Raw genomic sequence first — 112,038 nt, forward strand, 5'->3', positions numbered from 1 at the left:
CAGCTGGGCCTTGGCCCGCGCGGCGACCGACGGTTCAAGATCGTCCCGGTCGAGATCGTGTGCGTCGACGGCGGTGATGTAGGCGCTGCTGACCGCGTCGATGCTCCGCCCGAGCGCGGCGAAGTCGTCCACGGCCTTGCGCGCGGCCGGGGAGCTGTCCACCGCGGTGATCGTCTCGATCGAGATCTGCAGATCGCGCTGGGCGGTGTCCAGCTCGACGAAGGCCTCGGCGGCGGCGTCCTTCGCGGCCTGCGCCTCGGCCCGCTGCCCCTCCCCGCGGCCGCCGAACCAGCGCCGCGTGCCACCACCGGCGAAGGCGCCCGACAGGGCGCCCGCGAGCAGGGGTGCCGGCAGCAGCATCAACACGAGGACATCGCGGACCCCACCGGCCCGACGGACATCTCTGACGGCGGAACTCGCACCCGCTCTCGCCTGCGGCTTCGCGTGTGTCGCCGTCACATCCCTCTCCCGTGCCGATTCGCCCTGCCCGGTACATTCTCCCACCAGGTAAGGACGAACACACGGGCCGGTTAGTTCGCGGTTCGCACCGTGACTTCGCCGTTGTTGCTCCGGGCCCTCACCACGTGGGAGCTGCTGTCGCTGCGCGGCACGTCCACCGACACGCTTCCGTTGGACGCTTCGGCGTTCACCGCGTACGAGGTGCCGCCGCCCGGCAGCTCGATGACGACCTCGCCATTGTCACTGCTGGTGTCCACCAGCGACGGCACGGTCACGAACCCGAGCCGTACCGCGCCATTGGGCGAGTCGGCCCTCACGGTCGGGCCGGAAATCCCCTCGGCGACGATGTCGCCGTTGTTGCTGTTCAGCTTCAGCGGCCCGCCGGCATCGCGCACGGCCACCTCGCCGTTGTCGGACCGCAGGTCGAGGGCGGTGTCGAAGCCCGACGCCGTCACCTTCCCATTGTCCCCGCGCACGGTGACCGCCACCCCGCGCGGCACCTTCACCTGCTGCTTCGCCGCGCAGTTGCTGATCAGGGCCTTGCACTTCACCTTCAGCGACAACGTGCCGCCGCGCATCTCCCAGCGCGGATCGGGCCCGCTCCCCAGCACCACCCACCCGTCGACCTGCCGGGTCACCTCGACCTTCTTCACGTCCGCCGGTACGAGCTCCAGCGTCGTGTTGGCCGTGTCGATGGTCAGCGTCTTCCCGCTGAACGCGAACGACTTGTGCTCGACCGGCGCGTCGTCGGTGTCCGCGCTGCCGCAGCCGGCGAGCACAAGGACGGCGACCACCGCTCCACCGGACGCGATGAGTGTGCGGGTGCGGGTGTGGTGTGCCACGGTGTTCTTCCCCCAGGTCGTGCGCCGGCCGATTCGCCTTACCGCGTTCCGCCTCACGGTATGTGTGCACCGGCAGCCCGGGGAATCAGGACGGCCACCGTATGCGGGGTGGGGCTATCCCCCCTCTCGCCTCTTGCCTCCTTGGCGGTCCGCACGACTGCCACGGTCGCCGGACTCCTGCCGCCGGCAACCGTTTGTGACCAGGGGCCGTAGTCCATGTACGCTGTTCCCTCATCCACGGGTGCGTAGCTCAGGGGTAGAGCGCTGCTCTTACAAAGCAGATGTCGGCGGTTCGAAACCGTCCGCGCCCACCAGGGATAAGTGGCAGGTGAGAGCCTGCATTTGACCCCCAGCCGATCGCGGCTGGGGGTCTTCTCGTGATCGAAGTCCACTACGAGGCCACATTCTCCGTGCTCACCAGGCCGCGGGCAGTCGGAGACCGCATCCGAGCCGCGGGCCTCACCGTGAAGCTCACTCAGCAGCGGGTTGCCGAGCGGATCGACATCGACCGGGCCGCGTGCAACGGAGTCGACCAGGGGCACAATGCCTTCTTGAGAGACTCCCTCATCCGCATGGCCGACGCACTCGGTGTGCCGCTTGCCGAACTCGTTCGGGAGTAGGGGAGCCCCGGCCGAACTCGGCAGTGACCGGGGCTCCCGTTGCCATCCGCGCGCCGGCGCGTGGATGGGGTCCGCCTGGTGGTTGCAGTGGATGACAACCGCCTGCGGAAGATCAGTGGGTGGGGCGGGCGGGGCGCTCCGGGTGCGCCCGGGACCTGGGGCACAGCACCCTGTGCACGTAGATTGTGGTCCCGGGACCTGTGGCGGTGTGGATGGCGATGGCCTCGGACCGGTCCGGACTCATCAACTGGTCGCAGCGATCGCAGATCACCGAGCCTCCTTCGGTGTGGCGACGAGGCGGCAGCGGGCCAGCTCTTCGTACTCGGTGTGGCCAGTCCGTCCGGCGTGGGTCAGCGCCCAGTGGTCGGGGTCGATGTGTGAGGTGCTCGGCTCGGCCTCCTCGGCGCAGTCGGGGTGGAGGCAGCGGATCACGATGGTGGTTTTCGGCGCCTCACCGCGGGGGGCGCCGATCGTCCACTCCACGAACCGCATCACCGACCGGGGGCTCACCCCGTCACCTTCGCGGCTCGGGATGCGCACGCCTTCGTGTCCGCGCAGGCGCGGGGGAACCAGCTGTATGCGGCCCCACCCTGCGGCCGGGCGCGCTGCTCGCCCAGGCCGACGTCCAGGCCGGCCGCGAGAGGGTGCCCGGACCAGACGCAGCGCCGGCCTCGCTGCTGTTGCTCGGTCAGCGCGTTGGGTGGTGGTAGTGCCCTCACGGTCATGGCGATCCCCGGCCTACGTCGATTGAGGGGCATCCAGCAGTTCGCTGTACGCGCCCGCGGTCACACCCCGATGATGTGTGTGCACGGTGAGCAGCGAATAGGCCGCTACGTGGCCACGCGTGGCCACGTAGCGGCCATGGCCGGAAGCGCAGACGATGACACCCCGGACTGGGTACATGAGCCGCAACGACGCACTGAGAGCTGCACGGCTCAGAGCCGGATGGCGGACCATCGAGGCCGCTGCGGCAGCCCTCACCGATCACGGACAACAGCTCCTTGACGAAAGCCAGTTCAGCGTGTCAGCCCGGACATGGCGTCGCTGGGAGGGCGACCGTCCGGGATGGCCGGCCGAGGAGACCGCGATCGTTCTGCACGACGCGCTCGGCCGGTGGCCCGAGGAACTCGGGTTCACCACACCGCCGGGCTGGATCCGGCCCGAGCACCGCGAAGAGGCACAGGTGCACCGCCAGGCGTTCGTCTCCGTCACCGCTGCCGCGCTCGTCGCGGGGCCCGTCGCACCGCAGCATGTCGACCCTGCCCTGATCGACTACTTCCAGCAGCAGTTGGAAGGGCACTACCGGGCGGACATGTGCCTCGGACCGCACGACCTGATCGGCACCGTGTCCGCGCAGTACCAGCTGATCGACAAGCTGGTCCGGTCAGCGAATGGGGAGACGCGCCGCGGTCTTCTCCGGGTCGGTGCGGCCTACGCCGCGCTCGTCGGCTGGCTGTACCAGGACGCCGGCGACATGGACGCCGCCGTCTTCTGGCGGGGGGTGACGCAGGAGATCGCCATGCGGTCCCGGGATCCGCACCTCATCGCGTACTCCCTGGTGAATCAGGCGCAGGTTCGGACCGACCTTGGCGACGGGCGTGCGGTCGCCGACCTCTGTGAGGCCGCGCTCGATGACGCCGACCACCTTGTGCCCAAGGTGCGGATCATGGCCATGCAACAACAGGCGCACGGCGTCAGCCTCACCGGGGAACGGATCCTCGTCGACCGGCTCATCGACCAGGCCGGCCAGTTGCTCCCACGCGTGGACGATGACCTGCCGTGGGGCAACGCCTGCCGCAGGACGCCCGGCTACCTCGAAGTTCAGCGCGCCACCTGCTACGGGCGCCTCGGCCTCGGCGCAGAAGCCGGGGCCCTGTGGACGCAGGTGCTGGCCATCGTGCCCGAGACGGCGCGTCGGGACCGCGGGGTGTACATGGCCCGGCAGGCGACAGCGGCCGCGGCCGCGCGGGAGCCGGACCGGGCGGTGGAGATCGCGCGAGTGGTGGCGACGATCGCGGTCGAGACGCGCTCGGCGAGGATGCGGCGGGAACTCGTCACCCTGGAGCGCGCGATGCGCCCGTGGCAGGATGCCCCGGTCGGCCGGGACTTGGCCGAGATTCTGGAGCCTGTGACCGTGGGGAGCTGAGCGTGGCCAAGGGATCGGTGCCGCTGACGGACAGTGCGATTGAGGGGAGGCTGCTGGAGTTGCGCGGGTGGTCGCGGGTGGGCGACGAGATCACCCGATCGTTCCGCATCCGGTATCACGGAGGTGTCGCGATGATCGTGCACGTTGCTGATGTTGAGCGGCTCGTTGGTCACCACGCAGACATCGACCTGCGGTGGGGTCGCGTGCGGTTCGGGATCACCACCCACGATGCCGGCCACAAGCTGACCGACGCGGACTTCGACCTGGCCGCGCGCATCGACCGGATTGCCGCAGCCCACGGGGCAGAGCCAGTGACCGAGTAGCGCCCCCCCCGGGAGCATCTCCGGCACATTGTCAGTTGGTGGTCGTACCGTCCGGCCCGAAGTCCTGCCAAACGCACCGTCGGGCTCTGTCGGCCGGACCAACGCCGACGAGCAGAAGACGGTTGCCACCGTGTGCCTGATCCTGACCCGCCCGCTACCTCGCTGAGCGCGCCAGTGGCCGCGTCATCGACCCGCCCGGCTGGGGAGCTCTTCGCCCGACGCCTTGGTGAGCGGCACACCACGCAGGCTGAGCAGCGCCAGCCCGGCGCATCCGCAGACGAGTGCGATGTCGGCCACGTTGCCCACGAAAGCGCCGTAGTCGATGAAGTCCACGATGTGCCCGCGGCCGAATCCGGGCCGACGGAAGAGCCCGTCACCGAGGTAAGACACCGCGCCGCCGAGCAGTGCGCCCAGCGCGAGGGCCCACCCGTGGCAGGCCGGCCAGGCGGGCGGCGTAGAGGATGGCGACCACCACGTTCGCCGCCAGGGCGAACACCCATGTGGCGCCGGAGCCGATGGAGAAAGCGGCGCCGACGTTGTACAGAAGCCGGAAATGGATCAGGCTGGGGATCACGGTGACGCTCATGCCGCCGGACAGCGCGGAGGCCGCTCAGAACTTGGTGAGTTGGTCCACGAGCAGGACCGCCGCCAGCATGAGCGTTACGCGGTACAACCATGCCGAACTTCGGCCCAACCGCATCATTCATGAACTCCGCCTCGTGTGGTCATCGTCCGCGTTCGAGGTGGTCAGTCGTCCAGCTCGCTGGTCTGCGGGGTGCGAGCCGTCGCGACGATCCGTTCCAGGGCCGCGGCGTGGCGCCGGAACTCCTTCCGGCCGTCAGGTGTGAGCCGTACCAGGGTGCGGCGCCCGCCGACGCGCTTGTCCTTGCGGACCTCGACGTAGCCTCTGGCCGCGAGTGAGGAAAGGTGCTTGGAGAGCGCGGAGTCGCTGGTGGGGATCGCGTCCCGCAGGAACCCGAACTCCGCCCAGCTCGTCGGCGCCAGCAGCGCGACGATCGTGAGGCGCGCGGGGACGTGCAGGAACTCGTTGAAGCCATCGTCCATCAGCGATGCTCGCCCCCGCCGCGTCCAAGCTGTGCGCGTGCCACGACCACGGCCCCCCACTTGTGTGCGATCAGTACACCCGCCACGCACAGAGGCACGGCCGCCACCACGTGCGGGGCCCTTACGCCCACAGCGCTCGCGACGTCCGACAGCACGCGGAACAGTCCCACCAGCCCTAGGTGTACTGCTCTGTGAGGTTGGGACGCGGCTGGCGGGTGGTTGGCCCTTGAGCGCGGTGTGTCCGCGGTGGTGAGTGTAGGTGTGCAGCCATTGCGGGTAGGCGTCCCGTCGCTCGGCCTCGGTTCGGTAGAGCTTTGCGTATGCCCATTCCTCCAGCAGGGTCCGGTTGAACCGCTCGACCTTTCCGTTCGTCCGGGGCCGGTAGGGGCGGGTGCGTTGGTGTGAAATGCTTTGCTCTGTAGGGGAGTTGCGCCATAGGTGCTACTTGTAGCAGGCGCCGTTGTCGGTGAGGACCCGCTGGACGGTGATCCCGGCTGCGGTGAAGTAGGCGTGGGCACGCTGCCAGAATCCGACGGCGGTTTCCTTCTTCTCATCGGTGAGGATCTCGCTGTAGGCGAGTCGGGAGTGGTCGTCGACGGCGTTGTGCAGAAGGCTCATGCCGGCCTTCGCCCGGTTCTTGCGGCCTGCTTGGCGGCCGAGGGCCTTGTGGCCGCCGCCGTCGGGGATGTTGCCGAGCTTCTTGATGTCGACGTGGACCAGGTCGCCGGGGGCGGCGTGCCCGTAGCGCCGGATCACCCTGCCGGTCACTCGGTCCAGGTGGGCCAGTCGGGCCAGTTCGTAGCGAGTCAGGACGCGGTGCGCGGTCGCCGGGTTCAACCCGGGCAGGTAGGCGATGCGGGCCGGTCCCCAGCGGCGCGGAACCCGGACCTTGATGATCCGCCACTCGGTGCGGGTCGGTGTCCGGCGCGGGCCGCGGTGGGGCCGGGAGGAGCGGTCGGCCATCCCGGCCTCACCCAGTGCGCGGTAGCGGGCCGCCCACCGCTGAGCCGTCGTGGGCGAGACCTGGAAGCGCTCGGCGGCCCGCCGCAGGGGCCAGCCGTCCTCGACCACACAGCGTGCCAGACGCAGACGTCCGGTCTCGGTCAGGGGTGCATGACGGTGGGGCATGAGGGCCTTCTGGTCGTTCGTGGAGATGCCACAATCCACACCGAACCCGGAAGGCCCTCACTCGTTCGAGATCCCCAAGCCGTGGGACCCGTCACCAACCTCCATGGATAGAACACCTAGCCCGGCCGCTTCCCCGTGGAGGGCGTCCTTGCTGGTGAGGGGTATGCGGACGGGTGCGTTGCGCAGGTAGACCGCGATCATGCCCGCTGCCCATAGCAGGGAGGGGAAAAGCACCGCCCCGCCCCATGGGTTCGGCAGGTCGTAGGAGGCGAACGCCGCGAACACGAGCAGCGCCTCGGCGAGAAGGCAGAGCCAGGACATTCCGTATCGCACGTGCTCGGCGTGGGCCTGTCCGCCTCGGCGTCGAATGTCGTCCAGCGCGTCCCGCACATCGTGGAATGTCATGCGGCTTCCCGCCCTCACCCGGCACATGCATTTTCCTCACAGGAAAGTACCAGGTGCTTTCCTGTGAGGGAACAGCGAGGACGTCTCGGCCGAAGCGTCGACACGCTCCGTGCCGACGAACACGATCGCGACCGCTCAGGTCAACTGCCGGAACCAGCGCAGCACTTCCTCTGTCCCCTTCACGTTCGACCCCAAATGCCGCGACTCCGTGTAGTCGACCGCCCCCAGGTCCACCACCTTCGGCTCCACGCCCATGCTCCGCATCGACTCCGCGCAGTGCGCCGTGTTGGCGGTGGTCGCCTGTTCGTCGCCGCTCGCCATGTACAGCCGGACCGGCACCCGAGGCGTCCAGTCCCGGCACACGCTGTCCGTCTCCCGCAGGGCGTCCGCGAGGCCGCCCCGGGGGTGGGCCAACAGGTCCAGGCCGTACGAAGTGAGCAGTTCCTCCAGTGAGTCGGGTGTGCCCCGGTAGAGATCGGCTCCGGTGTGCTCGCCGTCGAAGAGCGCTTCGACCGTGGGGTCCTCGAAGACCTCGCGGGGGTCGTCGTACACCCGATGGACGCGGTTGAAGGCGACCAGTGTGTACGCCGCGTAGATCACGCTCGACTTCCGGTCCAGCTCCGCCGCGAGCAGCGCGGGGAGCTCTGCTCCTCCGAAGTCGTACGCGCCGCTGATGGGCGCGAGCGCGCCGAGCCTGAAGTACCGGTCGTCGCCGACCTGCAGGGCCCGGCCGAGCCCGAGGGCGGCGGATGCTCCCTGCGAGAAGCCGGTGACCAGGACCTTCCGGTCGAGGGGGTGGAAGGCGCGGGCCGCCCGGAGCAGGTCGAGGGAGGCGGTCGTCTCGGACGGGACGTGCATCCAGGGATGCGGACCCGGCCCCGTGCCCAGGCCGAGGTAGTCGGGCGCCACGGCGGCGAACCCGGCCGAGGCGTAGGCGACGGGTGGGCCGGTCAGGAAAGTGCCGCGTTGCACCGAGGGTGCGTCGCCGCGCTGGCTGCTGGTGCCGTGCGCGAAGGAAACGGCACGCAGGCGGTTTTCCCGCCCGCGTGGCAGGACTAGCAGACCGCTGGCCGTCGTGGGCTGTCCCTGCGGGTCGATCGTCCGGTAGGTAAGGCGGTACGCGTCCACCCCGTGCCGCGCCTGTGAGGCGTCGAACCCCGACCTCGTCAGCTCGGCGGTGACGGCTTCGCGGGTTTTCAGGGTGTAGAGCCGCTCGGTGTGGACCAGGGTGCCGCGGCCGTCTTGGTTCTGGGCGTGCGCGACGGGCAGGTGGGCCGGTGCAACGGTCGCACCCGTGGCTCCGGCCGCGGCGCCGATGAGCAGGACAGTGCAGGCCGCTGCGGTGGTGAGGCGTCGGCGGATGGGCATCAAAGGCTCCTCAAGGTGATTCGGAAGCAGATGCGTTGACTCTCCCCTCTGGAATCACCGCACGCACTGGTGCAGCCCCCCCGGATCGGGCGGGGGACAACCTCCGCTCTGCCTTCGGGGGCCGGGATGCGCGCGCCTGTGTGTTCGCGCAGGCGCGGGGGAACCACGCGGGGGAACCAGGAGTACGCGGCATCACCGGCCGGCCGGGACCTGGCCGGGATTCCGGTGCCTGTGACCGAGGGGAACAGAGCACCGGACGTCGGTGCTCCGCGTCAGGCCGTGCCGCGTCTCGTGCCGCGCAGGCGGTGCCAGGCGCGTACGACGGAGGCCAGTCCGGTGCGCTTGGCGCCGGGTGTGTCGGAGCTCCAGTTCCGGGCTGTTGCCGTGAACGTCTCCGGCGGGGGCGCTTCTCCGCCCGGTTGCCGCGTCTGCGTCTGCGCCGCCCGTGCGGAGTGGCGCAGGTCGTGCGGGGCGATCGTGTCGAGCTTCGCACGGGCGTGGCTGAGCAGGGTGGCGCAGGCGTCTGTGATCGCGGCTTCCCCCAGTGGGCGCGCGGGGATGTCCAGGTCCTCGGTCAGGCACTGTCGCAGGGCTGCCGTCAGGTCCCGCAGGCAGATGTCGCGGATCGTCAGGGACGGGTGGGCCGAGAGTCCGGCTTCGCCCACCGCGCGGTGGGCGAAGCCGCGCGGTATGTAGAGCACGTTGCCGGGTTTCGGTACGCCGCGCAGGAGTTGGGGGGAGTCCTCGTCGTCCGGGAGTTCGCCCAGCGACCAGTCCGCGGTCGTCGGCGCGCCGTGGACGTACCAGGTCTTGCGTCCGGCCACCTGAAGGGCGAACACGTCGGCGTCGTTGCGGTGGATCGCGAGGCCCTGGCCGTCGGCGGGGGTGACGAAGAAGAACGCCTCCACGCGCCGGTCCAGTTCGCCGGACAGCCGGGCCACCAGGTCCGCGGTGGGGCGGTGCCACTGGTCGACGTGGCGCAGGAGCAGCGTCGCCCCGGCGCGCAGGAGGCCGACGACCTTCGCGCGGTCGGCGAAGCCGTGGTGCGTCGCGCCGTTGACCACGCGTGACGTCGTGTACGCCTCGGTCGGGACGGTGACCTTGTTGGAGCGGACCATCTCCAGGTAGGGGGTCCGCAGCAGCCCGGAGTCGAAGGCGGCGTCCAACTCATCGAGGTCGAACGGCGAGGCGAGTGTCTCCGGCGTGAAGACCGCGGGCTTGTGCTGCCACTGGTGGCTGCTGAAACTCTCGACGTCACCGACCCAGTCGGCCAGCGTGGGCGATTCCATGGCGTTCCCGTGGGGTCAGGGCGGTCAGGGCGGTCAGGGTGCGGTGACGTCACGTCCCGGATTCCGCGTTGAACCGCACCGAGAGCAGGGAGCGCAGCGGGACGTTCGTCCCCTGCTTCGGGCCGCGGATGGCGAGCCGGTTGTCGAGAGCGACGGTCAGCAGACGTTCGGCCAGGGGGACGACCAGGTGCTTGGCCCAGCAGCGGGCGCCGTCGAACCCGAACGGCATGTACGCGGGCGTCTTCTCGGGATCCGGCACCCCGGCCCACCGCTCGGGCCGGAACCTCATCGGCTCCGGCCAGTAGTCCGGGTGACGGTGCATCAGGAGCGGGAACAGTGCGACGTTGTCCTCGCGTCGGATCTCGGGGTGCAGGCCGGTGTACGCGTCCCCGCCCGTCCGGTACAGCATCCACGCGGGCGGCAGCAGCCGTAGCGTCTCCCGCAGAATCGCGGTGAGGTCCGCGCGGGCCGCAGCACCCTGCTCCCGCCCGGCCGGGCCCATGAGCCACAGCGCGTTGCCGGTCAGCGCGGCCACCCCGTCGCAGAGGGTGGCGGTCGCGCGACGGTACATGGCGATGGCCTGCCCGCGCTCCTGGGCGTCGGAGGCGCTGCGGATCTGCTCGGCCAGCGTGGTACGTCCATGCCCGTCACCGCCGGGATCCGGCCATACGGTGACGGCGCGGTCGACGATCCGGGAGAGCGCGGGGGAGTGCGTGATGCCGCGCTTCGACAGCAGGGAGACCGGCAGCGGGTCGGACGCGAAGAGCCACTGGCGCAGGTAGGAGGTGGCGGCGTAGAGCCAGGGGCTGTTCAGCCCGCGTGCCGGAGGCGGCGGGGTGCGGATGCCCGCCATGACGTCCTGCCCCAGAGCGCGGATCGTCCGTGTCGCACTGTCATGGGGGATCTCGGCTCCGGCCGCCGGCTTGTAGACCGAGCGCTCCGACGACAGGACAGGACGCGCCGCGACGACTTCACTGATCAGGTCCCGGTGGGAGACGCCGACCGTGGTCGCGTCGATCCGGAAGACCTTCTCTTCTCTGGCCAGCAGGTCCTGAATTCGTGGGGCGTACACAATGGAATGGCCGCGATCCGATGCCGCTGCCGTTTCTTCCACGAGAATCACACCTCCATGAAATGGCAATCAAATGGATTGCTCGCGGCGGGCGGGAATCCCGGCCCGTGAACGGGCCGGAGAAGTGCTCGGACGGCGGCGGGGGAAGTGGTGTGGCCGCTTCCCCCGCCGGCGTAGCTGTACTAGATGACGTGCAGGACCCACGCGTGGTTGGCGAGGTCCTCGTCCTTCTTGAACTTCCGTGCAAGCGCCTTGATCTTCTTCATGACTACTCCATTTCCAGGATTGCGGACGCGCCCGAAAGTGCGCCCGTGCCATAATCGAAAGGGGCTGTCTTCCCCCACTGGGGGAGTGCCACCGTTTCATTTCCCGCTCACGTTCCCCTAACGTTTCACTAACTTCGAAGGGGTGGGTGGCGCAACAGGTCCGCCGCGCGCGGTGCGCATCCGTGAGCCGCAACTGGGCTGCGGGGCGCGGCCGTTCCTCCCTGACGGTCAGCCTTAGGCCCTGGGGCCGGCCGTCCAGGACGTCGCCGGTGAGAAATCGGCCGACGTGGTCTTCGGTGGCGGCGTAGTCCGTGGCGGCCATGCGTGCGCGGGCCGGGGCCGGCGACAGGGCGAGATGCGCTGCGGAGCGGCAAGAGCCCAGGTGCCACACGGTCGAGCGGCATGGTGCGCGCTCCGCCACGGTGCGCCTTCACCTCGCGGACACACCTTCCCCACTGACATGAACATGTGATTTTTCGCTAACGAGGTAACCACGTGGCGGACTTGACAGAGTCTCATGATCGTCCGGTGATACGCTCGCGTGCACATGCCACGTGAGCTTTCGCCTTGGCATGGCTACAGCCAGGGGGGCTCTCCGGGCGGTGACGTCTGCCCACAGCCGAGGGTCCGCTTGGACAGATTTCGAGAGCTGGACTCCAGCCGCTCAATAGAGAGTCACATGACGAATTTTTGGCAGGATCCGACAGTCTGGGCGCTTGCCGTCGGCGTCGCTGTCGCCGCCACGGTAATCACTCGCCAGCGAAAAACGATCAAGGCGCTACGTCGTCAAAAGCAGGGCTTTCAAGGTGATCTGACCGCTTCGCAGGGCAGGGCGGCCGACCTTGAGTCCACCGTCGACGAGCTGCGCAGCGGCTACGACGAGGTGGTCCGCCAGGCCAAGGAAGAGGCGGAGGAGGCCACAAACACCGTACTGAAGTCGGCCATGCGGACCCTTCAGGGTCTCGCCGCGGAGCAGCAGCGGGCCATTTCGGGTCTGCAGAAGAAGTACGGCGACTCGGCCGTTTTGCGGGACATGTTGGACATCGACCACATGAACTCGCAATTCAACCGGCGTGCGCAGTCCATCGCGGTGCTGTGCGGTGGATGGCTCGGCCGGCAGCGGGTGGCCGCGTCGGTCTATGACGTGATCCGCGGAGCGCAGGGCCGTATCCGGCACTACCAGCGCATCGAAATCGCCTCACGGGTCGATTTCGCGGTGACCAGCCGTGCCGTCGAACCGATCGCGCTGACGGTGGCCGAGCTGCTCGACAACGCGACCAGCTATTCCGAGCCGTCCACCATGGTCGAGGTCGAGGTGCGGACGGTGCCCCGGGGCATCTGCATCGTGATCGACGACGCCGGTGTCGGCATGAGCGAGGAAGAACGGACGAACGCCACCGCTCTGCTTTCCAGCGGGACCGCGGTGAGCGTTTCGGAGCTCGGCAACCCTCCCGCGTTCGGTTTCGCGGTGATCGGTGCCCTGTGTGCGCGGTTCGGGTTCACGGTCGCCATCGACAGCACCTCTCCCTACGGCGGTGTCCGCGCGGTGGTGATGGTGCCGAAGGAGTTGTTGACCGAGATGCCCGAGCCCCAGACGCCCAGTTCCACCCAAGAAGTCAATGTCGCTGCCGCGAACCGCGGTTCGGCTCCTGCGGCGACAGAGGGCGGGCTGCCCCGTCGACGGAACAAGCGCGGCATGGCGCTCGTGCCGGACGGCGGCCGCAGGTCTGATGAAGCGCCGCCGGCCCGGTCAGCAGAGGCACGGGTGGCGGCCATGGGCGCGTTTCAGCGTGGCACTCTCAGCGGCCGAGGTGCGGGGGTACCGGCCGCCGAAGGTGATACCTCTGCCGATTCACACGAAGGATTCGATGCCCCGTGAGCGATGACCTGTCCTGGATGCTTGAGGACGCGCTGCAGATTCCGCATGCTCTCCACGCGGTTCTGATATCTGCCGACGGCCTCCAGATGTCCCGTACCGCGGAGATCGACAGGGGTGATGCCGACAAGGTGGCCGCCGCCGTCTCCGGGCTGCAGTCGCTCAGCCGGGCCGTCAGCTTCTTCTGCGGTGAGCACGGAGCGAACTGGCGCCAGACCCTCATCGAGTTCGACGGGGGCTGGGTGTTCCTGAACGCTGCGGGCGGCGGCAGCTACCTCGCCGTCGCGGCGTCGGCCGAGGTCGACATGCAGGACATCACGTACCGGATGCAGCAGCTGGTCAGCCGACTGGGCAAGGCGATGTCGACCGGCCTCCGCGGCGACACGGTCACCTCATGACAGAACCCGGCCGTTCCGAGCTCGAGTTCGTGTCCGAGGCCGGAGAACTGGTCCGGCCCTATGTCATCACCCGTGGCCGTGACCTGCCCGATGAGGACGAGTTCGCCCTCATCACTCTCGTTACGACGGCCACCGACGAGCAGCAGCGCCCCCAGCGGCTCTCGCCCGAGGAGCAGCAGATTCTGGAGATGTGCTCCAGTGGCTACCTCTCGGTCGCGGAGATCGCCGCGCACTCCCAGTTGCCGCTCGGGGTGGTCAAGGTGCTGCTCAGTTCCCTCGCCGAGGGGGGCTATCTCGTGACCCGGGCGCCGGTGCCCTCGGCCCGTCCCACCAACAAGGCCTTGCTTAAGGAGGTGCTCGATGGCCTCAAGGCTCTCACTGTCTGAGGATGCCTACGTGTCCAGCGGCGCACAGCAGACTGCGGTGAAAATCCTGGTCGTCGGGCATTTCGCCGTCGGCAAGACCACCCTGATCGGCTCACTTTCCGAGATCACGCCGTTGTCCACAGAGGAGCGGATGACGACGCTCTCGGAGCGCGTCGACGACCTCAAGGGGGTTCAGGGGAAGACCACCACCACCGTCGCCCTGGACTTCGGCCGGCTGACGCTGAGCGAGCGCATCGTTCTGTATCTGTTCGGCTCCCCCGGACAACAGCGCTTCGTGAGCCTGTGGGACGACACGGCCCGCGGAGCGCTGGGCGCCCTGGTCCTGGTGGACCCCGAGCGCCTGGCCGACTCCTTCGACGTCATGGATCTGGTCGAGAGCTACGGCCTCGATTTCGCCGTGGCCATCAATCACTTCGAGGGCAGCACGGTCCACACCCCGGAGGCAGTCCGGGAGGCACTCGACCTGCTGCCCGACACCCCCGTCGTCACCATCGACGCACGCGACGAGAAGTCGTCCGTCGACGCCCTGATCACCTTGGTCCGCTATCTGCACGAGCGCGCCGACCTGGAGCACGCATGACAACCCCCTCTGTACCTCCGCCCGGCTGCCCCGCACACGGCAGCGGGCAGCGAATACCCCTGGACAGCGCGGAGTTCGCTGCCAATCCGCACGCGTACTACCGCTACATGCGCGAGCTCGGCCCCACCGCTCCGGTCACCATCGCCCCCGGCGTGGAGGCGACGCTGGTGACCGATTACAACGCGGCTCTGGAACTGCTGCAGGATTCGACGACCTTCCGCAAGGACTCACGCCGCTGGCGTGCCCTGGCCGAGGACCGCATCCGCCCCGACAGCCCGGTGCTGCCGCTGCTGGCCTACCGGCCGAACGCGATGTTCACCGACGGCGCCGAGCATGTGCGGCTGCGGCAGGCCATCACCGACTCCTTCGCCCGCGTCAGCAACAAGCGGCTGAACCGGATCGTCAGCCAGGCGGCCCAGTTCCTGATCAACCAGTTCAGCGCCCGCGGCAGCGCCGACCTGCTCCGCGACTACGCCCAGCAGCTCCCGCTGTACGTGTTCAACGACCTGTTCGGCTGCCCGGCAGAGATCGGCGACCGGGTGCTGTTCGGCATCGCCGGCATGTTCGACGGAGTCAACGCCGAGGCGGCCAGCCAGGTCCTGCTCGGAGCGGTCAGCGAGCTGGTGACGCTCAAGCGCGCCCAGCCAGGGGAGGACATCACCTCCTACCTGATGCAGCATCCGGCGCAGCTGAACGACGAGGAGCTGGCGCACACGCTGGTGTTGCTCCTCGGTGCGGGCGGCGAGCCGGAGGGCAACCTGATCGGCAACGCCTTCTACACGATGCTGACCAACGAGGAGTTCGCGCGCCTGGGGCAGTTCGACAAGGCTGTGGACGACACCCTGTGGCGCAATGCGCCGATGTCCAACTACGCGCCCCATTACCCGGTGGTCGACACGGACGTGGCCGGCGACAAGGTGCGCGCCGGTGACCTGGTGCTGGTGTCCTTCGGCGCCGCCAACACGGCGCTCGCGGACCGCGGTGCCGACACCCGCGGTCACCTCGCCTGGAGCGCGGGCCCGCACGCCTGCCCGTCGAAGGAGCCGGCCAGGCTGATCGCCCTGACGGGCCTGGAGACGCTGTTCAACGCCCTGCCCGACGTTGAACTCGCCGTCCCCGCGGACAGCCTCGCCTGGCGGCCCGGCCCCTTCAACCGGGCCCTGGCCTCCCTGCCGGTCCGGTTCAGCGCGGTCACCCCGCGCGCCGCGGCCGCACCCGAGCCGACGGACGGGCCCCGCTACCCGGCACCCCCCGCCGCCGTACCCGGGCCCGCGGCGCCGCAGCCTGTCGGCAAGGCGGGGCGGTGGAGCAGCTTCAAGAAGTGGCTGACGGGCCAGTAGCCCACACCCCCTGTCATGCATGTGACACAGGCAGTTGATGTGGTCTGCATGAATGATCAACTTCCTGGGTAGGACGGCGCGGAGTGTCTGGAGTGACACAAGATGAAGGAGAGGCAATGGATCGCGCAAGCATCTCCGCGCCCCCATCCGCAAGCGCCCGACCGGGCCCACAGCGCACCACCCCCAGCAGACGGAGCCCGTACGGGGGCGGCGACCCCGACCAGCCGCAGGACCGAATACCCGCTGCTCCCGGCAGCGGACCGGTCCTCGTCTCCTCCCTTGCCGGCGGAGCGCGTCCCCGTACTCCCGCACCGTCCCGACGCGTTACGCGCCACGACGTGCGAGGCGCACGATGACCTCCCGCCCGGACCCCGGCATACCGGCGACCAGCCCCGGTGAGACGACGCTCGGCGGCCACGTACTCGGTCAACTGCGGCGTCTGGGCGCCCGGGTTGGCCTGAGCGAGGCGGACACCGAGCTGTACGGACAGGTCCTGATCGAGTCCCTCGCGGACACCGCCCACCGGCCGCTGTCCCTGCCGCCGGCCTCGCCCACCTTCCTCTCCGACGACCACAGCCCCGTCGAGTTCTCCCTCGCCAGCGCCCCGGACGCCGCCCCGGCCCTGCGCGTGCTCGTGGACCCCGGGTGGGCCCACGGCGACATGGTCGACAGCGGCCGCGCCGGGCTTGAGGTCATCCGCGCGATGGGCGCCCGCTGGGGCTTCGCCACCGACCAACTGGACGCAGTCGCGGACCTGTTCTTCCCCGCCGCGGCCCAGGGCCCCCTGGCCCTGTGGTACGCGCTCGATCTGCGCGCCGGAGGGGTCCCCGGCGTCAAGGTCTACCTGAACCCCTCCGCCTCCGGCCCCGAGAACGCGGCCCGCACCGTGCGAGAGGCACTGCGGCGGCTCGGCTACGGCCAGGCCTTCGAGCGGCTGCCCCCGGCGGCCGGCTATCCGTTCCTCGCTCTGGACCTGGGCGCCTGGACGTCCCCCCGCGTCAAGGTCTACGTGCGAGACCCGCGCATGTCGGCCGATGACGCCTGTGCGCTCAGCCGCACCTCCGGAGCCGCAGCGGCCGACATCCGCTACTTCTTCCACGCGGCCGCGGGCTCCCTCGCGCCGTCCGAGCGCGGCGGAAGCGACAGCCTGCGACCGGTGCGGCGGCCGGCGATCACCTGCCACTCCTTCACCGAAGGCGACAGCAACCCGAGCGGCTTCACGCTCCACATTCCCGTCCGCGACTACGTGCGCGATGACGAAGAGGCCCTCGACCGCGCCACAGCCCTGCTGACCCGGGCCGGCATGGACCCCACCGTCCTGAAACGGAGTCTGGGAGCGCTCACGGAGCGAAGCCTCGCCGACGGCGTGGGGCTGATCGCCTACCTGGCCCTGGTGTACGAGCGCGGCCGGCCGCCCCGGCTCACCGTCTACCTGAGCTCCGAGGCCTACCGCGTCCGGCCGCCGCAGGAGCAGTACCCGCGGGGCAGCTGGATGCCCGCGCAGCACACCCGGAGCGTCCTGGACCTCGGGCCCCAGGCCGTCGGCCACGTCAGCCCGCACACCGCACAGAAGGAAGTCACATGGAGCCCTACCGCATCAAGGTCGTAGAACCTCTTGCTTTCACCACCCGGGAGCAGCGCGAGGCCGCGCTGAAGCGGGTCGCCTACAACCCCTTCGATCTGCGGGCCGACGAAGTCACCATCGACCTGTTGAGCGACTCCGGGACCGGTGCCATCTCCGCGGACCAGCTCGCCGCAGGAATGCAGGGCGACGAGTCCTACGCCGGCAGCCGCTCCTTCTACCGGTGGCACGAGGTCGTCTCCGAACTCACCGGCTACCCCCACATCCTGCCGGCCCACCAAGGCCGCGCGGCCGAGCGCGTCCTCTTCTCCTCGCTGCTGCGGCCCGGCACGAGTGTGCTGTCCAACACGCACTTCGACACCACCCGCGCCAACGTCGAACTGACTGGCTGCACGGCGTACGACCTGCCCTGCGCCGAGGCGAAGGACCTCGACAGCGACTTTCCGTTCAAGGGCAACATCGACCTGATCGCCCTCGAACAGGCCCTGGAGAACGCGGACCGGACGCCCGTCGGGGCCGTGCTGATGACCATCACCAACAACGGTGGCGGTGGCCAGCCGGTCAGCATGGAAAATCTGCACCGCACCGCCGAACTGTGCCGCCGCCACAGTGTGCCGATGATCCTCGACGCGGCCCGGTTCGCGGAGAACGCCTGGCTGGTGACCCAGCGCGAGCCCGGCTACGCCGACCGCACCCCGCGCCAGGTCGCAGAGGAGGCCTTCCGTCTCGCCGACGGCTGCGTCATGAGCGCGAAGAAGGACGGGATCGTCCACATCGGCGGCTTCATCGGCCTGAAGGACGCCGAACTCGCCGAGCGGTGCGGGGGCCTGCTCATCGCCACCGAAGGGTTCACCACCTACGGCGGTCTGTCCGGACGTGACCTCGACATGATGGCCCGCGGCCTCCTCGAAGTGACCGAGCCGGCCTACCTCGCGGAGCGTGCCGACATAGCCGCCCATCTCGCCGCACGGATCCGTGAGGCCGGCGTCGACATCGTGGAACCCGCCGGTCTGCACGCCCTCTACGTCAACGCCGGGCGCCTGCTGCCCCACATCCCGCCGCACCAGTACCCCGGCACGGCCCTCGTCTGCGAGCTCTACCTGCGCGGCGGCATCCGCTCGGCGGAGCTGGGGTCGCTGTACCTCGGTGAGGAGGACGAGCACGGCAACCCTGTCAAGACGGCGCCCTACGAACTCGTACGGCTGGCTCTCCCCCGACGGGTCTACACCCGCAGCCACTACGACCACGTCGCCGCCACCCTGGCGGACATCGCGAAGAATCCTGAATCGGTCCGCGGCTACCGGGTTACGGGCCAGTCCCCGATCCTCCGACACTTCAGCATCAAACTGGAGCCCGTGAAGTCCGGCGACTGATCAGCACGCTCCGTTCGTCACGACGCGAGCCCAGGAAAGGCCCCGCCCCGGTGAGGGGAGGGGCCTTCTTCCACAGTTCCCCCGGTACGCGGCAGCCGGGGACAGATCGCGCAACGGGCGGCTGTTAGCGTCGGGATCATGAACGACAGCGTGTACGTGGGCAACGCGGGCGAGGACGCGGCACTGGACCGGGGGTGGCTGCTCGGCCACTTCAAGGACGCCGGGGATCCTCGTCACAGCGAGGCCCTGGAGATCAAATGGGGTGTCCACCCGCGTGGTGACGAGCGGGCGCAGTGGGTGCGGGGTGAGGAGCGGACCGCTCTGCTGGTGCTCATCAGCGGTCGCTTCCATGTCCGGCTTCCTGGACGCGACGTGGTCCTGGAGCAGCAGGGCGACTACGTCGTCTGGGGCCGGGGCGTCGACCACTCCTGGTTCGCGGAGGAGGAGTCGGTGGTGCTGACGGTGCGGTGGCCGTCCGTCCCCGGCTATGCCGTGACACCGGATTAGGGCCGGGCGGACCCGGGTAGCCTGGCCGCCTGTTCGCGGTGCTGAAGGGCTGGACCAGGCGTTGGGCGAGGGGCTGGAAGTGGACGGCGAAGGGCGGCCTGCCGCGTGCCTCGCCGCCGCCGGTCAGGAGTACCGGCCGGACGCCGCGTCGCCCCTGCGGATACCGGCCTTCCGCCGCTTCCTGTTGGCCCACCTCGTCTCCGCGACGGGGTCGGCCATGGCGCCCGTGGCGCTCGCGTTCGCCGTGATCGGTCATGGTGGCGGCGCACAGTCGCTCGGGATCGTGCTCACCGCGAACACCGTGCCGACCCTGGTCCTGCTCCTCCTGGGCGGCGTGCTCGCGGACCGGATGTCCCGCAGCCGCATCCTCTTCCTCGGGAACCTCGGGGCCGGGCTGGCGCAGGCGGCGGTCTGCGTGCTGGTGGCGACCGGTACGGCGACGACGCTCGCGATCAGTGTCTGCGCCTGCCTCTCCGGGGCGTCGGCCGCGTTCATCGCGCCCGCCGCCCAGGGAATCGCGACCCGGCTCGTGGCGAAGGAGCAGCTCCAGCAGGCCAACGCGCTGGTCCGGGTGCCCGGGAACGCGGTCAGGATCGTCGGTCCGGTCGTCGGTGGATTCGTCGTGGCGCTGGCGGGCCCCGCCTGGGCGCTCGGGTGGGACGCGAGCACGTTCGCCGTCGCGGCCCTTCTCCTGCTCGGGCTCCGGCTCTCGGGTGGGGTCCCGTCCGGGGGCGGTGTGGTGAGCGATCTGCGGGCCGGCTGGGCCGGGTTCCGCTCGCGGAGCTGGCTGTGGAGCTACACCGTGGCCGGAACCGCGGTCGTGGCGGCCTGGCTGGCCGGGTTCCAGCTCCTCGGGCCACTGGTGGCGGCCGACAGCTACGCGGGCGCCCGCTCATGGGGGCTGGTGCAGGGCGCCTTCGCCGCCGGGCTCCTCGCGGGTACGTTCCTCTGCCTGGCCTGGAAGCCGCGACGGCTGATGCTGGTCTGTGTGGCGACCGGCGCGGGCATCCTGCTGCCCCTGGCCGCCCTGGGGCTGGAACTGCCCGTCGTCTGCGTGCTCCTGGCCGCCGTCGTCGCCGGAATCGGGCTGGACGTGGCGATCGTCTCCTGGTCCACGGTCATGCAACAGCAAGTGCCGGACCAGGAGTTGGGGCGGCTCGGCGCGTTCAACGCCGTGGGTGAACGCGCCGCCATCCCGCTCGCGTACCTGCTGGTGGCGGTTGCCTCGAAGCACTGGACCAGTCAGCACATCCTGCTGGTGTGTGCGGCGGTCATCCTCGCCGCGACCCTGGCCAACGCGTGCGTGCGCGATGTGTACCGGATCAGGGCGGCGGATCGTGGAGGCCGGGCCCACCGCCCGTAACGACCTGTCGCCGGTGACGAAGCGCGGGCCTTCGTGGATCTGCCGCCGGATGCGATGCGGGCGGGCCCCTGCCGGATACGCCGGGAGCGGCTCGCGTGCGCGGATCCGGCGGCGGGTCGGTCGGTGCTGGAAGGCCGTCCGCCGGTCCGCCTCGGCGGGTACGAATTACGGCGGACCGCCGGGCGAGCGCGCCCGGCGGTTCCCGGCCGCCGCGGTCAGCGCCGCCAGAACAGCAGGTGGGTGACGCCGCTGGGGCTCGGCACCGTATCGAGGTGGTACCGGTCGAGCAGCTCGGTGTGGCTCTCCCAGAGCCGTTCGCCACGCCCCAGTTCGATGGGCGCCACGGCGATGTGCATCGTGTCGACGAGGTCGGCCTCAAGGAATTCGCGGATGGTGGCGACGCCGCCGCCGAGGCGTACGTCCTGGCCGTCGGCGGCCTCCTTCGCGCGGGCCAGTGCCTCCTCCGGTGTCGCGTCGAGGAAGTGGAAGGTGGTGTCGGCCAGGGTGAAGGAGGGACGCTCGTAATGGGTGAGCACGAAGACCGGTGTGTGGAAGGGCGGGGTGTCGCCCCACCAGCCCTTCCACTCGTGGTCCTCCCAAGGGCCGCGCTGGGGGCCGAACTTATTGCGTCCCATGATCTCCGCGCCCACGTTGCGGGTCTGTTCGCGGGTGAAGTAGTCGTCCAGGCCGCGCGTGCCGCCGGGCTCCGTGCGGTTCACCCAGCTCGCGGTGGGGCCCACCCAGGACATCAGGGTGGCGGGGTCGGCATGACCGAAGGGCCGCTCCAGGCTCTGGCCCTCACCGGCGCCGTATCCGTCCCGCGACACGGTGATGCAGTGCATCCTCAACATTTGTTGTGACATGAGTTCTCCTCCGGGCGTCGACGAGCCGGGCGTCGAGAGGCTGGGCGCCGACAAGCAACAGGCGGTGCGTCCGCCGACTGGCGGCAAACTGCAACCGGATGCGATGAGCAACCGGTTGCACAGTACTACGCTGGGAGCATGCCGCAACCAGTAGAGACGGGCCTGCTGCCCGTGCCGCCAGGAAAATCGGGCTGCCCGATCAACCTGACCGTCGAGCTGCTGGGCGACCGGTGGAGCCTGGTCGTGCTGCGGGATGTCATGTTCGGCGGCCACCGGCACTTCCGGGAGCTCCTCGCCCACTCGGTCGAGGGCATCGCGTCGAACATCCTGTCCGCCCGGCTGTCGAAGCTCGTGGGCGCCGGTCTGCTCACCCGGCACGACGATCCGAGCCACCGGCAGAAGATCGAGTACCGGCTCACCGAGGCGTCGATCCAGCTCGTTCCGCTCATGACACAACTGGGCGACTGGGGCTCCCGCTGGCTCCCGACCGTGCCCGAGCTGTCGATCCGCGCCCAGCTCCTCGCTCGCGGCGGCCCCGAAATGGGCGAGAGGTTCATGGACGAGCTCCGTGCCACGCACCTCGAAGGCCGTCCGCGGCGCACCGACGGCGTACTGGCCGAGCTCACCCTGGCCTACGAAAGTGCCCTCGCCGAGCGCGCCCTCGCCGAGAGCGCTGTCTCCGAAGGCTGAGCGAGCCTGGGCGGCGCAGGCGTCAGCGGCGGCCGGCGGGCCGGTCCAGCGCGTAGACCGTGACGGGGTTGCCGTTCAGCTCCTCCTGCCGGCGCGGCGCGAAGCCGAGGCGCTCGGCCACCTTCACCGATGGCGTGTTGCCCGGCCGGATGAGGGCGGTGAAGTAGTCGGCGTTCAGCGTGGCGAAGCCCCAGTCCAGGCACGCCCGAGCCGCCTCGGTCGCGTATCCGCACCCCCAGTGCTCCGCCCGGAAGGTCCAGCCCAGCTCGACTTCGTCGAACTGCTGCCAGTACTGCAGACCGCTCCGGCCGATGAACTCGCCGCTGGACCGGAGCTCCACCGCGCACAGGCCATGACCCCGCTCGGCCCACTGCCGCTCGATGCCGGCGAGCCGCTCCAGCGCCTGCTGACGGGAGTAGGCGCCGACGAACCGGTTGACCTCGGGATCGGCGTGGAGCTCGACGAAGGCGTCGGCGTCCGACGTCGCAAGGGGGCGCAGGGCGAGTCGCTCCGTCTCGATCATGTCCGCGAGCGTAGTTCCTGACATCGCCCCGGGGTACCCGGTCCCGGCCGGCCGCTTCACCCGTTCGGTCGCGCCCGGCTGGCCGCCCCCTCAGGTGCCGACCAGGGTCGGTCCGACGTGTAGTTCCACCGGCCGAGGAGTTCCCATGGCACAGTCAGCGCCCACACCGGGTGGTACGTCCCGTTCGCATGCCACAGAACCGGGGGGCGGCAGCCCCTGGGCGGCCGGCGGGACCATGTTCGCCGGAGTCCTGCTGATAGTCGACGGTGTGCTGGAGGCGATCAAGGGCATAGCCGGAATCGCCACCGACGACGTCTACACGCGGGTCAACAACTACGTCTTCAAGTTCAACGTGACGAGCTGGGGATGGATCCACCTGGCTCTCGGTATCCTCCTCTTCCTGGTCGGCTGGGGCATCCTCCGGGGCTTCGGCTGGGCGCGTGGGATCGGTGTTGGGCTCGCGGCGCTCAACATGATCGCCAACTTCATGTGGCTGCCCTACCAGCCGATCTGGGCCGTGGTCTCCCTCGCCATCGACACCTTCGTGATCTGGGCCCTGTGCACGGACCGCTCGAAGCCGGTCATCTGACAGTCGCCGGGCTCGGTTGGTAGCCTCCACCGATGACATTGATCTTGGAAGAAGCCGTCCGCGCCCGGCTGCGAGCCGCCAACATCTGGTACGTCGGCACCGTGTTCGCCGACGGAGCGCCGCAGGTCAGCCCGATGTGGATGGACCTGGAGGGGGACGGGGAGCTGACGTTCAACACCTCGGCGGGCCGGGTGAAGGAGGAGAACCTGCGCCGCGACCCACGCGTCTACCTCTTACACGCGGATCATGCGAACCCCTTCGACCGGGTGCAGATCAGCGGTGAGGTGGTCCGCTTCGTGGAGGGCCAGGAGGCGCACGACCGGATGGACCGGCTCGCCCGGAAGTACCTGGGCAGCGAGCGGTTCGAGTGGACCATGCCGGGGGAGCGGCGGATCGCGGTGATCGTTCGCCCGGTCAAGGTGCGGCACATCGTGGGGGTGGAGCCGTTCCGTCCCGGCGGCCCCGTGCCCGCTCCCTGACCGGCCGGCCCGAAGACCGGCCCACCGGGCGACGGGACGTTCTCACGTCTGCCCGGGACGTTCTCACGTCCGGCCGGGACGTTGTCAGTGGGGCGGTCCACACTTGATGTATGTGCCGCAGTATCAAGACCCTTCGCCCCCCGTCCCTCCCCGAAGAGGCCACGGAGGAGGACATCCGCGCCGCCGCCCTGCAGTTCGTGCGCAAGGTCTCCGGTTTCCGCGCCCCGGCCGCGCACAACAGGGAAGTCTTCGACCGCGCCGTCGACGAGATCGCCGCGTCGACCGCCGGACTGCTGGACGGTCTGGAAGTGCGGGGAGGTGTCAGGACGCCGTAGGGACCGAGCCCGGGACGGTGGCGGCAGCGGCCGCGGCGGCCGCCGCCGCGGGGCGCCGCATCAGCAGCGCGGCGAACGCGCCCGCGACGAACAGCGCGAGGACCGAGATCGCCGTGCCCAGCCAGCTCGCGCCGAGCCACTGCGCGCCGAAGTAGCCGAGCCCCACGCTGTAGCCGGCCCAGGCGACGCCCGCCACCGCGGACCACGGCAGGAATTCCTTCGCCGTGCGGTGCGAGGCGCCCGCGCCCAGGGAGACGACCGAGCGTCCGGCCGGGGCGAAGCGCGCGATGACGACGAGGACGCCGCCGCCCCGGTTGAGCGCGGCGCCGAGGCGTTCCTGCGCGGAGGTGAGACGTCGGGAGCGGGCGATGGCGGCGTCCAGACGGGTGCCACCGCGCCAGGCCAGCCGGTACGCGGCGAGGTCACCCAGCACAGAGGCGCTGGCCGCACAGAGGATCAGGGCCAGGAGCGAGGGAACCTCGGTGACGTGACGGGCGGCGCCCGCGGCGTCGGCGGCCACCGTGCTGGTACCCGCGGCGGCCGTGGCGGCGGTTATCACGAGGACACCGCTGGGCAGCACGGGAAGGAAGACGTCCAGAAGCACCGAGAGGGCGACCACCACGTAGATCCATGGGCTGCCGGTCAGCGCACCCACACTCTCCAGCACTTCTACTCCCCGATTCGTGACAACGCCGCGACGTCGCAGGGGAGCGGCAGGAGCGGCAGGTCCAGCTGTACAGCGTACGCCTGCCGTTCACCTGGAGATCCAGATATATGCGTGATGTTGGGCACCCCACGTGTATGTCGCATGAGCCTCGGCCATCACTCGCAGGTGCCTCGACGCGCGATCGAGGTGCGAGTCCCGCCGGAGCGCCCCGGGTACGCCTGGAAGCGGCATTCCCGGCGTACCCGAGGCTGTCCGGCGGACCGTCCGGGTCAGACGGCGACCGGGGCGGCCGGTTCGGGTGTGCGCTCCTCGGCGGGCAGGGGAGCGGAGCGGGCGGTGAACAGCCGGTCCAGGGCCAGGGCGCCGGGACCCGTGAAGACGAGCAGCAGGAACACCCAGCTGTAGACGGCGGAGGGCTCGCCGCCGTTCTGCAGCGGGAAGAGCGCCCCTGACTGGTGGACGCTGAAGTACGCGTACGCCATGGAGCCGGACGAGACCAGGGCCGCGACGCGGGTGCCGAGGCCCAGTGCCACGAGCCCGCCGCCGACGAGCTGGATGACCGCCGCGTACCACCCTGGCCAGGTGCCGGCGGGTATGGATCCACCACCCATGGCGCCGCCCAGGACGCCGAAGATCGAGGCGGCACCGTGGCAGGCGAAGAGCAGGCCTACGACGATTCGGAAGAGCGCGAGAGCGTAGGGCTGGGCCTGATTCAGGCGTGAGTACATGGGGGGAGGCTCCTTCGGTCTAGTGGGGACGTGAACCGACTGAGCACCACAGGTTAGGTAGACCTCATCATTACTTGCAAGTTCAACGTTTAGTTGACTGGCTGAAAGTCGATGACCCCTCATTGGTCAGCGAGCGATCGAATACCGTCTGGAGCTGGGGCCCTGTCCTCTTCGACTTGGCCTGAACCAATGACAGCGCAGCTTTCCGGCCATGCAACGTAAGTGTCATCAGCTGATTGCCGAACCATGGCCCGTCCGTCTTGCGCCACTGGACCGGAGCTGTACCAGTGCGCCCGTGCCGGGCCAGCAGCCGGCCGAACCGCCGCCCCGCCCGGCTCCAGCCGAATCGGAAGGCACCCTTGAGCGGGCCCGGGATCGAGTTGTGCACGGGAGAGCAGGTCAGTTGCAGGACGCGGGCCGTCGGCGCACCGTCAGGGACCCCGGCGGGCCAGGCGGGTTCCGCGATGTACGCATGGTGCACATCGCCCGAGAGCACACATACCGTCGCCGGGGCTTCCGGACCGCTGCCCACCTCCCGGATCAGCTCCGTCAACTGCCCGAACGAATCGGGAAAGGCCGCCCAATGCTCCAGGTCGGCGCGTTGCCGCAGGTATTCGCCGACCCGCGCCCAACGGCCGTCGGGGCCGCCCCGCTCGCCCCGGCACAGCGCCGAGCTCCACTGCTCCGCGTTGTGTACCAATGGAGGCAGCAGCCACGGGAGCGATGTGCCGATCAGGACATGGTCGAAGGAACCGGGCCCCGAAAGCATCTCCTCGCGCAGCCACCGCATCTCCTCGGGATGGATCATCGCCCGCTGCGATTCGTCGAGTACCCGGGCCGCGCGGCTGTCGACCATGAGCAGCCGTACTCGGCCGAAAATGCGTCGGTAGCTCCAGCGGGTACGGGTGGGGTCCGCGTCGGCCCCGGCCGCGAACCGGCGGACCTCCTCGGTGCCGTCCGGGGTGGCGTGCACCGCCGCGTAGAGCGGGTCCGCCGCCAGCTCGGCGGGGGAGAGGTTGCCCAGGTGCTGATAGACCCAGTACGACATCAGTCCGCTGACGATCCGCTCGTGCCACCAGGGGGTGGAGCGGATCTCGGTGAGCCAGGCGGCGCTGGTGTTCCAGTCGTCGATGACATCGTGGTCGTCGAAGATCATGCAGCTGGGGACCGTGGAGAGCAGCCAGCGGACCTCGGGGTCGCGCCACGACTCGTCGTACAGGCAGGTGTACTCGTCGTAGTCCGCGACCTCCGCTCCCGGCGGCTCGTCCAGATCGCGCCGCGCCGCGAGCCGCTGCCGGGTCTCCTTCGAGGTCTCGTCCGCGTACACCTGGTCGCCCAGGAGCAGCAGGACATCGGGGCGTGCGGCGGCGGGGTCTGCGGCGAGCCGGGCGGCGAGGGTGTCCAGGGCGTCCGGCCCGACGGGGTCGGACCGGACCGACGTGTGTCCGCCGGCGGGGGGAGCCGCCCAGCGGCAGGAGCCGAACGCGATCCGGACCGTCGGCGTCCCGGCGCCCCCACCGGCCTCGCCGTCCTCACCGGCTTCCTCGCCGCCGGTGGATATCGGCGGGGTGGTGATCGTGCTCGCCGGGAAGCGGTGGTTCTCCGGTGGCCACACCCGGTGGTCGTCCAGCAGTACCTCGTACGCCGTGGTGGAGCCGGGGGTCAGTCCGGTCACCACCACCAGGGCGTAGTGGTGGCCGGAGACCGCGAAGGTCGGGGACGAGCCGGAGGCCCCGTCCGCGCACCTGATCACGGCCGTGCACGGCCGGTCCGCCTCCACCCAGACGGTGGCGGTGGTGGCGGTCTCCCAGTCGACGTACCGCAGTAGCGGTCCCAGGCGCAGCCCGGCAGTCATGTGGTGCTCCTCGCGTCGTTCCGTACGGACGGTTCCGTACGGGGTGTTCGTACGGCGGGTTCGTACCGTACGGAACGACGGGGGAGTGCGGGGCGGTTCCGGAGTCGCGGGTCAGCGGGCCGGCCGCCGTTCAGTGACCGTTCAGCAGCCGTTGAGCGCGGACTGCAGTGCGGTCTTCTCGGCCGAGTCGACGGTCAGGTCGTAGTAGTGCTTCACGTGCACCCAGGCGCGTGCGTACGTGCACTTGTACGCGGCACGCGAAGGGAGCCACTTGGCCGGGTCCTTGTCGCCCTTGGACTGGTTGACGTTGTCGGTGACGGCGATGAGCTGAGGGCGCGTCAGGTCGTTGGCGTACGCCTGTCGTTGGGCGGTGGTCCAGCTTGAGGCGCCGGAACGCCAGGCCTCGGCCAGCGGGACCATGTGGTCGATGTCCAGATCGGCGGCGGCGGTCCAGGTGGCCCCGTCGTACTCCGAGTACCAACTGCCGCTGACGGCGGCGCAGCTGGAGTCCTGTGTGACGTTCGTGCCGTCCCGCTTCAGGACCACCTCGCGGGTGTTGCAGGCGCCGGACTGGGTGATCCAGTGCGGGAACTTGTCCCTGCTGTATCCGCTGGAGGAACCTTCCGCCTGCACGGTCAGCTGGCTCAGATAGGTGCGGGCGGTGGACGCGGCCACCGGTGTGGGCATGGCGGCCTGGGCGCTGGGAGCGGTGAGCAGCCCGGTGGTTGCGGCGAGGGCGGCGGATGCGGCGAGGACGGCTATGCGACGCGCGTAGACACCTGACATGCGAACTCCCTTGATGTGGGGGGACCTTGGCCCGGTCGTGCGGAACGGCCCGGCCATCGTGGCGGCGCCAGGTTTCCGTGGGGTGGGCGCCAGGTAACAGAGTGGCGACATGGGCACGTCACATCAAGGGTTCTGACGAAGAGAGTCGGGGTGCGGGGGCGTACGCAAGTGAGTGCGCGGGCGTACGAAACTGATGGGGTGACAGGTCCGTGCCGGGAGGCGGCCCCTCGGGGCGCCCGGATCGCGTTCGTCGGCGTCCACCGGCTCGTTAGGGTGGCGGCGTGCTGCTACCGGTCGACATCACGCTCGGGGTCGTGCTCGCCCTGCTGCTCGCGGCGGCCGCCGGCATCGCCGGTTACGCCTCGCTCGGCCGGTCGCGGCAGATCGTCCTGGCCGGGCTGCGGGCGGCGGTGCAGCTCGCGGCGGTCTCCTCGCTCATCGGCTGGGTGGTGCACGCCTTCGCGCCGACGTTCGCGTTCATCGCGTTGATGTTCGGCGTCGCGGTGTGGACGGCGGGTCGCCGCGTCACCGGAGACCGCAGCTGGAAGTGGGTGGCCGTGCCGATCGGGGCGGGGGTCGTGCCGGTGGTCGTGGCGCTGCTGCTCACCGGGCTCGTGCCGGTCCGTGGCATCGCGCTGATCCCGGTGACCGGCATCCTGATCGGGGGCGCCCTGACCGCGACGGTGCTCGGCGGGCGGCGGGCGCTCGATGAGCTGACGGCCCGGCACGGGGAGGTGGAGGCGGCGATGGCGCTCGGCCTCCCGGACCGCGACGCGCGGCTGGAGATCGCCGGGCCCGCCGCGTCGGACGCGTTGCTGCCGGGGCTCGACCAGACCTGGACGGTCGGGCTCGTCACGCTGCCCGGGGCCTTCGTCGGCATGCTGCTGGGCGGCGCCTCACCCGTACAGGCGGGCGCCGTGCAACTGTTCGTGCTGGTGGCGCTGATGGCCGTACAGGCGGCGGCCGTCGCGACCGTGCTGGAACTGGTGGCGCGGGGACGGCTGCACCGTGACGGGACAGGGGTGTCGGCCAACGGGCGCTGATGTGCGGCAGGGGCAACCCGGCAGGGCCGGTCCTTCGGGCTACCGGGCGCCGCTGATGTGCAGCAGGATCGATCCGTCGGCCGCCGCCTCGACCCGGATCTGAGTCAGGTCCTCGACGTGCGCGTCCGGGGAGAGTGCCGCCGCGCGCGGGCCCACGCCCACGACGCGCATGCCCGCCGCCCGGCCGGCCGCGATGCCCGCCTCCGAGTCCTCGAAGACGATGCAGTCCGCCGGATCGAAGCCCAGCCCGGCAGCGCCCTTGAGGAAGCCCTCCGGGTCCGGCTTGCTGGCACCCACGCTCTCGGCGGTCACCTTCAGCTCGGGCATCCGCAGCCCGGCCGCGGTCATCCTGGCCTGGGCCAGCGCCTGGTCGGCCGAGGTGACCAGGGCGTGCGGGAGCGCGGCGATCGCGTCCATGAAGACGCCGGCGCCGCCGACCGGGACGACGCCCTCGGTGTCGGCGGTCTCCTCCGCGAGCATCACCCGGTTGTCCGCGTAGTTCTGCTCCACCGGGCGGTCCGGGAGGAGTACCGCCATGGTGGCGTACCCCTGCCGGCCGTGGACCACCTTGAGCGCTGCCTCCGGATCCAGTCCGTGCCGCAGTGCCCAGCGCCGCCAGCAGCGCTCCACGACGGCGTCGGAGTTCACCAGGGTGCCGTCCATGTCGAGCAGCAGGGCGCGGGCGGTGAGAACGGTGGCCGGCATGGGCGGGCTCCAGGGCGGGGTGGCGGTGCGGGGACACGTGGGCCCCGGGAAGAGGACACGGGAAAGAGAACAAGCGGCCCCCGCCCGCCGGTCAGGGAGTGCGTTTGGGGGCCACTTTGTTCCATCACGATACAAAAACCTGCCGGGGAAAGCGAATCCCTGGCGGGAGCGGGACCGAGGGGCGGCCGGACCGGGGCAGGGGTAGGGGCGGGGTGCGGAAGGCGGACAGCCCTTGGCGTCCGCAGGCGGGTCAGTAGCGTCCGTGGCCCGTCGTGATCGCCTCCAGGGCCCGTCGGGTGTTCGGCCCGTAGACCCCGTCGTCGTCGCCCTGGATGTACATGTACCGCTGGTAGCGGTGTACGGCGTCCTCCACGCGGTCCGTGTAGTCGGCGTCGGCCGTGCTCATGAACAGCCCGATCTCCTGGAGCCGGCGCTGCAACTCGGCCACCTCCGGGCCGTGGTCGCCTCGGCGCAGCGTGCCGCCCTCCGCCGACAGTGCGGGCGGGGCCGCCGGTTCGGTGCCGTCGGTGCCCGCAGGGTCCCCGGTGGACACCGGGGAGGAGGCGGTGGCCGGGGCCGAGGGGCCGGTGGACGCCGACGCGGACGCCGAGGTGCTCGCCGACGGTGACCCGGATCCGGATGCCGAGGCGGACGCGGACGCGCCGGTGGAGGCGGACGGTGACGCCGGGGCGGACCGGGACGGCGACGCGGAGGCGGACGCCGTCGTCGAGGGTGACGGCGCGGCGCTCTCCTCGGGGAGGCTGGTCACCGTGGAGGGCAGGACCGGGTCCAGATCGGCGTCCCCGTTGCCGTCCCCGTTGAACAGCCCGCCGACGAAGGCCGCCGTACCCATCACCGCTGCGACGGCCGCCCCCGCGGCCAGCGCGGCGAAGGGGCTGCGGCGGCGCGGCCGCACCGGGTCTGCGGTCGGGGCGGGGGTGCCCGGGTGGTCGTCCGGACTGCCCGGAGTGTGCAACGGTCCGGGCCCCGCCGGGTCCAGGAACAGCGGCATCGTGGTGGCCGCGTCCCCCGCATGGCCCTCTGCCGGGTACCCCGTCGAGCCCTCTGCCGGGTACCCCGTCGAGCCCTCTGCCGGGTATGCCGTCGAGCCGTCCGGGCCGGCCGTCGTCTCCTCGGCCCCCACCGTCTCCTCGCCCCCCAGCGTCACGTACGGCCGGATGCGCAGCGGGTCGAAGTCCTCCGCCGCCGCGAACTCGGCCGACCGCCCGGCGTGGTGCTCCTGGACGACGCGGTGCTGTTCGGCCGCCCGCTGCTCCCGCGTGACGTGCCGCTGCCCGCCGCCCCACGGCTGTCGGGCGCCGCCCCGGGGCGCGCAGCCGCAGCCGGGTCCGGTGCCGGGTCTGCTGTCCGTACCGCACTCCGGGCAGATATGTCCGGTCATTGTGGGTCCCCTCCCCCTTGAACTGCCTGCGATTATGCAGCCCGCCGCCGGGAAGCCCAATCGTGCGGCCCCTCGGCAGGCCATAACGGCACAAAGCGGCCAGGATGGGTGTCCAGCGGATCCGAGGAGATGTCACATGGCCCAGCAGTTGAGCCCTCCGGCCCCGGCCCTGGGTGAGAACCGCTCCACCCGGTCGGTCCTGGTGGCGATCGGCGCCCTGCTCCTCGGCATGCTGCTCGCCGCACTCGACCAGACCATCGTCTCCACCGCGCTGCCGACCATCGTCAGCGACCTCGGCGGCTTGGAACACCTGTCATGGGTGGTCACGGCCTATCTGCTGGCATCGACCGCCGCCACGCCGCTCTGGGGCAAGCTCGGTGACCAGTACGGGCGCAAACGGCTCTTCCAGATCGCCATCGTCATCTTCCTGATCGGCTCCGCGCTCTGCGGCATCGCCCAGAACATGCCTCAGCTGATCGGCTTCCGCGCCCTCCAGGGGCTCGGCGGTGGCGGTCTGATCGTGCTGTCGATGGCGATCGTCGGAGACATCGTCCCGCCGCGCGAACGAGGCAAGTACCAGGGCCTCTTCGGAGCGGTGTTCGGCATGACGAGCGTGCTCGGGCCGCTGCTCGGCGGCTTCTTCACCGAGCAGCTCAGCTGGCGCTGGGTCTTCTACATCAACCTCCCCATCGGCGTCATCGCCCTCGCCGTGATCGCCGCCGTGCTGCACATCCCGGTCCGCCGGACGAAGCACACCATCGACTACCTGGGCACCTTCCTCATCGCCTCGGTCGCCACCTGTCTGGTCCTGGTCGCCTCGCTCGGCGGCACCACCTGGCCCTGGGGCTCGGCGCAGATCATCGGCCTGGCCGTGCTCAGCGTGCTGCTGCTGGTCGCCTTCGTGTACGTGGAACGGCGCGCCGCCGAACCCGTACTGCCGCTGAAGCTGTTCCGGATCAGGACCTTCAGCCTCGTCGCCGTGATCAGCTTCGTCATCGGCTTCGCGATGTTCGGCGCGATGACCTACCTGCCGACCTTCCTCCAGGTGGTGCACGACATCTCGCCGACGATGTCCGGTGTCCACATGCTGCCGATGGTGTTCGGCCTGCTCCTCACCTCGACCGGGTCCGGCCAGATCGTCAGCCGGACGGGCCGCTGGAAGATCTTCCCGATCCTCGGCACCGGCATCACGGCGATCGGCCTGCTGCTCCTGCACCGGCTCACGGAGAGCAGCAGCACCCTGGAGATGAGCCTCTACTTCTTCGTCTTCGGTGCGGGACTCGGCCTGGTGATGCAGGTGCTCGTCCTGATCGTGCAGAACGCCGTGAGCTACCAGGATCTCGGCGTCGCCACCTCCGGGGCGACCTTCTTCCGTTCCATCGGCGCCTCGTTCGGTGTCGCCATCTTCGGCACCATCTTCACCAACCGGCTCACCGACAACCTCGGTGCGGCGCTCGACGGGCGGCCCCTGCCGCCCGGGGTCAGCACGGGCAGTCTGTCCGCCGACCCGCGCGCCCTCGGCCAGCTGCCGCCCGCGCTCCGGGGCCCGGTGATCCACGCGTACTCGACGTCGATCACCGACGTGTTCCTGTACGCGGCCCCCGTCGTCCTGATCGCCTTCGTCTTCGCCTGGCTGCTCAAGGAGGACAAGCTGCGGGGTTCGGTGACCGCCCCCGACCCCAGCGAGACCTTGGCGTCGAACCCGGTCGAGCGGTCCTCGTACGACGAATGCGCCCGCGCCCTCTCGGTACTGGCCACCAGGGAGGGGCGCCGCGAGGTCTACGTGAAGATCACCGAGAAGGCCGGCTTCGACCTGCCGCCCGCCGCGAGCTGGATGCTGCTGCGCATCAAACGGCACGGCACCGTGGAGCCCGCCCGGCTCGCCGAGATCGCCCCGGTGCCGCTGCGGGTGATCAGCGAGGCGGGCCGGCAGCTGGAGGAACGCGGGCTGGCCCGCCGGGTGGGGATGCAGCTGGTGCTCACCGAACCCGGCGCGGAGGCCGTCGTGAAGCTCTCGCAGGCCCGGGAGGAGTCCCTGGCGGAGCTGCTGGGCGACTGGTGGGGGCCGGACCGGCCGACCGACCTGGTCGCCCTGATCTCGGAGCTGACGGCCGAGACGAGCGGATCGAGCAGGGAACGGCCGCACAGCCCGGAGCCGAAGCGGGACCACCAGGCCTGAGCGCGGGGACCCGTCACACGGCGGGGCTGAGTTCCTTGGCGAACCAGTGGTCCGCGTACCTGCGGCGGTGGAACGCCGGGACCGCCCGGTAGCCGTGCTTCGCGTACAGCCCGCGCGCCTCGACCAGGTCGTCACGGGTGTCGAGCCGGATCAGCCGGACACCCCAGGCCCGCGCCCGGTCCTCGATCGCCGCGAGCAGCAGCCCGCCGCCGCCCGTGCCGCGCACCTCCGGGCGTACGAACACCCGGGTGAGTTCCGCGACCTCGCCGGGCCCGGACGCCCCGTCCGCCGTCCCCTTCACGATCAGCCCGGCACAGCCCGCCGCCTTCCCGTCGAACCGGCCGACGACGAACTCGCCGGTCGGCGGGGTCAGCAGCGCGGCACCGTCGTCGGTGAGCCCCTCGTCGATCTCCTCCTCGGTCGCCGGCCGCCCCCAGTAGCGGCTCGCGACCTCGTCGTAGTAGTCCCGGCGCAGCAGCGCGCCATCGGGGGAGTCGAAGCGTTCGGGCGTCACGGTCCACGGCATTGGGCCATTCTGTCTTCCGCGCAACTGCGCGGAAAGCGATTTGAGTGCAGGGGGCAACGGTGACGCGGGAGACGGTATCGACGACGGGGGCCGGGGCGGTCCAGCGGCTCGGTGAGCGGTGGATACGGGAGCTGGCGGCGCCCGGCGGCGCGAGCTTCGTGTGCTCGCCTGCCGGGCTCTGGCTGGCCCTGGCCGTACTCGCGGCGGGCGCGCGCGGGGAGACCGCCGACGAACTGCGGACGGTGCTCGGGGTGGCCGAACGGCAGGCCGCGGACGCGGTGACGGCCGGGGTGCGCGAGCTCGCGGCCACCGACGCGCTGGGGGTGGCGACGCGGGTGTGGACCCGGGTGCCGGTCTACCGGGAGTACCGGGAGGCGCTGGCGGACATCGCGTTCGGGCCGATGGACGTCACCGGGATCGACGCCTGGGTACGGGAGGCCACCGGCGGCCTGATCGAGCGGCTGCCGCTGGACATCAGCGAGGAGATGCTCCTGGTGCTCGTCAACGTGCTGGCGCTGAAGGCGCGGTGGGACGAGCCGTTCGATCCGGGGGACACCCGGGAGCTGCCGTTCACCGACGCGGCCGGGGTGAGCCGCGCGGTGCCGACCATGTGCGCGGGGCGCGATCCGTGGGACGGCTGGACGGTGCGCGGCACCCAGGTCGTCGAGCTGCGCTGCCGCACCGAGCGCCCCGGCGGCGCCCCGGCCCGGGTCCGGCTGGTGCTGGGGGAGCCGGGCGCGGGGGCGGCCGACGTACTGCCCGCGGCCTGGGCGCCGCAGTCCCTGCGCACCCCGCTGGACACGGACGTCCTGAGTATCGCGGTCCCTCGGTTCACCCTGCGTACGAACGTTCAGGTGACCGAGCAGCTGGCGGCGCTCGGGATCCGGGTCGCCACGACTCCCCGCGCGGATTTCGCGTGGATCTCGCCCGAGCCGCTGATGATCTCCCAGGTGGTGCAGGAGGCCGTGGTGAAGGTCGCGGAGGAGGGCGTGGAGGCCGCGGCGGTGACCGTCATCGCCGCACCCGGGGGCGCGGTGCCCGTGCCGAAGCGCTTCCTGCGCATCGCCTTCGACCGCCCGTTCGGGATCGTGGTCCTCGACGGCAGCGGTGAGGTCCCGCTCTTCACGGGCTGGCAGGCGGACACCCCGGTGGAGGGCTGAGCCCGGCACTCACCGCAGCGGTGGCGGCGCCATGACCGGCGGCGGCGGTGTCACCGGTCGCCGCCGCCGGGAGCGCGCCACCAGCAGCACCGCCGCGACGGCACCGAGCAGCGTCAGCACCCAGGCCGGAACGGGCCCCACGGTCAGCAGCTCGTCCCGGTAGTACGTGGTCCGGTACGGGGTGTCGGCGGCCGTTGCCCGCAGCTCGTGGTCACCGTCGATCCGCTCCGGCCGCGAGAACGACTGGCTGATCGCCGTGAGGAACACCGGCTTCCCGCCTGTCAGCTCGTCCAGCGCCGGGTACGCGCCGCCGTCCCGCCCGGTGTCGACCCGCTCCGCGTAGGTCACCTCCGGCGCCCGCCCGCCGATCCGGCCGCGCGGCTCCATCCGGTGCGCCGCCAGCACGTACAGGCCCAGCGACTGCGGTGTCGTGGCGAGCCGGGACAGCCGCATCGGGTAGACCGGCTCTTCGCTGGCGAAACGCAGCCGCAGCGGATCGAGCCGGCCGAGCAGCGGACCGCCCTTCTCGCGCGGGGCGAGGCGGATCGCCACGTACTCCCACTTCTGCTCGACATAGGGCCGCAGCGCCGTCGACAGCCGGTCAGGGAGCTCGAAGCCGTTCTCCGTCAGCCAGCCCGCCAGGGCCGTCGGATCGGTCGCGGTCAGCCGGGCCACGTCGAACGGCCCGAGCCGCTCCCGGCCCACCACCCCGACCGGCGCGGCGGCCGAGGGGGCGGCGGAGTCCCCCGAGGTGCTGCCCGAACCGCCGAACGGCCAGTCGTCGGCGTGTGGCCAGAAGTAGTGCCTGGTCTCGCGGACCGGCGCGGTGAGGGTTTCGAGCTCGGAGAAGAGTGAGGCGTCACCCAGCCCGACCGTGGCGCGGTGCGGCACCGGCATGATCCACGCCGCCTCCGGCGCGTTCCCCCGGACGGTGAGCTGCATAACGATCTGCTCGGCGCCGCCCGACCAGCTGACCACGGAGGTCTCCCGGTCCACCGAGACCTGGCTGTTCCGGTCCACCACCATCGCCCCGCAGCCGCAGGCGTACGCCGGTGCGATCAACGAGCCGATCTGCAACGACACCAGCATCATGACGAGGGACAGCGCGCGGACCGCCCAGGCCCGCGTCCCGGCCCGTACCCCTTGATCCGTCCCCGCCCACCGCATCCCGGCTCCTCCCCCTTGAGGGCCGCCCCAGGCCCTGGTCACGGGCTCAGACGTGGGGGGCGGCCCCGTCGGTTCCGGCCATCCGGCCCCGGACCGGCCGGGCCGCCGGACATTCTTTCGGACAAAAGCCGGATGACAGTCAGGCGAAGAGGGGGTTGATTGTGTCTACCTCATAGCGCAATGCGAAGGTTTCACAGCATGCCCGAATCGAGGGTCGGCACAAGACGGCAGGAGGGTCGGCGCAGCGTGGCGAATGCGGAGCACAGTGTGCGCGGAGAGGGGACGGCAGGGACGAGGACCGGGGCGGCCCGAGCTGTTCTCTGGCTGGTTGTGGCCGCGTTGGCTGTCCGGCAGATGGCGGTGGTGCTGCGGCAGCCGCCTGGTGAACGGCTCACCGATCTGGAGACCTGGACCGGTGAGAACGGTGTGCTTCATGTGACGGGCTCGCTGTACGACACCGACCGGTTCGCCGGCACCCCCTTCGCCGGTCTGGTGCTGAAACCGCTGACCCGGACCGCGGAACAGAGCCTCGGGGTCGCCTGGACCTTCGGCTCGCTGCTGCTCGTCGCCGCGCTCGGCGTCATCGCGGCGCGCGCCCTGCCCGGACCGGTCAAGAGACGCACCGCGCTGTTCGCCGCACCCGTCGCGATCACCCTGCTGATGCTCTCGCTGCCGGTCCGCAACACCCTCTACCTCGGCCAGACCAGCATCCTGCCGGTCCTCCTGGTGCTCGTCGGCTGCTTCGTCGTCAGAGGCGAGCGCGCCTCCGGCGTCCTGATCGGCATCGCGGCCGCGCTCCAGCCCACCGTCCTGCTGTTCGCCGCGCTGCTCTGGCTGACCGGGAGACGCCGGGCGGCGCTGACCGGCGGCGCCGCGTTCGCCGCCTGCACGGCACTGGCCTGGGCGGCGATGCCGCACGACTCGTGGACGTACTGGGTGCACCACGTCGCCGGGGCCGGCCTCGGCGACCAGGCCGACAGCCTCGCCAACCAGTCCCTGCACGGCGCGCTGCTCCGGTTCGGACTGGCGGGCCCGCTGGAGATCGCGCTCTTCGTGGTGCTCGCGGCGGCGGTCTGCTTCCTCGGTCTGCGCCGCGCCGCACGGTACGCGCGCGACGGTCAGCTGCTGCTCGCGGTGGCCGTCACCGGCTGTGTCGTCGTCGCCGTCTCACCGACCGCCTGGCAGCACCAGCTGCTGTGGGTGCTGCTCGCGGTGGTCGGCCGGGTCGGCACCCGGGCCTCGGACCGGATGGTGTGGCCGGCCGTCGTGGTCCTGGTGATCACGCTGCCCGGCAAGATGCTGCTGCCGAACATCGAGTCGATGTTCCCGGTACGCGACAACGTGCTGTTGATCGCCGCGCTCGGGGCCGCCTGCGTCGCCCCGTTCCTGCCGCGTACCTCGCCCTACTGGCAGCAGCCGGTCCCCACCGACTACGCGGCCCCCGTCCCGGCCCGCTGGGGCCGGGTGCCGCTGCTGCCGTTCTGGCGGCGGGTGCTCAGCCGGCCCAACCTGCTGTTGGAACTCCTGCTGATCCGGGTCATCTACTCGGCGTACCAGCACGTCAGGCTGGCCGCGACGGCGGGCCGTGCCACCGCCGAGCACCACGGCCGGCAGATCCACTCGGCCGAGCAGTGGATGCACATCGACATGGAGCACTGGGCCAACCACGCGGTGGTCAAGGTCGGCTGGCTGCGGGACTTCTTCGACTACTACTACTCGACGTTCCACTTCATCGTGCCGCTGGCGATCCTCGCGGTGCTGTACGTGCGCCGCCCCCCGGACTACCGCTGGGTCCGTAGCTCCATCGGATTCGCCACGGTCCTGGCCCTGGTCGGGTTCTGGCTCTACCCGCTGGCCCCGCCGAGGCTGATGCCGGGGCTCGGCTTCATCGACACCGTCCACGGCGTCCAGGACTTCGCGAAGCCGGACTACGGCACGCTGACGGGCGTGACGAACCAGTACGCCGCGATGCCCTCGCTGCACTTCGGCTGGTCGCTGTGGTGCGGTGTGGTGATCGTGATGCTCGCCCCGAAGGTCTGGATGAAGCTCCTCGGGGTGCTGCACCCGCTGTTCACGGTCTCCGCGATCATCGCGACGGGCAACCACTGGGTCCTCGACGCGGTGGGCGGGGCGGCGGTGGTCGCGCTCGGCTTCGGGCTGACCTACGCGCTGTCGGGACCGCGCCGGCTCCAGCAGCCGGCGGCCAAGGACGGGGACGGCGACGGGGCCGGGAACCCCCTGAAGGCGGCGGTGGCCGGAAAGCCGTAGCCGCGCAGGCGGCGAGCTGGGGTACGCCTACGCGGCTTTCGTGCTGTTCAGCGCTTCCGTGCTGCTCTCAGGCGTTCGTGCTGCTCACCTGGAGCTGCTTGATGCCGTTGAGCCAGGCGGACCGCAGCCGGCGCGGGTCGCTCACCAGCCGCAGGTCGGGCAGGACGTCCGCGATGGCGTTGAAGATCAGGTTGATCTCCATGACGGCGAGGGACTTGCCCAGGCAGAAGTGCGGGCCGCCGCCGCCGAAGCCGAGGTGCGGATTGGGGTCGCGGGTGATGTCGAACTTCTCCGGGCTCTCGAAGACCTCGGGGTCGTTATTGGCCGAGGAGTAGAACAGCCCGACCCGGTCGCCCTTCTTGATCTGCTGCCCGCCCAGTTCGAGGTCCTGGGTGGCGGTCCGCTGGAAGGAGACCACGGGGGTCGCCCAGCGGACGATCTCCTCCGCGGTCGTCTCGGGCCGCTCGCGCTTGTACAGCTCCCACTGCTCGGGGTGGGTGAGGAAGGCGTGCATGCCGTGGCTGATCGCGTTGCGGGTGGTCTCGTTTCCGGCCACGGCGAGCAGGATGACGAAGAAGCCGAACTCGTCGGACAGCAGGTTGCCCTCGCCCTCCGCGGCGACCAGCTGGGAGACGATGTCCTTGGCCGGGCACTCCTTGCGCGCCGCCGCGAGGTTCATCGAGTACGAGACCAGCTCCATGGCCGCCTCGGCGCCGATCTCCTCGGTGATCGCGTACTCCGGATCGTCGTACGAGGCCATCTTGTTGGACCAGTCGAAGATCCTGCTCCGGTCCTCCTGCGGTACGCCGATCAGCTCGGCGATGGCCTGGAGGGGCAGTTCGACGGCGATGTTGTTGACGAAGTCGAAGGAGCCGTCCTCGTCCGCGCCCGCCTGCGCCGTCTCCACGATCGAGCGCGCCCGGCTGCGCAGCGCCTTTTCGAGCGAGCGGACGGCGCGCGGGGTGAAACCGCGCTGGACGATCTGGCGGACCCGGGTGTGCTCGGGCGGGTCCATGTTCAGCATGATCAGCTTCTGGACATCGATCTGGTCGCGGCTGATCGTCTCGTTGAAGCGGATCACCGCGGTGTTGGTGTTCGACGAGAACAGCTCGGGATGGGTCGATACGTACTTGACGTCCGCGTGCCGGGTGACGACCCAGTAACCCTCGTCGTCGAAGCCGGAGATACCGGCGGGCTGGGTGCACCACCAGACCGGCGCGGTCTCCCGCATCAGGGCGAACTCCGGGTGCGGAACGCGTGATTGGAGCAGGTCGGGATCGGTGAAGTCGAACCCTTCGGGCAGATGGGGGCAGGGCATCGGCAGCTCCAGGTCAAGAACGCCAGGTCGGTCCGAGAGCCGCCCGAGCTTTGTCTGACGACCCATCAGAAGTTGCCCGAAAGGTAGTAACGAGTTCCACAACTGACAAGAGGCATGGCCTGATCTGTTGCGTGAAGCATCCGTGAGCCAGGCCGGTTTGTGGTGGGTGCCGACGGTGAAGCAAGGGCGAGGTCCGTGCAAGCCTCTTGCGTACCGAGGGTAATCCTCATAAGACTGCACGAAGAACTAGAACGCGTACTAGTTCCTTCCGTGGGCGCCGGGACGCCTCTGCGGAAGTGCGAGGAGAGGACGAGCTCATGGCCGCGGAACCCGTCATCGTCGAAGCCGTACGCACCCCCATCGGCAGGCGCGGAGGCGCGCTCGCCAATCTGCACCCCGCCTATCTGCTGGGTGAGACCTACCGCGAACTTCTCGGCCGGACCGGCATCCACGCCGACTGCGTCGAACAGATCGTCGGCGGCACCGTCACGCACGCCGGCGAGCAGTCCATGAACCCCGCGCGCAACGCCTGGCTCACCGTGGGGCTCCCGTACGAGACCGCCGCGACGACCGTGGACTGTCAGTGCGGCTCCTCGCAGCAGGCCTCCCACATGGTCGCCAACATGATCGCGGCCGGGGTGATCGACGTCGGCATCAGCTGCGGGGTCGAGGCGATGTCGCGGGTGCCGCTCGGCAGCGGCTCCAAGCACGGACCGGGCAAGCCCTGGCCCGACGAGTGGAACGTCGACCTGCCCAACCAGTTCGAGGCCGCCGAGCGCATCGCCCGCAAGCGCGGCCTCACCCGCGACAACGTGGACTCGCTCGGCCTCCTCTCCCAGGAGCGGGCGGCCGCCGCCTGGGCGGAGGAGCGCTTCAAACGCGAGACCTACGCGGTCCAGGTGCCCACCACGGAGGAGGAGCAGGCCGCCGGACAGGGCATGTGGCGGCTGGTCGACCGCGACGAGGGGCTGCGCGACACCTCGATGGAGGGGCTCGGCGGGCTCAAGCCCGTGATGCCCACCGCCATCCACACCGCGGGCAACTCCTCGCAGATATCCGACGGCGCCTGCGCGATCATGTGGGCGTCCAAGCGCATGGCGCGGGCCCTCAAGCTCAAGCCGAGGGCCCGGATCGTGGCCCAGGCACTCGTCGGCTCCGACCCGCACTTCCACCTCGACGGCCCCGTGGACGCCACCCGCGCGGTGCTCGGCAAGGCCGGGATGTCGCTCAAGGACATCGACATCGTGGAGATCAACGAGGCCTTCGCCTCGGTCGTGCTGAGCTGGGCCCAGGTCTTCGAACGGGACCTCGCCGGGCTCGCGAAGGTCAACGTGAACGGCGGCGCGATCGCGCTCGGCCACCCGGTCGGCGCCACCGGCGCCAGGCTGATCACCACGGCCCTGCACGAACTTGAGCGCAGGGACAAGGAGTTCGCGCTGATCACCATGTGCGCGGGCGGAGCGCTGGCGACCGGAACGATCATCCAACGCCTGTAACGCCCCCTGCGGGGGATGCCCCCAGGCCCGATGGTGCTGTCGGATACACCCTCGGGCGGGGGCGTACGCGGATGTCCGCCCCCGCGACGACACGCCCCAGCGTCATGGGCATGGAAATCAACGCGAGCAACTCCGCCCGGAAGAAAGCCACTCGACGCGTCCTCGCCGCCACCGTCGTGGTCCTCGCCGCCCTTGGCACGGTTCCCGCCACGGCGGCCGGGCACCGGACGCCCGGCGGGGCCGGGTCCGCACCCGCCGCCCAGCGGCACGACGCCCGAGGCGAACTCTTCGCGCTCACCCCCGTCGCCCGCCACGACCGGGACGGCGTCGCGGACTTCCTCGCCACGGCCGGCATGGACACGGGGACCGTCAGACACGGCGTACGGGCCTACCGCCTCACCTACCGCACCGTCACCCCGCATGGCGCGCCCACCACCGCCACCGGCCTCTTCGCGCTCCCCGAGGGCGGCGCCCACCGGCTGGACCTGGTCTCCGACACCCACGGCACGATGGCCCACCGCGACTACGCGCCCTCCGCCACCGAGGACTCCGGCCGCTACGCCGCCTACCTCCACGCCTCGGCCGGCCGGGCGGTCGCCGCCCCCGACTACCTCGGCCTGGGCAAGGGCCCCGGCTTCCACCCATACATGGACACCCGCTCCGCCGTCACCGCGTCGCTCGACATGCTCCGCGCCTCGCGCACCGCCGCCCAGCGGCTGGGCCGCCCGCTCACCGGCGACGTGTACGCGAGCGGCTTCTCGCAGGGCGGCCAGGTCGCCATGGCACTCGGCAAGGCCCTGGAGGGCGGTGCGGACCGGCGGTTCACCCTGCGGGCCCTGGCCCCCGTCTCCGGACCGTACGACCTGGAGCACGCGGAGACGCCCGCCATCTTCGACGGCAGGGTCAACAGCACCAGCGCCCTCTTCTACATGACCTACTTCCTCACCGCGCAGAACCGCCTCCACCCGCTCTGGAAGGACCCCTCCGAGGCGTTCCGGGAGCCGTACGCCGGCATCGTCGACGGCCTCTTCGACACCAACCACTACGAGGAGGAGATCATCCCGGCCCTCCCCGCGACACTGAGGGAGCTGCTCACCGACGACTACTACCAGCGGCTCCAGCACCCGACCGGCGCCCTGCTCAAGGTTCTCCGGGCCCAGGACGGCAACTGCGCCTGGAAGCCGGACGTACCGGTACGGCTCTACTCCTCCTCCGGCGACACCGACGTACCCATCGCCAACGCCCGCGACTGCGCGGCCGATCTGGCGCGGCGGGGTGTGCGGGCGCCGGTGATCGACCAGGGACCGACCACCCACAACGAGACCTATCTGAAGTCGGGTCCGCAGATCGTGCGCTGGTTCGACGCCGAATCGGCCCGGCGCTGATCCCCGGCCCGCACGCCGACAACCCCGGCCGCGTCGCGGTCGGGGTTGTCGGCGTGCGCGGACGGAGTCCGGGCCGGCTCAGTACCAGCTGTTGGCCTGCCAGAACGACCAGGCGCCGCACGGGCTGCCGTAGCGGGAGTTCATGTAGTCCATGCCCCACTTGATCTGGGTGGAGGCGTTGGTCTGCCAGTCGGAGCCGGCGGACGCCATCTTCGAACCGGGCAGGGCCTGGACCAGGCCGTAGGCGCCGGAGGAGGCGTTCGTCGCGCTCGGGTTCCAGCCGCTTTCGTGGCTGACGATGTTGCTGAAGCACTGGAACTGCGCCTCGTCACCGATCATCTGCCTGGCCGTGTCCTGGGCACTGCCGCCGGCGGACGTCGGCGCGGCGGACGGGGCCGCCATGGCGGAGGTAGCGCCCACGGCCACACCGCCGACGCTCAGGAGGACGGCCGCACCGGCCATGACGGTCTTGCGACGGGCGTTGCGGGGCTTGGCGAGAAGGGTGCTGGCGAACGACACAGGGAACCTAACGTCGGGAACGGTTGGGTCGCCCGCCGGTCCGAATCCTGCCTGGCCCGGTGCTCGTTGACCGCTGTCCGTATCCGGTGGACGCTGCGGTGCTCGGCGACGTCAACCAGTGTTAGCGGCGCCGTTCAACGACCGCAATGACCCCCGGTACGACCCCGCTTCGCACCCAGGACCGAAGGTCCCGAACCGCCCCATAACGCTTCACAGCAGCTCGGAGGGGGCGGAACGGGGGGTTACGTACGATCCCGGCGGCTCCTATTCCGCTTCGTACAGGACCAAGGTCCTGTGGGTGCCCTCACTCCGCCGGGGCGTCGAATGTGACCTGGGCCTCGAAGGCGGCACGCCGGGTGGCCCTGCGCAGCGCCTTCAGCAGCGCCGCCCCGACGGTCAGCGTCAGTACGACCGTGAGCACGGCCCGGCCCAGGTCCCAGCCGACCGAGGTGGCCGTGCAGTAGGCGAGGAAGCGCACCAGGTTGTCGCCGAGCGGGTCACCGGGATGGAAGGAGATCCCCGAGCCGAGGCCCGGCACGATGGTCCAGCCGTACAGATTCATGACCGTCCCGTACGCGAACGCCGCGACCGCCCCGTACGCCGCCAGCATCAGCAGCTCGGCGCGCCCGCGCAGCCGGTCCGGTGCGGGCAGCAGGCCCGCGCCCATCGTGAACCAGCCCATCGACAGCATCTGGAACGGCATCCACGGGCCCACCCCGCCGGTCAGCAGCGCGGAGGCGAACATCGTCACCGAGCCCAGCACGAATCCGAACCCCGGCCCCAGCACCCGGCCGCTCAGCACCATCAGGAAGAACATCGGCTCCAGCCCCGCCGTGCCCGCCCCCAGCGGCCGCAGCGCCGCGCCGACGGCGGCCAGCACCCCCAGCATCGCCACCGCCTTCGCGTCCAGCCCGGCGTCCGCGATCATCGCGACCACCACCCCGACCAGCAGCGGCAGCAGCGCGGCGAACAGCCACGGCGCGTCCTGCGCGTGCGCGAGACCCGAATCGGCCCCGGCCAGCAGCGGCCAGCCGAAGGCGACCACCCCGATCGCGCTGATCAGCACCAGCGCGGCGACGGCCCGTGGCCCGAGCCGCACCGGCCGGGCGCTCCGGCCCGTCGCGCCGCTCACGCGCCACCCCCCAGCGCCGCGCGCACCTGGGTCACGGTGAGCCACTCCTGCGGGGCCAGGATCTTCGCGATCTGCGGGGCGAACGCCGGGGAGGAGACCACGACCTGCGGCGTCGGCCCGTCCGCCACCACCTCCCCGTCGGCCAGGATCACCACCCGGTGCGCCAGCTCGGCGGCCAGCTCCACATCATGCGTGGCCAGCACGATCGCGTGGCCCTCGGCCGCCAGCGCGCGCAGCACCCCGACGAGCCGGGCCTTCGCCGCGTAGTCCAGCCCCCGGGTCGGCTCGTCCAGGAGCAGCAGCGGGGGCCGGGCGGTGAGCACGAGGGCGAGGGCCAGGGCGAGGCGCTGGCCCTCGGAGAGATCGCGGGGGTGGGTGGTGTCGGGTACGTCCGGCAGCAGCTCGGAGACCAGGGCCCGGCAGCTGCCCGGTGCGGCGCCCGCGTCGGCGTCCGCCGCCGCGCACTCGGCGGCGACGGTGTCCGCGTACAGCAGGTCGCGCGGTTCCTGCGGTACGAGCCCGGCCCGGCGCACCATCTCGCGCGGCGGCGTGCGGTGCGGGGTCCGGCCGCCGACCAGGACGCTGCCGGAGGTGGGCTCGACCATGCCCACGAGGGCGGCGAGCAGGGTGGACTTGCCCGCGCCGTTACGTCCCATGAGCGCGACGGTCTCGCCGGGCGCGACGGTGAGGGTGACCCGGCGCAGCGCCTCGACCCGGCCGCGCCGCACCCCGAGGCGCTCGATCCGGGTGGTGGCGTCGGTGACGGGCTCGGGCGCGGCGGTCTCCCGGGGGACCCGGCCGAGCAGTCTGCCCAGGCCTGACCGGTGCGCGGCGGGGCGGGGAGCGGCGGCCGTCACCCCGGACGGCAGCGACGGCCCGGCAGCACCGCCGACCGGGACCGGCTCCATACCCGCCAGCCGCTCCCGCATCCCGGGGGCCCGCCGCCGGGCGTCCCGCACCGAGAGCGGCAGCGGGTCCCAGCCCGCCAGCCGCCCGAGCGCCACGACCGGCGGGTGCACCGGGGAGAGGGCCATCACATCGGCGGGGGCGCCCATCACCGGGGCGGCGCCCGGCGCGGGCAGCAGGACGACCTGGTCGGCGTACTGCACGACGCGCTCCAGCCGGTGCTCGGCCATCAGGACCGTCGTGCCCAGGTCGTGGACGAGCCGCTGGAGGACCGCGAGGACCTCCTCCGCCGCCGCCGGGTCCAGCGCGGACGTCGGCTCGTCCAGCACCAGGACCCGGGGGTGCGGGGTGAGGACGGAGCCGATCGCGACGCGTTGCTGCTGGCCGCCGGAGAGCGTGGCGATCGGCCGGTCCCGCAGCCCGGCCAGGCCCAGCAGATCGAGGGTCTCCTCGACCCGCCGCCGCATCACGTCCGGCGCCAGGCCCAGCGACTCCATGCCGTAGGCCAGCTCGTCCTCGACCGTGTCGGTCACGAAGTGGGAGAGCGGGTCCTGGCCCACCGTGCCGACCAGATCCGCCAGCTCGCGCGGCTTGTGCGTGCGGGTGTCGCGCCCGCCGACGGTGACCCGCCCGGTCAGCCGCCCCCCGGTGAAGTGCGGCACCAGCCCCGACACCGCGCCCAGCAAAGTCGACTTACCGACCCCCGATGGGCCGATGAGCAGCACCAGCTCCCCCTCGGGAACGGTCAGATCGACCCCCGACAGGGCGGGCCGCCCGGCCCCCTCGTACCGCACGGAAACATCGTCGAACCGGATCACTTCTGCTCCTCGAAGCCCGTGAAGGAAGGCGGGACGGGCGCGACCAGCGCGGGCAGCAGACCGATCAGCACCGCGGCGGCGGGCCACAGCGGCAGCACCGGCGCGGTCAGCGGTACGACTCCGGGGTGCAGCGCCTCCGGATCGGCGCCGCCCGCCCAGATCATCGCCACCGCGACCGCCGCGCCGGAGCCCGCGACCAGCCAGGCCCGTACACCCCACCGGTCGGGCCGGTAGCGGGTCCGCACCGAACGCCTCCCGCCCAGCCGCAGCCCGGCCATCGCCGCGACCAGCCCGGCGATCAGCAGCGGCAGCCCGTACACCGCGCCCTGCGCGGCCAGCAGCCCGTACGTACCGGCGCAGACCCCGAGCAGCCCGCCCAGGGTGAGGACGTTCGTGGTGTGCCGGACGGCGGCAGGCACCTCGGCGGTGCGCCCGTACCCGCGCGCGTCCATCGAGGCCGCCACCGCGACCGAACGCTCCAGCGCGCCCTCCAGGACCGGCAGCCCGATCTGGAGCACCGCCCCGACGCCGCCGGTCGGCCGGCCGCGCAGCCGCCGGGCGGTGCGCAGCCGCACCACGTCGGCGACCAGGTTCGGTGCGAACGTCATCGCGACGACGACGGCCACCCCGGCCTCGTACAGCGCACCGGGCAGTGACTTCAGCAGCCGGGCCGGGTTGGCGAGCGAGTTCGCCGCGCCGACGCAGATCAGCAGGGTGGCCAGCTTCGCCCCGTCGTACAGCGCGAAGAGCAGCTGCTCCGCGGTGACCCGGCCGCCGATCCGGACGCCCTTCGCCCAGTCAGGCAGCGGCACCTCGGGCAGGGTGAACACCTCGTGCGTACCCGGGATCGGCGAACCGAGGAACACCGAGAACAGCAGCCGCACCCCGATGACGAACAGCCCGATCTTGATGAACGCCCCGTACGAGCGGGCCCACGGCGCGTCCGTCCGGCGCGCGGCCACCACATATCCCGCCACGCCCACCAGCAGGCCGAGCAGCAGCGGGTTGGTGGTCCGGGACGCGGCGGTGGCGAGCCCGAGCGCCCACAGCCACCACGCCCCGGCGGGCAGCGCGTTGCTCCGGGTCGCGGCGGGGGCGCGCCAGACCGGGACCGGGGCGACGGCCACCGGAGCGTTCCCGGGACCGTCCGTCGAGCCGTTCATCCGCGGCGGCGGCGGGCCTGCGCGACTGCGGCGATGCCGAGCAGAAGGACGGCGCCGACCCCGAAGAGCACCCCGGCGGACGGACCGCCGCCGGAGCCACCGCTGTCGGAAGCGGACGTGGGCGCGGACGCCGTGGCCCGGCCGCTCTCGGTACCGGTGGTCCCCGAGACCTGCTCACCGCACCCCGCGACCGGGTAGCCGGAGATCGCGCAGAGCAGCGCGTCACTCCCGTAACGCAGCGGCTTGGCCACAGAGGCGAGCGCCTCCGCGCTGCTCGCGTCCTTCGGGACCTGTGCGCACGCGGTACGCGGCGGGGGCGGGGTCTCGCCCTGCGGCGCGTCGGCGGCGGTGCCGGGGTCGATGACGAGCGCGACCCGCTTGGTGCCGTCCTTGGCGGGGGTGTCCGCGCAGATCTTCGCGAAGTCGGGGGAGCGGCGTGGTTTCGCCGCGTCCTCGGAGTCGGCGCTCACGGCGAACCGGAAGCCCTGTACGGAGCCGTCGTCCGGCCGGACCATGGACGGCCCCTGGGTGGCGTACGCCCATCCGCTGCCGGAGCCCTCCCAGAAGGACCAGTAGCGGTAACCCGCCGCCTGGGCCGTCCCGGTGCCGAGGAGCACGGACAGGACGGCGCCCAGGACCACCAGCAGTGCGGCGGCCCGTCCGCGGCCCCTCACAGCTGCTGGTTCTTGCGGCGGCCGCTGATCAGGAATCCGGCGCCGGCGCCGACGGCGAGCCCGATCCCGACGAACCACCAGACACCGCCGATCCCGTCCCCGTCGCCGCTGTCCTTGTTCTCCTTTTCTGTGGCGACCGGCTTCGGCTTCGACACGGAGGCGGGCGCGGGACCGGTCGCGTTCAGCTGGGCGACGAGGTCGGCGCCGCCGAAGTCGTGCACGTCGGCGCCGGTCGAGTGGGCGGCCATGACCAGCTGGGCGTAGGCGGCGGGGCCGCTCTGCGCGGCCCAGCCGGCGGAGTTCTTCGCCAGCCAGTTCACGGAGGCGGCGGCCTTGTCCTTGTGTCCGGAGGCGGACAGGGCGACGACCGCGTCGGCGGTGTTGCCGAAGTCGGGCTGCGGGGCGCTGTCCTCGGCCCCCGGCATCGGCGGCTGGTCGAGGTGCCCGGTCTTCGCGAGGGCCCCGGCCAGGTAGTGGGCGCCGTTCTGGGCGGCCCGCTCCGGCCTGAGCGGGTCGCTGGTCCTGCAGGTGGGGGCCTTGGCCGCGGCGGTGTCCCCGACGACGAGCCCCTTGCCGAGCGAGCCGAGCACGCCGGCGGCGGTGGCGTCGCCGTTGGCGGCGAGCTTGCCGGCCTTGTCGGGCTGGTAGGCGAAGGCGCCGCCGTCCTTGCCGCCGCAGGGAATGGCGAAGGTGAGCAGGGCGTCGTACGGGGTCTTGCCGCCGTGCGTCGTGATGTCCCCGAGCCGCTCCCCGGCGCGGGCGAGGGCGCCGATCACGATCGAGGTGGAGTTCGCGTCGCTCGGGCTGCCGGCGGTGTACCCCCAGCCGCCGTCCTCGTTCTGGACGGACTTCAGCCAGTCGATCCCGTTGGCGACGAGCTCCTCGTGCTTGCCGACCTCGTGCAGCGCCTGCACGGCGGCCGCCGTCGCGTTGGTGTCGATCGTGGTCTTGGCGTCGCACGGCACGGAGGGGTCGGGGCGGTACGCGGCGAACGCCCCGCTGTCGCACTGCTGCCCGACCAGCCATTCCACGGCCTTTGCGGCGGGCATGACGCCCACGGCCCGCTGCGAGACGAAGGCCAGCGACTGCCGCCACACCCCGTCGTACGTCGGGTCCGTCGTGCCGTACAGCCCCGGGGGCAGCGCCGCGGACGGGGAGGGAGAGGGGGACGGCGCGGCGATCGCGGCCGGCGCTGCGGCTGCGGCCGCGCAGAGCACGGCAGCGGTGGCGGCGAGCGCGGCTGCGCTGCGGCGTACGGTCATGGCGGGCGGGGCCTCTCCTGCGGGAACCGGTCCCAGGCGCACACAGGCACCGGGCTCCGGCTCCGTATACCTCGACGGTGCCGGCCACCGGGGTCCCGATGGCAGGAGCCGGTCACGACACGGACAGGGCATTCCGGCTTCCGCCCGGCGGGGCGGTCACGAGATGGGGTGTCCCCTGCTCGAACGGAGTCGAGAGCTTGGGGAAGGGTCAGTGCCGGATTTCCACCGGCTTCCCCCTGAACGGGCATGATGACGACTCGCCCACTCTACCGGGCGGGTACTGCGGGAGCCCTGACCGGGCGGGGGCCGTCCCCGGTCCTCAGTGGCCGGACGGCGGCTCGAAGCACCCCGTCTCCGGGTAGGGGCCATTGACCGAGACCTGGTAGTTCGTCTTCTGGGTGAACGCGGTGACGCAGGCGTCGCGACGGACGAACAGGGCCACCCGGGCGCCCTCGGGCGTGACCTCCCGGTCGGTCTCGAAGCGCGCCCTCATCGGCTCGACCCGCAGGGCCCTGCCGGACGTGCTCCCCTCGTCACCGGGGCCCTCCACCTCGTAACCCAGCTTGATCATCGCGGCCCGGACCGAGGCCGGGTCCCAGACCCCCTGCTTCCAGAGCCGTTTGAGCTCCGGCTCGATGCGGTCCGCCTCCCGCCGGGCCGCCCCGGCACTGGCCTCTGACATGTCACCGGCGATCCGGAAGCCGTTGTTCTCCCGGTAGTGCGGAGCGCCGTCACCGGCCCCCGGCTCGACGTAGGGGGAACTCAGCGAGGGGCTGGGGGTGGTGCCCCCCGTGCCCCCGGTGCTTCCGGTGTTCCCCGCGCGACCGGTCCCGCCGGACTCCCCGGCCGTCCCGCCGGTCCGGCCTGCGGCTCCTGCCGTCGTCGCGTGCTCCGTGCCGCAGCCGCCGAGTGAAAGAGCGGCGAGGACGACGAGAGCGCCCGCCGCGAGGCCCCTCCCACGCCCGGACGTGCTCGTCCTCATCAACCTCAACCTCAACCCGTTCCGCACCGCGAGCCCCTCCCACCGTCATGTCCCCCGTCCGAGGTGAGGCTCACGATAGCCACGGCGCGAAGGGAGCGAACCGTGTTCACACCGCGACGAACGTCACCGGGCCGCTCCCCGTGACCGCCTCGGCCCGCCCCAGCTTCACCAGCCGGCGCACATGCGCCTCGGCCTCCGAGACGGCGATGTTCCTCGATCCGTACGGGATCTGCTCCCAGGGGCGGTTCCACTCCATGCGCTCCGCCAGCTGCCACGGTGTGAGCGGTTCCGCCAGGAGTCCGAGGAGGCCGGTGAGGCGTTCCTCGTGGTGGTCGAGGAGTTCGCGGACGCGGCCCGCAGCGTCCGCGAAGGCGTGCTGGTGGGCGGGCAGCACCTCGGCCACCCCGAGGCGGCCGATGCGTTCCAGGGAGGCGAGGTAGTCCCCGAGCGGGTCGGTCTCCGTCGCGTCGTCCGGGTTCTCGTAGAGGCCGACGTGCGGGCTGATTCCGGGGAGCAGGTGGTCGCCGGAGAAGAGGCGGCCGCGGCCGGGCAGGTTGGCCGGGTGGTCCTCCTCCAGGTGCAGGCAGACGTGGCCCGGGGTGTGGCCCGGGGTCCAGATCGCGCGCAACTCGCGGCCCGCCAGGTCGAGGAGCTCGCCGGGCGCGATCTCGCGGTCCGGGAGCGCGGCCCGCAGACCGGGCAGGGTGCGCATCCGGCCGCCCTTCTCGCGGGCGGCCAGCAGCGGGGCGATGTGGTCCTCCGGGGCGCCGACCGTGGCCAGCTTCGCCGCGAGGTACGACAGCCAGGTGCCCGGCTCCGACTCCCGGGTGCGGCGGACGATCGCCGTGTCGGCGGCGTGCATCGCGATCCAGGCCCCGGACGCCTCGCGCACCTGGCCGGACAGGCCGTGGTGGTCGGGGTGGTGGTGGGTGATGACCACGCCGTGGATGTCGGTGATGTCGACGCCCACCGCCGTGAGCCCGGCCGTCAGGGTGGACCAGGCCTCGGGGTCGTCCCAGCCCGTGTCGATCAGCACCGGGCCCCGGTCCGTGTCCAGGACATGGACCAGGGTGTGGCCCAACGGGTTGTCAGGGATGGGGACTTCGATGCTGTGGACGCCACCACCGTGGTTCATCACCTGCGTCATGGACTCCCCATCTCCTCGCGGTCTCGGCGGCGTGCTGGTACCGGCCACGGCGCGCCGCGTCCACTGTAACGAGAACTTGTTCCAGTGGTAGCCCCGGTCGACCACCTGGTCGGGTCGTCCGGTCGTGTCCCAGCCGTGGACTCCTGGAACTGGAACTGGTATCAGTTCTGACACGCAGTCAGATGCAGGACCGGTCCAGCGAGTCAACGAGTCGGGTCACATGCCGCGTCGCGGGAGGCAGCAGCCATGAGCGAGCTTGTCGAACACGGAAGACTGTTCATCGGCGGGGAGTTGGTCGATCCGCTCGGGCGGGAAGTCATCGAGGTCATCTCCCCGCACACCGAGCAGGTCATCGGCCGGGTGCCGCATGCCGCACAGGGGGATGTGGACCGGGCCGTCGCCGCGGCCCGCCGGGCCTTCGACGAGGGGCCCTGGCCCCGGATGACACTGGACGAGCGGATCGCCGTCGTCACCCGGATCAAGGACGCGTTCGCCGCGCGGTACGAGGAGATCGCCCGGGTCATCAGCTCGGAGAACGGCACCCCGTACAGCTCCAGCGTCATGGTGCAGGCCCTCGCCGCGATGATGGTGTGGGACGCGGCGATCACCGTCGCCCGCACTTTCCCCTACGAGGAGCGCCGGGACGGGGCGCTCGGGCCGTTGCTGGTGCGCCGTGAGCCGATCGGGGTGGTCGCGGCCGTCGTGCCGTGGAACGTGCCGCAGTTCACCGCCGCCGCAAAACTCGCGCCCGCGCTGCTCGCCGGGTGCTCGGCCGTCCTCAAGGTGTCGCCCGAATCGCCGCTGGACGCCTACATCCTGGCGGAGATCGTCGCGGAGGCCGGGCTGCCCGAGGGCGTGCTGTCGATCCTGCCGGCCGACCGCGAGGTCAGCGAGTACCTGGTCGGGCACCCCTGCGTCGACAAGATCTCGTTCACCGGTTCCGTCGCCGCCGGACGGCGCGTCATGGAGGTCGCCTCGCGCAATCTCACCCGTGTCACCCTGGAGCTGGGCGGGAAGTCCGCCGCCGTGGTCCTCCCCGACGCCGATCTGGAGACCGCCGTCGCGGGCATCGTGCCCTTCGCCTGGATGATCAACGGGCAGGCCTGCGTGGCCCAGACCCGGATCCTGGTCCCGCGTTCCCGGTACGAGGAGACGGCAGAGGCGTTCGCCGCCGCGGCCGGCGCGCTCAAGGTCGGCGACCCGCTCGACCCGGCCACCGAACTCGGCCCGCTCGTCGCGCGCCGCCAGCAGCAGCGCTCCCTCGACTACATCCGGATCGGCCAGGAGGAAGGCGCCAAGATCCTCACCGGCGGCGGGCGTCCGGCCTCGCAGGAGCGCGGCTGGTACGTGGAGCCGACGCTCTTCGGGGACGTCGACAACTCCATGCGCGTCGCCCGCGAGGAGATCTTCGGCCCGGTCATCTGCCTGCTGCCGTACGGCGACGAGGACGAGGCGGTGAAGATCGCCAACGACTCCGAGTACGGGCTCAGCGGCAGCGTCTGGACCGCCGACACCGAACGCGGCATCGACATCGCCCGCCGGGTCAGGACCGGCACGTACAGCGTGAACACCTTCAGTCTCGACATGCTCGGGCCGTTCGGCGGCTACAAGAACTCCGGCGTGGGAAGGGAGTTCGGGCCCGAGGGGTACGGGGAGTACTTCGAGCACAAGATGATCCATCTGCCCGCCGGGTACGGGGGAGCGTCCTGATGGGGGACCGCTGGAGCGTCGAGGTCGACCGGAGCGTGTGCATCGGCTCCGGGATGTGCGTCAACCACGCACCGGACGGCTTCCGGCTGGACTCCGCCCGGCAGTCGCATCCCGTGGACCCGGAGACCGACGCCAACGAGCGGGTGCTCGCCGCGGCCGAGGGATGCCCGGTCGAGGCGATCACGGTCGCCCTGGCCGACACCGGGGAAGTGGTGTTCCCGCCGGAGGAATGAGCCGTTCCGCAGGGCCCAGGGGTGTGGCCTGCCACACCCCTGGTGGATGGCGGACCGCAGTGACCCGGCGGGGGGCGCCGCGACAGAGTCACCAGCATGTCCACAACGACACCAACCACCACTGCGCCCGGCCCGTCCCGCACCGCGGGTGTCCCGGTCCGGGCGGCCACGGTGCTCGCCGCTCTCGCGGCGGCTCTCGTCCTCGCCTTCGTACTCGCCCCCGGACCGGTGGCCGGGAGCCTGTCGGGCGGTGGCTACGGCAGCCGGCGCGAGCTCCAAGGCCGCCTCTCCGCCTCGTTCGTCGACTACTGGGCGGCCGGTGAGCGGAGCTTTCCCCCGGGGCTGCGCGGCCTCGTCGACCACTGGTCCCGCTACCACCTGGTCAAGGCCGTGACCGCGGCGCTCCTGCTGGCCGTGCTCGTCGCGCTCGGCGTGCTGCTCCGGAAGGCGTACCTGCGGGCCGGCGGGCTCACCGCGGGGAGGCGGGCCGCTCTCGCGTCCGCCGGGGCGGCCGTCGCGGCGCTCGGGCTGTTCGCGCTGGCGATGGTCATGGCGAACGTCCAGGGGGCGGTGGCGCCCTTCTCCTCGCTGATGTCGATGCTGCCGCTCCACGCGCCTCACGGAGTCCCGGCCGGCACGCTCGACGAGATCAGACGGCAACTGGCCGCCTACCCGGACGGCGGCCGGACCCCGCCTCCCGTCGAGGTGATGGTCAGCGACTTCGGGCGGTACCACGCCGTGCTCGCGGTGGCCGCGACGGCGGTGGCGCTCTCCGCCGCCGCGATCAGCGCGGTGTCGTGGCGGAGGTTCGCCGGGGCGGCGGCGTCCGACCGGCGGACCAGGCGCGTGCACCGGTCGTCCGGACTGCTCTGGGCCCTGCTGACGGCGGCCGTCGCCGTGATCGCCGCGGCGAACACTGCCACCACCGCGGACCCCGCCCCGGCGCTCCTGGCCTTCTTCGAGGGCGGCTGGTGAAAGGCTCCCTCAGGCGCCGAGCCCTCAGGCGCCGAGCCCTCAGGCGCCGAGCAGCCCTCAGGCGCCGAGCAGCCCTCAGGCGTTGAGATGGGCCAGGACGGCGAGCACCCGGCGGTGCCGGGTGTCGTCGGGCGGCAGGCCGAGCTTCGCGAAGACATTGCCGATGTGCTTCTCCACCGCCTTGCCGGAGAGCATCAGGCGCCGGGCGATGGCCGTATTGGAATGGCCCTCGGCCATCAGCGCCAGCAACTGCCGTTCCCGCGCGGTCAGTTTCTCCAGCGGGTCGTCCCGGCGCTGCCGGGCCAGCAGTTGGGCGACGACCTGCGGGTCGAGCACCGTCGCGCCACCGGCGACCCGGACCAGTGCGTCCAGGAACTCCTCGATCCTGGCGACCCGGTCCTTGAGCAGATAGCCGACCGCGCCCGCCCCGTCCGCGAGCAGATCGGCGGCGTAGGACACCTCCACGTACTGGCTGAGCACCAGCACGGGGGCGCCGGGCAGCCGGCTGCGGGCGGTGGCCGCCGCCCGCAGCCCCTCGTCCGTGTGCGTCGGCGGCATCCGCACATCGACCACCGACACGTCCGGGCGGTACGTCAGCACCGCCTCGACCAGGGCGGGGCCGTCGCCGACCGCCGCCACCACCTCGTGACCGTCCTCCGAGAGCAGCCGCACCAGCCCCTCGCGCAGGAGCACCGCGTCATCGGCGACGACGATCCGCAGCGGCTCGCGCGGCGCGGGGACCACCGGTGCTCCCGGCGCAGCGCCGTCCCGGTTCAGTGGCATGGGAGCTCCGCAGTGACCGTCGTCGGGCCGCCCTCCGGACTGTCCACCGTCAGCCGGCCGCCGACCGCCCGCGCCCGGTCGGCCAGACCCAGCAGCCCGTGTCCCTCGGCCGGTGCGGCCCCGCCCACCCCGTCGTCCGTCACCCGGACCCGCAGGACGCCCCCGGTGCGGCGCAGCCCGACCGTGCACCGGCGGGCCCGGCTGTGCTTGGCCACGTTCGTCAGGGCCTCGGCGACCACGAAGTACGCGGCCGTCTCGATGCCGGGCTCCAGCCGGCCGCTCAGCGCGGGGGCGTCGAGCTCGGCGGGCACGACGCTGCGCGCGGCCAGGGCGCGCAGCGCCTCCCTGAGCCCCCGGTCGGTGAGGACCGGCGGGGCGATGCCCCGTGACAGCGCCCGCAGTTCGTCCAGCGCCTCCTGGGTCCGCAGGACCGCGTCCGCGAGCGCGGCCCTGACCAGTTCCGGCCTGCGGTCGAAGTGGTGCTGGGCACGGCCCAGTTCCATCGCCGGCCGGACCAGCTGCTGCTGGGGCCCGTCGTGGATGTCCCGCTCCAGCCGCCGCAGCGCGGCGGTCTCCGCCGTCACCGCCGCGACGGCCTGCGCGCGGGCGGTGTCGCGCTCCTGCTCCAGTCCGCTGATCCTGCGGTGCAGCGCCGACATGTTCGAAAGGAGCGCCTGTCCGAGCCCGGACTGTACGGCGGTGCACGCCCGGGTCACGAGCGGCAGGGACGACAGCATCAGCACGCCGACCGAGAGGGCGAACGCGATCCGCCCGGACGGTGACGTCAGGCCCAGGCTCAGCGCGACATGGGACCGGTCGCTGCCCGCGTACAGGGTCATGGGCCGCAGCGAGCCGGGCGCGACCTCGTTGCGCAGGGGGTACGTGACGGTCGCGACCCCCACGAACCACCACAGCGCCGTCACCGCCGAGGTGACCAGGACGACGGGGAGCACCAGCACCGCGTGCGCCACGTCGAGCCACAGCTCCGGGTCTGCGGCGCCGTCCGTCCCCTTCGACCTCGGCCGCCGGCCCGCGCCGCCCGCCCCGCCGGCCCGCGCCGCCCGCCCCGCCGGCCCGCGCCGCCGGCCCGCGCCGCCCGCCCCGCCGGCCCGCGCCGCCGGCCCGCGCCGCCCGCCCCGCCGGTCCGGGCGCGCACCGCGCCGATCCGCCACCACTCCAGGTCGCCGGGCCACCGGGCCACGGCCAGGGCTCGGGCCGCGACGGGCGACCCGCTCGGCACCAGAGAGCCGGCCGTTGCGGCACACAGGCCGCCGGCCACGAGCAGCAGACCGGCGGCCGCGCTCAGCGGCGCGGTGAGGAGGTACAGGGATTCCACGAGCGTGCGACGCCCGGCGCGGACAGCGGGACCGACACCGGGCCGCCACCGGCCGACGGCCATGGAGGGCAGCGACTCAGCCATGTCCTCAAGCTTGATCGCGCGCGCCGACGGCACTCCGGCCCGACGGCCGGCACGGAACAGGGCACAGGCCGGGCCGGGCCGCTCAGCGGGGCGGGTCCGGTGATGTCACGTCGATCAGCCGGCACACCGTCTCGATGTCTATCTTCACCTGCGCGATCGACGCCCGGCCGGACAGCCAGGTGATCAGCGCCGAGTGCCAGGTGTGCTCGATCACCCGGACGGCCGAGAGCTGCTCCGGCGTCGGGTGCTCAAGCCCCATCGCGTCCAGGATGATCGCCGTGGTGAGCCGCGAGACGGTGTCCACCTCCGGGCTCACGCTGCGGTCCGCGAAGGTCAGCGCGCGCACCATCGCGTCCGCCAGATGCGGTTCCCGCTGCATCGCGCGGAAGGCCCGCATCAGGGTGTCGGCGACCCGGTCCGCCGCGTCGGCCCCGGCGGGGGGACGTTTGCGCAGGGTGCCGTGCATGTGCTGGAGCTGGTCCTGCATGGTGGCGACCAGCAGGTGGACCTTGGACGGGAAGTAGCGGTACAGGGTGCCCAGGGCGACCCCGGCGGCCTCCGCCACCTCGCGCATCTGGACCGCCTCGAAACCGCCCCTGCTGGCGAGCTGCGCACTGGCGTGCAGGATGCGGCGGCGGCGGGCCTCCTGGCGTTCTGTCAGGGGCGGTGATGCCGGTCTGGCTTCCGCTGTCATGTGTCCCATCCCCGTGGCTTCTGTCCGCGACCGCGAGGACGCGAGGGCCGGTCCGGCGGCGCACAGCATGCCAGGGTGTGTGCCGTGGCGCGAATCACCTGATCCGGCCGTTGCACCGTCGCTACCTGCCGGTAGATTCGTAGCTCATTGAACGATCCGGTCTATAACTTGTTCTAGATTAGCGTGAGCGGTTACGCTCCGGCGAACACGCAGTGAGAAGGGGGCCGAGTGTGACCGCTGAGGCCATAGAGTCGGGCCCCCGTACGGGCGTCGGTACGTCGGACACGGAGGCAGGTTCCGAAGGCGACCGGCCGCTGCGCATCGCACTCCTCACCTACAAGGGCAACCCCTTCTGCGGCGGCCAGGGCGTCTACGTACGCCACCTCGCCCGCGAACTCGCCCGGCTCGGCCACAGCGTCGAGGTCATCGGCGCCCAGCCCTACCCGGTGCTCGACGAGGGCGTCCCGCTCACCGAACTGCCGAGCCTGGACCTCTACCGGCAGCCGGACCCCTTCCGCACCCCGAAGCGCGGCGAGTACCGGGACTGGATCGACGCCGCCGAGGTCGCCACCATGTGGACCGGCGGATTCCCCGAGCCGCTCACCTTCAGCCTGCGGGCCAGACGCCATCTCGCCGCCAGGCGGGGCGAGTTCGACGTCATCCACGACAACCAGACGCTCGGTTACGGGCTCCTCCCGGACCTCGGCGCCCCCCTCGTCACCACCATCCACCACCCCATCACCGTCGACCGGCAGCTCGACCTGGCCGCCGCGCCGAACCGCCGCCGCCGCGCCTCCGTCCGCCGCTGGTACGCCTTCACCCGGATGCAGAAGCGGGTGGCGCGCCGGCTGCCGTCCGTGCTCACCGTCTCGGGCTCGTCCAAGCAGGAGATCGTCGAGCACCTCGGGGTGGACCCCGGCCGCGTCCACGTCGTGCACATCGGCGCCGACACGGAGCTGTGGTCGCCCGACCCCGCCGTCGCAGAGGTCGAGGGCCGCATCGTCACCACCTCCAGCGCCGACGTCCCCCTCAAGGGCCTCGTCCACCTGGTCGAGGCGCTCGCCAAGCTCCGTACCGAGAACCCCGCGGCGCACCTCGTGGTCGTCGGCCGCCGGGCCGAGGACGGGCCGGTCGCGCAGGCCGTCGAGCGGCACGGGCTCGGGGACGCCGTCGAGTTCGTCAAGGGCATCAGCGACGCCGAACTCGTCGACCTGGTGCGCGGCGCCCAGATCGCCTGCGTCCCCTCGCTGTACGAGGGCTTTTCGCTGCCCGCCGCCGAGGCCATGGCCACCGGCACCCCGCTCGTCGCGACGACCGGCGGAGCGATCCCCGAGGTCGCGGGCCCGGACGGCGAGACCTGTCTGGCCGTGCCGCCCGCCGACGCCGGGGCGCTGGCCGACGCGCTGGGCCGGCTGCTCCGCGACCCCGCGCTGCGCGAGCGGCTCGGGGCGGCGGGCCGCGCCCGGGTCCTCGCCCGGTTCACCTGGAAGCAGGCGGCGATCGGTACCGCCGCGCTCTACCGGGAGGCCATCGCCGCCCGTGCCGCCACCCGGCCCGACGGCCGCCGCTGACTCCGTACCGCCCCCGGACGCCCCGGCGTCCCGCCCCCTTCGAACCCCGACCGCGAAAGCAGGCATTCGTGCTGACCGTGGATTTCACCCGCTTCCCGCTCGCCGCAGGTGACCGAGTGCTCGACCTGGGCTGCGGCGCCGGACGCCACGCCTTCGAGTGCTATCGGCGCGGCGCCCAGGTGGTGGCTCTCGACCGGAACGGCGAGGAGATCCGCGAGGTCGCGAAGTGGTTCGCCGCGATGAAGGAGGAGGGGGAGGCCCCCGAGGGCGCCACCGCCACCGCGATGGAGGGCGACGCGCTCAACCTGCCGTTCCCCGACGAGTCCTTCGACGTCGTGATCATCTCCGAGGTGATGGAGCACATCCCCGACGACAAGGGCGTGCTCGCCGAGATGGTCCGGGTGCTCAGGCCCGGCGGCCGGATCGCCGTCACGGTGCCGCGCTACGGCCCCGAGAAGATCTGCTGGACGCTCTCCGACGCCTACCACGAGGTCGAGGGCGGCCACATCCGCATCTACAAGGCAGAGGAGCTGCTCGCCCGGATGCGCGGCGCCGGCCTCAAGCCGTACGGCACCCACCACGCGCACGCGCTGCACTCGCCCTACTGGTGGCTGAAGTGCGCCTTCGGCGTCGACAACGACAAGGCGCTGCCGGTACGGGCGTACCACAAGCTGCTCGTCTGGGACATCATGAAGAAGCCGATGGCGACCCGGGTCGCGGAGCAGCTGCTCAACCCGGTCGTCGGCAAGAGCTTCGTCGCCTACGCGACCAAGCCGCACCTGCCCGCCGCCGAGGCCACCGGCGCCACGGCGAAGACCGGCGACTCCGTCAGGTCCGAGGCGTGACACTTCCCGAGCGGACCGAACACCTCGTACTGCCCGGAGTGCTCACCGCCACGCAGGCCACCGAGACCGTCGCCGCGCTGCTCGCCGTGCAACGCGAGGACGGCGCGCTGCCCTGGTTCCGGGGCCACCACCTCGACCCGTGGGACCACACGGAGGCCGCCATGGCGCTGGACGCCGCGGGCGAGCACGAGGCCGCGGAACGCGCCTACGAGTGGCTGGCCCGCCACCAGAACAGCGACGGCTCCTGGTACGCCGCCTACCACGACGGCGACCCGCAGCGGCCGACCGACCGGGGTCTGGAGACCAACTTCTGCGCGTACGTGGCCGTCGGCGTCTGGCACCACTACCTGGCCACCGGCGACGACGCGTTCGTCGACCGGATGTGGCCGACCGTCTTCGCCGCCGTCGAGTTCGTGCTGAGGCTCCAGCAGCCCGGCGGCCAGATCGGCTGGAAGCAGGAGGCCGACGGCACCCCGGTGACGGACGCGCTGCTGACCGGCTGCTCCTCCATCCACCAGGCACTGCGCTGCGCGCTCGCCATCGCGGAACGCCGCGAGGAGCCGCAGCCCGACTGGGAGCTGGCCACCGGCGCGCTCGCCCACGCGATCCGCAGCCACCCGGAACGCTTCCTGGACAAGAGCCACTACTCGATGGACTGGTACTACCCGGTCCTCGGCGGCGCGCTCGAAGGACCGGCGGCCACCCGGCGCATCGAGGAGGGCTGGGACCGCTTCGTCGTCCCGGACCTCGGGGTGCGCTGCGTGCTGCCCAACCCCTGGGTGACGGGCGGCGAGAGCTGCGAACTGGCCCTGGCGCTCTGGGTGATGGGCGAGTCCGACCGGGCCCTGGAGATCCTCCAGTCGATCCAGCACCTGCGGGCCGGGGACGGGATGTACTGGACGGGGTACGTCTTCGAGGGCAACCGGGCCTTCTGGCCGGAGGAGCGCACCGCCTGGACCGCCGGTTCGCTGCTGCTGGCGGTGGCCGCGCTCGGTGGGGACGAGGCGACCACCGCGGTCTTCAGCGGGGAGCGGCTGCCGAAGGGGCTGGAGCCGGACTGCTGCGGCTGAGCGGCAGGCGGCCTCAGCGGCGGATGCGGCCCGCGACGGCGTGCCCGATGAACAGGTACACGACGGCCGCGAGGCCGTAACCGGCGACGACGTCGGCCCACGCCTTGTCGAACGTGAACAGGTCGTACGACCACCCGGCGAGCCAGCGTGCGCTGTGCCGCACGAACTCGACCAGGTCGTTGCCCCGGTTCGCGTCGAGCAGGTACATCAGGATCCAGAGGATGATGATGAAAGCCATGATGTCCGCCGCCACGGCTATGACACGTGCTGCGGTGCTGCTTCCGTTGCCTCTTGAGTACGACATGGACTGCGGATTGCCGCTTTCGGTTGAGTGAAACCCGGACGGCTTACCCCGGTGGCGGGCCGCCCGGCCCGCCACCAGCCTTGCAGGGGAGTGCCGGGCCCCGGCACCTGCTGTGATGTGCCCGGCCAGGGAGGCCCGCCGTGCCCCGTACCGTTCCGCTCCGCCGTCTGCTCATGGCGCTGCTGCTGTCCTGCGCCGTACTGATGGGCACCACCGCGTGCGGCGACGACGACGGCGACAGCGGGACGAGCAGCAGTTCGGCGTCACCCACCGGGACCTCGTCGGCCGAGGCGCAGAAGTTCGCCAAGACGCGGTTCGTCGCCAACGCCGGGCTGGCCGCGGGCGCCACCTACCAGTGGGTCGTCAAGCCGTACCGGGCCGGCAAGTTCAAGAAGGGCGCCGACGGGCGCACCTTCGCGCTCGTCAAGGCCGGGCTCGCGGGCGGCTTCGCCTACAACCGGCTCAAGGCCGCCACCGAGAACGCCAAGGGCGACCCGCTCCTCTCGAAGGCCGTCGCACCGCTGACCGCGGGCATCGCCTCGCTCAAGGGCATGGCCACCAAGCTCCGCAAGGGCGAGGCGGGAGCGGGCGACATCGGCGCCTTCGAGAGCGTCATCAGCTCCATCAAGGACGCCGGCAAGAGCGCGGGCGCCGAGGTGAAGGACAAGGTCCCGTCCACCTCGCAGCTCGGCGGATAACTCCTGGGGCGGCTGCCCCGACTGCACTTAGGCTGCGGTCGTGACCCCTCTCACCCATGAGCGCTACTGCGACGAAATCGTCTTGAGGACCGACGCGTTGAGGTCCGCGGTGGCCGATGGCGACCTCGACGCGACGGTACCGACCTGCCCCGAATGGACGCTGCGCGATCTCGCCGTCCACGTCGGCGGCGCCCACCGCTGGGTCGGAGAGATCGTGCGCACCCGGGCCACGGAGGAGGTCCCGAACGAGCGGGTGCCGCACTTCACGCCGGACGGCGACGGCCCCGACGTGCTGGACGCCTGGCTGGCAGAGGGGGCGGCGCGGACCGCCGGAGCGCTGCGGGAGGCGGGGCCGGAGCTGCCGGTCTGGTCCTGGTCCTGGGACCGCAGCGCCGGATTCTGGGCCCGGCGCATGGCGATCGAGACCGTCGTCCACCAGGCGGACGCGGCACTGGCCGCGAAGGTGCCCTACGCGATGGCGCCGGACCTGGCGGCGGACACCATCGACGAGTGGCTGGACAGCGTCGCCTTCGCCGTGGGCTCCGGATACGACCCGCAGGCGGCGGAGCTGCGCGGCGGCGGGCGCTCCATCCATCTGCACGCCACCGACGTTCCCGGTGCCGAATGGCTGATCGAGTTCGGCGAGGACGGCTTCACCTGGCGCCGCGCGCACGAGAAGGCGACCGTGGCCCTGCGGGGACCGCTGACCGACGTGATGCTGGTCTTCAACCGCCGGCTGGCCCCGGACAGCGACCGGGTCGAGGTCCTGGGAGACGCGGAGCTGCTGGACTTCTGGCTGGCGCGGTCGTCCTTCGGCTGACGGCCGGTGTGCGGGGCGGGCGCCGCTGCGCCAAGCTGGAACGGCAGCCCGTCCCCGTCCGGCGAGGAGGTTCCGATGGACCCGGTCAGGGCCCTGGAGCGGATCGCCTTCCTGCTGGAACGCGGCGGGGCCGGCACCTACCGCGTACAGGCCTTCCGCACGGCCGCCCGCACCGTCGCCGCCATGGGCGAGGGGGAGGCCGTCCAGCGGGTGACGAACGGCACGCTGGAGCGGGTCAAGGGCATCGGCCCCAGGACCGCGCAGGTCATCCGGGAGGCGGTCGCCGGGGAGGTGCCCGGCTATCTGGAGGGGCTGGAGACCGAGGCCGGGGAGCACGGGTCGCTCGCGGAGGGCGGCGAGCGGCTGCGCGGGCTGCTGCGCGGCGACTGCCATCTGCACTCCGACTGGTCGGACGGCGGCAGCCCGATCGAGGAGATGGGCCGTACGGCGGCGGAGCTCGGCCACGACTGGGCGGTGCTCACCGACCACTCGCCCCGGCTGACGGTGGCCAACGGGCTCTCGCCGGAGCGGCTGCGGGAACAGCTCGACGTCGTGGCCGAACTCAACGAGCGCTGGGCGCCGTTCCGGCTGCTCACCGGCATCGAGTGCGATATCAACCTGGACGGCACCCTCGACCAGGAGGACGAACTGCTGGACCGGCTGGATCTGGTGGTCGTCTCCGTCCACTCCAAGCTGCGGATGGACCCCGGACCGATGACCCGGCGCCTCCTCGCCGCCGTCCGTCACCCCCGGGCGAACGTCCTCGGGCACTGCACCGGCCGGCTGCTCACCGGCCGGGGCCGCCCGGAGTCGCGGTTCGACGGGGAGGAGGTCTTCGCCGCCTGCGCGGAGGCGGGCACGGCGGTGGAGATCAACTGCAGACCCGAGCGGCTCGACCCGCCCAGGCGGCTGCTGCGCCAAGCCGTCGAGGCGGGCACCCTGTTCGCCGTCGACACCGACGCGCACGCGCCAGGACAGCTGGACTGGCAGGCCTACGGCTGCGCCCGCGCGGAGGAGTGCGGCGTCCCGGCGGAGCGCACAATCACGACGTGGACGGCGGACGAACTGCTGGCCTGGACGGGCGGGGGCCGGGCCCCGGCCGGTGCGCGGGCGGAATCCTGAGCCGGCTGGGGAGCGGAAGGTTCACGCGCGCGGCAGCACGCCCAGGAGTGCTGAGGTGAACGAGACCCGCAGCGCGTCACGCAGTTCCAGGTTGAGCACGCCGAGGGCAGGCTCGTCCGCGTAGGCGGCGAGGACGCTGGGTGGCGGCGGGACGTACGCCGACAGGGCGCCCGCCGAGATCAGGCACATCAGGCAGAACGACTGCGCGCCGTCGCCGAGTTCGGGCACGTGGCGGCTCACGAGCCCGGTCATGTCCGTGAGCCGGGTGAGGGCGGAACGCTTGTGCCGCTTGATCACTTCGACCGAGACGTTGTGTTCGAGGACGCCGCCCTGCGCGCCGAAGAGGTCGCACAGCACGGTGCGGTCTGCCAGTGACCGGCTGAGGACCTCGGCCAGCTGGTCCGCCCGCACCTCCGGTGCCGCGTCCGCCTCGACGCCGGCGGTCAGTTCGTCCGCCAGGTCGACGAGCCAGCTCCCCAGGAAGTCGTCCAGCAGTTCGAGCAGCACCGCCTCGCGCGACTCGAAGTAGCGCAGGACATTCGACTTGGCCAGGCCCACCCGTCGGCTGAGCTCGTTGAGGCTCACCTCGGCCACGGGCATCTCGGCCAGCATCGCCCCCGCCGTGTCCAGGATCGCCCGGCGGCGGATCTCCCGCTGCTCCTCGCTTCGTGCCCGTTGGAATGCCACACCTCCAGGCTAGCTTAGAGACCGCCGGTTCCTTGACAAGGGACCGGCGGTCTCTTAAGTTCGACCGCGTAACAGACCGACGGTTCTTTAGGGGTGCGTCATGAGCGGCAACTGGACCCAGCAGTACATACCCGATCAGCACGGACGGGTGGCGATCGTGACCGGCGCCAACACCGGGCTGGGCTTCGAGACCGCCCGGATGCTCGCGGAGCGCGGCGCGGCGGTGGTCCTGGCGGTCCGCGACGTCGAGAAGGGCGAGCGGGCGGCCGCGCGCATGACCGGCGACGTCACCGTGCAGGCCCTGGACCTGACCTCCCTGGAATCGGTCCGGTCCGCGGCGGCCGACCTGCGCGCCGCGCACCCGCGCATCGACCTGCTGATCAACAACGCGGGCGTGATGTACACCCCGAAGCAGACCACCGCCGACGGCTTCGAGCTGCAGTTCGGCACCAACCACCTCGGCCACTTCGCCCTGACCGGCCTGCTGCTCGACCGGCTCCTGCCCGTCCCCGGCTCCCGCGTCGTCACGGTCAGCAGCACCGGCCACCGCATCCGGGCCGCCATCCACTTCGACGACCTGCAGTGGGAGCGCTCGTACAGCCGAATCGCCGCCTACGGCCAGGCCAAACTCGCCAACCTGATGTTCACGTACGAACTGCAGCGCCGGCTCGCGCCGCACGGCACGACAGTCGCGGTGGCCGCCCACCCCGGCGTGTCCAACACCGAGCTCGTCCGCAACACACCCGCCGCGCTTCGCCTGCCCGTCACCTGGCTCGCACCGCTGCTCACGCAGAAGGCCGAGATGGGCGCCCTGCCCACCCTGCGCGCCGCCACCGACCCGGCCGTCAGCGGTGGCCAGTACTACGGCCCCGGCAACCGGGGGCAGATCCGCGGCTGTCCGAAGCTGGTCACCTCCAGCCCCGGCTCCCACGACCGGGCCGTCCAGCAGCGCCTGTGGACCGTCTCCGAGGAGCTCACCGGGGTGACCTTCCCGGTGCCGGCCCTCCGGCGGGCGGACCTCTGAGGCCGCAACCGGAGTGAGCGGGGTGCCGCCCCGCCATGGGCGGTCCTCGGACGCCGATGCCGCGTAAGGGAGTTGCTTCCCTGCCGGGCTGGTGCGGACGTTGCCGGTGAGAAAGCATGGGCATGCGCGGTACGGGGGTCATCCGCGCAGCCGATGTGCGATATGAAGAGGGCCGATGACTGACGAGCAAGGCATCCGGACGCCGGTGGACGGAATCGACACGGGCACGCCGCATTCGGCGCGGGTGTGGAACTACTGGCTGGGCGGCAAGGACAACTACGACGTGGACCGCCGGCTCGGCGCGACGATGGAGGAGCTGTACCCGCAGATCATCGACATAGCGCGCGCCTCCCGGGCGTTCCAGGCGCGTGCGGTGCGCTATCTGGCGAGGGAGGCGGGGATACGGCAGTTCCTCGATCTCGGCACCGGTCTGCCGACGGCGAACGCGACGCACGAGATCGCCCAGGGCGTCGAGCCGACGGCACGCATCGTGTACGTCGACAACGACCCGATCGTCCTGGCTCACGCACGTGCCCTGCTGACCAGCAGGCCCGAAGGGGCGACGGACTACGTGCACGCGGACCTGACCGACGCGAAGACGGTGCTGCGCGAGGCCGCCCGGACACTCGACCTCGACCAGCCGGTGGCCGTGATGCTGCTCTCGACGCTGGGGCACGTCGCGGACTCGGGCGAGGCGGCGGCGCTGCTCCGCAGCTACCTGGACGAGCTGCCCGCCGGCAGCTGTCTGATGCAGTGCGACACCATCGGAACGCCGGAGAGCGAGGCCGCATCCGAGGAGTACGCCACTGGCGGCGCCATGCCGTATATCTCGCGCCCCAAGGAGATCATGGCGACCTTCGCGGACGGACTCGATCTGGTGGAGCCCGGCTTCGGCTCGATCAGCCTGTGGCGCCCCGAGGAGCCTCTCGTCGGTGAGCCGGTCGACCAGTGGGGATTCGTGGCCGCGAAGCGGTAGCGGCGCTCACTGGTTGAGCTCCGCAAGGACCCGCAGGGTGTGCGGGTCCGGCGCGGTCACCAGCAGGTCGGTGACCGGCCCCTCGCGCCACAACTCCAGCCGCTCCGCGATCCGTTCGCGCGGGCCGATCAGCGAGATCTCGTCCGCGAACGCGTCCGGGACCGCCAGCACGGCCTCCTGCTTGCGGCCCTCCATGAAGAGCCGCTGAATCCGCCGGGCCTCTTCGGCGTACCCCATCCGCGCCATCAGGTCCGCGTGGAAGTTGCGGGCGGCGGCGCCCATGCCGCCGATGTAGAAGCCGAGCATCGCCTTCACCGGGAGCAGCCCTTCCGCGACGTCGTCACAGACCTGCGCACGGGCCAGCGGCGCGATCATGAACCCGTCGCGCAGGCCGGTGAGCGAGGTCTCGTACACATCGGGGCGCAGCGGCGACCAGTACAGGGGGAGCCAGCCGTCCGCGATCCGGGTGGTCTGCGCGATGTTCTTCGGCCCCTCCGCGCCGAGCAGCACCGGGAGGTCCGCCCGCAGCGGGTGGGTGATCGGCTTCAGCGGTTTGCCGAGCCCGGTGGCGTCAGGCCCGTTGTACGGGTGGGAGTGGAACCGGCCGTCCAGTGCGACCGGTGCCTCGCGGGCGAGCACCTGGCGCACCACGTCGACGTATTCGCGGGTCGCGGTGAGCGGGCTGCGGGGGAACGGCCGCCCGTACCAGCCCTCGACGACCTGCGGTCCGGAGAGTCCGAGGCCGAGCATCATCCGGCCGCCGGAGAGGTGGTCGAGGGTCAGCGCGTGCATGGCGGTCGCGGTCGGGGTGCGGGCCGCCATCTGCGCGATGGCGGTGCCCAGCCGGATGCGGGAGGTGCGGGCGGCGATCCAGGTCAGCGGGGTGAAGGCGTCGGAGCCCCACGCCTCCGACGTCCACACCGAGGTGTAGCCCAGGTTCTCGGCCTCGCGGGCGAGGTCCAGCTGGGCCGGGTCCGGGCCGCGGCCCCAGTATCCGAGAGCGAGTCCGAGCCGCATTTCGCTGCCTCCCAGTATCCCCAACGACCTGACGACGCATCAGATATAGCCGGAGGGTACGACAGCGGCCCCCCGCCCGGAAGGGGCAAGGGGCCGCTGTCGTTGGTGCTGTGCGCCGGGTGTCAGCCGCGCTGGATGCCCGTGGTGTCCTGGAGCACGCCGCGACGGCCGTCCTGGGTCTGGGCGATGAGGGCGGCACCGCGCTGCTCGACCGCGAGGTACCAGGTGCCCGGTGCCAGTTCGGCGATCGGGGCCGGCGAACCGTCCTCGCCGTACAGCGGACGGGCCACCGGAACCGCGAACCAGAACGGGGTGAAGTCACCGGCCGGAGCGGCGTCGGCCGCCGGGGCCTGCTGGGCCGGCGCGGCCGCCTGCTGCGGCTCGGGCTGACCGGGCTGGCCGGGCTGCTGGGCACCGTACGGCTGCGGCTGGCCCGGCTGCTGACCACCGAAGGACGGCTGCTGCGCGCCCGGGTAACCGTAACCCTGGCCGGGCTGCGGGTGACCGCCGTACGGCGGGTGCACGGCATGCGGCTCCGGGGCGCCCGCGAGCGGGGCCTTGAGCGCCGGAACCAGCGGGGACGCGACAGCGGCACCCGCCAGCACCAGGGAGGCGATCATGCCGAGAATCAGACCGGCGCCGGCGTCGAACGAACCGAGGTCGAGGACCGTCCAGAGGAGGTGCCAGGCGGTGATGACCGTGGCGGCCACGCCGAACGCGGCCAGGTCCAGTCCGAGGACCTTGCGCGGCTGGGGCTGCGAGCGGGAGAGCACGATCAGTGCCGCGCCGGCCACCCCGACCAGGTAGACGCCGATCGCGATGCCCAGCCAATCCCAGGCACTCGGCGCGTCGATGCTGGAGTTCCCATAGGAGTAGTAGTCGAGGAAAGAGGCGATGAACAGCACGACCGCTGCTCCGATCACCACGCCATCGCCTCGAGTGAGGGAGCGGATATTCACGTGAAGGTCCTTAGTCGGTCGTCTTTTCGGGGCGGTCGTCGCTGCCACCGGTACGGCGGGCATCGCGCGAAGCTCGGGGGCGGCTCCCCATCGTACGGATGAATCTATCGTCTGCCCGGTCGGGTTGTGCCCCCTGTCCGGACGTTGGCCGGGCATCCCCCTGAATTCATCGCAGAACCACCCCTTACTACCCGTTGAGGTAGCTGCTGATGCCGTCGGCGATGCCCTGGGCCGCCTTCTGGCGCCAACTCGCGCTGGTGAGCAGGGCCGCGTCCTTCGGATCACGCATATTGCCGCATTCGATGAAGACTTTGGGCACGCTGGACAAATTCAGTCCGCCCAGATCCTTGCGGGTGTCCAGTCCGGTATTGCCGCCGATGTAATTGGAAGGCGCACTTCCGGTAGCCCGGACGAAGAGTCCGGCGATACGCGTACCGAGATCGCGCGAAGGGCCGACGATCTTCGAGGTGTCCGCGCCGCCGCCGCGCACCGATGCGGGAAGGATCACATGGAAGCCCCGGTTGCCGGCCGCCGATCCGTCCGCGTGGACCGAGACGACCGCGTCGGCCCCGGCCTTGTTGCCGATCCGGGCCCGTTCGTCCACGCACGGGCCGAACGGCCGGTCGTTGTCGTGACTCAGCACCACCTTCGCGCCCTGCGCCTTCAGCAGCGTGCGCATCCGGTGCGCCACGTCGAGGGTGAACTCGGCTTCCGCGTAACCACCGTTGGTGGAGGTGCCGGTGGTGTCGCACTCCTTGTGCGTGGTGCCGATGCTGACCTGGCGGGCGATCTCGGCGGTGTGCAGGTGGTTGCGCGGGTTGTGCCCGGGGTCGATCACGACCGTCTTCCCCGACAGCGGCCCTGACGGGGCGCCCGGCGCCGACGTGGAGGGGGCGGGCTTCCGCCCGGTGGGGGACGCCGGGCCGCCGCGCGCCGGAGAGGGGGAGGCCGGGGCCGGTGAGGAGGCCGTCGCGGAGGACGGCGAGGCGGCTTCGGGGCCCGGCCTCGCCTGCGCGGTGTCACCGCCGCCGCAGCCGGTGGCGCTCAGACACAGCACGGTCAGCGTCGCGGCGGCGAACAGGGCAGGGCGGCGCGGGGTGGGGGGAACGCTCTTGTCGTCACGCACCCGGCGATGCTATCCGGCGCCCCGCCCGGCGCCCGGAGGCCTCAGGACCGGCACTGACGGCTGTCAGATCCCGGGCCCGGTGCGCCGCAGGACCCGCAGCGAGTCCGTGACCGAGATCTCGGTGAACGCCCCGGAGGCCAGCGCCCGCAGATAGATCCGGTACGGGGCCTGCCCGCCGTGCGCCGGATCCGGGAACACGTCGTGGATCACCAGCAGCCCGCCCTCGGCGACGTGCGGGGCCCAGCCCTCGTAGTCGCCGTTCGCGTGCTCGTCGGTGTGGCCGCCGTCGATGAAGACCAGGCCGAGCGGACCGCCCCAGACGGCCGCGACCTGCGGGGAGCGGCCCACCAGCGCCACCACGTGCTCCTCCAGACCGGCCGCGTGCAGCGTCCGGCGGAAGGTGGGCAGCGTGTCCATCCGGCCGACCTCCGGATCCACCACGGTCGGGTCGTGGTACTCCCAGCCGGGCTGCTGCTCCTCGCTGCCCCGGTGGTGGTCGACGGTGAGGGCCGTGGACCCCGCGGCGCGGGCGGCGTCCGCGAGCAGGATGGTGGAGCGCCCGCAGTACGTGCCCACCTCCAGCAGCGGCAGCCCGAGCGCGGCGGCCTCCGCGGCGGCCGCGTACAGGGCCAGCCCCTCCACCACCGGCATGAAGCCCTTGGCGGCCTGGAACGCGGCGAGAATCTCCGGCTTGGGCTCGGCGGCCACGGGCTTCCTCCAGTTGGGGCGGGATACGGGGACGGGGCAGGTCAACGGCGCCCCATCGTGCCGTACGCCCGGCCCGGAGGTGCGCGCGGGGTCCGTCCGGCCGCGGGGGTGTGCGGCGCCCCCGCGGTAGCGGTGACCGGCCACCGTGCCCGTGACCGGGATGTCCAGGGAGTTGGGGCGCGGCATGAAGTAGAAGTCGGACAGCACCTTGGACGAGACGGCCTTCGCGCCGGTCGTCGTGTCCGTGACGTCGACCGTGTAGTGGTGGACCATCTGGTCGTCCTTCGCCTGCGCGACCCGCAGCGCCGTGCCGCCCCCGGCGCCGCGTACCGCAGTCAGGGGCTTGCGGGTGGTGAACTTCGGGGCCACCGTGTTGCGCCGGTCCGAGGTGTAGCGGAAGTTGTCCTTGATCTGCTGGTTCGTGCGGCCCTTCAGCCGTACCGTCCAGCCGGGACCGCTCAGCGTGCCGGCGCTCGCGTACGGCGGCTGCCAGCTCGCCGACCACTGGCCGCCGGTGTAGATGTCGTGCTTGTCGGCGGCCATGTTGATCCGGTCGATCTCGGTGCGGTCCTTGTGGACCTCGACGAACAGCGCCTGCGCGGTGGGCGCCTCGAAGCGGTCCGCGAGACCGTTCTCGGTGACCATCCGGTAGCCGTGGTCGACCTCCACGTACGACATCGAACCGTCGTTGACGGAGGTGAAGTCGCCCTGGTACATGGACCGGTCGTCGTTGGTGTTGAGGTGTGAGTGGCCGGAGAAGAGGATCGCCTGCGGGAAGGCGCTCAGGTCCGCCGCCAGCCCCGGGTTGGCGGCCTGCTGGCCGTCCATCGTGGTGCCCGTCGTCGGCCGGTGGCCCTGGACCAGGACCGGCTTGCGGGAGGCTCCCGGGGCGGTGGTGAGCGCGGCCAGCCGGCTCTTCAGCCAGGCGCGCTGCGCGGCGTCGCCGTCGTATGTGTCGGTGTTCACCGTGTGCAGGTGGACGCCCTTGACGTCCGACTCGTAGTAGCCGCCGCCGGAGTCGGGGAACCAGGCCTTCGGATAGCCGGCCCGGATCGTGGCGAGGCTGTCGTCGTGGTTGCCGTTGGACAGCAGCACCTTCGTGCCGGTCATGCCCTTGCGCTTCAGGTTCGACTGGAAGATGTCGGAGACGATGCGGTGGTCGGGGCCCTTGCCGTCGCCGTTGTCGTTGATCATGTCGCCGTTCGACAGGATCGCGTCCGGGTGCGGGAGTGTTCAATGAACGGCGGATCCGATGGTCAAGGAGACGCCAGATGAGCGATGCCACCATCGAGCAGAGAGCGGGCGGCGAGCCGGGGGTTGCGGAGGCCGCGTCGGCGAGCGATGAGCAGTTGGTCGCGATGCTCGTGAGCCGGGCCCGTTCGGAAGGACTGCAGCTGACTGGGGAGGGCGGGCTGCTTCAGCAGCTGACCAAGCGGGTCCTGGAGTCCGCGCTGGAGGGCGAGATCACCGATCACCTCGGTTACGAGAAGCACGATGCCGAAGGCCGGGGCAGTGGTAACAGCAGGAACGGGAGCCGGGCGAAGACGGTGCTGACCGACGTCGGTCCGGTCGAGGTGAAGGTCCCCCGGGACGTGACCGGCACGTTCGAGCCAGCCATTGTCAAGAAGCGGCAGCGGCGCCTGACCGGGGTGGACGAGATGGTGCTGTCGCTGTCGGCGAAGGGGCTCACGCACGGTGAGATCTCCGCGCACCTGGCCGAGGTCTATGGCGCGAGCGTGTCCAAGGCGACCATCTCTACCATCACCGACAGCGTGATGGACGGGATGGCGGAATGGGCCAGCCGCCCGCTGGACCGCGTCTATCCGGTCCTGTTCGTGGACGCCATCAACGTCAAGATCAGGGACGGGCACGTCGCCAATCGCCCGGTCTACGTCGTCATGGCCGTGACCGCCGAGGGCCACCGCGACACCTTGGGGATCTGGGCCGGTGACGGCGGCGAGGGCGCGAAGTACTGGCTGAGCGTGTTCACGGACCTGAAGAACCGGGGCCTGGAAGACGTCCTGATGCTGGTCTGCGACGGGTTGAAGGGCCTGCCCGAAGCGGTGGAAGCCGTCTGGCCCCGGACAATTGTCCAGACTTGCGTAGTTCATCTCCTGAGGAACAGCTTCCGCCACGCGGCCCGCCAGGACTGGGACAAGATCGCCAAGGCGCTCCGGCCCGTCCACACGGCCCCGAACGAAGCGGCGGCCACCGAGCGGTTCAGCGAGTTCCAGGAAACCTGGGGCAAGAAGTACCCGGCGGTCATCCGGCTCCGGGAGAACGCCTGGGCCGAGTTCGTCCCCTTCCTCTCCTTCGACGTCGAGATCCGCAAGGTCATCTGCTCGGCCAACGCGATCGAGAGCGTGAACGCGCGGACCCGCAAGGCCGTTCGGGCCCGCGGGCACCTCCCCAACGAGGCCGCGGCTATGAAGTGCATCTACATGGCGCTCATGTCCCTGGACCCGACCGGCAAGGGCCGCAAGCGCTGGACCATGCGCTGGAAGGCGCCCCTGAACGCCTTCCAGATCGCCTTCGAAGGCCGGCTCACCCCGGCTGCCTACTGACCCCAACAACACTGGATCAGCCGTTTACTGGACACTCCCTAGCCACGACCAGTGGGCGCTCGCCCGGCGCTGCCAGGCAGCCCACATCCGGTCTCTGGAAGCCGGGATCAAGACACTCAAGCACCGGCTGTCCCTCTCGATCGGGGCGAAGGGCACGAAGCGTGCGCCGGGTGGCTACCTGTCCAAGAGCGAGTGGTTCCGCAAATCGCGCCGCCTCCGAGCCCTGGAGGCCCGGCACGCTGCTGCGGTTGCGGACTGGCGGGCGGGACGGGTGCGTGTCGTGCGAGGCGGCAAACGGCTGTTCAACACCCGCCATCACCTCGCCGAGGCCTGGCTCACCGAGGATCAGTGGCGGGAGCGGTGGGAGGCGGAGCGCTGGTTCCTGTCAGCGAACGGTGAGTCGGGGAAGCGGTACGGGAACGAGACGATCCGCGTCACCCCGGCCGGTGAGGTCAGCATCAAGCTCCCGGCCCCGCTTGCTCACCTGGCCAATGCCAAGCACGGGCGCTACACCCTCACCGGCTCGGTGGCGTTCGCGCACCGTGGTGTGGAGTGGGCCGGCCGCATCGAAGCGAACGGGGCTGTTGCCTACCGGATCCACTACGACACCGCCCGGGGCCGCTGGTATCCGACCGCGTCCTGGCAACGCCCGGTTGTGCAGACCGTCCCGCTGGAGGCGGCCAGGGCCGGGGGTGTGATCGGTGTCGACACCAACGCCGATCACTTCGCCGCCTACCTGCTCGACCCGCACGGTAACCCTGTCGGGGAGCCCCGTCGTTTCGGCTACGACCTGACCGGCACCGCACCACACCGTGACGCGCAACTCCGCCACGCCCTCACCCAGCTCCTGCACTGGGCCAGACAGACAAACGTCACCGCGATTGCGGTCGAGGACCTTGACTTCAGCGCGGACAAGACGAGGGAGAAGCACGGCCGCCGGAAACGCTTCCGGCAGCTGATCTCCGGCATCCCTACCGGGAATCTCAAAGCGCGGCTGGTCTCCATGGCCGCCGAGTATGGCCTGGCGATCGTCGCGGTCGACCCGGCCTATACCTCGATGTGGGGTGGTCAGCACTGGCAGAAACCGCTGACCACTCCCCGTCGCAGAATGTCCCGTCACGATGCCGCCGGTATCGCGATCGGGCGACGCGCCCTCGGACACCCGATCCGGCGTCGGACGACACCGCCCCCACAGCACCGGAGTGATGCTGTGGGGCATCGGACCGTCCAGGTCGAACCAGGTACACGAAGGCGTGAGGGAACCCGCCCACCCGCAACGGACCCCGCCCCTGGAGACGTGCCACCGAGCGGGACGAGAAAGCGGCAACCCAGCGCACCCAAAACCGTTCGGGATGCGCCCAGAACGCACGAGTGGGTCCAGGACTCACTCGTGCAAACTGGCTATGAACGGTCAGCAGCTCTGCCAGAGTCGGGTCATGACGCGGACGCCGAAGCGCAGTCCCTCCAGCGGGACGCGCTCGTCCACGCCGTGGAAGAGGCGGCCGTAGTCCAGGTCGTGCGGCAGCTTCAGACCCTTGAAGCCGAAGCAGCGGATGCCCAGGTGGGTGAAGGCCTTGGCGTCCGTACCGCCGGGGTTGCAGTACGGCACCGGGTGGCCGTCCGGGTCCTCGGCGCGCACCGCGTCGCACATGGCGTCGACGAGCGGGCCGTCGAAGGTGGTCTCCATCGCGATGTCGTGGTTGACCCACTCGCGGCTCACCGAGGGGAGGAGCAGCCTGTCGATGGTGTCGATCAGCTCCTGCTCGTGGCCGGGCAGGAAGCGGCCGTCGACGCGCGCGGTGGCCTTCCCGGGGATCACGTTGGTCTGGTAACCGGCGTTGAACATGGTGGGGTTCGCGGAGTTGCGGAGCACCACCTGCATGAAGTCGGAGACCGGGCCGAGTTTCGCGAGGCTGCCCTCGATGTCGTTCTCGTCGAACTCGACACCGTAGAGCCGGGCGGCCTCTTCGAGCAGCGCGCGGACGGGTTCGATCAGCCGGATCGGGAAGGTCTCGCGGCCGATCCGGGTCAGCGACTCCGCGAGGTCGGTGACCGCGTTCTCGTCGTTGGGCGAGGAGCCGTGGCCGGCCCGGCCGGTGGCGGTGAGCTCCATCCAGGCCATGCCGCGCTGGGCGTTCTCGATCGGGTAGAGGCGCCGGGTGTCGTCGAGGGCGAAGGAGAACCCGCCGCCCTCACCGATCGCCTCCGTGACCCCGGCGAACAGCTCCGGGCGGTGCTCGACGAGCCAGTGGGCGCCGAACTTGCCGCCCGCCTCCTCGTCCGCGAGGAAGGCCAGGACCAGATCGCGGGCGGGCTTGGTGCCGGTGCGGGCGAAGTGCCGGGCGGTGGCCAGCATGACGGCCACCGTGTCCTTCATGTCGATCGCGCCCCGGCCCCACAGGTAGCCGTCCCGGGTCTCGCCGGAGAACGGCGGCACCTGCCATTCGGAGGCGTCGGCGGGGACCACGTCCAGATGGCCGTGGACCATCAGCGCGCCGCGCTCCGGGTCGCGGCCGGCGATCCGGGCGATGACGCTGGCCCGGCCCGGCGCGGACTCGATGAGCTCCGAGTCGATGCCCACCTCCGCGAGGCGGCCCACCACCCAGTCGGCACTGGCGCGCTCGTTGCTGGTGGGGTTGGAGGTGTCGAACCTGATCAGTTCGGCGCAGAGGTCGACGACCTCGGCCTGTGCCTCGTCCGAGGCGGGGACCAGGGGTGCGGTGGGTTCGATGGTGCTCATGCTGCTCCCACGGGGGTGCTGGTGCGGGCGTCGGGGGCCGCGTCGTCCGCGCCGCCCTCGTCGTCCAGGGTGGAGGTGCCGTACGGCTTCACCCAGCCCAGCAGGCCGAGCACGCAGTACAGGACGAAGGCGGTGGCCAGCGAGTTCAGGGCCGGGATGCCGCCGTCGTAGAACTTGCCGACGCAGAAGGCCACGATCCAGATGACGATGGACATCGGCACCCAGGTCGGCGAGGTCTTCGGCAGCGTCTCGGATTCCCGGGTGTCGTCCAGCGGCTTGCGCATCCTCTTCACGACCCAGTACTCGGCCACGATGATGCCGCCGATCGGCGGGATGGCGACCCCGAGGATCGTGAGGAACTCGGTGAAGTGCGTCATGATCCCGACCGCGGACAGGAGCGTGCCGGCGATGCCGAGGACGATGGTGACCGCGCCGCGGTGGACGCGCTTGCCGAAGACGACCTGGAAGAAGTTGACGACGCCGAGCGAGGAGCCGTACAGGTTCCAGTCGTTGATCTTGGCGGTGGACATCAGGACCACGACCACACCGAAGGCGCCGGAGGTGGAGAGCACGATGTGCGAGACCTCGTTGCTCTTCACCAGGTGACCCAGCAGCACACCGGTCAGTCCGACGATGTACTCGGAGAGGATCATCGAGGAGGCGCTCTGCAGGAAGACGTGCGAGCCCCTGCGGTTGTAGCGGGTCATCTCGGGGGAGACGATCGCGCCGGTCATGTAGCCGCCCGCGATGGCGGTGGCGGCGACGGCGAGGGGGATCGTGTCGCCGGGCGGCGGCGAGTGGATCAGGTCGCTGAACGAGTGGTCGCTCAGGGTCCGGATGACGGAGAAGGCGACCATCGCGAAGAACAGCGGCGTGACGATCTTCGCGAAGTTGGCCATGTACTTGAAGCCGAAGATCACCAGGGCGGTGATGGCGGTGCCCGCCAGCACGCACCACATCCAGGACGGTCCGCCGACCAGCGCCGAGACGCTGTCACCGAAGATCGTGTTCTGGACGCCGAACCAGCCGACCAGGCTGACCGCGATGACGAAGCTGACCAGCGCGGAGCCGTTGCGGCCGAAGCCCACCCAGCGGGTCAGCATCGGGGTCGCGAGGCCCTCGCGCATACCGGCCAGGCCGATCGCGAAGATCACGATCTCCAGGATCACCGCGCCGAGCGTGAAGGCGAGGAAGGCGTTGCCGAAGGTCATGCCGACGCCGATGGTGGCGCCGAGCGTGAACTGCGAGATCGAGCCGGACTGGGCCAGCCACTGGAGCAGCATGGACCAGAAGCCGAACCGCTTGTCGCGCGGGACGCGCGAGAGCGAGTAGTCGTCGCTGCCGATGCTCTTGGTCTCGTTGACCGCGGCGTCGGCCGGAGGGGCGGCAGCCATCAGGACTCCTGGGGTGTGCGGCCGAGGGTCTGCAGGTGGGACAGCGACCCGTAGCGGTTGACGAGGTTGTCGAACTCCACCGCGTCGTGGAAGTCCAGGTGGCCCGCGCCGTAGGCCTTGGCGACCTCCACGGCGTAGCGGGCGGCGGAGGCGATGTCGCCCTCGTGACTCGCGCCCGTCTGGCAGCCCGGCACCGCGGCGGCCGAGGTGACCGCGAGGCCGACCACGGGAGCGGCCGTGGCGGTGGCGGGCTGGAGGATCGAATTGATGTGGTGTGCCCCATTACCGTACGGGGTGATGTCCTGCGTGGTCACGGGGTACGTGACCAACGGCTCACCGGTCACCACGGCCAGCAGCTCGCCGAGCTGCTCGCTGACCCGGAGCACCCAGCCCTCCTTGACGGTGGGCGACAGGGCGAGGCCCTTGTGGTTGATGATGCGGTTGCCCTTGGTGGTGTCGATGGAGAGCACGGCCTCCATGGCGTCGGTCACCTCGTGGCGGTTCATGGTGGCGATGTCCACGGGCGAGCCCATGAACGGCACCGGGTCGTGCGGCTCGGTCGGCGCGTCCGGGCAGATGTGGGTGGCGACGATCACATCGCCGGGCAGCACATCGCCCCGGCGGCGCATGTCGAGCAGCTTCGCGGCGGTGGCGACGGCGGAGACGGCTCCGTCGGCGTCGGAGACCATGCCGGTCATCTCGGGCCGGGCGCCGATGCCGCCGAGCCGGCCGACCACACCGAGGGTGCGGGCGGTGCCGCCGGCGGTGCGTCCCCGGGAGCCGGGGACGCGGACCATCACGAAGTCCGTCGAGCCGCGCTCACCGGCCACGGTGGTGACCTCGGCGGACGATCCCTCGGCCCCAGCCACGGAGTCGAGGTACTCGACGACCGTCTTCCCATTGGCCTGCGGGTCGTCGAGGAGGTCGACGATGTCCAGTACGTACTTCAACATGGGGGGCCTTTCTCGCGCATCCATCACACCCGTCCGGCGCCCGGCAGGGAGTGGGACGCCGGACGGGGTGCTGAGAGCAGATTCGGGATCGGATAGCGTTGAACGCAACTGTTTCCCGTTATCTGCAATTCAGGTCTGAATGGTGAGATGGGTGAAATGACGATGGCGGACTTCGATCTGGACCGGCGGACCCCGGCCGGTGCCCTGCAAACCGTCGACCGGGCGCTCCTCGTGCTGCTCGCGTTCGAGCGGACCAGACCTGACTGGGGTGTCACCGAGGTCGCGGAGGAGTTCGGCTGGGACACCTCGGTGGCCCAGCGGCTGCTCGCCACCCTCGCGGGCCGGGGCTTCCTGGTCTCCGACCCGGCCACCCGCCGCTACCGCATCGGCCCCGCCGTGCTGCGCCTGGGCAGGCTCTGGGAGCGCTCCGGATCGCTGGAGCTGCTCGCCGGACCCGTCCTGGAGGAGCTGCGCCGGGTCACCGGCGACACCGTGCTGTTCTGCCTGCCGGACAGCTTCCACATGCGGTGCGTGGCCGCGGAGGAGGGCGAGACGGGGCCGCTGCGCTACTACCCGCTGGTCGGTGAGCTCTATCCGGCGCACGCCGGGGCGACCAGCAAGTCGTACTACGCCTACCTGCCGGACGAGCAGCGCCACCGGCTCTTCCGGGGCCGCCCGATGGCCCGGTTCACGGACCGGACGGTGACCGATCCGGATCTGCTGGAGGGGGAGCTGCTGAAGGTGCGCGCCCAGGGCTACGCCTGGACGGTCGGTGAGTACGACGCCGGCATCGCGACCGTTGCCGTACCGGTCTTCCTCGGACGCGAACCGTACGGAAGTCTCAGTCTGGGCGGCGCGAAGGAACGGTTCGAGGGGGCGCCGGAGAACCGGCTCGACGCGCTGCGCAAGGCGGCCGACCTGCTGGAGAAGCGCCTCACCCATCCACCGCAGCGCCCCAAACCCCGCTCCCGCCGCACTACCTGACGCACGACCGGACCGGCCGTCGGCCCCCGCACCACCCGACCGGCGGCCGGACCCGTATCACCCGCACGACCTGACCCAAGAGAACCAAGAGGAACCCCGTGAATCTGCTCCTGCTCTCCAACTCCACGCAGTACGGCTGCGGTTACCTGGAACACGCCCTCGACACGGTGCGGGCGTTCCTGCCCGCGGAGGCCCGGCTCGCCTTCGTGCCGTACGCGCTCGCCGACTACGCGGCGTACACCACCCGGGTCCGCGACGCCCTGGAACCGGCCGGCATCACCGTCCGCGGCGTCCACGAGAACGCCGACCCGGCCGCCGAACTCGCCGCGTCCGACGCCGTGTTCATCGGCGGCGGCAACTCCTTCCGGCTGCTCAGCGCGCTCTACCGGACCGGGCTGCGCGACGCCGTGACGGGGGCGGTGCGCGAGGGACTGCCGTACATGGGGGCCAGCGCGGGGACGAACATGGCCTCGCCCACCCTGCGCACCACCAACGACATGCCCATCGTGCAGCCGCCGTCCTTCGAGACGCTCGGGCTCGTCCCGTTCCAGATCAATCCGCACTACCAGGACCCGGACCCGGACAGCACCCACAAGGGCGAGACCCGCGAGGAACGGCTCACCGAGTTCCTGGAGGAGAACGACGTCCCGGTGCTCGGACTGCGCGAGGGCTCATGGCTGCGGGTCAACGGGTGTCAGGCCCGGGTCCAGGGCGCCCGCCCCGCCCGGCTGTTCACCCGCGGCGCGCAGCCGCAGGAGCTCCCGGCGGGGACGGACGTCTCTCATCTGCTCACGACGGCACCGAGGTTCGACGCGCCGGTGCGCTGAGCGTCAGCACCAGATCGGTCTCGGCGGGCCGGCCGCTCGCCGGATGCGCCGCCGGGTAGGCGCGCGGCGCGTATCCGGCGGCCGATCCGGCCAGCACGAAGCTGCCGCCGGCCGGGGCGGCCAGCGCGTACCGGCCTTCCGCGTCCGTCGTGGTGAGCCCGGCCTGCCGGCCCTGCCGGTCGATCAGGGTGACGTTGGCACCGGCCACCGGCGTCCCGTCCGTATCGGTGACCCGGCCGCGGAAGCCGGAGCCGGGCAGCGGGAGCGGGAGGCCGGACAGCCGGGCCGTCTCGTCGCCCGCGCTGCTCGCCAGCAGGACCGGCGCGGCGGCCGCCCGCTGCGAGGGCAGGAAGGCGGCCAGCACCAGTCCGGCCAGCACCGCGCCCGTCGCGATCATGAACGAGGTGCGGAACCCCTGCATGGTGGGCACCGCGACAGAGCCCATCTGGGTCGAGGTGTGCGCCAGCACCATGCCGATCACCGCGCTCGACACCGAGGTGCCGATGGAGCGCATCAGGGTGTTGAACCCGGTCGCCGCGCCCGTCTCCGAGGCGTCGACGGCACCGATGATCAGTGCGGGCAGCGAGGAGTAGGCGAGCCCGATGCCGGCGCCGAGGACCACCGCGATCACGACGGTCTGCCAGGCGGCGCTCATCAGGCCGAGCCCGGCTCCGTATCCGATGGCGATGACCGCCATGCCGATCATCAGCGACACCTTGGGGCCGTACCGGGCGGACAGCCGCGCGTACAGCGGGGCGACGAGCATCATCGTCAGGCCCAGCGGCGCCACGCACAGCCCGGCGACCACCATCGACTGGCCGAGGCCGTAGCCGGTGGACAGCGGCAGCTGGAGCAGTTGCGGCAGGACCAGCGAGACGGCGTAGAAGGCGACCCCGACCATGATCGAGGCGAGGTTGGTGAGCAGTACCTCGCGGCGTGCGGTGGTCCGCAGATCGACCAGGGGAGCTTCGCTGCGCAGCTCGAACACGCCCCACGCCAGCAGCACCACCAGTCCGGCGGCGACCAGCCCGAGGGTGGTGGGGGAGGTCCAGCCCCAGTCGCTGCCCTTGGTGATGGGCAGCAGCAGGAGGACCAGTCCGGCCGAGAGGCCGAGCGCGCCGGTCATGTCGAACCGGCCGGGGGCCCGCAGCACGGGCTCCGGCACCGCGAGCACGGTCAGCCCCATCGCGAGCACACCGAGACCGGCCGAGCCGAAGAAGAGGGTGTGCCAGTCGGTGTGCTGGGCGACCAGGGCGGCGGCGGGCAGCGCGAGTCCGCCCCCGACCCCGATCGAGGAACTCATCAGGGCCATCGCGGAGCCGAGCTTCTCGCGCGGCAGCTCGTCGCGCATGATGCCGATGCCCAGCGGGATGGCGCCCATGGCGAAGCCCTGGAGCGCGCGGCCCACGATCATGATCACGAGGTCATCGGTGAAGGCGCATATCAGGGAGCCGATCACCATGACGGCGAGGCTCGCCAGCAGCATCTTCCGCTTGCCGTTGAGGTCCCCGAGCCGCCCCATGATCGGCGTGGAGACGGCGCCGGCGAGCAGCGTCGCCGTCATCACCCAGGTGGCGTTGGACGGGTCGGTGTCGAGAAGGGCGGGCAGGTCCTTGATGATGGGGACGAGCAGGGTCTGCATCACCGCGACGGTGATACCCGCGAAGGCGAGCACGGGGACGATCCCCTTGCCGGTCTTCGACGTCCCCGGATCAGGAAGCTCCGCGGACTGCTGTTCGTGCGTCGTCTGTGGCATACGTGCGGCCTCCGGGCAGCGGAAGAGGGGGGACGGGGAAGGCGTGCGGATCGTGCGGGCCGTGCTGCGGGCAGCGCTGCCCGCCAAGTGTGTGCACGGTGAAACCTTCCGCATGTCCGAGGTATTCCGGTGAACGGGGTGCGAACAGCACGCAGTCGCGGCCGGGGTCCGGCGTCCGGCCGCAAACAGATGGGGATCTGACCTTCCGTCAGATTGAGACGTGTTCTACTCTTGCGCCGTTCCAGTGGCTGCGACCGGCGAGGATCCGCATGGGCATCGGAATCACCGAAGAACACAGGGAGCTCGCGCGGGCTGTACGAGGATGGCTCGCCCGCGCCGTACCGCCCGGGGAAATCCGCAAAATTCTTGACGCGGACGCCCCCGCTGCCACCGGCGCACGCCCCGGACACTGGGACGGACTGGCGGAACAGGGCCTCCTCGGCATCCATCTGCCCGAGGAGTACGGGGGAGAGGGCGGCGGACTGCTCGATCTCGCCGTCGTCCTCGAAGAGGCGGGCCGCGCCGCCCTCCCCGGTCCCTGCCTGGCGAGCACTCTCGCCTCTGCCGTACTGCACGCGTCGGCCCCGCGCACCCCCGGCACAGACGAACTGATACGGGACCTCGCGTCGGGCCGCCGCATCGGCGCCGTCGCCCTCGGCCCCGGCAGCCTCACCGCCGTCGAGCAGGAGGACGGGCACCTGCTCGACGGGGAACTCCCGCCGGTCCTCTCCGCCGACGGGGCCGACCTGCTGCTGCTCCCCGCCGCCTCGGTCACCGGCACCCGCTGGTTCGCCGTCGACACCTCGGCCCGGGGGCTGACCGTCCGCCCGCACCGCAGCGCCGATCCGACCCGGCCCACCGCGGAGGTCAGGGCCGAGGGCGTGCTGGTGCCCGCCGGGCGGCTGTTGCCCACCGACTCCGCGCTCGTCCGCGACCTCGCCGCCGTGCTCCTGGCCGCGGAGGCGTGCGGCACCGCGGCCCGTTCGCTGGACACCGCCGCCGAACACGCCAAGGTCCGCGAGCAGTTCGGCCGCCCCATCGGACAGTTCCAGGGCGTCAAACACCTCTGCGCGGACATGCTCGTACGGGTCGAGCAGGCCCGCGCGCTGGCCTGGGACGCCGCCCGCGCGGCCACCGAGACCCCGGAGACACGGTCCATGGCCGCGGCCCTCGCCGCGTCGACCGCCCTGGACGCCGCGTACACCTGCGCCAAGGACGCCATCCAGATCCTCGGCGGCATCGGCTTCACCTGGGAGCACGACGCCCACCTCTACCTGCGCCGCGCCCTGGTCGCCCGGCAGCTGCTCGGCTCCGGCGACGTCCACCGCCGGCGCGCCGTCCGGCTCGCCGCCGCCGGGGCCCGCCGCAGCCTCACCCTGGAGCTGCCGCCGGAGGCCGATGCGCACCGCGCGGCGGCCCGCGAGGCCGTCGCCGCCGTCCGGGGCCTGGACCCCAGGGCCGCCCGCAGCGCCCTCGCACCCACCGGCTACGCCGCCCCGCACCTGCCCGCGCCCTACGGACTGGACGCCGGACCCGTACAACAGCTCGCCGTACAACAGGAGTTGCGCGAACAGGGAGTGAAGCTCAGCGACCTCTCCATCGCCACCTGGGTGGTGCCCTCGCTCATCGCGCACGGCACGCCCGAGCAGCAGGACCGCTACCTCCTGCCCACCCTGCGCGGCGAACTCCAGTGGTGCCAGCTGTTCTCCGAACCCGGTGCCGGCTCCGACCTCGCCTCACTGCGCACCCGCGCCGAACGCGTCCCCGAGGGCTGGCGGATCAACGGCCAGAAGGTGTGGACGAGCGCCGCCCAGTGGGCCGACCACGGCATCCTGCTCGCCAGGACGGACCCGGACGCGCCCAAGCACCGGGGACTCGGCTACTTCCTGGTCGACATGAAGCACACCGAGGGCATCGACATCCGCCCGCTGAAGGAGATCACCGGCGACTCCCTCTTCAACGAGGTCTACTTCGACGATGTGATCCTGCCCCCCGACGCCCTGGTGGGCGAGGCCGACGGCGGCTGGCGGGTCGCCCGCAACACCCTGGGCAACGAACGCGTCCACATGGCCGACCAGATGTCGTTCGACACCGGACTCGAAGCCCTGATCGACCGCTCCGCCGGACTCGACGGCGCCTGCCGGGCCCGGATCGGCGCACTCGCCGCCGAGGCCCACGCACTGGCCTGCATCGGACTGCGCACCACGCTGCGACAGGTCTCAGGACTTGAGCCGGGCGCGGGCGCCTCCGTACGCAAACTCATCCAGACCGCCCACCAGCAGAAGGTCGCCGAACTCACCCTCGAACTGCTGGGCCCCGCGGGCGCGGTGGCCGAGGGCGCCGGTGAACGGGCCGTGCACGGATTCCTGATGTCCCGCTGCCTGACCATCGCGGGCGGCACCACGCAGGTTCAGCTCAACGTCGTCGCCGAGCGCATCCTCGGCCTGCCCAGGGACTGAAGGGAATCCATCATGAGGTCATACATCGTCGGCGTCGGCATGACGAAGTTCGAGAAGCCCGAGAGCCGCGACTGGCAGTACTGGGACATGGCGAAGGAGGCCGGCACGGCGGCGCTCACCGACGCCGGTATCGGCTACGAGGACATCCAGCAGGCTGCCGTCGGCTACTGCTTCCAGGCCTCCACCGCCGGACAGCGGGCCGTGTACGGGCTCGGACTGACCGGGATACCCGTCTACAACGTCAACAACAACTGCGCCACCGGCTCCACCGCGCTGATGATGGCCCGCCAGTTCGTCGAGGGCGGCGGCAGCGACTGCGTCCTCGCGCTCGGCTTCGAGAAGATGGCGCGCGGATCGCTCGGCGGCGGCGGTTCCGACGGCGGCGCGGGTGATTTCAGGACGTCCCCGGTCGCCCGGCACTACGGGATCATGGCCGCCGCCCACGGCTTCGAGATGACCCCGCCCACCGCCCAGATCTTCGGCAACGCGGCCCGCGAGCACATGAAGAGGTACGGCACGACCGAGGCGCAGCTCGCCGCCGTCGCCGCGAAGAACCACCGCCACTCGACGGGCAACCCGTACGCCCAGTTCCAGGACCCGTACACGGTCGGTGAAGTCCTCGCCGCCAAACCGATCCACCACCCGCTGACCCGGCTCCAGTGCTCACCGACCTCCGACGGGGCAGCCGCCGCCGTCGTCGTCTCCGAACGCTTCGTCGAGGAGCGCGGCCTCGGTGACCGGGCCGTCGAGATCGCCGCCCAGGCCATGACGACCGACACCGAGGCCTCCTTCGCCTCCGGGACCTGCATCGACGCGGTCGGCCTGCCCATGTCACGGGAGGCGGCCCGCCAGGTCTACGAGAGCGTGGGCATCGGCGCCGCGGACCTCGACGTCATCGAACTCCACGACTGCTTCTCCATCAACGAACTCCTCACCTACGAGGCGCTCGGGCTGTGCGGCGAGGGTGAGTCCGGCCCGCTCGTCGAGTCCGGCGCCACCACCCACGGCGGCCGCTGGGTGGTCAACCCGTCGGGCGGGCTGATCTCCAAGGGGCACCCGCTCGGCGCCACCGGAATCGCCCAGGCCGCCGAACTCACCTGGCAGCTCAGGGGCGAGGCCGGCCCCCGCCAGGTGCCGGACGCCCGCACCGCGCTCGCCCACAACATCGGCCTCGGCGGCGCCGCCGTGGTGACACTCCTGCGCCGCTGACCCCTGTGGCCCGTCCGGGCTCCGGTCCTACACCGCTGGACCGAGGCCGGTACGGTCCGGAAACCGATGTACGGGGTGCTGGGCGGCTGCGAGTATGACGCCATGGTTGACGTCTCGACGCCCACACGCCGTACCGGCCGCACCCGTACCCGCACCTGGGCGGTGGTGCTCGCCGCCTGCGTCGGCCAGTTCCTCGTCGTCCTCGACGTGTCCGTCGTCAACGTCGCCCTCCCCTCCATGCGCACGGACCTGGGCCTGAGCACCGCGGGGCTGCAGTGGGTGCTCAACGCCTACTCGATCGCGTTCGCCGGATTCATGCTGCTCGGCGGGCGGGCCGCCGACCTGTACGGCCGCAAGCTGATGTTCCTCGTCGGCCTCGGCCTCTTCACCGCCGCCTCGCTGGCCGGCGGACTCGCCCAGGAGGGCTGGCAGCTGCTCGCCGCCCGCGCCGCGCAAGGCCTCGGCGCCGCCGTACTCGCCCCCGCGACCCTCACCCTGCTCACCGCGGCCGTCCCCGAAGGACCCGCACGGGCCAGGGCCATCGGCACCTGGATGGCGGTCGGGGCGGGCGGCGGCGCGGCCGGCGGACTGATCGGCGGGGTGCTCACCGACGCGCTCTCCTGGCGGTGGGTCCTGCTGATCAACGTGCCGGTCGGCGTGCTCGTCATCGCCGGCGCCGCGGTCTACCTGGCCGAGGGCCGGACCGGCGAGCGGAGCCGGATCGACTTCCCGGGCGCACTGCTCGTCACGGCGGGCCTGGCCTCCGTCGCGTACGGCATCGTGCAGACGGAGGAGTCGGGCTGGACCGCGTCCGCGACGCTGCTGCCGCTGCTCGGCGGAGTGGCGCTGCTCGCCCTGTTCGTCCTGGTGGAATCCCGTACGGCGAAACCGCTGATGCCGCTGCGGGTGCTCGGCGCACGGGCGGTCGCCGCGGCCAACGTGGCGATGTTCCTGATCGGCTCGGCCACGTTCTCCATGTGGTACTTCATGACCGTGTACGCGCAGAACGTGCTGGGCTACTCGGCGATGGAGGCCGGACTCGCCCTGATGCCGACCTCCGTGGCCATCGTCGTCGGCTCCAAGTGCGCCCCTCGGCTGATGGCCCGGGTCGGAGCGAAGAACCTGGCGCTCGTCGGCACGGTGGTCGCCGCCGCGGGCTTCGGCTGGCAGTCCACGATGACCGCCGACGGCGACTACCTCACCTCTATCTGCCTGCCCGGCGTGCTGATGATGGCCGGCACCGGCCTGGCGGCCACCCCGCTCGCCTCGCTCGCCACCTCGGGCGCGGCGCCCGGCGAGGCCGGACTGGTCTCCGGACTCGTCAACACCTCCCGCACGATGGGCGGCGCGCTCGGCCTGGCCGTGCTCTCCACCGTCGCCGCCGCCCGCACGGACGGCGGAACGGGCCCGGCGGACCTCACGGCGGGTTACGCCCTGGCCTTCCGGACGTCGGGCTCCGTCCTGCTGGGCGGCCTGCTGCTGATGACCTTCTGGCTCCCGCGCCACCGGCCGTCCGTACGGCGCTGAAGGGGCCCGGTGTCCGTACGGCGCTGAACACGTTTTCGTACAGCGCTGAGCACGTTTCTTTCTAGAGCCAGCCCTGCTGCCGCGCGGCCCGGACCGCCTCCATCCGGTTGCGGGTGGCGGTCTTGCCGATCGCGGACGAGAGGTAGTTGCGCACCGTCGACTCCGACAGGTGCAGCTTCGCCGCGATGTCCGCGACCGTCGCCCCGTCCACCGAGGCCATCAGCGCATCGCGCTCCCGGGCGGTCAGCGGACTGGGGCCCGCGCTCAGCGCGGCGGCGGCCAGCGCCGGATCGATGACGGTCTCCCCGGCCAGCACCCGCCGGATCGCCTCCGCCAGATCCTCGACCGGCCCGTCCTTCACCAGGAACCCCGCCGCCCCCGCCTCCATCGCCCGCCGCAGATACCCGGGCCGCCCGAACGTGGTGAGGATCAGCACCCGGCACTCCGGCACCTCCTCCCGGAGATCGGCGGCCGCGTCCAGACCGCTGCGCCCCGGCAGTTCGATGTCCAGCAACGCCACATCGGGCCGCGAGGCGACTGCGGCGGCCACGATCTCGTCGCCCGCCCCCACCTGGGCCACCACCTCGATGTCCGGCTCCAGCCCGAGCAGCAGGGCGAGCGCGCCCCGCATCATCCCCTGGTCCTCTGCGAGCAGCACTCGTACGGACTTGACCGGCCGGTGATCCTGCGGCATCTCGTTCACGGGTAACAGGGTATGGGGGGTGGGCCGTTGGGACGCGTCAACCGGCCCGGTCGGCGGCAGACCCACTCCGGGTCTGCCGCCGACCGGGCCGCGCGGGTCAGAGCAGCGCGTGCGGGTACTGCCCGGCGCGGTTCTGGAAGGCCAGGACCGCCGGGTTCTGCACGGTGCCGCCGCGGATCTCGATCGCCCGGCTGATGGTGCGGTCACCGTCCCAGCCGTCCGGCCCCGCGAGGACCGTCCGCAGGAACGGGATCAGCGCCTCGCTGTTCTCCCAGGTGGCCGCGTCCCACAGGTAGGAGGGGCTGTGGTCCACGGCGTAGTAGTGGACGTTGTCGCCGACGGTGAACATCGGCTCGTCGAAGGTCGTGGGCCGGGCCCAGGCGAACCCCATGCCCTCGTCGCAGGAGACGTCGATGACGAGGGTGCCGGGCGCGAGCTTCGGCAGATCCTCCTCTATCAGGAACATCAGCGGCGCGGCGGTGTCCTGGAGCACGCAGTTGACGATGATGTCGTGCCCGGCCAGGAACTCGGCCAGCGGCTCCGGACCGTCCTCGGTGAGCGCGACGCTGCGCCGAGGGTCGAGGGTGTCGTCGGCCACGTCGTGGTCGAAGCGCACGATCCGTGCCGAGTGGATCGGTGAGCTGACGGCGGTGGTGCCGCGGGCGGTGAGCACGTCCACGTCGTGCACGCCCAGCGCGCTGAGCGCGGTCACCGCGCCGCGCGCGGTGGCGCCGAAGCCGATCACCGCCGCCCGCCGCCGACGCCCGTAGTCACCGGTCGCCCCGGTCAGCTGCATGGCGTGCAGCACCGACGAGTAGCCGGCCAGCTCGTTGTTCTTGTGGAAGACGTGCAGGTTGAACCCGCCCTTCGGGGTCCAGTGGTGCATCGCCTCGAAGGCGATCAGGGTGAGCCTGCGGTCGATGGCGGCCTGCGTGACCTTCTCGTCCTGCACGCAGTGCGGCCACCCCCACAGCACCTGCCCGTCCCGCAGCTCCGCCACATCCTCGTGCAGCGGTTTGGCCAGCAGGATGACGTCGCACTCCGCGATCAGCTCCTCGCGCGAGCGGAAACCGGCAACGTGCGGTGCGATCTGGGAGTCCGGGACACCGAAGTGCTCTCCGTATCCGGTCTGCAGAAAGATGCTGGGGCGGAGGTCGACGTCGACGCGTTCGAAGTGCGCCGGGTGGATCGGCAGACGGTGTTCGTTCTCTTTACGGGCCTGCGACACGATTCCGAGCTTGAGCTGCTGCAAAGTACCCCTCTGATTATCCCCTGTGTAACACACTCCGGAGGGGTGCGGACCCGATCGACGGCGTTCCTTCGGGCCAGAGCGCGGCGCTCACCGCCGGCTCCCGGAGGACAACCATTCGCGTGGACCGGTGGTCATACCCCTGCCATCCGCGTACCGGGTGGGCTCGGTCAGCTGCGCCCAGGGGTTCCTGCGGCGCCGGAACACAGGGGACCGCTTTCATGCGTCACCGCACCACCGTGGCAGCCTTCGCCGGGGCACTCGCCCTGTCCGCGCTCGCGATTTTGGGGGGTCGCCCAGGCGGACGAGGTCTCGGGCGACATCAAGATCACGAAGGTGGTCGTCAACGGCGGGAATAACATCGTCCTGGGGACCACGAACGTGAAGAGGTTCACCATCGCGGTGACCGCTACGGACGACTCGGGCATCGAGGTCGGGAAGACCTTCCCGACCATGTGGCACACGCCCCTCCCGAACGGCGACGCCTACGGTCTCGTGCTTCCCGACAACATCCTGGGCAAGTGCGTGCGCCAGAGCTTCACCACGACCACCTGCACCTACGCGATGACGATCAACCCGCGCATCGAACCCCAGGACAACAGCACGGCCGGGACCTGGACCGTGGGCGCCTACGCGATGGCCAACGACGGTGACTACATCGGCAGGGATGCCGCCGCCAAGGCCAAGGTCCTGCGCAACTCCAGGCTGACGGTCAACGCCTCGCCGGAGCCGGTGAAGAAGAACAGGACGATCACCGTCACGGGCGCCCTGACCCGCGCCGGCTGGGTGACCTACAAGTACGCGGGCTACACCAAGCAGCCGGTGAAGCTCCAGTTCAAGAAGAAGGGAACGAGCATCTACAAGACCCTCAAGACCGTGACGACGGACAGCAAAGGCAACCTGCGGACGACGACGAAGGCCACGGCGGACGGCTACTTCCGCTACTCCTTCGCCGGCACCCCGACGACCCCGGCGGTCACCTCCGCGGTGGACTACGTGGACGTGAAGTAGCCCCGGCCATGCGGCCGGGCAACGCCGCCCGGCCACACAGCAAGCAGCCGAAAGTATCCCCGTCGCGTCTGCCGCCGGTGATCGTATGCTGCGGGAATGTTCACTCGAATGCTCGCACGGGCGGGCGGAGGCCCGGTGGACGTCGACGCGCAGGTGCTCGCCGGCGTCGTGCGTTCTGGAGACACGGTCCCCGGCCAGGTGGTGGTCCGGGGCGGCCTGCTCGGCACGGAGATCCAGGGCTTCTCCTTCGAGGTGCTGACGACCTGGCCCGCCGCCCCCGGTGCCCGTGCCGGGGACGACGAGGTCAACCGCGGTTATGCGTACGGCACCTTCCCGATCCCGAGGGGCGAGGAGGTCGTCGTGCCGTTCACGGTCCGGCTGCCCTGGGCGACGCCCTTCAACGAGGTGGCGGGGCGTGCCCTGGGGATCGTTCTGGAACTGCGGACGCGCGTGGACGACAGCGCGCTCAGGCCCGGTTCGGACGAGGACCTGCTGCACGTCTCGCCGCTGCCCCTGCACGAGGTCGTCCTCGACGCCTTTGCCGGGCACGGATACACCTGCGAGGCGGGGCGGTTGGTCGAGGAGTGGATCCCGGACGTCGACCAGGCCTTCGACTTCTACCAGTTGCTCGAAGTGCGGGACCGCACGACGGACGGGATCGGCACGGACCTCGAACTCGTCCTCCTCACCAATGCGGTCGGCTGCGAGGTCCTGCTGCGACGCTCCGGCCACGGCATCCAGTCCTGGGACGAGAAGCCTCCGGCCGAACGGATCGTGGTGGCGCACCACGATCTCGACCGAACCGACTGGAACCGGCTGGTGGGCGACTGGCTGCGCCGGGTGAGGGCGGTCTGAGCCTCCCGCATGGCTCAACTCCCCTGGGCGACCCGGCTGACCCGGCCGCATATGGCCGACAGGCGAGCCCTGGCTCGTGCCCGCCCGCTCCGAACATCGAAGGGTTGCAGACCACGTGTCAGATACCGACTTCACGCCAACGTTCCGAGAGTGGATCGCCGAGCACCAAGCTGTACTCAGGGACCGAGGGACCGAGGGATCGAGTGCGAGTCGGGAGAGAACCCAGAAAGTGCGGGCACCGTTGCCGCGCGTGCCGTTACCGCGCTACAGGAAACGGGTGCCTGAAGCCCTCCACGGGCCCGCCCGCTGGTACTGAGAGTTCAGCCGGAGACGCTGAACCACCCCGGCCGCACCTCGGTCAGAAGCGGTTGCAGCGACAGCACTGCGGTCCGCAGGTCCTCATCCGTGACGTCAACAGGATCCGGCAGGCTCAGCCCGTACCGGCGCAGTCGCCAGAGGTCGAAGACTTCACTCCCGTCGGCCGCGAAGTCCACATAGACCTCAGCACCGTTGTCACCGACGAAGCGGCAGCCTGCCCCATGAACGGTGTAGGAGCAGGCGCCGAGGTGATCACTCCGCCCACGAGGTCTCGCGAAGCCCCGGCCCGTTCCATACGGCATCCGTCCTTTTCATGGGGCCTCTGCTTGAACGGAGTTGCAGGCCCGGCCGAAAGCCCGTTGCCTGGATCAGCCCGGCCGGTCGATTTCCCGTACTGGCGGGGGGTCCACGATTTCTCCCGCCGTCGGCGGTCCTGCGACCAGGTGCGTGAGGCTGTACGACTGTGTCGCCGCGTGTGCCTCGACGAGGGCTCGCTGCCGGAGCTGACCGCCGAACAACTGAATCGTGGTGGCGGCCAAAACGTCGTCCCTGCCGATGGTCCGCGCGTCCCCTCGGCGGGTGGCCAGGGCCCCGAGGGAATCCTGGAGGGACGGGGACGGGGACGGGTCCGGTTCGCCCGATGTCACGAGGGTGACCGTGCCGAAGCGTTTGACCCCGCCCTCGCGGACGACCATGGCCGCATCCCGGGCGAGGTCCGTCAGGAACACGCTCGCGATCCCGTCCAGGTCGCGGACCATCGCCGGGACGGCCGTCCCCCCCTGGTTCCGCAGCAGCTGCTTGACCCCGGCCTCGAACCGGTGGGCGCCGGCCACAGCACTCGGTCTGCGCGACGCGCTGCGCTTACGAGGGGGCACGATGTCACCCTCGGCGTCGTACATGACACCCGTCAGGCCCTTGAACGTCGGGCTGTGCTCGTACCACTTGCCGCCCACCTCAAGCTCGACGTTCCGGTCGATCGCCGAGATGAGGTCCCTGGGTATCAGCTTCCTCCGGTCCTCCTCCGCCGCGGCTCTCCTCGCGGCATCGATGATCTCCGTGAGCACGGTCCGCGTCACCGACGCGGCGGCCCACGTGGCCGACCGGGAGACGTGCATCGGGGTCACGTCCCTGAAAACGGCTTTGACGAGAGAGGGCTTGAACGGCGAGACGGTCATGACCGAGGCGGTCTCGGGGCCGATGCGCTCAGGGCGTGCGGGCTGTGCGGTCATTGGAAGGACCCTCCCTTGGGAGCGGGTGGCGATTCTGCACCCGCTGTTGGCTGTTCGAGAGATTCGCTGCGGCCGTACGGACCTGCTGCGGCACCGTCGGCTTCCGTTACGGCGCCTCGTGCACCCGGGACAGCAGGGCCATCAGCTGGTGCTGCTCGTCCGGAGTGAGTGGCGCCAGCAGCTCGGCGTTGGCTGCTTCGGCCAGGGCCGCGCAGCGGGTGAGGGCGGCTGCGCCTGCTGCGGTGACCGTGATGGCGTTCTTGCGACGGTCGACGGGGTCCGGGGTGCGCAGGACGAGTCCCGCCTGCTGGAGGTCGTTGAGGATGCCGACCATGTCCTTGGGGTCGACGGCGAGCCGCCGGCCCAGCTCGGCCTGGGCGACGGGCCCGTACTCGGCGGTCGCGGCCAGCACCGCGTGATGCATGAGCTTCAGCCCTTCCGTGGCGAGCGCATCGGCGACCAGGCCGCGAGCGCGCGCCGCGACGCGGCCGACGAGCCAGCTCGGCAGGGACTGGATGAGCTGGAGGGCTGCGGTCATGGGGTCAGCCTATCCCGGAATTCGTTGGAACTCCCTACGACCTCAAGCTATCGTTGGGCTACCCAATGAAAATGTACGGATGGACGGGGAGGTCCTTGTGCTGCGCATACGCCATGAGGTCGGTAAAGGGCCCACCGCGCTGGTCGCGGAGGAGGCCGACCGACCCGAGCCGGGAGCCGGGGAGGTGCTGATCCGGACCCGGGCGGTCGGGGTGACGCTGCCCTCCGTGCGCAAGGTCCGGGACGCCGGGAAACCGATCTCGCTCGCCGGTGAAGTCGCCGGGGAGATCACCGCCCTCGGTGAGGGGGTCACCGCCTTCGGCGTCGGAGACCGCGTCACCGGGTTGTGCTTCACGGACGCCTACGCCGAGTTCGCGGTCCTGAACACCACGATGGCCTCCCGGATCCCGGACCGCGCGAGTGACGTGGAGGCGGTGGCGCTGGTCCGCAGCGGGATGGTGGCGCGCGGCGCCTACGAGGCCGCGCACGTGGAGCCCGGCCAGTCGGTCCTGGTGACAGCGGCGGCGAGTGCGGTGGGCACGCTCGCCCTCCAGTACGCGAAGGCCGCCGGGGCCGGACGCGTAGTGGCCGCTGTCAGCAGTGCCGACAAGGTGGACTTCCTGGGGAACTTGGGCGCCGATGAGGTGGTTCTGTACGGGGACGCCGACTGGGGCGCCCCGTACGACGCCATCCTCGATGGCGTCGGCGGCGACCTGCTCGGCCCCGCCGTACGAGCCCTGGCCGCAGGCGGCCGGCTGGTGGCCTTCAGCTCCGGCGGGGGCACGGTGGAGGCGTACGAACTCCTCGTCCGAGGTGCTTCGGTGATCGGCTTCCAGATGCGTGCCATCGCCGTCGGCAAGCCCGAACTGTACGACCGCTGGCTGCGCGAACTCTGGCAGCTGCACGAGTCGGGCACCCTGCGCACCGCAGTGCACGAGGAGATCCCCCTCGCCGAAGCGGCCCGAGCCCACGCCCTCATCGAGCAGCGCCGCAACCTCGGCAAGGTCGTCCTTGTGCCCCCGCTGCGATGGCCGCCGCGTTCATCCGCCTGAGGGGACATCCGGCTCTTCGGCCCCGAAGCGGTGCCCTGTTGCGCGATGGTGCAGCGGACCTACGAGAGGGGTTCATGGTGGAGCGTTCGCTCGCGCCGCACGAGGCGGCCATCACCGCTGCCGGTGTGCGGCTTGTCCTGTCCTGCGACGTGACGGGCGATCTGGACGACCCGGTCCTCGCGCAGGCACTGACCCACCTGCAAACCAGTACGCCGCTGCTCACCGGAAAGATCACCCAGGGGCCGGGGAACCAGCCGTTGGTCCTCATCGCGGACGCGGCCGCAGGGCCGGTTCTCGGGCGCGGCACCGGTTTCGACGAGGAGATCAACGCCCCTCTCGCCTGGGAATGCGCTTCCGCGTCACCGGGATCGATCTCGGCGGCGACCGGTGCGAGGGGCTGGTGCGGCGCGCGAGGGAGGCCTCGCTGTCGGTCGATTCCCTGTTCTCGGGCGTCCTGTTGACCAGCCTGCGCACCCTGCTGCCGACTCAGGACGGCCCGGCGCGGCTGCTGTGCACCACGGCGGTCGACATGCGCCGCCGGCTCACCCCGCCCCTGCCGGCCGAGGTCCTGCAGTCCGCTGCGGCCACCACGTCCCTTCGCCTGTAGGTCACTTGCGTGAAGCTGTGGCGACACCGAAGACGTTGACGCCCTTGAGCCCGATCGGCCGACCATGGTCCACGCAGTTCCTGTACGGTCGTTCCGGAACCGGGCCGTTCGGGCTTGCCTCGCGCCACCGCACGCCGGCGCGTGCCCGGTGCACTGCCCTGCCGATCGCCTGTCGATGGGTTTCGCCTCCTGCGAAGTCGTCTGCCCCGCCCGGCCCTTCGCTCCCCCGGAACGGCTGGATCGGATGAAGTCCAGTCATGGGCGGGCGCCGTGGGTACCGGGTCGTGACACGCACCCCAACCGAGACGTGAGTAAGGAACCGCATGGCACGCGAGCATGATCCTTCCAGCCACATACCGTCGCGGCCGGACGCATCCGCAGGCGTCTCCGGGGCAGTTGACCCGTCCGCGAGTTCACCGGTGTCTGTCCGCCGGGCGGTTCCGATGCGAGGAACGGCCGGAGACCCCGGCGACGCCCTGATGCCGGGCGGATCACGCAACGGCAAGGACACCTCCTCCCCTGCGGCCGGCCCGGACGCGGGCGCGCGCAGCCCTTCGAGCGAGAACGAGGAGAGCGAGGGCTCCGGCCACGAGGCTCCCGAGGCCGCGGGCAGCCAGAAGGGGACCGGGGATCAGGCGGGTGGCGAGGGCGCCGCCGGTGCCTCTTCGGCCGTCGGTGCCGCGCGGGCCGGCGGCACTCCGGAGCCGGCGGCGGAGGATCCCTCCGAAGCCACGTCGACCACCTCCGCGCAGGCCGGGGCCACTTCGGCGACGTCGGCATCGTCCGCGTCCCCTGAACCGGACCCGGGCCCTGACCCGGCCGCAGCGCCCGCCACCACCCGCACCGTCGGGGGGACCCCGCCCGCCGCCGCTGCGGCAGCGGCGGGAGACAGCGGCGGCGGCGCGGGTACGCACGCGGACGACGTACCGCCCAACGGCCGTCTGAAGAAGCCGATGCTGGCCGCGGCGGCGATCGCCGGTGCGGTACTGATCTCGGTGCCGTTGCTCGTGGCGGGCCAGGACGACCGCAAGCCCGAGAAGGAGCAGACACAGAACGCGGCGGGCACGGTTCTGAACAGCGAACGCTCTGCGTCCCCGGAGACCTACACCAGCGAGTCACCGAAGCCCTCCGTGACGCCGAGTGAGAAGAAGAAGGAGAAGGAGAAGGAGACGGTGAGGCCGTCCACCACACCGACCCTCAAGGCGGCGATCGCCCCGCCACCGCCGCCGAAGGCGCCCGCGACCCGGCCCACGGCCACTGTGACGGCGAAAGCACCGCCGGGGACGGCCGCCAGCGCTTTGAACAGCCTCGCGAAGAACGACCCCCGCGGGCGACACATCTGCTACCGGGCCTTCGTGGCAGGAAACGGCTGGCAGCAGCCGGTGTGCGACGGGACCATCACCGGCACGACGGACCAGGGCAAGAAGATCACGGCCCTCAACATCGCGGTGTGGAACGTCCAAGGCTCCTCCGCCAACGCCTTGCTGCACGACCCGGGTTCGACGGGCGGCAATTCCAAATGGGCCCCGAACTGGACGGCCGTCGTCGCGGACGGCAAGAACAACTACATCGGCAGCTCGAAGAAGGGCGCCCCGTTCCTGACGGGCTTCGCCATGAACATCGGCAACGGCTCCGTCTGCCACACGGCCAAGATGGGCGGTGGTGGCTGGGGCCCACAGGTCTGCAAGAACAAGCGCCCCGAGTACATGTTCGTCGGCACCACCGCAAACGACCACTGGTTCGAGGCCGTGAGGCTCACGGTCTGACCCACCGGGCTGACACTTCGACCCACGAACGAAACCCCTGAACTGCACCGGGGACCCTGCGGCATCCGCTGGTGGCACGGCTCGTCTCCAGCAGCAGGATTCAGCACTCCCGGGTAACTCCGTTTGACGGCGGTTGCGTTCGAGGTGCTTGGAGGCTGCCCTGGGGACGCTTCCGCGCGGCTGGTACTGCTTGCGGGGGGTGTCTCTTCTGCGGCCGAGGACGCGGTCGTCGAGGCGATGCTGGAGGGGTGGACACGTCAGCAGCGCGGTAGACGGCGTCTGCGGCCGAAGACGATCGGTGATCGACTCTTCGCGAGTGCTTCACGTGCCGCTGTTGCCACCGTTGGCCTCACTGTTCGGGCGGGGGATGAACTGGAGCATGTTGGCCGGGAGCAAACCACGCTTGCGTGATCCGGAACGTCGGTCGAGTGGCCACGCACCGATGCGGCTTCCTGTGCCATGGGGGACCCGTCGTCGGGAGGGTTGGGTCAGACCCCGGGAACTGTCAGAGGCAATGGGTGCTCCTGCACCGAGTCGGTTGCACGGGCGTCCATGAATGTCTGGGCTCCCGGGTGGCGGGCTTCAATCGTGCAGGAGGTCCTCGAACTCCCAGGAGTGTCCCGGCGCGTGGTCGACGAACAGCATGCAGGCCTGTCGCAGGTGGGGAGCGAGGACAGGGTCCACCATCTCGCACGGCGCGGCACAGACGTAGGTGAAGTCGCCGCCCTTCCAGCGCACCCATACGTCAAAGGTGCCGCGCCCCATGTCCTCCAGATGACCGGCGTGCTCGTCGGAATGCCCTTGGGCCAGTTCGCAGACCAGTGAGTCGGGGAGTCCTGGACTACCCGCCTGCCGATGAGCCTGCGCGATCTCGAACCAGGGCGGACAGACGCGGGAATTGCAGTGAATCACCGTATGGCCTCCGGCTGAGGGGATGTGGGGTCCGGTCCTTGCGGCGCGCGGCAGCGCACGGGTGGGGGTGGGGACTGCGCTCGGGGGCGCCGTACCCGGTTGCGGCGCGGCGTTGTCGGACGGGCCACCCGGCGAGCGTCACCAGCAGTCCGGCCGCCGGGTCGAGCACGGTGAGTACATCGGAGCCCCCGGCCGCCAGCCGCGCCATCGCGTGCTCCTGCTGGGCCGGGTCCTCCGCCCATGCCCGTAGCCCGTCCGGAACGGCGGGGCTCCGGACGCCGGTCGAAGGTCGGGGCTCGGGGGCGCCGAGCCCGTCCGCGAGCCGATGCGCCTGGCGCCGCAGCCACCGGAGCGCGAGCCGGCGGTTCGGCAGGGTGACCCTGCCGAGCGAGATGGCCCTCCCGCCGGTCGTCGCGGTGACCTCCGCCGCGTACAGGACGCCGTTCACGAGGCCCGCTCCCCGGTCGCGAACCGGGCCAACGCCCGCAGCGATTCGGCCACTGCTTCGGTGAACGCCGTCAACGCGGCTTCCTGCGAGCAGTGTTCGGAAATCGCACGGTCCAGCTCCGCGCGGAACAGTGCGCGGGTCTCGGGGTCCGACGTGATGCGGTCCAACTCGGAGTGCAGGTCGTGCGTCGGGGCTCTCACAGCACTTCACCCCGGCTCCGTGCGTTGCACCGCGCGTTCTGGGCTCGGAGGCGCTCTATGGGGTCCGCAGGGCGTACGTGTCTGGGCTCGGCTTCCCATTCCTGTCCGCCGCAGACCGGCCGCAGCGACCAGTACGGGCCGGCGAGGCCCCGGAACACGCCCACTTGATTGCCTCGGCCTATGTCCACCATGAGCGTGCCGGGTTCGGGAACGTGGGCCGGTTCCTGCCCGTCTGGGGGAACGATTTGCGCACTCATCGCCGCTCCTCTCCGTAGCGCTTCCGCTACTCAGGGCGTCCAGGGTGACCTACAGTTGGAGTGTCCTCAACTTGACTGTTTTGCTTGATGAGTTAGGAACTCACATGGTCAATCGGAAGGCATTGGACCCCGACACTTCTCCGGCGCAGGCGTTTGGTCAGCGCTTACGGCAAGCAAGGGACGAGCGCGGGTGGACGCAGGAAGAACTGGCCGTACGCATGGGTCTGACCGGATCGCACATTTCCGCCGTCGAAACTGGCCGCCGCCCACCAACTATCCGCTTCGCGCGTAGTGCGGACAGAGCACTCGGCACCGGAGACAAGTTCGAGCGGATGACTCGCGCACTCAAGAACACTTCGCTGCTGGAGGGATTCCCGGACTTCGTCACCCAGGAGGTGCGGGCCGCAGAGATCCGGCTGTTCGAGCTCGGGATCGTTCCGGGTCTTCTCCAGACTCCGGAGTACGCGGCAGCGATCGCTACGGGAGCTGTGCGGCGTGGAGCCATCACGGAGCAGCAGGCGGAGGAGCGGCTGACGCTCCTCGCGAAGAGGCAGGCGTCCCTGGAGCGGACGCCCCCACCGCTTGTGTACGTCGTCCTCGACGAGAGCTGTATTCGGCGGGTGGTGGGCGGACCCCGCGTCATGGCGGACCAACTTGACCGGCTTATCGCGTTCGCGGAGCTGCCGTCCACTGTCGTGCAAGTCGCTCCGTTCGACCTGGGTGAGCGGCGGGCGTTCGATCTTCCAGTAACGCTGCTCACCCTGCCTGACCGATCCCACATGGCGTACGCGGAGTCTGCTCAGCAAGGTCAGCTGGAGCGCGATATGCGGTTCGTGCAGCCCTTGTTGACGGCCTACCATCAGCTACAGGCCGAAGCGCCGTCCCAAGCGGCATCAGTGGCCATGATCCAGAAGGTAAGAAAGGGCACCCCGTGACGACAGAATCCCCCCGCTGGTTCAAGTCCTCCTACAGCAGCAACGGTGGCCAGTGCGTCGAGGTCGCGGCCAACCTTGCCGTCTCGCGCGGCGTTGTCCCCGTCCGTGACTCCAAGGATCTGCGCGGCCCGGTCCTAGACGTTCCCGCCCACGCGTTCACCTCCTTCGTGGCGGGCGTCAAGGCCGGAGACTTCGGGACCGTCTGAGCAGGCCATCCGGCGCCGCCCCATCGTGTCCCGCGCGGCGGGGCGGCGCTGTGACCAGCCGGGTTGCCAGCGGCCCCGCACCGGCCGTGGCCGGTAGACCGTGACCCGGCGGTCGTGTTCGCTGACCTCGGAGCAGCGGATGAAGCGCTCCTTGAGGACGCGCCATTTGGTACGGTCGCGATCCGTGTGGGCGGACGGTGTGCCGTCGTCGCTGACGACCAGGATGCGGTCCACCGTCAGCATCGCTGCCGCTATCTGCGCCGGGGTGCCCTCCGCGCCGTTCATGGTGCTGGATTCCAGTGGGCCCCGGACCAGTGCCAGATCCCTGAGCCCGGTGAACGCCGTGGGCGAGACGAGGGCGGTGTCACGGCGTGCCGCAGGGATGTACAGCACCCCGTCGCCCGCCTCGCGAACCGTGGCGACATCTTCGGCCGTGGCGAGTACGTCGTCGATCCGGCCGGCCGGGGCGCGCAGTGACAGCTGGACGGGGAGCAGTCCGAGGAAGGCGAGGGCCATGACCGCGACGATCAGCCGACGCGGCGGTGTGCGCAGGCGGAGCGCGAGGCCCCGGCACGCCGCGCCGATGAGCAGGGCGAGCCCGAGGTAGCTGAACAGGACATAGCGGGTGAGGTAGACCGGTTGAGCCAGCGAGGCTGCCAGCAGGAGGAGTTGGGGCACGGCGAGCAGAGGTGCGGCCACCGTCGTGAGCGCGGCCCGGTCGCGGCGGGGCACGCCGAGGGCCTTCCCCGGCCGGGCGAGCCAGGCGCAGAGGGCGCCCGCGAGGAGGGCCAGTAGGAGGCCCAGCAGGGTGCTCGGGCGGACCGGGGGTATCCACGCGACCTGCCCCGTCTGGGACTTGCTCGCCGCGATGAGGGGGAGCGTGCCGAGCACGGCGGCGCAGGAGGCGGCTCCCCAGCGCAGGACGGTCGCGCGGGGCGCGCGGGTCAGGGCGAGTGTCACGGCGTGCGCGGGCAGCAGCAGGAGCGAGAACCAGTTGAGCAGCCCGGCCAGTAGCACAGTCGTGCCGTACGCCGCCCAGAGTCCCGCCCCACGCCTGCCGTCGGTCGCACCAGTCGCACCGGAGGCACCGGTCGCACCCGACGCACCGGCCGCACCATTCGCGTCGGTCACGTCGATCGCCTCGACCAGCAGCAGGCAGGCCAGTGCCGCACAGGCTGTGACCAGGGCGTACGAGCGTCCCTCCTGCGCGTACTGCTGCACCGCGGGGATCAAGGAGAACGCCAGGCCCGTAGCCAGTCCCGTGTACGGGTCGGCCAGCCGGGCGGCCAGGAGGGTGATCACGGCGGCGGCGCCCGCCATGGCCAGGACGGAGGGCAGCCGCAGGGCGAGGAGGCTGTCCCCGAAGACGGCGAAGATGCCGTGCGCGAACAGGTAGTAGAGGCCGTGGACGACCTCGGCCGTGTCCAGCAGGTGCCACATCTCCGGGATGCTCCGGTGCGCCACCTGCCACGTCGCCGCTTCGTCACGCCACATGCTGTCCCCGCGGGTGATCCCCCACAGCCCGAGTAAGAGGCTGAAGGCCGCCGGACCGGCCGCGAGTGTCGTTCTAGGCATGGCGAAGCTCCGGCTCGGCGCGTAGGGGAGGCGAGCGGAGCCCCTGAAAGCCGTCGGGGGGCTCCGAATACCTTCAGCACGCTAAGCGGCGCCGGTGGTCCGGGTCGTCACCTGCGCCGACGAGCCAGGGGGCCGTCGCAGGAGCTACGTGAGGTGCGGACCGGGTCCGTCGCAGGTGCTACGCCGGGACCCGCGTCGGCCGTACGACCTACTCCTTCGTGACGGGAGCCGTGCCGCCGTCCTCGCCATCTCCGCCCGGTTCGTCCGCCGGAAGCTCCGCCGTCACCACGAAGCCGCCCCCCGGACCCGGTCCCGCCTCAAGGGAGCCGCCCGCTGCCGCCAGGCGTTCGGTGAGGCCCTTCAGGCCGGTGCCGCCGATGCCCGGGGTGGGCGCCGCGGCCGTGGTGCGGCCGTCGTCGGTGACCGTCAGGCGGACCCGGTCCGGGGTGCCGTCGATCACGAAGGCGCAGGTGGTGGCGGTGGAGTGGCGCAGGACGTTGGTGACGGCCTCCCGTGTCACCCAGCCCAGCAGCGCCTCGGCCTGTGGCGGGAGCGGGGGGCCGGAGCGGCGGACCGTGGGTTCGATGCCCGCGGCGATCAGCGCGGACCTGGCCCGGTCCAGCTCGGTGGCCAGGCTGCCCTCGCGGTAGCCGGTGACCGCCTCACGGATCTCGGTGAGCGCCTGCCTGCCCACCGACTCGATGTCGGCGACCTGCTGGAGCGCCTGGTCCATGTCGCGCGGTGCGAGCCTGCGCGCGGCCTCCGACTTGACGACGATCACCGAGATCGTGTGGCCCAGCAGATCGTGCAGATCGCGGGAGAAGCGCAGCCGCTCCCTCTCCACAGCGCTGCGGGCCAGTTCCTGCCGGGTGGAGCGCAGCTCCATCACGGTCTCGGACAGGGTGAGCAGCGCGGCCGTCACCGCACCGGAGATGAAGGTGCCGTACGCAAGGGTCCACGGGGTCGACGTGCTGTCCTCGCGCCACACGGAGACCACGCACGCGGTCACGGCGAGCACGAGCAGAGCGCCCGCCAGCCACTGCTTGCGCAGGACGGTCCCGCAGGCCAGGGAGAGCAGCGGGAAGAACAGCAGCCAGCTTCCGCCGTACCCGATCGCGAGCCCCAGCGTGATGGCTGTCAGCGCGGCCAGCATCACGTACGTCACGCGGCTCTCGCGTGCCCTCTTGTCGAAGCCCCGGAACACCACCGAGATGTAGAGGGAGTTGAAGGCGAAGAGGCCGATGCCGCCGACCCAGGGGTTGGGGCTCTCGCCCTGGAACAGATTGGAGAAGGCGCCGAGGCCGAGCAGCAGCCAGGGAAGCAGCACATAGGGTCCGGGAGGCCCCGGACGGCGGTGCTCCCTGCGCCACGCCCGTCGCTCCGCACGCCGCGTGCGCCGCGCCTCGCGCGCTTCCGATTCGCTCCCGAACATGTTCACCGAAGTCCTCCGAGGATGCCCCGGCTTTCAGGTCGGGGAGGAATCGGACTCCTGTGGAGCAGGGCAGGGGTAGTCGAATCGCCGTCAGGGCGATTCGGCGTTTGCCGCGGCGGCGCGGTAGTCGCCCTCGATGCGGTGGAGGATCTCGGAGTTGAGTGACCGCCGGTTCGTCTTGGCCTGTGCCGTGAGCCAGGCATGGAGGTCGGTGGGCAGTCGGAGCGTGATGCGGGTTTCTTCATGATCCATACCCCAATCCTAGTGGTAAAGTGGTGGCATGACGACACGGCAGCAGGCAGGTGAGGAGTCCGGACATGCCCGGTACACCTACCGCCTCCGCGTGTCGTCGACCGCGCTCGCCGGGCTCGATGCCGAGTGGGCACGCTGCCGTTGGATCTGGAATGAATGCGTGGCCATGTCCCGCAAGGTTCATGGTCTGAACAAGACCGCCACCGAGAAGGTGACGTGCGGTCCGGCGCAGCTCGACAAGATGCTGACCGAGGCCCGTGCCGCCATGGGATGGCTGCGCGAAGGCGCTTCGGTGCCGCAGCAGCAAATCATCCGCGACTTCGCCAAGTCCCGCGCCAAAGCGTTGAAGGACGTCAAAGCCGGGCTGCCGATGCGGCAGCGCGCCGGGATGCCCCGGATCAAGCGCAAGCGCGATGCGCTGCCGTCGATGAACTACACGCGGCGCGGCTTCCGGCTGAAAGACGGCCGCCTGTACCTCGCGGGCGGCATCACGCTGACCGCGGTGTGGTCCCGCGACCTGCCGGCCGACCCGACGTCGGTCCGGGTGTACCGGGACAGCCTCGGCCACTGGTACGCCTCGTTCGTCGTGAAGACGGCCGCCGAGCCGCTGCCCGCGACCGGCACGGTGATCGGTATCGACTGGGGCGTCAAGGAGACCGCGACCACCACCTCGGACGCGCATGACCTACCCCACGCGCAGCACGGCCGCACCGCCGCCGCGAAGCTGGCCCGGCACCAGAAGCAAATGGCGAGGCGGAAGCCCGCACGCGGGAAGGCCGCGTCCAAGGGCTACCGGACGGCGTCCCGCGCGGCGGCCAAGGTCCACAAAAAGGTCGCCAGGCAGCGCCAGGACACCGGCCGCAAGTGGGCCAAGAAGGTCGTGCGCGACTTCGACCAGCTCGCCGTCGAGGACTTCAAGCCGAAGTTCCTCGCGAAGTCCACGATGGCCCGCAAGGCCGCCGACGCCGCGGTCAGCGCGACCAGGACCGCGCTGACCGAGATGGCCCGCAAGCACGGCCGCATCGTGCACCTCGTGCACCCGGCCCACACCACGATGGACTGTGCGCAGTGCGGTGCGAGAACCAAGCACGCACTTCCCCTCTCTGAACGAACGTATGCGTGCACCGCGTGCGGAGCCGTGTCCCCCAGGGACAAGAACTCCGCCCGTGTGATGCTCGTCCGGGCTGGTCTCAACCCGGCTGGTGCTGATGGTGGAAGCCCTCTGGGAGCGCCGCTCCCGGAGGCGGCCTGAGCCAGGAATCCCCCTGCGCCAGCTTGGGGAGGATGTCAATCCTGTCACACGGTCCTCGCGGACCGACGGTACGAGACCACGGCGTACCCACCGAACAGCAGCAGCCAACCGGCGAGTACGCCGATGGTCCCGGCGCCGGGCGCGTGGCCCTCGGTCGCGGCCCAGCCCAGTTCGGCGAACCGGTTGGCGGGGGTGAACCCGCCGATGGAGCTCAGCCAGCCGGGGAGCAGCTCCAGCGGGAACCACAGCCCGCCGACGATCGCGAAGCCCATCAGGCAGGCGACGTTGACGACGCCGGTGCCCTGCGGGGTCAGCCGGTAGCCGTTGCCGATGCCGAGCAGGGTGAAGGGCAGCGCGCCGATCCACAGCAGCAGGACCAGCGCGGCCCACTGCCAGGCCTCCAGTTCGACCCCGTTGACCAGCCCGCCCGCCAGCAGCACCGTCAGGATCGTCGGGAGCACCGTCACCGAGCCGCTGATCGCACGGCCCACGACCGCCTGCGACGGGGAGAGCGGAGTGACCCGCAACTGCTGGAGCCAGCCGAGCGACTTGTCGGACGAGACCCCCGTACCGATCGCCATCGCGGAGCCGAGCGCCCCGTACGCGGCCATGCCGACCATCGAGCCGGTCTTCCAGTCGCCGGCGTCCCCTCCTCCGCCGATGTTGGTGAAGAGCAGGTACATCATCACCGGCATTCCGGAACCGAAGAGCAGGAAGAAGCCGTCGCGCAGGGTCCGGCGGATTTCGAGCAGAATGTACTGGAACATCAGACGGTCTCCTTCTGGCTGTGGCTCAGGTTCCGGTTGTGGCCCTGCGGGCGGGCTGCGGCCGCCGGTGCGGTGAGGGAGAGGAAGGCGGTCTCCAGCGTGGCGGGGGAGACCTGGAGGCTCCGGATCAGGCCGAGCCGGGCCAGCTCCACGACGGTGGCGTCCGAGTCGGCCGTGCGCAGCAGCGCCCGGTCCCCGGTCACCTCGACGGTGGCCACGCCGGGCAGCAGATCGAGGCCCTCGGTGGGCCCGCCCGCCAGGTCGAACGAGACCAGGTGCAGGCCGGCCGCTGCCTTGATGGAGTCGGCGGTGCCGTCCGCGACGATCCTGCCCCGGTCGATGACGACGATCCGGTCGGCGTTCTCGTCGGCCTCCTCCAGGTAGTGGGTGGAGAAGATCACCGTGTTGCCGCGCCTGGCGTAGGCGCGCATGGAGTCCCAGAAGCCGCGCCGGGCCTCCACGTCCAGGGCCGCCGTCGGTTCGTCAAGGACGATGAGTTCCGGGTTGCCGGCCAGTGCGACGGCGAACCGGACGCGCTGGAGCTGGCCGCCGGAGAGCTTGTCGATGCGCCGGTTCGCGTACTCCGCGACGCCCGCCAGGTTCAGCGCCTCACCGATCGGCATCGGGCGCGGGTAGGTGGAGGCGACGAAGGCGATCAGCTCGCGGACGGTCACCCGGGGGATGGGCTGCCCCTCCTGGAGCATCGCGCCGATCAGACCGGCCCGGACCGCCTGGTCCGGGGTGCGGCCCAGCACCTGGACGCTGCCGGAGTCCGGCTCGTCCAGGCCGAGCAGCAGGCTGATGGCGGTGGACTTCCCGGCGCCGTTGCGGCCGAGCAGCGCGACCGTCTCGCCCCGCTCGACGGTCAGCCCGATGCCGTCCACGGCCCGTACGCGCGCCTCGCCCCGGCCGAAGGTCTTGACTGCCCCGGTGAACACCACCGCGGTCCCGTTCCCCGTTGTTGATTTCATGGACATGACGCTACGGAGCCGGGGTGCGGCCCCGGCAGAGGCGCATGTACGGACTCCGTGAGGACAAATGTCATCGAACGGCCGGGCGGGCGTGGCGGGCAGGACGGACAGGGCGGCCAGGACGGACGGGGCGGCCAGGACGGACGGGACGGGACGGCCGCGATGCGACCGGCCGGATCGCTTCGGGACAAGGTGATCTGATGATGCGTCAGCAGTCTTCACAACTGCTGGGCGCTGCGTTATACATAGGGCCACCGGCTAGAACGCGTTCTAGAACGGGCGCGGCCTCCGGTCCCGCACGACCTCGGTGCGGCCGACGGTGCGGAAGGCCGCGCCGAGGTCTTCCCACCATCAAGGAGCAGCTCTCCCATGCCCATTGATGCCGCAGAGGCGGTTGCCGCCGAACCCCGCTCGACCACGATCAGCTGGGACCGCAAGGACGTCCAGCTCTACCACCTGGGCCTCGGGGCGGGTACGGCCCCCGGCCGGCCGGACGACGCCACCGATCCGGACGAGCTGCGTTACACGCTGGAGTCCCGGCTGCACGTCCTGCCGAGCTTCGCCACCGTCGCGGGCGCCGGTCTCGCGATGGCAGGCGGCCTCGCGGCGCCCGGGATCGACGTCGACCTCGCCGCCGTACTGCACGGCGGCCAGTCCGTACGGCTGCACCGGCCGATTCCGGTGCGGGGCAACGCCGTTCAGACCTCGAAGGTTGCCGCCGTGTACGACAAGGGCAAGGCGGCCGTCCTCGTCCTGCGTACCGAGGCCGCCGACGACGACGGCCCGCTGTGGACCAACGACGCACAGATCTTCGTGCGCGGCGAGGGCGGATTCGGCGGCGAGCGCGGCCCCTCGCAGCGGCTCGCCCTCCCGGAACGCGAGCCGGACCGGGTGGTGGAGCGGCCGGTCAGGCCGGACCAGGCGCTGCTCTACCGGCTCTCCGGTGACTGGAACCCGCTGCACGCCGACCCGGAGTTCGCCAAGCTGGCCGGCTTCGAGCGGCCGATCCTGCACGGGCTCTGCACCTACGGGATGACGCTCAAGGCGGTGGCCGACACCCTGCTGGACGGCGAGGTGTCCCGCATCGCCTCGTACAGCACCCGGTTCGCCGGGATCGTCTTCCCCGGCGAGACCCTCCGCATCCGGATGTGGGCCGGTGACGGCCGGGTCCAGGTCCAGGTGACCGCCGCCGAACGCGACGACGCGCCCGTCCTCGCGGACACGCTCGTCGAACACTCCTGAAGCACGAACCCGCACGAACCCGCACTCGCCTTATGTGCCCACACGCACCCTTTATGTACCCGCACGTACCGACCCCGAGGGGAGCCGCACCATGCGCGCAGCCGTACTGCACGAGACCGGCCAGGACAAACTCGAAGTCCTCGACGACGTCGAGGCGGTGGGTTTCGGGCCCGGCAAGGTCAGGCTCCGCATCCGGGCCACCGGGCTGTGTCACTCCGACCTGTCCGCGATGAACGGGGTGCTGCCGCAGCCCGCCCCCTTCGTCCCAGGCCACGAGGGCGCCGGTGAGGTGCTCGACGTCGGTGACGGGGTGACCGGGCTCAGCGCCGGGGACCGGGTACTCGTCTGCTGGCTGCCCGCCTGCGGCGCCTGCGCGTCCTGCAAGCGCGGCCAGACGCACCTGTGCCTGGCCGGATTCATGAACGCGGGCACCCCCAACTTCAAACGGCCCGGCGTTGACGTCTTCGGCTTCGCGGGCACCGGCACCTTCACCGAGGAGGCCGTCGTCGGCGCGGACTGCGCGGTCCCGATCCCCGACGACGTGCCGTTCGAGATCGCCGCCCTGATCGGCTGCGGCGTCACCACCGGACTCGGCGCCGCCATCAACACCGCCCAGGTGGAAGCCGGTTCGTCGGTGGCCGTGATCGGCTGCGGCGGGGTCGGCATCTCCGCGATCCAGGGCGCCAGGGTGCAGGGCGCCGCCCAGATCGTCGCCGTGGACCCGGTGGCCTCCCGGCGCGAGGCCGCGCTGCGGTTCGGCGCGACGGAGGCGGTCTCGCCCGACGAGTTCGGCGACGCCAAGCAGCGGATCACCGCGGGCGAGGGCTTCGACTACGTCTTCGAGGTCGTCGGCAAGTCGGTCACCGCCCGCACCGCGTACGAGAACACCCGGCGCGGCGGCACCCTCTGCGTCGTCGGCGCGGGCGCCATGGACGACAACTTCCAGGTCAACATGTTCGAGCTGTTCTTCGACGAGAAGCGCATCCTGCCCTCCATGTACGGGGGAGGGGACGTGCTCCGGTCGTACGAGCGGGCCATCGCGCTCTGGCGGGCCGGCCGCATCGACCTCGAATCGATGATCACCCACCGGGTGCGGCTCGACGGCATCAACGACGCCCTCGACCAGATGCGGACCGGCGAGTCGCTGCGTACCTGCATCGAGCTCTGACCACCGACGTACCGCCCCCGCCCCCCTCCCGAGAGGACCCCGAGATCCGATGTCACTCCCCCTGGACGGACTGTCCGCGATCGTCACCGGAGCCGGCCGAGGCCTCGGACGCGCCGAAGCGCTGGAACTGGCCCGGCTCGGCGCGGCCGTCGTCGTCAACGACTACGGGCAGCCGGGCCGCGACGGCTCGGGCGAGGCGTCCGCCGCCCCTGCGGAACAGGTGGCACAGGAGATCCGGGCGGCCGGCGGGCGGGCGGTCGCGCACCTCGGTGACGTGTCCGGCCACGAGCAGGCCCGCGCCCTGGTCGAGCTGGCCGTCGAGACGTACGGGCAGCTCGACATCCTGGTCAACAACGCGGGCATCCTGCGCGACCGGATGATCTTCTCGATGAGTGAGGACGAGTGGGACTCGGTGATCCGGGTCCACCTCAAGGGTCACTTCAACACCACGCATTTCGCCGCCGCGCACTGGCGGTCCCGGTCCAAGGCGGCGGGCGGACCGGTCTACGGCCGGATCGTCAACACCTCCTCGGAGGCGTTCCTGGCCGGTTCGGCGGGCCAGCCCAACTACGCGGCGGCCAAGGGCGGCATCGTCGGGCTGACCACCTCCACCGCGCTGGCCCTGGCCAAGTACGGCGTCACCGCCAACGTCATCTGCCCGCGCGCCAGGACCCGGATGACCGAGGACGTCTTCGCGGGCTTCCAGGAACCGCAGGACGGCGGGCTGGACGCGCTCGCCCCCGAGCACGTCTCGCCGCTCGTCGGCTATCTGGCCTCCCCGGCGGCCGCCAAGGTCAACGGACAGCTGCTGGTGGTGCACGGCGGGATGGTCGCGATCGTGGAGCGGCCGAAGGTGGCGGCGAAGTTCGACGCGTCGAAGGAGACGTTCTCCTTCGACGAGCTGGACGAGCTGATCTCGCCGTACTACGCGGACCGCCCGCCGAACGAGACGTTCGCGGCGGCGGAGGTGCTCGGCCTGAAACGCGGCTGACCGGTTGGCCGCGGGGGCTCTCCTGTTTCCCGTGTCCCTCGTTGGTGTTCCGGCGGTCAGGCCGCCCTGCTCTCCCCTTCGGAGGTGCGGCGGTGGCGGCCGAGCGGCTGTGCTGCCGAGTCGTCCGGCGCCACACCCCCTCGGTGCTTTCCGGAGCCGCCGGCTTCGGCCCGTCCCGCGCCCGCCCCCGGCGGACGCGTCTGGGTCGTGTCGGTTCGGGCTTCAGACATGTGGGAAGTCACCCCGTTGTGATCGCTTACGTTCTGTCTCCGGGGTCATCACGCCACCGCCACCCGGGAAGCGGTCACCGTCGGCAACCGCGGTGCGCGAATACGTGATCCCCCGGCCCAACTTTAGACCGGTGGGTCTAGCCAGTGCTGGTGCGCCCCACGAGTGGCGCCTGCCCCAGAGGAACCGGCCTACACACAGAAGGAGGCGCCACGGCCCCGGACGGTTGCATACCGTTTTCCGGATATCCGGCAGGGGACCGTACCGCAGCAGGTTCCTCGTCGGCCGGTGCCGTCAGGAGCGCCACCGCGCAGGCCGTCTCCGCGTTGGCGTACGGAAGGGCGAGTACGCCCTCACAGGACCAGACACCGCTGCCCGCCAGCCAGCCCTCCGGCACCGGGAGCTGGTGCAGCCGACGGCCGGCCGGCCGCCAGACCCCCAGCCAGCTGCCCGTCGCCCCGTCGATCCGCAGGGCGACCGCGCAGCTCTCCGGCATCAGCATCTGCCCCGGCTGCACGGCGAACGGCGTCACCGCGGCGTCGGGCAGCCGCAGGCACTCCGGGAAGCGCACCGGCAGACAGCTGCCCAGCACCCCCCAGCCGAGCCGGTCGTGCCCCGGCGCGTCCGAGCGGATCAGCAGGAGACCGCTGTCCGGGTCCGCGAGCAGCAGCCGGTCATCGCTGTCCGGCGCGATCTGGAGCAGCGGTGTCATCTCGGCGCCCCGCCCCAGGTCCACCGCGACCGCCTTCACCGGACCGCCCCCCGCCGGTTCACGGTCCAGGGCCAGCAGCCTGCCCGCCCGGTCCAGCCAGACCCCGCCGGAGCAGCGCCCCGGCAGCTCCGCGATCTGCTCGGGCCCGTTCGGACCGCCCGCCACCAGCCAGAGCCCGGTGGAGTACTCGCCGGTCGACAGGGCGTACGCGCTGAAGCCGTCCGGTGAGGGCGGCAGCAGGGTCAGCTCGTCGCACTCGACCGCGCCCAGCAGCAGTTCACCGGTACCGGGGCCGGTCGGGTAGAGCAGCGAGAGGGTGTGCCCGTCCGCGACCCGGCGCCGGAGGAGCACCCGCCCGTCGGCCAGCGGCAGCACCTGGGAGCCGGCGTCCTCCGGCTGGTTGAGGGGGAGTGGCACGGCGTACGGCTCGGGGCCGTCCAGCGTCCAGCGCTCCGGGAACCAGGCCGTGTCGCCGCTTTCCGGGACCTCGCTTCCGGGGGCGGGGCGAGCGGCCGTGAGCCGCGCCGCGTACGCGCCGTTCGCCGTGATGGTGAACGCGGGTGTCGGCAGGACCGTTTCAGCAGTCGGCCGCTCCGGCACGACTTGCGGGCAGGCCGCCTCCGTCGCCGCGTCCGCCGCAGCGCTCAGGGCACCGTTCGGTGCCGCCTCCGCCGCGGCACCCTCCGCACCGTTCAGTGCCGCGTCCGCCGCCGGATCCGGGGGCTCCGCGGCCCCGTTCGGTTCGTCGGACCCTGGTTCCACCGTCTCCACCGTCTTCGTCGATTCGCCGGTTTCGACCGCCGCCGCGGTCCCGTCCTCGATGGCACAGGCAGTCATCGACTCGTCACCTCCGGCCACCGAAGCTAGTTTTCGCACTTCCTGCCGAACAACACGAGACCTGCCACTTCACACATATGGGTGGCGATGCCCGTATTCACCTGAGAGGGAGGGAGTAAATGTGCTGCACGGTCACGGCGTGCCTAGGGTCAGGCAGCCCTAAGTCTTGTCTGTGTAACCCGCAACTGGAGCAAGTCATGTCCCTCCGACGCCGCGGCACCGTCGCTGTCGGTCTGGTCGTATCGCCGCCCTGTCCCTCTGGGCCTACGGAAGCGACGACGGCGCGTCGGGCGGCTCCGGCAAGTCCGAGGCCGGTGGCGAGAAGAAGGCGGCGGTCGCGACGGGCGGCAAGGACTTCGGGGACGCGGCGAAGAAGACGGCGGAGTACGGGACCGACGCCCCGGCGGGCACGTTCCCCCGCACCCTCACCCACGCCATGGGCAAGACCGAGCTGAAGGCCGTCCCGAAGCGCGTCGTCGTGCTCGACGTCGGCGAGTTCGACAACGTGGTCTCGCTGGGCGTGAAGCCGGTCGGCTACGCCCCCTCCGAGGGCGACGCGGCCACTCCCTCGTACCTGAAGAAGAACGCGGGCAACCCGAAGAACGTTGGCACGATCAACAACCTCAACCTTGAGGCGATCGCGGGTCTCAAGCCCGACCTGATCCTCGGCAGCCAGTTGTGCGCGGCCGACAAGTACGACGAGCTGTCCAAGATCGCGCCGACCGTGTTCTCCATCCGTCCGGGCTTCACCTGGAAGGAGAACTACCTCCTCAACGCCGCGGCGCTGGACAAGACCGCCAAGGCCAAGTCCGAGCTGGGCGCCTACGAGGCCAACGCGAAGAAGCTGGGCGAGGACGTCGGCCCGAAGAAGCCGACCGTCTCGATGGTCCGCTACCTGCCGGACAAGATCCGCCTCTACGCCAAGGCCTCCTTCATCGGCACGATCCTCGACGGCGCCGGCCTGCCGCGGCCCAAGAACCAGCAGATCAACGAGGTGGCCGCGGAGATCAGCCCCGAGAAGATCGACGAGGCCGACGCCGACTGGATCTTCACCGGTGTGTACGGCTCTCCGAAGGCCACCAGGCGCGACACCACCCAGTCCAACCCGCTGTGGAAGAACCTCACCGCGGTCAAGGAGGGCCGGGCCAAGAACGTCTCCGACGAGACCTGGTACCTGGGCCTCGGCGTCACGGCCGCCAACCTGGTCCTCGACGACCTCCGCGCGGACCTGGTGAAGTAACGATTCATGACCGGCCGCCGGTCCGCCCGTACGGGGGGCGGCGGCCATGGACTGCGGGGCACGGCGGACAGGTAGCCTTTCCTCCGTGCCCCGTCTGTCTGAAGTCATCTCCGAGCTCGACGCCCTCTGGCCGCCCGAGCGGGCCGAAGGATGGGACGCGGTCGGCACCGTCTGCGGCGATCCGGACGCCGAGGTCGACCGGGTGCTCTTCGCCGTCGACCCCGTCCAGGACATCGCGGACGAGGCGCTGAAACTCGGCGCCCAGCTGATCGTCACCCACCACCCGCTCTATCTGCGCGGAACGACGACGGTCGCGGCCGGCACCTTCAAGGGCCGGGTCGTGCACACGCTGATCAAGCACGACATCGCGTTGCACGTGGCCCACACCAACGCCGACTCCGCGGATCCCGGGGTCTCCGACGCCCTCGCCGGCGCCCTCGACCTCCGCGTCGAGCGGCCCCTCGTACCGGACCCGACCGACGCCGCGGGCCGTCGCGGTCTCGGCCGGATCTGCACGCTCGGCCGGCCCGAGACCCTCGGTGAGTTCGCCGCCCGCGCCGCCGCCCGGCTGCCCGCCACCGCGCAGGGCATCCGGCTGGCCGGCGACCCGGACGCCCTCGTGCGCACCGTCGCGGTGAGCGGCGGATCCGGCGACAGCCTCTTCGACGCGGTGCGCGCGGCGGGTGTGGACGCCTTCCTCACCGCCGACCTGCGCCACCACCCGGCCTCAGAGGCCGTCCAGCACTCGTCACTCGGCCTGGTCGATGCCGCACACT

109 protein-coding genes, 1 tRNA gene and 3 pseudogenes (2 of these 113 cut by a window edge) are annotated in these 112,038 nt (G+C 71.2%); 54 read left to right on the forward strand and 59 right to left on the reverse strand.

Annotation, left to right across the window (positions count from 1 at the left end):
* A protein-coding gene (locus tag RLT59_RS27560) for a hypothetical protein (protein ID WP_311305873.1) crosses the window boundary here: on the reverse strand, window positions 1–459 show its start. It extends 936 nt beyond the left edge of the window; only the first 459 of its 1,395 coding nucleotides appear in the window; it begins with the start codon at window positions 457–459; the stop codon falls past the left edge of the window.
* 71 nt (window positions 460–530) lie between these two features.
* On the reverse strand, window positions 531–1,301 hold the full coding sequence (locus RLT59_RS27565; protein WP_311305874.1) for a DUF4097 family beta strand repeat-containing protein: 771 nt from the start codon (window positions 1,299–1,301) through the stop codon (window positions 531–533).
* 239 nt (window positions 1,302–1,540) lie between these two features.
* Between RLT59_RS27565 and RLT59_RS27570 the strand changes: the two genes are divergently transcribed.
* Both RLT59_RS27570 and RLT59_RS27575 read left to right on the forward strand, forming a co-directional pair.
* A tRNA-Val gene (locus RLT59_RS27570) sits at window positions 1,541–1,615 on the forward strand.
* A gap of 63 nt (window positions 1,616–1,678) precedes the next feature.
* Window positions 1,679–1,921 carry a helix-turn-helix domain-containing protein gene (locus RLT59_RS27575; RefSeq protein WP_311305875.1) on the forward strand — a complete coding sequence of 81 codons (243 nt, stop codon included), beginning with the start codon at window positions 1,679–1,681 and terminating at the stop codon, window positions 1,919–1,921.
* Window positions 1,922–2,188: 267 nt separating this feature from the next.
* On the opposite strand, the gene RLT59_RS27580 is transcribed toward RLT59_RS27575, so the two are convergent.
* A complete protein-coding gene (locus RLT59_RS27580; RefSeq protein ID WP_311305876.1) occupies window positions 2,189–2,431 on the reverse strand; it encodes a DUF7848 domain-containing protein in 243 nt (80 codons plus the stop codon).
* Window positions 2,432–2,942: 511 nt separating this feature from the next.
* Between RLT59_RS27580 and RLT59_RS27585 the strand changes: the two genes are divergently transcribed.
* Entirely contained in the window at window positions 2,943–4,067 is a 1,125-nt protein-coding gene (locus tag RLT59_RS27585; RefSeq protein WP_311305877.1) for an NsdA family TPR-like regulatory protein, read from the forward strand.
* 2 nt (window positions 4,068–4,069) lie between these two features.
* On the forward strand, window positions 4,070–4,390 hold the full coding sequence (locus tag RLT59_RS27590) for a 4a-hydroxytetrahydrobiopterin dehydratase (RefSeq protein WP_399126205.1): 321 nt from the start codon (window positions 4,070–4,072) through the stop codon (window positions 4,388–4,390).
* A 183-nt stretch (window positions 4,391–4,573) separates the two neighbouring features.
* Here RLT59_RS27590 and RLT59_RS27595 read toward each other — a convergent pair whose 3' ends face one another.
* The 8 genes and pseudogenes from RLT59_RS27595 to RLT59_RS27630 form a co-directional block, all read right to left on the reverse strand.
* Window positions 4,574–4,780, reverse strand: a complete 207-nt coding sequence (locus RLT59_RS27595) for a signal peptidase II (protein WP_311305878.1) — start codon at window positions 4,778–4,780, stop codon at window positions 4,574–4,576.
* Window positions 4,764–4,976, reverse strand: a complete 213-nt coding sequence (locus tag RLT59_RS27600) for a hypothetical protein (RefSeq protein ID WP_311305879.1) — start codon at window positions 4,974–4,976, stop codon at window positions 4,764–4,766. The genes RLT59_RS27595 and RLT59_RS27600 overlap by 17 nt, the downstream gene beginning before the upstream one ends.
* A gap of 161 nt (window positions 4,977–5,137) precedes the next feature.
* Window positions 5,138–5,455 carry a winged helix-turn-helix domain-containing protein gene (locus RLT59_RS27605; RefSeq protein ID WP_311307880.1) on the reverse strand — a complete coding sequence of 106 codons (318 nt, stop codon included), beginning with the start codon at window positions 5,453–5,455 and terminating at the stop codon, window positions 5,138–5,140.
* Between the two features lie 201 nt (window positions 5,456–5,656).
* Window positions 5,657–6,583: pseudogene (locus RLT59_RS27610) on the reverse strand (IS481 family transposase); the annotation flags it as partial.
* A gap of 57 nt (window positions 6,584–6,640) precedes the next feature.
* Window positions 6,641–6,988 (reverse strand): hypothetical protein, encoded by a 348-nt coding sequence (locus RLT59_RS27615; protein WP_311305880.1) that lies wholly within the window; start codon window positions 6,986–6,988, stop codon window positions 6,641–6,643.
* Window positions 6,989–7,123: 135 nt separating this feature from the next.
* On the reverse strand, window positions 7,124–8,356 hold the full coding sequence (locus RLT59_RS27620; protein ID WP_311305881.1) for an acetylxylan esterase family protein: 1,233 nt from the start codon (window positions 8,354–8,356) through the stop codon (window positions 7,124–7,126).
* 272 nt (window positions 8,357–8,628) lie between these two features.
* Complete coding sequence (locus RLT59_RS27625; RefSeq protein ID WP_311305882.1) at window positions 8,629–9,645, reverse strand: JmjC domain-containing protein; 1,017 nt, start codon at window positions 9,643–9,645, stop codon at window positions 8,629–8,631.
* Between the two features lie 49 nt (window positions 9,646–9,694).
* Window positions 9,695–10,717: a cytochrome P450 gene (locus RLT59_RS27630; protein ID WP_311305883.1), complete on the reverse strand. Its 1,023-nt coding sequence runs from the start codon at window positions 10,715–10,717 to the stop codon at window positions 9,695–9,697.
* 945 nt (window positions 10,718–11,662) lie between these two features.
* On the opposite strand from RLT59_RS27630, the gene RLT59_RS27635 reads away from it, so the two are divergent.
* From RLT59_RS27635 to RLT59_RS27675, 9 genes are all read left to right on the forward strand, one after another.
* Window positions 11,663–12,862 (forward strand): ATP-binding protein, encoded by a 1,200-nt coding sequence (locus RLT59_RS27635; protein WP_311305884.1) that lies wholly within the window; start codon window positions 11,663–11,665, stop codon window positions 12,860–12,862.
* A complete protein-coding gene (locus tag RLT59_RS27640; protein WP_018552722.1) occupies window positions 12,859–13,257 on the forward strand; it encodes a roadblock/LC7 domain-containing protein in 399 nt (132 codons plus the stop codon). Before RLT59_RS27635 ends, RLT59_RS27640 begins: the two co-directional genes overlap by 4 nt.
* Window positions 13,254–13,643, forward strand: coding sequence for a DUF742 domain-containing protein (locus tag RLT59_RS27645; RefSeq protein WP_311305885.1), 390 nt, complete (start codon window positions 13,254–13,256; stop codon window positions 13,641–13,643). Before RLT59_RS27640 ends, RLT59_RS27645 begins: the two co-directional genes overlap by 4 nt.
* Entirely contained in the window at window positions 13,618–14,223 is a 606-nt protein-coding gene (locus RLT59_RS27650; RefSeq protein ID WP_311305886.1) for a GTP-binding protein, read from the forward strand. The genes RLT59_RS27645 and RLT59_RS27650 overlap by 26 nt, the downstream gene beginning before the upstream one ends.
* Window positions 14,220–15,563, forward strand: coding sequence for a cytochrome P450 (locus RLT59_RS27655; RefSeq protein ID WP_311305887.1), 1,344 nt, complete (start codon window positions 14,220–14,222; stop codon window positions 15,561–15,563). Before RLT59_RS27650 ends, RLT59_RS27655 begins: the two co-directional genes overlap by 4 nt.
* 352 nt (window positions 15,564–15,915) lie before the next feature.
* Window positions 15,916–17,172 carry a tryptophan dimethylallyltransferase family protein gene (locus tag RLT59_RS27660; protein WP_311305888.1) on the forward strand — a complete coding sequence of 419 codons (1,257 nt, stop codon included), beginning with the start codon at window positions 15,916–15,918 and terminating at the stop codon, window positions 17,170–17,172.
* Entirely contained in the window at window positions 17,145–18,518 is a 1,374-nt protein-coding gene (locus tag RLT59_RS27665) for a tryptophanase (RefSeq protein WP_311305889.1), read from the forward strand. The genes RLT59_RS27660 and RLT59_RS27665 overlap by 28 nt, the downstream gene beginning before the upstream one ends.
* A gap of 138 nt (window positions 18,519–18,656) precedes the next feature.
* Window positions 18,657–19,025: a cupin domain-containing protein gene (locus RLT59_RS27670; protein WP_311305890.1), complete on the forward strand. Its 369-nt coding sequence runs from the start codon at window positions 18,657–18,659 to the stop codon at window positions 19,023–19,025.
* 154 nt (window positions 19,026–19,179) lie between these two features.
* A complete protein-coding gene (locus tag RLT59_RS27675) occupies window positions 19,180–20,388 on the forward strand; it encodes an MFS transporter (protein ID WP_311307881.1) in 1,209 nt (402 codons plus the stop codon).
* 215 nt (window positions 20,389–20,603) lie between these two features.
* On the opposite strand, the gene RLT59_RS27680 is transcribed toward RLT59_RS27675, so the two are convergent.
* Entirely contained in the window at window positions 20,604–21,251 is a 648-nt protein-coding gene (locus RLT59_RS27680) for a dihydrofolate reductase family protein (protein WP_311305891.1), read from the reverse strand.
* Window positions 21,252–21,389: 138 nt separating this feature from the next.
* Here RLT59_RS27680 and RLT59_RS27685 point away from each other — a divergent pair, with 138 nt between their 5' ends.
* Window positions 21,390–21,941 carry a winged helix-turn-helix transcriptional regulator gene (locus RLT59_RS27685; RefSeq protein ID WP_311305892.1) on the forward strand — a complete coding sequence of 184 codons (552 nt, stop codon included), beginning with the start codon at window positions 21,390–21,392 and terminating at the stop codon, window positions 21,939–21,941.
* Window positions 21,942–21,963: 22 nt separating this feature from the next.
* Here the strand turns inward: RLT59_RS27685 and RLT59_RS27690 are convergent, their stop codons facing one another.
* A complete protein-coding gene (locus tag RLT59_RS27690) occupies window positions 21,964–22,464 on the reverse strand; it encodes a GNAT family N-acetyltransferase (RefSeq protein ID WP_311305893.1) in 501 nt (166 codons plus the stop codon).
* A gap of 145 nt (window positions 22,465–22,609) precedes the next feature.
* Between RLT59_RS27690 and RLT59_RS27695 the strand changes: the two genes are divergently transcribed.
* The 3 genes from RLT59_RS27695 to RLT59_RS27705 all read left to right on the forward strand — a co-directional run bounded on the left by RLT59_RS27695 (window position 22,610) and on the right by RLT59_RS27705 (window position 23,867).
* Window positions 22,610–23,053, forward strand: a complete 444-nt coding sequence (locus RLT59_RS27695) for a DUF7144 family membrane protein (RefSeq protein WP_311305894.1) — start codon at window positions 22,610–22,612, stop codon at window positions 23,051–23,053.
* A gap of 32 nt (window positions 23,054–23,085) precedes the next feature.
* On the forward strand, window positions 23,086–23,532 hold the full coding sequence (locus RLT59_RS27700; protein ID WP_311305895.1) for a TIGR03618 family F420-dependent PPOX class oxidoreductase: 447 nt from the start codon (window positions 23,086–23,088) through the stop codon (window positions 23,530–23,532).
* A 110-nt stretch (window positions 23,533–23,642) separates the two neighbouring features.
* The gene (locus tag RLT59_RS27705; RefSeq protein WP_311305896.1) at window positions 23,643–23,867 is read left to right on the forward strand and encodes a DUF2277 domain-containing protein; all 225 of its coding nucleotides are present in this window, start codon (window positions 23,643–23,645) and stop codon (window positions 23,865–23,867) included.
* Here RLT59_RS27705 and RLT59_RS27710 read toward each other — a convergent pair.
* From RLT59_RS27710 to RLT59_RS27725, 4 genes are all read right to left on the reverse strand, one after another.
* Window positions 23,854–24,534 (reverse strand): DedA family protein, encoded by a 681-nt coding sequence (locus RLT59_RS27710; protein ID WP_311305897.1) that lies wholly within the window; start codon window positions 24,532–24,534, stop codon window positions 23,854–23,856. The two genes, RLT59_RS27705 and RLT59_RS27710, sit on opposite strands and share 14 nt — an antisense overlap.
* 269 nt (window positions 24,535–24,803) lie before the next feature.
* Complete coding sequence (locus RLT59_RS27715; protein WP_311305898.1) at window positions 24,804–25,262, reverse strand: DoxX family protein; 459 nt, start codon at window positions 25,260–25,262, stop codon at window positions 24,804–24,806.
* Window positions 25,263–25,344: 82 nt separating this feature from the next.
* Entirely contained in the window at window positions 25,345–27,117 is a 1,773-nt protein-coding gene (locus RLT59_RS27720) for an alkaline phosphatase D family protein (RefSeq protein WP_311305899.1), read from the reverse strand.
* A gap of 141 nt (window positions 27,118–27,258) precedes the next feature.
* Window positions 27,259–27,903, reverse strand: a complete 645-nt coding sequence (locus RLT59_RS27725) for an HNH endonuclease family protein (protein WP_311305900.1) — start codon at window positions 27,901–27,903, stop codon at window positions 27,259–27,261.
* Window positions 27,904–28,184: 281 nt separating this feature from the next.
* Here RLT59_RS27725 and RLT59_RS27730 point away from each other — a divergent pair, with 281 nt between their 5' ends.
* Window positions 28,185–28,946 (forward strand): ABC transporter permease, encoded by a 762-nt coding sequence (locus RLT59_RS27730; RefSeq protein ID WP_311305901.1) that lies wholly within the window; start codon window positions 28,185–28,187, stop codon window positions 28,944–28,946.
* A 39-nt stretch (window positions 28,947–28,985) separates the two neighbouring features.
* Here the strand turns inward: RLT59_RS27730 and RLT59_RS27735 are convergent, their stop codons facing one another.
* Entirely contained in the window at window positions 28,986–29,651 is a 666-nt protein-coding gene (locus tag RLT59_RS27735; RefSeq protein WP_311305902.1) for an HAD-IA family hydrolase, read from the reverse strand.
* 250 nt (window positions 29,652–29,901) lie between these two features.
* A complete protein-coding gene (locus tag RLT59_RS27740) occupies window positions 29,902–31,053 on the reverse strand; it encodes a peptidoglycan-binding domain-containing protein (RefSeq protein WP_311305903.1) in 1,152 nt (383 codons plus the stop codon).
* A 136-nt stretch (window positions 31,054–31,189) separates the two neighbouring features.
* On the opposite strand from RLT59_RS27740, the gene RLT59_RS27745 reads away from it, so the two are divergent.
* Window positions 31,190–33,232, forward strand: a complete 2,043-nt coding sequence (locus tag RLT59_RS27745) for an MDR family MFS transporter (RefSeq protein WP_311305904.1) — start codon at window positions 31,190–31,192, stop codon at window positions 33,230–33,232.
* Between the two features lie 13 nt (window positions 33,233–33,245).
* Here the strand turns inward: RLT59_RS27745 and RLT59_RS27750 are convergent, their stop codons facing one another.
* A complete protein-coding gene (locus tag RLT59_RS27750) occupies window positions 33,246–33,758 on the reverse strand; it encodes a GNAT family N-acetyltransferase (RefSeq protein WP_311305905.1) in 513 nt (170 codons plus the stop codon).
* Between the two features lie 59 nt (window positions 33,759–33,817).
* Between RLT59_RS27750 and RLT59_RS27755 the strand changes: the two genes are divergently transcribed.
* On the forward strand, window positions 33,818–34,918 hold the full coding sequence (locus RLT59_RS27755) for a serpin family protein (protein WP_311305906.1): 1,101 nt from the start codon (window positions 33,818–33,820) through the stop codon (window positions 34,916–34,918).
* Window positions 34,919–34,927: 9 nt separating this feature from the next.
* Here RLT59_RS27755 and RLT59_RS27760 read toward each other — a convergent pair whose 3' ends face one another.
* Window positions 34,928–36,007 (reverse strand): DUF2330 domain-containing protein, encoded by a 1,080-nt coding sequence (locus RLT59_RS27760; protein ID WP_311307882.1) that lies wholly within the window; start codon window positions 36,005–36,007, stop codon window positions 34,928–34,930.
* A gap of 276 nt (window positions 36,008–36,283) precedes the next feature.
* On the opposite strand from RLT59_RS27760, the gene RLT59_RS27765 reads away from it, so the two are divergent.
* A complete protein-coding gene (locus RLT59_RS27765; protein ID WP_399126217.1) occupies window positions 36,284–38,353 on the forward strand; it encodes a bifunctional glycosyltransferase 87/phosphatase PAP2 family protein in 2,070 nt (689 codons plus the stop codon).
* 67 nt (window positions 38,354–38,420) lie between these two features.
* Here the strand turns inward: RLT59_RS27765 and RLT59_RS27770 are convergent, their stop codons facing one another.
* Window positions 38,421–39,671, reverse strand: a complete 1,251-nt coding sequence (locus RLT59_RS27770; RefSeq protein ID WP_311305907.1) for a cytochrome P450 — start codon at window positions 39,669–39,671, stop codon at window positions 38,421–38,423.
* Window positions 39,672–39,988: 317 nt separating this feature from the next.
* Here RLT59_RS27770 and RLT59_RS27775 point away from each other — a divergent pair, with 317 nt between their 5' ends.
* The gene (locus tag RLT59_RS27775; RefSeq protein ID WP_311305908.1) at window positions 39,989–41,167 is read left to right on the forward strand and encodes a steroid 3-ketoacyl-CoA thiolase; all 1,179 of its coding nucleotides are present in this window, start codon (window positions 39,989–39,991) and stop codon (window positions 41,165–41,167) included.
* A 104-nt stretch (window positions 41,168–41,271) separates the two neighbouring features.
* On the forward strand, window positions 41,272–42,552 hold the full coding sequence (locus RLT59_RS27780; protein ID WP_311305909.1) for an alpha/beta hydrolase family protein: 1,281 nt from the start codon (window positions 41,272–41,274) through the stop codon (window positions 42,550–42,552).
* Between the two features lie 78 nt (window positions 42,553–42,630).
* Here RLT59_RS27780 and RLT59_RS27785 read toward each other — a convergent pair whose 3' ends face one another.
* The 8 genes from RLT59_RS27785 to RLT59_RS27820 all read right to left on the reverse strand — a co-directional run bounded on the left by RLT59_RS27785 (window position 42,631) and on the right by RLT59_RS27820 (window position 51,155).
* A complete protein-coding gene (locus tag RLT59_RS27785) occupies window positions 42,631–43,071 on the reverse strand; it encodes an aggregation-promoting factor C-terminal-like domain-containing protein (protein ID WP_311305910.1) in 441 nt (146 codons plus the stop codon).
* A gap of 304 nt (window positions 43,072–43,375) precedes the next feature.
* On the reverse strand, window positions 43,376–44,203 hold the full coding sequence (locus RLT59_RS27790; RefSeq protein WP_311305911.1) for an ECF transporter S component: 828 nt from the start codon (window positions 44,201–44,203) through the stop codon (window positions 43,376–43,378).
* Window positions 44,200–45,927, reverse strand: a complete 1,728-nt coding sequence (locus RLT59_RS27795; protein WP_311305912.1) for an ABC transporter ATP-binding protein — start codon at window positions 45,925–45,927, stop codon at window positions 44,200–44,202. Before RLT59_RS27795 ends, RLT59_RS27790 begins: the two co-directional genes overlap by 4 nt.
* Window positions 45,924–47,090: an energy-coupling factor transporter transmembrane component T gene (locus RLT59_RS27800; RefSeq protein ID WP_399126221.1), complete on the reverse strand. Its 1,167-nt coding sequence runs from the start codon at window positions 47,088–47,090 to the stop codon at window positions 45,924–45,926. The genes RLT59_RS27795 and RLT59_RS27800 overlap by 4 nt, the downstream gene beginning before the upstream one ends.
* Entirely contained in the window at window positions 47,087–47,764 is a 678-nt protein-coding gene (locus RLT59_RS27805) for an SCO2322 family protein (protein ID WP_311305914.1), read from the reverse strand. Before RLT59_RS27805 ends, RLT59_RS27800 begins: the two co-directional genes overlap by 4 nt.
* Entirely contained in the window at window positions 47,761–49,026 is a 1,266-nt protein-coding gene (locus tag RLT59_RS27810; protein WP_311305915.1) for an SCO2321 family membrane protein, read from the reverse strand. The genes RLT59_RS27805 and RLT59_RS27810 overlap by 4 nt, the downstream gene beginning before the upstream one ends.
* A 319-nt stretch (window positions 49,027–49,345) precedes the next feature.
* Complete coding sequence (locus RLT59_RS27815; RefSeq protein WP_311305916.1) at window positions 49,346–50,008, reverse strand: hypothetical protein; 663 nt, start codon at window positions 50,006–50,008, stop codon at window positions 49,346–49,348.
* Window positions 50,009–50,114: 106 nt separating this feature from the next.
* A complete protein-coding gene (locus RLT59_RS27820; protein WP_311305917.1) occupies window positions 50,115–51,155 on the reverse strand; it encodes a Strvi_7410 family MBL fold metallo-hydrolase in 1,041 nt (346 codons plus the stop codon).
* 246 nt (window positions 51,156–51,401) lie between these two features.
* Here RLT59_RS27820 and RLT59_RS27825 point away from each other — a divergent pair, with 246 nt between their 5' ends.
* The 3 genes from RLT59_RS27825 (at window position 51,402) to RLT59_RS27835 (ending at window position 54,073) form a co-directional block, all read left to right on the forward strand.
* Complete coding sequence (locus RLT59_RS27825; protein WP_311305918.1) at window positions 51,402–52,865, forward strand: aldehyde dehydrogenase; 1,464 nt, start codon at window positions 51,402–51,404, stop codon at window positions 52,863–52,865.
* Entirely contained in the window at window positions 52,865–53,098 is a 234-nt protein-coding gene (locus RLT59_RS27830; RefSeq protein WP_073735817.1) for a ferredoxin, read from the forward strand. Before RLT59_RS27825 ends, RLT59_RS27830 begins: the two co-directional genes overlap by 1 nt.
* 96 nt (window positions 53,099–53,194) lie before the next feature.
* On the forward strand, window positions 53,195–54,073 hold the full coding sequence (locus RLT59_RS27835; protein ID WP_311305919.1) for a hypothetical protein: 879 nt from the start codon (window positions 53,195–53,197) through the stop codon (window positions 54,071–54,073).
* A 75-nt stretch (window positions 54,074–54,148) separates the two neighbouring features.
* On the opposite strand, the gene RLT59_RS27840 is transcribed toward RLT59_RS27835, so the two are convergent.
* The 3 genes from RLT59_RS27840 to RLT59_RS27850 all read right to left on the reverse strand — a co-directional run bounded on the left by RLT59_RS27840 (window position 54,149) and on the right by RLT59_RS27850 (window position 56,970).
* Window positions 54,149–54,793, reverse strand: coding sequence for a response regulator transcription factor (locus RLT59_RS27840; protein ID WP_311307884.1), 645 nt, complete (start codon window positions 54,791–54,793; stop codon window positions 54,149–54,151).
* Between the two features lie 53 nt (window positions 54,794–54,846).
* A complete protein-coding gene (locus tag RLT59_RS27845) occupies window positions 54,847–56,028 on the reverse strand; it encodes a sensor histidine kinase (RefSeq protein WP_311305920.1) in 1,182 nt (393 codons plus the stop codon).
* 330 nt (window positions 56,029–56,358) lie between these two features.
* Window positions 56,359–56,970 carry a TetR family transcriptional regulator gene (locus RLT59_RS27850; RefSeq protein ID WP_311305921.1) on the reverse strand — a complete coding sequence of 204 codons (612 nt, stop codon included), beginning with the start codon at window positions 56,968–56,970 and terminating at the stop codon, window positions 56,359–56,361.
* A gap of 230 nt (window positions 56,971–57,200) precedes the next feature.
* Here RLT59_RS27850 and RLT59_RS27855 point away from each other — a divergent pair, with 230 nt between their 5' ends.
* From RLT59_RS27855 to RLT59_RS27865, 3 genes are all read left to right on the forward strand, one after another.
* Complete coding sequence (locus tag RLT59_RS27855; RefSeq protein ID WP_311305922.1) at window positions 57,201–58,541, forward strand: glycosyltransferase family 4 protein; 1,341 nt, start codon at window positions 57,201–57,203, stop codon at window positions 58,539–58,541.
* 68 nt (window positions 58,542–58,609) lie between these two features.
* Window positions 58,610–59,386: a class I SAM-dependent methyltransferase gene (locus RLT59_RS27860; protein ID WP_311305923.1), complete on the forward strand. Its 777-nt coding sequence runs from the start codon at window positions 58,610–58,612 to the stop codon at window positions 59,384–59,386.
* Window positions 59,383–60,456, forward strand: a complete 1,074-nt coding sequence (locus RLT59_RS27865) for a prenyltransferase (protein ID WP_311305924.1) — start codon at window positions 59,383–59,385, stop codon at window positions 60,454–60,456. The genes RLT59_RS27860 and RLT59_RS27865 overlap by 4 nt, the downstream gene beginning before the upstream one ends.
* A gap of 13 nt (window positions 60,457–60,469) precedes the next feature.
* On the opposite strand, the gene RLT59_RS27870 is transcribed toward RLT59_RS27865, so the two are convergent.
* Complete coding sequence (locus RLT59_RS27870; RefSeq protein WP_311305925.1) at window positions 60,470–60,760, reverse strand: hypothetical protein; 291 nt, start codon at window positions 60,758–60,760, stop codon at window positions 60,470–60,472.
* 140 nt (window positions 60,761–60,900) lie between these two features.
* On the opposite strand from RLT59_RS27870, the gene RLT59_RS27875 reads away from it, so the two are divergent.
* The 3 genes from RLT59_RS27875 to RLT59_RS27885 all read left to right on the forward strand — a co-directional run bounded on the left by RLT59_RS27875 (window position 60,901) and on the right by RLT59_RS27885 (window position 63,400).
* Window positions 60,901–61,458 carry a hypothetical protein gene (locus RLT59_RS27875; protein WP_311305926.1) on the forward strand — a complete coding sequence of 186 codons (558 nt, stop codon included), beginning with the start codon at window positions 60,901–60,903 and terminating at the stop codon, window positions 61,456–61,458.
* Window positions 61,459–61,498: 40 nt separating this feature from the next.
* A complete protein-coding gene (locus tag RLT59_RS27880; protein WP_311305927.1) occupies window positions 61,499–62,278 on the forward strand; it encodes a maleylpyruvate isomerase family mycothiol-dependent enzyme in 780 nt (259 codons plus the stop codon).
* A gap of 75 nt (window positions 62,279–62,353) precedes the next feature.
* Window positions 62,354–63,400, forward strand: a complete 1,047-nt coding sequence (locus tag RLT59_RS27885) for a PHP domain-containing protein (RefSeq protein ID WP_311305928.1) — start codon at window positions 62,354–62,356, stop codon at window positions 63,398–63,400.
* Window positions 63,401–63,421: 21 nt separating this feature from the next.
* Here the strand turns inward: RLT59_RS27885 and RLT59_RS27890 are convergent, their stop codons facing one another.
* Window positions 63,422–64,087: a TetR/AcrR family transcriptional regulator gene (locus RLT59_RS27890; protein WP_311305929.1), complete on the reverse strand. Its 666-nt coding sequence runs from the start codon at window positions 64,085–64,087 to the stop codon at window positions 63,422–63,424.
* A gap of 100 nt (window positions 64,088–64,187) precedes the next feature.
* Here RLT59_RS27890 and RLT59_RS27895 point away from each other — a divergent pair, with 100 nt between their 5' ends.
* The gene (locus RLT59_RS27895) at window positions 64,188–65,111 is read left to right on the forward strand and encodes an SDR family NAD(P)-dependent oxidoreductase (protein ID WP_311305930.1); all 924 of its coding nucleotides are present in this window, start codon (window positions 64,188–64,190) and stop codon (window positions 65,109–65,111) included.
* Window positions 65,112–65,286: 175 nt separating this feature from the next.
* Entirely contained in the window at window positions 65,287–66,087 is an 801-nt protein-coding gene (locus RLT59_RS27900; protein WP_311305932.1) for an SAM-dependent methyltransferase, read from the forward strand.
* Window positions 66,088–66,093: 6 nt separating this feature from the next.
* Here the strand turns inward: RLT59_RS27900 and RLT59_RS27905 are convergent, their stop codons facing one another.
* From RLT59_RS27905 to RLT59_RS27920, 4 genes are all read right to left on the reverse strand, one after another.
* Entirely contained in the window at window positions 66,094–67,104 is a 1,011-nt protein-coding gene (locus RLT59_RS27905) for an LLM class F420-dependent oxidoreductase (RefSeq protein WP_311305933.1), read from the reverse strand.
* Between the two features lie 122 nt (window positions 67,105–67,226).
* The gene (locus tag RLT59_RS27910; protein ID WP_311305934.1) at window positions 67,227–68,030 is read right to left on the reverse strand and encodes a DUF5336 domain-containing protein; all 804 of its coding nucleotides are present in this window, start codon (window positions 68,028–68,030) and stop codon (window positions 67,227–67,229) included.
* Window positions 68,031–68,250: 220 nt separating this feature from the next.
* Entirely contained in the window at window positions 68,251–69,189 is a 939-nt protein-coding gene (locus RLT59_RS27915; protein ID WP_311305935.1) for an N-acetylmuramoyl-L-alanine amidase, read from the reverse strand.
* Between the two features lie 63 nt (window positions 69,190–69,252).
* Window positions 69,253–69,840 (reverse strand): class I SAM-dependent methyltransferase, encoded by a 588-nt coding sequence (locus RLT59_RS27920; RefSeq protein WP_311307885.1) that lies wholly within the window; start codon window positions 69,838–69,840, stop codon window positions 69,253–69,255.
* Window positions 69,841–71,255: 1,415 nt separating this feature from the next.
* On the opposite strand from RLT59_RS27920, the gene RLT59_RS27930 reads away from it, so the two are divergent.
* Window positions 71,256–72,461, forward strand: a complete 1,206-nt coding sequence (locus RLT59_RS27930) for an IS256 family transposase (protein WP_311307886.1) — start codon at window positions 71,256–71,258, stop codon at window positions 72,459–72,461.
* Between the two features lie 31 nt (window positions 72,462–72,492).
* Window positions 72,493–73,860: pseudogene (locus tag RLT59_RS27935) on the forward strand (IS200/IS605 family accessory protein TnpB-related protein); the annotation flags it as partial.
* Between the two features lie 12 nt (window positions 73,861–73,872).
* Here the strand turns inward: RLT59_RS27935 and RLT59_RS27940 are convergent.
* The 3 genes from RLT59_RS27940 to RLT59_RS27950 are packed head-to-tail and all read right to left on the reverse strand — an operon-like array spanning window position 73,873 to window position 77,548.
* Window positions 73,873–75,201, reverse strand: a complete 1,329-nt coding sequence (locus RLT59_RS27940) for a M20/M25/M40 family metallo-hydrolase (protein ID WP_311305936.1) — start codon at window positions 75,199–75,201, stop codon at window positions 73,873–73,875.
* Window positions 75,198–76,595 (reverse strand): cytosine permease, encoded by a 1,398-nt coding sequence (locus RLT59_RS27945; protein ID WP_311305937.1) that lies wholly within the window; start codon window positions 76,593–76,595, stop codon window positions 75,198–75,200. Before RLT59_RS27945 ends, RLT59_RS27940 begins: the two co-directional genes overlap by 4 nt.
* The gene (locus RLT59_RS27950) at window positions 76,595–77,548 is read right to left on the reverse strand and encodes a DUF1177 domain-containing protein (protein WP_311305938.1); all 954 of its coding nucleotides are present in this window, start codon (window positions 77,546–77,548) and stop codon (window positions 76,595–76,597) included. The genes RLT59_RS27945 and RLT59_RS27950 overlap by 1 nt, the downstream gene beginning before the upstream one ends.
* A 156-nt stretch (window positions 77,549–77,704) precedes the next feature.
* Between RLT59_RS27950 and RLT59_RS27955 the strand changes: the two genes are divergently transcribed.
* Both RLT59_RS27955 and pepE read left to right on the forward strand, forming a co-directional pair.
* Complete coding sequence (locus RLT59_RS27955) at window positions 77,705–78,532, forward strand: IclR family transcriptional regulator (protein ID WP_311307887.1); 828 nt, start codon at window positions 77,705–77,707, stop codon at window positions 78,530–78,532.
* Window positions 78,533–78,630: 98 nt separating this feature from the next.
* Entirely contained in the window at window positions 78,631–79,359 is a 729-nt protein-coding gene (gene pepE / locus RLT59_RS27960; RefSeq protein ID WP_311305939.1) for a dipeptidase PepE, read from the forward strand.
* Here the strand turns inward: pepE and RLT59_RS27965 are convergent.
* Window positions 79,322–81,115: an MFS transporter gene (locus RLT59_RS27965; protein WP_311305940.1), complete on the reverse strand. Its 1,794-nt coding sequence runs from the start codon at window positions 81,113–81,115 to the stop codon at window positions 79,322–79,324. The genes pepE and RLT59_RS27965 overlap by 38 nt on opposite strands.
* A gap of 269 nt (window positions 81,116–81,384) precedes the next feature.
* Between RLT59_RS27965 and RLT59_RS27970 the strand changes: the two genes are divergently transcribed.
* From RLT59_RS27970 to RLT59_RS27980, 3 genes are all read left to right on the forward strand, one after another.
* Window positions 81,385–83,574, forward strand: coding sequence for an acyl-CoA dehydrogenase family protein (locus tag RLT59_RS27970; RefSeq protein ID WP_311305941.1), 2,190 nt, complete (start codon window positions 81,385–81,387; stop codon window positions 83,572–83,574).
* 12 nt (window positions 83,575–83,586) lie between these two features.
* The gene (locus RLT59_RS27975; protein WP_311305942.1) at window positions 83,587–84,783 is read left to right on the forward strand and encodes a lipid-transfer protein; all 1,197 of its coding nucleotides are present in this window, start codon (window positions 83,587–83,589) and stop codon (window positions 84,781–84,783) included.
* A 102-nt stretch (window positions 84,784–84,885) separates the two neighbouring features.
* Complete coding sequence (locus RLT59_RS27980; RefSeq protein WP_311305943.1) at window positions 84,886–86,310, forward strand: MFS transporter; 1,425 nt, start codon at window positions 84,886–84,888, stop codon at window positions 86,308–86,310.
* 61 nt (window positions 86,311–86,371) lie between these two features.
* Here the strand turns inward: RLT59_RS27980 and RLT59_RS27985 are convergent, their stop codons facing one another.
* Window positions 86,372–87,004, reverse strand: coding sequence for a response regulator (locus RLT59_RS27985; RefSeq protein ID WP_311307888.1), 633 nt, complete (start codon window positions 87,002–87,004; stop codon window positions 86,372–86,374).
* Between the two features lie 106 nt (window positions 87,005–87,110).
* On the reverse strand, window positions 87,111–88,265 hold the full coding sequence (locus RLT59_RS27990) for a N(5)-(carboxyethyl)ornithine synthase (protein ID WP_311305944.1): 1,155 nt from the start codon (window positions 88,263–88,265) through the stop codon (window positions 87,111–87,113).
* A gap of 378 nt (window positions 88,266–88,643) precedes the next feature.
* On the opposite strand from RLT59_RS27990, the gene RLT59_RS27995 reads away from it, so the two are divergent.
* Together RLT59_RS27995 and RLT59_RS28000 are read left to right on the forward strand one after the other, a co-directional pair.
* Complete coding sequence (locus RLT59_RS27995) at window positions 88,644–89,273, forward strand: calcium-binding protein (RefSeq protein ID WP_399126231.1); 630 nt, start codon at window positions 88,644–88,646, stop codon at window positions 89,271–89,273.
* A 96-nt stretch (window positions 89,274–89,369) separates the two neighbouring features.
* Window positions 89,370–90,128, forward strand: coding sequence for a sporulation protein (locus tag RLT59_RS28000; protein WP_311305945.1), 759 nt, complete (start codon window positions 89,370–89,372; stop codon window positions 90,126–90,128).
* A 320-nt stretch (window positions 90,129–90,448) separates the two neighbouring features.
* Here RLT59_RS28000 and RLT59_RS39470 read toward each other — a convergent pair whose 3' ends face one another.
* The 3 genes from RLT59_RS39470 to RLT59_RS28015 form a co-directional block, all read right to left on the reverse strand.
* The gene (locus RLT59_RS39470; RefSeq protein WP_399126232.1) at window positions 90,449–90,748 is read right to left on the reverse strand and encodes a DUF6896 domain-containing protein; all 300 of its coding nucleotides are present in this window, start codon (window positions 90,746–90,748) and stop codon (window positions 90,449–90,451) included.
* Between the two features lie 66 nt (window positions 90,749–90,814).
* Entirely contained in the window at window positions 90,815–91,675 is an 861-nt protein-coding gene (locus RLT59_RS28010) for a hypothetical protein (RefSeq protein WP_311305947.1), read from the reverse strand.
* Between the two features lie 106 nt (window positions 91,676–91,781).
* Entirely contained in the window at window positions 91,782–92,213 is a 432-nt protein-coding gene (locus RLT59_RS28015) for a MarR family winged helix-turn-helix transcriptional regulator (protein WP_311305948.1), read from the reverse strand.
* Window positions 92,214–92,310: 97 nt separating this feature from the next.
* Between RLT59_RS28015 and RLT59_RS28020 the strand changes: the two genes are divergently transcribed.
* From RLT59_RS28020 to RLT59_RS28030, 3 genes are all read left to right on the forward strand, one after another.
* Window positions 92,311–93,264, forward strand: a complete 954-nt coding sequence (locus tag RLT59_RS28020) for a quinone oxidoreductase family protein (RefSeq protein ID WP_311307889.1) — start codon at window positions 92,311–92,313, stop codon at window positions 93,262–93,264.
* A 346-nt stretch (window positions 93,265–93,610) separates the two neighbouring features.
* Window positions 93,611–93,871, forward strand: a complete 261-nt coding sequence (locus tag RLT59_RS28025) for a phthiocerol/phthiodiolone dimycocerosyl transferase family protein (RefSeq protein ID WP_311305949.1) — start codon at window positions 93,611–93,613, stop codon at window positions 93,869–93,871.
* A 443-nt stretch (window positions 93,872–94,314) separates the two neighbouring features.
* On the forward strand, window positions 94,315–95,637 hold the full coding sequence (locus tag RLT59_RS28030; protein ID WP_311305950.1) for a hydrogenase expression protein HypA: 1,323 nt from the start codon (window positions 94,315–94,317) through the stop codon (window positions 95,635–95,637).
* Between the two features lie 582 nt (window positions 95,638–96,219).
* On the opposite strand, the gene RLT59_RS28035 is transcribed toward RLT59_RS28030, so the two are convergent.
* From RLT59_RS28035 to RLT59_RS28050, 4 genes are all read right to left on the reverse strand, one after another.
* Window positions 96,220–96,402, reverse strand: a complete 183-nt coding sequence (locus tag RLT59_RS28035) for a hypothetical protein (RefSeq protein ID WP_311305951.1) — start codon at window positions 96,400–96,402, stop codon at window positions 96,220–96,222.
* Between the two features lie 76 nt (window positions 96,403–96,478).
* Entirely contained in the window at window positions 96,479–96,997 is a 519-nt protein-coding gene (locus tag RLT59_RS28040; RefSeq protein ID WP_311305952.1) for a hypothetical protein, read from the reverse strand.
* Window positions 96,994–97,197 (reverse strand): hypothetical protein, encoded by a 204-nt coding sequence (locus tag RLT59_RS28045; protein WP_311305953.1) that lies wholly within the window; start codon window positions 97,195–97,197, stop codon window positions 96,994–96,996. Before RLT59_RS28045 ends, RLT59_RS28040 begins: the two co-directional genes overlap by 4 nt.
* Entirely contained in the window at window positions 97,194–97,454 is a 261-nt protein-coding gene (locus RLT59_RS28050; RefSeq protein ID WP_311305954.1) for a hypothetical protein, read from the reverse strand. The genes RLT59_RS28045 and RLT59_RS28050 overlap by 4 nt, the downstream gene beginning before the upstream one ends.
* 104 nt (window positions 97,455–97,558) lie before the next feature.
* Here RLT59_RS28050 and RLT59_RS28055 point away from each other — a divergent pair, with 104 nt between their 5' ends.
* Both RLT59_RS28055 and RLT59_RS28060 read left to right on the forward strand, forming a co-directional pair.
* Window positions 97,559–98,389 (forward strand): helix-turn-helix domain-containing protein, encoded by an 831-nt coding sequence (locus RLT59_RS28055; RefSeq protein WP_311307890.1) that lies wholly within the window; start codon window positions 97,559–97,561, stop codon window positions 98,387–98,389.
* Window positions 98,386–98,595 (forward strand): DUF397 domain-containing protein, encoded by a 210-nt coding sequence (locus tag RLT59_RS28060; protein WP_311305955.1) that lies wholly within the window; start codon window positions 98,386–98,388, stop codon window positions 98,593–98,595. The genes RLT59_RS28055 and RLT59_RS28060 overlap by 4 nt, the downstream gene beginning before the upstream one ends.
* On the opposite strand, the gene RLT59_RS28065 is transcribed toward RLT59_RS28060, so the two are convergent.
* The 3 genes from RLT59_RS28065 to RLT59_RS28075 all read right to left on the reverse strand — a co-directional run bounded on the left by RLT59_RS28065 (window position 98,524) and on the right by RLT59_RS28075 (window position 101,854).
* Window positions 98,524–100,170, reverse strand: coding sequence for a glycosyltransferase family 39 protein (locus tag RLT59_RS28065; RefSeq protein ID WP_311305956.1), 1,647 nt, complete (start codon window positions 100,168–100,170; stop codon window positions 98,524–98,526). The two genes, RLT59_RS28060 and RLT59_RS28065, sit on opposite strands and share 72 nt — an antisense overlap.
* 208 nt (window positions 100,171–100,378) lie before the next feature.
* Window positions 100,379–101,602, reverse strand: coding sequence for a sensor histidine kinase (locus tag RLT59_RS28070; RefSeq protein ID WP_311305957.1), 1,224 nt, complete (start codon window positions 101,600–101,602; stop codon window positions 100,379–100,381).
* Between the two features lie 90 nt (window positions 101,603–101,692).
* Entirely contained in the window at window positions 101,693–101,854 is a 162-nt protein-coding gene (locus tag RLT59_RS28075) for an Arc family DNA-binding protein (protein ID WP_311305958.1), read from the reverse strand.
* Between the two features lie 28 nt (window positions 101,855–101,882).
* Here RLT59_RS28075 and RLT59_RS28080 point away from each other — a divergent pair, with 28 nt between their 5' ends.
* Window positions 101,883–103,106 carry an RNA-guided endonuclease InsQ/TnpB family protein gene (locus tag RLT59_RS28080; RefSeq protein WP_311305959.1) on the forward strand — a complete coding sequence of 408 codons (1,224 nt, stop codon included), beginning with the start codon at window positions 101,883–101,885 and terminating at the stop codon, window positions 103,104–103,106.
* A gap of 44 nt (window positions 103,107–103,150) precedes the next feature.
* Here RLT59_RS28080 and RLT59_RS28085 read toward each other — a convergent pair whose 3' ends face one another.
* Window positions 103,151–103,873, reverse strand: a complete 723-nt coding sequence (locus RLT59_RS28085; protein WP_311305960.1) for an ABC transporter permease — start codon at window positions 103,871–103,873, stop codon at window positions 103,151–103,153.
* Window positions 103,873–104,844 carry an ABC transporter ATP-binding protein gene (locus RLT59_RS28090; protein WP_311305961.1) on the reverse strand — a complete coding sequence of 324 codons (972 nt, stop codon included), beginning with the start codon at window positions 104,842–104,844 and terminating at the stop codon, window positions 103,873–103,875. Before RLT59_RS28090 ends, RLT59_RS28085 begins: the two co-directional genes overlap by 1 nt.
* A 369-nt stretch (window positions 104,845–105,213) precedes the next feature.
* Between RLT59_RS28090 and RLT59_RS28095 the strand changes: the two genes are divergently transcribed.
* From RLT59_RS28095 to RLT59_RS28105, 3 genes are all read left to right on the forward strand, one after another.
* Window positions 105,214–106,086, forward strand: a complete 873-nt coding sequence (locus RLT59_RS28095; protein WP_311305962.1) for an enoyl-CoA hydratase ChsH3 — start codon at window positions 105,214–105,216, stop codon at window positions 106,084–106,086.
* A 91-nt stretch (window positions 106,087–106,177) separates the two neighbouring features.
* On the forward strand, window positions 106,178–107,254 hold the full coding sequence (locus tag RLT59_RS28100) for a Zn-dependent alcohol dehydrogenase (RefSeq protein WP_311305963.1): 1,077 nt from the start codon (window positions 106,178–106,180) through the stop codon (window positions 107,252–107,254).
* Between the two features lie 49 nt (window positions 107,255–107,303).
* Complete coding sequence (locus RLT59_RS28105; RefSeq protein ID WP_311305964.1) at window positions 107,304–108,245, forward strand: 3-oxoacyl-ACP reductase; 942 nt, start codon at window positions 107,304–107,306, stop codon at window positions 108,243–108,245.
* A gap of 56 nt (window positions 108,246–108,301) precedes the next feature.
* On the opposite strand, the gene RLT59_RS28110 is transcribed toward RLT59_RS28105, so the two are convergent.
* Window positions 108,302–108,475, reverse strand: coding sequence for a hypothetical protein (locus tag RLT59_RS28110; protein ID WP_311305965.1), 174 nt, complete (start codon window positions 108,473–108,475; stop codon window positions 108,302–108,304).
* A gap of 137 nt (window positions 108,476–108,612) precedes the next feature.
* On the reverse strand, window positions 108,613–110,022 hold the full coding sequence (locus tag RLT59_RS28115) for a hypothetical protein (RefSeq protein WP_311305966.1): 1,410 nt from the start codon (window positions 110,020–110,022) through the stop codon (window positions 108,613–108,615).
* A gap of 197 nt (window positions 110,023–110,219) precedes the next feature.
* Here RLT59_RS28115 and RLT59_RS28120 point away from each other — a divergent pair.
* Window positions 110,220–111,262 (forward strand): annotated as a pseudogene (locus RLT59_RS28120) (ABC transporter substrate-binding protein).
* 85 nt (window positions 111,263–111,347) lie between these two features.
* Window positions 111,348–112,038: the 5' portion of a Nif3-like dinuclear metal center hexameric protein gene (locus RLT59_RS28125; RefSeq protein ID WP_311305967.1), read on the forward strand. Its footprint extends 146 nt past the window's final position; only the first 691 of its 837 coding nucleotides appear in the window; it begins with the start codon at window positions 111,348–111,350; the stop codon falls past the right edge of the window.

The sequence above is a fragment of the Streptomyces sp. ITFR-6 genome (genome assembly GCF_031844725.1).
In the GTDB taxonomy this organism is placed as follows: Bacteria; Actinomycetota; Actinomycetes; order Streptomycetales; family Streptomycetaceae; genus Streptomyces.

Bases quoted from the DNA above. Each gene is read 5' to 3' on its own strand.
- RLT59_RS27635 (WP_311305884.1), top strand. From the start codon at position 11,663: ATGACGAATTTTTGGCAGGATCCGACAGTCTGGGCGCTTGCCGTCGGC.
- RLT59_RS28030 (WP_311305950.1), top strand. From the start codon at position 94,315: ATGCGAGGAACGGCCGGAGACCCCGGCGACGCCCTGATGCCGGGCGGA.
- RLT59_RS27760 (WP_311307882.1), bottom strand. From the start codon at position 36,007: ATGCTGGTGTCGTTGCAGATCGGCTCGTTGATCGCACCGGCGTACGCC.
- RLT59_RS27655 (WP_311305887.1), top strand. From the start codon at position 14,220: ATGACAACCCCCTCTGTACCTCCGCCCGGCTGCCCCGCACACGGCAGC.
- RLT59_RS27885 (WP_311305928.1), top strand. From the start codon at position 62,354: ATGGACCCGGTCAGGGCCCTGGAGCGGATCGCCTTCCTGCTGGAACGC.
- RLT59_RS27685 (WP_311305892.1), top strand. From the start codon at position 21,390: ATGCCGCAACCAGTAGAGACGGGCCTGCTGCCCGTGCCGCCAGGAAAA.
- RLT59_RS27945 (WP_311305937.1), bottom strand. From the start codon at position 76,595: ATGGCTGCCGCCCCTCCGGCCGACGCCGCGGTCAACGAGACCAAGAGC.
- RLT59_RS27770 (WP_311305907.1), bottom strand. From the start codon at position 39,671: ATGCCCTGCCCCCATCTGCCCGAAGGGTTCGACTTCACCGATCCCGAC.
- RLT59_RS28035 (WP_311305951.1), bottom strand. From the start codon at position 96,402: ATGGGGCGCGGCACCTTTGACGTATGGGTGCGCTGGAAGGGCGGCGAC.
- RLT59_RS27600 (WP_311305879.1), bottom strand. From the start codon at position 4,976: ATGAGCGTCACCGTGATCCCCAGCCTGATCCATTTCCGGCTTCTGTAC.
- RLT59_RS39470 (WP_399126232.1), bottom strand. From the start codon at position 90,748: ATGCCGTATGGAACGGGCCGGGGCTTCGCGAGACCTCGTGGGCGGAGT.
- RLT59_RS28025 (WP_311305949.1), top strand. From the start codon at position 93,611: ATGCGCTTCCGCGTCACCGGGATCGATCTCGGCGGCGACCGGTGCGAG.
- RLT59_RS27605 (WP_311307880.1), bottom strand. From the start codon at position 5,455: ATGGACGATGGCTTCAACGAGTTCCTGCACGTCCCCGCGCGCCTCACG.
- RLT59_RS27645 (WP_311305885.1), top strand. From the start codon at position 13,254: ATGACAGAACCCGGCCGTTCCGAGCTCGAGTTCGTGTCCGAGGCCGGA.
- RLT59_RS28000 (WP_311305945.1), top strand. From the start codon at position 89,370: ATGTTCACTCGAATGCTCGCACGGGCGGGCGGAGGCCCGGTGGACGTC.
- RLT59_RS28105 (WP_311305964.1), top strand. From the start codon at position 107,304: ATGTCACTCCCCCTGGACGGACTGTCCGCGATCGTCACCGGAGCCGGC.
- RLT59_RS27970 (WP_311305941.1), top strand. From the start codon at position 81,385: ATGGGCATCGGAATCACCGAAGAACACAGGGAGCTCGCGCGGGCTGTA.
- RLT59_RS27950 (WP_311305938.1), bottom strand. From the start codon at position 77,548: ATGTTGAAGTACGTACTGGACATCGTCGACCTCCTCGACGACCCGCAG.
- RLT59_RS27815 (WP_311305916.1), bottom strand. From the start codon at position 50,008: ATGAGGACGAGCACGTCCGGGCGTGGGAGGGGCCTCGCGGCGGGCGCT.
- RLT59_RS28015 (WP_311305948.1), bottom strand. From the start codon at position 92,213: ATGACCGCAGCCCTCCAGCTCATCCAGTCCCTGCCGAGCTGGCTCGTC.
- RLT59_RS28100 (WP_311305963.1), top strand. From the start codon at position 106,178: ATGCGCGCAGCCGTACTGCACGAGACCGGCCAGGACAAACTCGAAGTC.
- RLT59_RS27690 (WP_311305893.1), bottom strand. From the start codon at position 22,464: ATGATCGAGACGGAGCGACTCGCCCTGCGCCCCCTTGCGACGTCGGAC.
- RLT59_RS27705 (WP_311305896.1), top strand. From the start codon at position 23,643: ATGTGCCGCAGTATCAAGACCCTTCGCCCCCCGTCCCTCCCCGAAGAG.
- RLT59_RS28055 (WP_311307890.1), top strand. From the start codon at position 97,559: ATGGTCAATCGGAAGGCATTGGACCCCGACACTTCTCCGGCGCAGGCG.
- RLT59_RS28110 (WP_311305965.1), bottom strand. From the start codon at position 108,475: ATGTCTGAAGCCCGAACCGACACGACCCAGACGCGTCCGCCGGGGGCG.
- RLT59_RS27900 (WP_311305932.1), top strand. From the start codon at position 65,287: ATGACTGACGAGCAAGGCATCCGGACGCCGGTGGACGGAATCGACACG.
- RLT59_RS27940 (WP_311305936.1), bottom strand. From the start codon at position 75,201: ATGAGCACCATCGAACCCACCGCACCCCTGGTCCCCGCCTCGGACGAG.
- RLT59_RS27670 (WP_311305890.1), top strand. From the start codon at position 18,657: ATGAACGACAGCGTGTACGTGGGCAACGCGGGCGAGGACGCGGCACTG.
- RLT59_RS27930 (WP_311307886.1), top strand. From the start codon at position 71,256: ATGCTCGTGAGCCGGGCCCGTTCGGAAGGACTGCAGCTGACTGGGGAG.
- RLT59_RS27895 (WP_311305930.1), top strand. From the start codon at position 64,188: ATGAGCGGCAACTGGACCCAGCAGTACATACCCGATCAGCACGGACGG.
- RLT59_RS27775 (WP_311305908.1), top strand. From the start codon at position 39,989: ATGGCCGCGGAACCCGTCATCGTCGAAGCCGTACGCACCCCCATCGGC.
- RLT59_RS27830 (WP_073735817.1), top strand. From the start codon at position 52,865: ATGGGGGACCGCTGGAGCGTCGAGGTCGACCGGAGCGTGTGCATCGGC.
- RLT59_RS27965 (WP_311305940.1), bottom strand. From the start codon at position 81,115: ATGCCACAGACGACGCACGAACAGCAGTCCGCGGAGCTTCCTGATCCG.
- RLT59_RS28065 (WP_311305956.1), bottom strand. From the start codon at position 100,170: ATGCCTAGAACGACACTCGCGGCCGGTCCGGCGGCCTTCAGCCTCTTA.
- RLT59_RS27650 (WP_311305886.1), top strand. From the start codon at position 13,618: ATGGCCTCAAGGCTCTCACTGTCTGAGGATGCCTACGTGTCCAGCGGC.
- RLT59_RS28080 (WP_311305959.1), top strand. From the start codon at position 101,883: ATGACGACACGGCAGCAGGCAGGTGAGGAGTCCGGACATGCCCGGTAC.
- RLT59_RS27660 (WP_311305888.1), top strand. From the start codon at position 15,916: ATGACCTCCCGCCCGGACCCCGGCATACCGGCGACCAGCCCCGGTGAG.
- RLT59_RS28085 (WP_311305960.1), bottom strand. From the start codon at position 103,873: ATGTTCCAGTACATTCTGCTCGAAATCCGCCGGACCCTGCGCGACGGC.
- RLT59_RS28090 (WP_311305961.1), bottom strand. From the start codon at position 104,844: ATGAAATCAACAACGGGGAACGGGACCGCGGTGGTGTTCACCGGGGCA.
- RLT59_RS27720 (WP_311305899.1), bottom strand. From the start codon at position 27,117: ATGACTGCCGGGCTGCGCCTGGGACCGCTACTGCGGTACGTCGACTGG.
- RLT59_RS27680 (WP_311305891.1), bottom strand. From the start codon at position 21,251: ATGTCACAACAAATGTTGAGGATGCACTGCATCACCGTGTCGCGGGAC.
- RLT59_RS27765 (WP_399126217.1), top strand. From the start codon at position 36,284: ATGCCCGAATCGAGGGTCGGCACAAGACGGCAGGAGGGTCGGCGCAGC.
- RLT59_RS28075 (WP_311305958.1), bottom strand. From the start codon at position 101,854: ATGGATCATGAAGAAACCCGCATCACGCTCCGACTGCCCACCGACCTC.
- RLT59_RS27955 (WP_311307887.1), top strand. From the start codon at position 77,705: ATGACGATGGCGGACTTCGATCTGGACCGGCGGACCCCGGCCGGTGCC.
- RLT59_RS27620 (WP_311305881.1), bottom strand. From the start codon at position 8,356: ATGCCCATCCGCCGACGCCTCACCACCGCAGCGGCCTGCACTGTCCTG.
- RLT59_RS28010 (WP_311305947.1), bottom strand. From the start codon at position 91,675: ATGACCGCACAGCCCGCACGCCCTGAGCGCATCGGCCCCGAGACCGCC.
- RLT59_RS27725 (WP_311305900.1), bottom strand. From the start codon at position 27,903: ATGTCAGGTGTCTACGCGCGTCGCATAGCCGTCCTCGCCGCATCCGCC.
- RLT59_RS27715 (WP_311305898.1), bottom strand. From the start codon at position 25,262: ATGTACTCACGCCTGAATCAGGCCCAGCCCTACGCTCTCGCGCTCTTC.
- RLT59_RS27745 (WP_311305904.1), top strand. From the start codon at position 31,190: ATGGCCCAGCAGTTGAGCCCTCCGGCCCCGGCCCTGGGTGAGAACCGC.
- RLT59_RS28095 (WP_311305962.1), top strand. From the start codon at position 105,214: ATGCCCATTGATGCCGCAGAGGCGGTTGCCGCCGAACCCCGCTCGACC.
- RLT59_RS27625 (WP_311305882.1), bottom strand. From the start codon at position 9,645: ATGGAATCGCCCACGCTGGCCGACTGGGTCGGTGACGTCGAGAGTTTC.
- RLT59_RS27700 (WP_311305895.1), top strand. From the start codon at position 23,086: ATGACATTGATCTTGGAAGAAGCCGTCCGCGCCCGGCTGCGAGCCGCC.
- RLT59_RS27780 (WP_311305909.1), top strand. From the start codon at position 41,272: ATGGGCATGGAAATCAACGCGAGCAACTCCGCCCGGAAGAAAGCCACT.
- RLT59_RS27800 (WP_399126221.1), bottom strand. From the start codon at position 47,090: ATGAACGGCTCGACGGACGGTCCCGGGAACGCTCCGGTGGCCGTCGCC.
- RLT59_RS27735 (WP_311305902.1), bottom strand. From the start codon at position 29,651: ATGCCGGCCACCGTTCTCACCGCCCGCGCCCTGCTGCTCGACATGGAC.
- RLT59_RS27740 (WP_311305903.1), bottom strand. From the start codon at position 31,053: ATGACCGGACATATCTGCCCGGAGTGCGGTACGGACAGCAGACCCGGC.
- RLT59_RS28050 (WP_311305954.1), bottom strand. From the start codon at position 97,454: ATGAGTGCGCAAATCGTTCCCCCAGACGGGCAGGAACCGGCCCACGTT.
- RLT59_RS27980 (WP_311305943.1), top strand. From the start codon at position 84,886: ATGGTTGACGTCTCGACGCCCACACGCCGTACCGGCCGCACCCGTACC.
- RLT59_RS27820 (WP_311305917.1), bottom strand. From the start codon at position 51,155: ATGACGCAGGTGATGAACCACGGTGGTGGCGTCCACAGCATCGAAGTC.
- RLT59_RS27870 (WP_311305925.1), bottom strand. From the start codon at position 60,760: ATGTCGTACTCAAGAGGCAACGGAAGCAGCACCGCAGCACGTGTCATA.
- RLT59_RS27615 (WP_311305880.1), bottom strand. From the start codon at position 6,988: ATGACATTCCACGATGTGCGGGACGCGCTGGACGACATTCGACGCCGA.
- RLT59_RS27985 (WP_311307888.1), bottom strand. From the start codon at position 87,004: ATGCCGCAGGATCACCGGCCGGTCAAGTCCGTACGAGTGCTGCTCGCA.
- RLT59_RS27750 (WP_311305905.1), bottom strand. From the start codon at position 33,758: ATGCCGTGGACCGTGACGCCCGAACGCTTCGACTCCCCCGATGGCGCG.
- RLT59_RS27835 (WP_311305919.1), top strand. From the start codon at position 53,195: ATGTCCACAACGACACCAACCACCACTGCGCCCGGCCCGTCCCGCACC.
- RLT59_RS27920 (WP_311307885.1), bottom strand. From the start codon at position 69,840: ATGCCGGTGGTGGAGGGGCTGGCCCTGTACGCGGCCGCCGCGGAGGCC.
- RLT59_RS27975 (WP_311305942.1), top strand. From the start codon at position 83,587: ATGAGGTCATACATCGTCGGCGTCGGCATGACGAAGTTCGAGAAGCCC.
- RLT59_RS27905 (WP_311305933.1), bottom strand. From the start codon at position 67,104: ATGCGGCTCGGACTCGCTCTCGGATACTGGGGCCGCGGCCCGGACCCG.
- RLT59_RS27850 (WP_311305921.1), bottom strand. From the start codon at position 56,970: ATGACAGCGGAAGCCAGACCGGCATCACCGCCCCTGACAGAACGCCAG.
- RLT59_RS28115 (WP_311305966.1), bottom strand. From the start codon at position 110,022: ATGACTGCCTGTGCCATCGAGGACGGGACCGCGGCGGCGGTCGAAACC.
- RLT59_RS28070 (WP_311305957.1), bottom strand. From the start codon at position 101,602: ATGTTCGGGAGCGAATCGGAAGCGCGCGAGGCGCGGCGCACGCGGCGT.
- RLT59_RS27825 (WP_311305918.1), top strand. From the start codon at position 51,402: ATGAGCGAGCTTGTCGAACACGGAAGACTGTTCATCGGCGGGGAGTTG.
- RLT59_RS27665 (WP_311305889.1), top strand. From the start codon at position 17,145: ATGGAGCCCTACCGCATCAAGGTCGTAGAACCTCTTGCTTTCACCACC.
- RLT59_RS27695 (WP_311305894.1), top strand. From the start codon at position 22,610: ATGGCACAGTCAGCGCCCACACCGGGTGGTACGTCCCGTTCGCATGCC.
- RLT59_RS27810 (WP_311305915.1), bottom strand. From the start codon at position 49,026: ATGACCGTACGCCGCAGCGCAGCCGCGCTCGCCGCCACCGCTGCCGTG.